This window comes from Pedobacter antarcticus (genome assembly GCF_900112985.1).
Classification (GTDB): Bacteria; Bacteroidota; Bacteroidia; order Sphingobacteriales; family Sphingobacteriaceae; genus Pedobacter; species Pedobacter antarcticus.
Map to the genome: position 1 here is coordinate 288,357 of NZ_FONS01000002.1, position 115,343 is coordinate 403,699.

Below are 115,343 nucleotides of genomic sequence, written 5' to 3' on the forward strand. Positions count from 1 at the left end.
AATTAACCAATTATTCACCTAACCAAATAAAACCGTAGCTAAAGCCCGAAAGGATCCCCCTAGATCCAGCTTTAAACTAATTAAACAAAATATGAAACCAAATCAACCCAACTCAAGAAGAGACTTTATCAAAAAGACTGCGGTAGGAGCGGCTGCTTTTACCATTGTTCCGCGGTATGTTCTTGGTGGAAATGGGTTTATCGCGCCCAGCGATAAACTAACCAAAGCTGTAATAGGCGTAGGGGGAATGGGCCGGAATCACTTTCCATATGACGGGACACAGGTAGTGGCCATCTGCGACGTGGATAAAAGGCACATCGATAAGGCGTTGCCTATGCTCGATAAGGGAGTTAAAACTTTTAGTGATTACAGGGAACTCATCCGGTTACCGGAAGTTGATATTGTCCATATTGCAACCCCGCCACACTGGCACGGGATTATGGCGGTAGATGCGGCGAATGCCGGAAAGGATATCTGGTGCGAAAAACCAATGACACATACGATTGGAGAGGGGAAAAGGGTAATGGAGGCTGTACAGCAGCATGGCCGGATTTTTAGATTAAATACCTGGTTTAGATTTGAGGATACCTTTTATGGGATGGGTACCCCGGTTAAACCGATTAAAAAATTGGTCGACAGCGGTATGTTGGGCTGGCCTTTAAAAGTTACTGTGAGTCGGCATACAGGTTTTGACTGGAAATTCTATTGGGTTGGAAGAGATAATCTTCCTCCTGAACCAGTACCTGCAGAACTTGACTATAATTCATGGCTTGGACCAGCACCTTATAAACCATACAGTACACATAGAGTACACCAGACTTTTCGCGGATATTGGGATTATGATGGTGGCGGACTAAGCGATATGGGCCAGCATTATCTGGACCCTATTCAATATTTTCTTGGGAAAGATGATACAAATCCGGTTTCTGTAGAGATTGATGCTCCTCAGCAACATACAGATGCTGTTGGAATCTGGAGAAGAATTACTTATACCTACGCTGATGGTTGCCAGATCATTCTCGATGGAGAAGGTAAAGATGTTAATTCGGCTTATATAGAAGGCCCGAATGGTAAATTATATCCAGGTTTTAAATCGGATATCCCGGATCTGGAGCGTAAACTCGCCGCTTTTCCTGATCCGGAAGAACAGGTCACTCATTTCTCGACCGCCGTTCGTAACAGACAGAAATTTGCATTGAATGAGCAAAATGGACATAGATCATGTAATATTATCAATATAGGGTTAGCTGCTTTAAGGCTGGGCCGATCATTAAAATTTGATCCCGTAAAACAGGAGTTCGTTGATGACGAAGGTGCGAACAGGTTAATCAACCCTGTCATGCGTGCTCCTTTTACCATCTGATCCGGTCTGAATCCTTAACCTTTTATTGAAAAAAAACATGATAAGAAATAAATATTTTATCCTGGCAGCTGCACTATTGCTTTTGAATCCGGCAATGCAGGTAAAAGCCCAGGGCGATCAGCGTACGCAATCTACCCGGATCGCAGATTTGTTAACACAATTACCTGCAAATGATGCAAAGCTTCTTGCAGCAAATATGAATGATATCTTACAGCTCGGAGATGTTGGGCTGGCTGCATTAATTATGGGTTTGAAAGCTCCCGGTGCAGGAAATAATGCTTTAATAGAGTATGCTGCCGGTGGTTTTGCTGCTTTCGCAAGCAGTGGTAAGCAAGAAAATGCGAGGAAAATGAGTGTCGCAGCGTTTACGAACGCAATAGGCAATTTACAAGACAAGCAGAATAAATCCTTTTTATTCAGCCAGCTTGATCTCGTAGCAAAAAATGATGCTATCGCAATTTTAACGCCTTATTTAACAGATCAGGATTTGGCAGATCCAGCGGCACGTGCGTTGGTTAAGATTCAATCTGCTGAAGCCGACCAGGCTTTATTAACCGCGCTTGCGTCTTCGACTGGTCAGCCCAGATTAGCGGTGATAAATGCTTTGGGCGACCGTAAAGTTAAGGGTGCAGTTGCTGAAATTTCAAAATCTGCTGCAGATCAAGACAGCCAGCTGAAAAAGATGAGTCTGCTTGCATTGGCCCGTATCGGTGACCTTTCCAGTGAAACTGTTTTATTGGATGCTGCGAAACAAGCCCAGTTTGTATCTGAAGATAGTTACGCTGTTTCATCTTTATTAATTTATGCAACTAACCTTGCCCGGAGCGGAAATGGAAAAGCTGCTGCTGGTTTAGTGAAGAAAATAGACGGAGCTGCACAAAAAGCTGGTTTAATAGACCTTAGGACCGCTGCTTTGGCTATCAGAATCATCGCAGAGCCTGAGCAGAAAACAGAAATCTTACAAAAGGCTCTGAAAGAAAAGGATGCACAGTACCGTGGTGCCGTGATAGAGTTGGCTATGAATGATAAAAATGCTGCTGATATGCAGTCATGGGTTAAACAATTCGATAAATACGATGCCGCCAGGCAGACTGAATTGCTGACTTTATTTGCCAGCGGAAAAAATGCAGATGCATTGCCGGTGGTTTTGAAAGCGATTAATAGTAAGGATCAGCAATTGAGAAATAGAGCTATACAAACGGCAGCTATTGTGGGACAACAAAATGCCGTTCCTGCGCTGCTTGATGCACTACCGGGAAAAGATGCACAGGAGACGGATGCCATTGTCGCAGCATTAAACAAAATCAAGGGTGAACAGTTGATTAATGATATTGCTGCTTACATCCCTAAAGCAAAACCTGAAGTACAGATTCCTTTACTCAAAGTTCTGGCTTTAAGGAGAGCTAATTCGCAGGTGAACAATATACAGTCGCTGATGGGAAGTAGCAATCCTGATGTGAAGACTGCCGCCTACGCAACGCTGAATGCAACGGTTAATTCTGGAAATCTTCCTGCTTTATTTGCAATGTTGAAAGCCAGTCACAGTCCGCAGGAACTGGAAAGTGTGCGTGATGGTATTATTGCCGCATTAAAAGGTAACGTGCAGGGGGAGCAGCAAACAGATCAGATTTTGACTGAAATGAATTCAGCACCAGCTGACAGAAAAGCTCTTTATTATAATATTTTATCAAGTGTTGGCGGTCAGAAAGCGCTTGCAGCAGTGAAGCAGGACTATACTTCGGGTACTCCGGATCAGCAAAAAGCTGCCCTGAATGCACTAGCTGGCTGGTCTGATCAGGGGGCAATGACAGAACTGATTAAAATCGCAGCTGCAAATAAAGACGAATCTGTTAATCAGACCGCGATCGGCGGATACCTCAGGTTGATAGGTGTTTTGGATGTAACGCCGGAACAAAAATTATTACTCGTCCGTGAGGGAATGGCTGTAGCGGTTAAGCCTGAACAAAAACAGCAATTCCTCAGACAACTAGGCTCTGCCAAAACATTTAATGCATTGGTCTTTGCTGGAAAGTACCTGGACGATCCTGCACTACAGCAGGCAGCTGCACAAGCGATTATGAATATTGCTATCGCAGACAAAAGTCTCAACGGTTCTATTGTTCGTAATCTGATAGAAAAAACGATGGGACTTTTAACAGGGGGCGATAGTGATTATGAAAAAGAAGGTTTGCGCAAATTATTGGCTGAAATGCCAGCTGGGGAAGGTTTCGTAACTATGTTCAATGGGACAGATCTGACCGGATGGCAAGGGCTGGTTGAAAATCCGGTTAAACGTGCACAAATGAATGCGAAGACTTTAGCGGCAGCACAGCAGAAGGCCAATATAGCGATGTTGGATAGCTGGAAGGTTAAAGACGGAGAGATTCAGTTCACAGCTCATGGAGAAAACCTGGCGACTGTAAAAAAATATGGTGATTTCGAAATGCTGGTAGACTGGAAAATTATTGATGATGGTAAACAGAAAGGTGATGCCGGAATTTATCTGCGGGGTTCCCCTCAGGTGCAGATCTGGGATAATTCTATGACTAATGTGGGTGCACAGGTTGGTTCAGGTGGCCTTTACAATAATCAGGTTAATGAAAGTATACCCTTAAAAATAGCAGACAATAAACTGGACGAATGGAATACTTTCCGCATCATTATGAAAGGTGACCGTGTAACTGTATATCTGAATGGGGTACTCGTAACTGATAATGTAATTCTGGAAAACTACTGGGACAGAAGCATGGCCATCTTTGCAGAGGAACAGATTGAACTGCAGGCACATGGATCTCCGATAGCTTATCGTGATTTATATATCCGGGAAATCCCGAGACCTCAGCCGTTTGTATTAAGTGCAAATGAGAAAAAGGAAGGCTTTAAAGTTCTTTTTGACGGAACCAACATGCATGAGTGGCAGGGAAATACCACGGATTATATTATTGAAAATGGCAATCTGGCCATTCGCACAGTTCCTGGAAAAGGGTCTGGCGGAAACCTGTTCACTAAAAAGGAGTATGGTGATTTTATCTTCCGTTTTGAGTTTAAACTGACTCCCGGTGCGAATAATGGTTTGGGAATCCGTGCTCCTTTAACTGGTGATGCTGCGTATGAAGGAATGGAGCTGCAGATTCTTGATGATGATGCGCCCATCTATAAAGAGCTGGAGAAATATCAATACCATGGTTCTGTATATGGTACGCTGGCTGCGAACCGTGGCGCTTTGAAGCCAGTCGGAGAATGGAACTACGAAGAAGTGGTTGTTAAGGGGGCGAAGATCAAAGTAATTCTGAACGGAACTGTAATTCTTGATGGTGATTTGACGGAGGCACGTAAAAATGGGGCCGCCGACGGTAAGCCACACCCTGGTTTATCCAGGGATAAGGGTTATATCGGATTCCTGGGACATGGTTCTCCGGTAGACTTCCGGAATATCAGGATAAAAGACCTGAGCAAAGCAAAAAAATAATCCGTCCAGCATTAATTTTTTATTCATGAGTACTGAAACTAATCAACTTCCTGAAGAAAAGATCGTGGACAGAAAGTCCATCGACAGCAATGACAATTCAAGAAGGAATTTTATAAAAACAACAGCATTGGCTGCAGCAGGATTTATGATCCTGCCGCGCCATGTTCTGGGTGGTAAAGGCTTTCTGGCACCCAGCGATCGTTTATTGGTTGCCGGAGTCGGCGTAGGCGGAAAGGGAGAATCCAATCTGAATAATATCCATAATGGCGGTAAATCTGAAATTGCATTTCTATGTGATGTCGATAGGCGCAGAGCCTCCAATTCGGTGAAAAAGTATCCTCGGGCAAAATATTATGAGGATTACCGGGAGATGTTAGATAAAGAGAGTAAAAACATTGATGGGGTAGTCGTATCTACGCCCGATCACAATCATGCAATGATCACAATGGCGGCTATGCAGTTAGGTAAAGCTGTTTATGTGGAGAAGCCTTTATCACATGATATTTATGAGGCTCGAAAAATGACAGAGGCTGCACAAAGATATCAGGTAGTTACGCAAATGGGTAATCAGGGTTCTTCCGGCGATGGTGTGCGGCAACTGCAGGAATGGTGCGATGCGGGCGTAATTGGTAAAGTCCATACAGTTTATTGCTGGACGGACAGGCCACTCTGGCCACAGGGTATTACCTGGCCTTCGATTAATGGTGAAATTCCGAAGGAACTCAATTGGGATCTCTGGCTTGGCAGCGCGCCATATAAACCCTTCATTGATAAACTTGTTCCTTTTAACTGGAGAGGCTGGTGGGACTACGGGACCGGTGCGATAGGCGATATGGGCTGCCATTTGGTCGAACCTCCTTTCCGCGTACTTGGGCTTGATACGCCATTGGATGTGCAGTGCAGCGTTGGCAGTATCTATGAAGATGAGTTCAAGCGCGGATATTATCCGGACAGCTGTCCTCCTTCAAGTCATATCATAATGACTTTCAAGAAAACAAATAAGACTAAAGGCGATTTGAGGTTACACTGGATGGATGGTGGCATTAAGCCGGGCCGGCCGGAGGAGCTGGGCGCGAATGAACCTTTTGGTGCAAATGGTGTTTTGTTTGAGGGCACAAAAGGAAAAATGATGTGTGACGTGTATGGTTCAAATCCACGTTTACTGCCTCTTTCACGCAACCAACAGGTGCATACTAAACAGAAGATCGAGCGGGTAAACGGTGGTGTCGAAGGACATTACTGGCAATGGGCGGAGGCAGCTATAGCTGGATATGGAAAAATCAGGCTGAGTTCTCCTTTTGAAATTGCAGGTCCGCTGACAGAGACTTTATTAATTGCAAATCTGGCTATTCGGGGAACCGATGTAAGAACGGCGAGAGCAGGTGGCGGTTTTGAGTACCCTGGAAGAGATATTAAAATGATCTGGGATAAAGAGCAGCTGAAAGTTACCAATTTTGATGCCGTAAATGCTTATATAAAAAGAGAATACCGTCAAGGCTGGAGCCTTGGTACTTAAAAAATAACCGTCATGGAAACAGGAAACAAAAACCTGAGAGTACTGGTCGTGGGATGTGGTAACATGGGCTCTTCCCATGCTGCCGCCTACCATCATCTGGATGGATTTGAAATCTGCGGACTGGTCTCGAAAGGGGATAGTAAAAGAAAATTAAATGATAAGCTCGGGGCTGATTACCCCTTGTTTGATGATTTTGAGGATGCAATTCAAACCTCCCGGCCTGATGCAGTCTGTATCTCCACTTATCCAGACACTCACGAGGCATTTGCGATCAGGGCGATGGAAAGTGGTTGTCATGTATTCATAGAGAAACCACTTGCCGATTCGGTCGCTGGTGCACAGCGGGTTGCTGCTGCTGCTAAGAAGTATCAAAAGAAACTACTCGTGGGCTATATACTCCGCTATCATCCTTCCTGGCAGAAGTTTATTGAGCTTGCCAGAGGGTTGGGTAAACCGTTGGTCATGCGGATGAATCTAAACCAGCAAAGCCAGGCTGAAAAATGGGCCGTGCATCAGAACCTGCTTAAAAGCTTAAGCCCTATTGTTGATTGCGGAGTTCATTATCTGGATGTTATGTGTCAGATGACCCGTTCCAGGCCGATTGAAGTAAGCGCTATCGGGGCGAGACTTTCAGATGTTATTGCGGCCGGTAATTATAATTACGGACAGCTGCAGATCAGGTTTGAAGATGGTTCTGTGGGATGGTATGAATCTGGCTGGGGACCGATGATGAGTGATACGGCATTCTTTATCAAAGATGTAATTGGTCCGCAGGGCGCAGTTTCCATCGTTGCACGGGAAGCTGCGGCATCCGGTAATTCAGATAATATAGATTCGCATACCCGTACCGAATCTATTAAAGTTCACCATGCAGAATTAGATGCTGCCGGACACTTTGCAAAGCCCGATACCTGGATAGATATGCGTGATGAACCCGGTCACCAGGAGTTGTGCAACAGGGAGCAACGGGCATTTTTAAAAGCCATTATTGAAGATGTAGATCTTCAGGAGGCAACAGAAGAAGCAGTAAACAGCCTGAGGATTGCATTTGCATGTGATGAATCTGTACGGAAGGGAGAGCGGGTTAAACTCTGAAGTGTTGGCCAGCCTCTTTTCTTTCCTGAAGATGTTCCTGCTGGGGGCTGCTCATCGACTTGCTCAGACGAATCTGAAGGTAGAACATCATGGATGACATGGTTATTGCTGCTGTAGCTAACCAAGTATTTTCCAGTAAATAGGAGGCGATAACCAGTACGATATTGACCGTAAATAGCCATAGGCTGATTCCAGCCGCGGAGTGAATCGGGAATTTTTTCATAAATACTTTATCAGGCGTAAAAAATTGATTTCCTACAGCCCCAAACCAATTGTTGGCTTGGGGCTCAGCTGATAAAGTCCTTACAGGTTGTGCGTGAGAAATAACCAAAGTGGTAATGAACGGCCACACGTTTAGCATACATCATAAATGTTGTCTCCATCTCCCTGGAAAGGGAAACTTCATACCTGAAAAGGTCCGTTCTATGCTTTTTTTGGTTAGTCATAATCGCTTTGTTCCTTGAACAGCCTCAGGGAGACTGAAGGGTTAGCTTATACTAATTTCTAAATTTTATTCATATAAACAAATTATAAAATCCTTATCTGCTGATAATCAGTATCGCTCTCCCTATCTTTGCCATTCAATCTAACAGCTAAACAAACCTCAGACAAGGCATGGCAGCAGCAAAAAGTGATATCAGCGACCTCAAAGACATCCAGCTTCTGGTAGATCACTTCTATCAACTAGTCCAGCATGACGAACTGATCGGACCCATCTTTTCTGCAGCCATTTCCGACTGGGAGCCCCACCTTCAGCAGATGTATCGCTTCTGGAATGCCGCCCTCTTCGGCGCACCAGGATTCACTGGAAATCCCTTCGCCAAACACGCCCGCCTTCCCATCGCACCCCAGCACTTCAAACGCTGGCTCGAACTCTTCTCCCAAACCGTCCTTAACCTTTTCGAAGGTGAAAAAGCTACCGAAGCCATCCACCGTGCCAACCTCATGGCCGAAATGTTCATGCGTCGCCTCGATTCCCTGCGCAACAATAACCGAACCCCCATCGTTTAAAAAAACAAACCCGACCCTACTTGCCTCCCAAATTCCTTCCAATAACTAACATCTACACGAAAAAACGACTCATACTGCCTTCCTAAATGCCATCCAATACCTAAAATTTACAAAAAAACCCATACCGGTTCTCCACCAGCCCTTCCAAAAAATCCAAAAAAAAACCCCATACCGGCCCCCTAGTTGGCGCTAATTCACGAAGGAATACTCGTAAAAAAAAGGGTGTAAGTTTTTTTTGCGTGCCTACAGCTTTGCTGTCAGCACAGAAAAAAAATCTTACACCCTTTTCTTTACGCTTTTCGTGAACTAACTCAACGTAAAACCTCTTCCAAAAACGTCGTGCACATCATGGATAACCACAAAAGCCATGGGGTCAAGCTCGTGAATTGCGCGTTTCAGCTCCATTAATTCAGGCTTGCTAATCACGACATAGATAACTTCTTTCGGGTTTTTTGTATACGCACCGCTGCCATGGAGAATAGTGGCTCCACGGAACATACCTTCCGTAATTTTAGCGGAGATCTGTGCAGCTTCGGTGGAGATGATGGTTACTGCCTTTTTGGTATTGAAGCCCTCGATGATAAAGTCGACGACTCTGGCACCGACATAAACTGCTATTAGCGTGTACATTGTGTTTTCTGGCCCGATGATAAATGCCGAAAGTGCGATAACGACGATATCTACAATCAGCATGGCAGTTCCTAATTTCCAGCCCCAGAACTTTTGAAAGAGACGGGCAATAATAGCGGAGCCACCGGTTGTTCCGCCCGATAAGAATACCAGGCCTATTCCACCACCGACTAGTACGCCGGAGAAGATTGCGGCCAGCAATGGATCTGAAGTTAGTGGCTTCAGTTCATTTTCAGTCAGGAACAGGAATAGAGAGGAAAAAAATATACCGAATATGGTGTAGATGATGGTGCGTTTATCGAGTAGCTTGTACCCGATAACCATCAGTATGGCATTTAAAATCAGGTTTAATATCCCGGGAGACCAGTTGAAATAATAGAAGGCAACAATGGTTAACCCAATTACACCACCCTCGGAAAGTTTGTTGGGGATAGCGAAAAAATTAATTCCCACAGCGAAAAGCAGCGTACCCAGGATGATTAATCCGAAATGCTTTGCATGGTCTTTTGTTAGTTTGATTTTCATAGATTTTAGAGAAAAGAAGAATGCTAGATCTGCACATGTATGTTATCTAATAATTCTGTTACAAATATCTGAAAATTATGACGTTTTGAGGATAACAATTTGATGATTGGTATAAATTGAACAATTTGTAAAAATGACACCAAAAATGTTCAGTATTTTGATATTATGGTGTTGTATTACAGGTGATTATTGAGTTTTTCGTAAAAAATAATTGACGATCTGTAAGTTTGAGGGTTTTTTATCCCAAAAAAAGACTAGTAAGACAGTGGGTTAATGGTTTTTGTGGTTTTTAAACGATATATACGTTTAAAATATTTCGATTTCGTTAAATCGGAAAACAAAACGCCTAAAAGTCAATCGTATTTCGTCAATAGCTTTATAATAGGCATTCTATTGCACATATTGTACCCGAATTTATTACAAACCACATTATTAACACTAAATGAAAAAAAAACTACTTAATTTTCTTGTGTTGAGTTTGTTGTGTTTAAGCACGGCATTTGCTCAAAACAAAAATGTAAAAGGAAGAATAATCGGAGCAGAAGACGGGCTTTCAATCCCTGGAGTTTCTGTGAAGGTTAAAGGCACGACAATTGGTGCTCAGACGGATGGTGATGGAAACTTCACAATCGGTCCGGTTACCCCAACAAGTGTATTAGTTTTCTCTGCTCTGGGATACGGAACTGCAGAACAGGCAGTAGGAACCAGAACGCAAATCAATGCAACACTTAAAGAAGATTCTAAAGCGCTGGAAGAGGTTGTGATCAACGTAGCGTATGGAACTTCGAAAAAAGAAGCAATTACTGGTGCTGTTGCACAAATCAATAAAGGCGATCTGGAACTTCGTCCATTAACGAACGTGAACAATGCGTTGGCGGGTGCCTCTGCTGGTGTAGTTTCTACTGCATCCAGTGGCCAGCCGGGTGCTTCCGGATCTATTAGGATCCGTGGTTTCGGATCGATTAATGCCTCAAACACACCCCTATATGTAGTAGATGGAGCTCCATATGATGGCGATATTTCTAACATCAATATGAATGATGTACAGAATATTTCAATTCTGAAAGACGCTTCTGCTTCTGCACTTTATGGTTCACGTGCAGCTAATGGTGTTGTCATTATTACGACTGTCAAAGGTAAACAGGGCGGCGACCAGTTAAATCTTAATTTAACACAGGGTGTGAGCTCAAGAGGAATGGCTGAATACGACCGCGTAAATGCTTTTCAATACTATCCATTGGCTTTTCAAGCTTACAGAAATAGTTTAGTTTACCCTTTAAGCGGCACACCTTTAACACCTGGAGCAGCAGATACAAAAGCATCTGCAGAAACCTTCAAAAACTTAGGTTACAATCCATTTAATGTTCCAAATGACCAGGTGATTAATGGTTCAGGTCAGATGAATCAGAATGCAAAATTAGCTTATGATGATTTTGACTGGATTGAGCCGTTAAAGCGTGTTGGTAAAAGGACAGATATGAACATGAACTACAGTGGTGCAACTGAGAAATCTGACTATTTATTATCATTAGGTTATTTGAATGATAAAGGATATGTGGAGAAATCAGATTTTACAAGATTTACCGGAAGGGTAAATGTGAATGCAAATCCATTAAAATGGTTCAAAACCGGGTTAAATATTTCAGGAAACGTCACAGAGTCTAATGTTGCAAATGGCTTGGGAACTGCCGCAGGTACAGGAAGTACTTCTTATAATAACGTCTTCTTCTTCGCCCGTAATATTGGTCCGATTTATCCAGTTTACAGACATGACGCTTCAGGCGCTTTCGAACTGGATAACAACGGCAATAAAATTTATGATATCGGTGCGCTCCGCCCTTCTGGTGCAAGTAACGGAAGACACGTGGTTCAGGAAACAGATTTAAACTATAACCTGTTTAAAAGAAACACCGTTAGTGCGCGGACTTATGGAGAGATTACTTTCCTGAAAGACTTTAAATTTACGCAAAAGATCAACGTTGATATCTCGAATACAGATAGATCAAGCTACGATAACAATATTGTAGGTGATGGTGCACCTGCCGGAAGAGCAACCTTAACAGGTATCACGCAGACTTCATTGACTGCCACTCAGGTTTTGAGTTATAACAAAACGGTTAACGATCACGGCTTTGACTTTATCGCTGGTCATGAGACGTACAAATTCAAATATGATTATCTGACAGGATCTAAAAATTCACAAGTATTAGACGGAAATACAGAGTTGGTTAACTTCTCTACGATCAGTAACCTGAATTCTTATAAAGACAAATACACGCTGGAGTCTTATTTCACACAATTGAACTATAATTATCAAGGTAAATATTTCCTGAACGGATCATTCAGACGTGACGGTTCTTCCAAATTCGCACCAGACAGCAGATGGGGTAATTTCTTCTCTATTGGAGCATCATGGTTGGTTAGTCAGGAAACATTTATGAAGGATGTAGAATGGGTTAATTATTTGAAACTACGTGGTTCATATGGTTCTGTAGGTAATGACAGATTATTAGACGCTGATGGTTTAGAAACTTACTATAACTACAAAGCTTATTATAACCTGAATAACAACAATGCTCAGGAAGGTGGATTATTACTGAACTCACTGGCAACTCCTAATTTAAAATGGGAAACTAATTATTCGAAAGATATCGCTGTTGAATACAGCTTGTTTAAAAACAGGTTACGTGGTACTTTTGAAGTGTTTGATAGAAGATCTGGTAACTTACTATTTAATGTTCCGCTTCCTGTCTCTAACGGTATCCCGACTATTGCGACCAATATTGGCGAGATGTACAATAAAGGTATTGAGATCGAAATCGGTGGAGATCTGATTAAAACCAAAAACTTTAAATGGGATGCCAATATTAACTGGACAACAGTTAAAAATAAGATCACGAAAATGCCTGAAGAATCGCCAACTATTATTGACGGAACAAAAAGGTTAGCTGTAGGACAATCGAGATATGATTTCTGGCTTAAAAAATGGGCAGGTGTAGATCCCACTGACGGTTCTTCATTGTACGTAAGAGACACGGATATCCCTAGTAGCAAACCGTCTGAAAACAGAACTATTGATGGTAAGGAATACACAACCAACATCAACAATGCTGAATTTGGATACAATGGATCTGCTATCCCTGATTTTTCTGGTGCTATTACCAACACCTTTAAGTATAAAGACTTTCAGTTCTCTTTCATGATGAATTACCAGGTAGGCGGTAAAATTTATGACGGCGCTTATCGAGGTCTAATGGCTTATGCAAGCTATGGAGGTGCATTACATTCCGATGCATTAAATGCCTGGAAAAATGCAGGTGACGTTACCGACGTTCCACGTTTGGATGTTGGCTCTTCAACGAACAACAATGGCCAGTCTGATCGTTGGTTAATCGACGCTTCTTATCTAGCATTGAGATCAGCTTCATTGTCTTATACATTACCTAAGTCATTTATTTCGAAAGCTGATCTGAAAAATGCACGAGTTTATCTATCAGGTGAAAACCTAGCGATTTTCTCTAAACGTAAAGGTCTGGATCCAAGCTATTCTTATACTGGTGTAAGTTCTAATGCTTATTCACCTACACGTACGATCAGTTTAGGATTGAACGTTTCGTTTTAATAAATAATCTTGATATCAACTATTGTATATACAAATGAAAAATTTAAAATATAAAATAATTCCGGTGCTCTTCGCAACAATGGCTTTAGGCTCTTGCAAAAAAGACTTTCTGGAGACTACGCCAACACAACAGGCAGATGACGCGACTGTTTTTGCGACTACAGCAAATGCAATGGCCGCGCTAAATGGTATTCACCGTTCGATGTACAGGCAATACGATGCGCAGGATCAGGGTGGACAAGGTTCTATGAATATCAACCTTGACATGCTTGGCGATGATCTGGTAAATACTGCAGCAGGTAACGGATGGTATAATTCTACTTACCGATGGGTTTCACATAGAGATGCAAACAGTACTACTGATAAGTTTGCATATAAGTTCTATTATCAGATTATTGCTAATGCCAATAACATTATCGAGAAAATTGGTGGTGCAGAAGGACCTGAAGCTGATAAAAACCTGATTAAAGCTGAAGCACTTACTTACCGCGCGTGGGCTCATTTCATGGTCGTTCAACTCTACGCTAAACGTTATGATTTTGCTGGTAGTAATTCTCAGCCAGGTGTCCCTGTTAAAACTAAACTAGATACTGAACACGTGGGACGTGGTACGGTGGAGCAGGTTTATACGCAGGCGAATGCAGATATTGATGAGGCGATTACTTTATTCGCTACGGCCTCTGCCAGTCCGAATAAGTCGCACTTCAATATAAAATCTGCAAAAGGAATTAAGGCCCGTATTGCTTTGACTCAGGGAAAATGGACTGATGCAGCTAAATTTGCATCGGAAGCCAGAACCGGTGTGGAATTGATGTCTAATGTAGATTACCTGGCAGGATTTAACAGCTATACTAATCCGGAATGGATTTGGGGTAGTAAACAAGTGGAAGATCAGACAACTTACTTCTTTTCTTTCTTCGCCTATATGTCTGCTAACTATAATTCGTCAAATCTTAGGGCAAATCCGAAAGCAATTAATTCCAACCTATACAACAAGCTCTCGAAAACAGATGTCAGAGCACAGTTATGGGATCCGACCGGAGAAAACAAGGCTTTCCCGATTCCAACCAGTGCGAGTGTGAGAGCGAAGTATATGAATCGCAAATTCCTGGTTGCCGGAGCGACTTCAGTTGGTGATATTGTGAATATGCGTGCTGCCGAGATGTACCTGATTGAAGCAGAAGGTTTAGCCAGAGCGGGTCAGTATGGTGCTGCTCAGGATGCGCTGTATACTTTAGCCAAAAAACGTGATGATGCTTATGTGAAATCTACAAAAACGGGCAACGACCTGATTGAAGAGATCATGGTGCAGAGACGTGTGGAGCTTTGGGGTGAAGGATTCCGTTTTACGGATCTTAAACGTCTGAACCTTCCTTTAGACAGAAGTAACAGTAATCATACCGTAGCTTTAGCTCAGACATTGAGTGAGCCGGCAGGTGATGCGAGATGGCAGTGGCTGATTCCTCAGGATGAAATCAATGCGAATAAAGCAATTGAACCTGGAGATCAAAATCCATAATTACTTAATAAAAAGGGTGCCCGAAACGGCACCCTTTTTTATTTCCTGTATTTTCCAGGACGAAGCATATTAACCTTCAGAATAAATTTTAAAAATTAAGCAGATTCGGGAATCATTAATAACTTAGCAGTATGTCATCGCATCATATCGTCAGAGAAAAACAAGAACCGGCACTGTATATTCATGAGCTGGGAAATTTTAGTGAAGAATACCTGGGCCAGTTACTGGAATGGAGCCCAACGCTCATTGTCAACGGAGCCGTCTATGAAAAAGTCCTGAGTCTGGGGCTCAAAGTGGATGTTGTGCTGAATACCCTGGAAGGGATTGCCGTGCAAGAGAATACAAAATCTATTATCGGACCCGGTGATGAATATAATACGGTAATGAATTACCTGATTTCCGAAAAGTATCCAGCGGTCAATGTGATTGATACCGACAAGGATCTTGCGGATCTGGCCTTTTACATAGACCGGATCAATATTGTGCTGTTTACGCCTGAAGAGAAGTCATATGCAGTTAAAACAGGGTTCAGTATATGGAAACCTGCAGGAAGTGTGTTTCTGATCAATGTCGTGTCTTATTTCGAGGCGACAAATTTGAGACAGGAGGACGAACGTGTTTTCAAAGTCGTTGAAGATGGTTTTGTAGCCTTTACTTTTGCGACTGAATTTTTGTTTTTGACAGAATATTTATGATTACTTTAAGAATAGCCAGAGAAGAAGATCTGCCTGTTATAGCCAATATCGGAACTATCACTTACGGTCCGACTTACGCACATCTAATCGGGCAGGAGCAGGTTGACTATATGCTCGGGAAGTTTTATACCCTGGGTGCTTTAAAAGAGCAGCTGATGCAGGGGCATATATTCATCATTGCACATGAACAGGGTAAAGACCTTGCTTTTGCATCCTATTCCACTACCGACCCTGAGAAAGGGATTGTGAAGCTTCATAAATTATATGTATTGCCGGAAGCTCATGGGCTGGGACTTGGTAAATTCCTGATTAATGAAGTCCGCGACAAAGCGATAGATGCAGGAGCGAAAAGCCTTGAGCTGAATGTTAACCGGGATAATAATGCCAAGGCTTTCTATGAAAAGGCTGGCTTTAAAATCAAAGAAACCGTTGACATTGAAATTGGCAACGGTTTCCAGATGAATGATTATGTAATGGCTCTGCCTTTATAAAATTACTGAACCAGTTTAGGAATTCTGGTCGGGGTATCCTGACCGTTCACAATACTGATTGCACTTTTGGCAATTGCCTTAATGGTAAAGAGGATATTATCGACATCCAAGGAGCTATACTCGTCCTTAACGGTATGATACAGCTTATCTATATCAATCTGGTCGGTACTGATCGTATGTGCCGGTACACCTAATGCTGCTAATGTTGCATTGTCACTCCTGTAGAAAAGATTCTGCTCTGTATAAGGATCAGGGTGGAAAGTGAATTCTGTACCTTTCAGGTTTTTTTGCAGGATCTTTCCGAAATCTGATTTTTCATAACCGGTGATAAATGCGGTATGTTTTCCGAATTTACTTTCTTTACCTATCATCTCAATGTTAAACATCGCTACCACATGATCCGGGTTCAGTTGTTTAGAGAAATGGGAAGCGCCGTATCCACCAATTTCTTCGGCAGTGAAAGCGACAAAAATCAGCGTACGTTCGTTATTATTTAGCTTTTTATAGTATTTGGCCAGCGCGATCATAGCTGTAGTGCCCGAAGCATCGTCATCTGCACCATTAGCAATGCTATCCTGCCCGGCAACCGATGAAGGGATTATTCCCAGGTGATCATAATGGCCGGAAAAGATAACTAGTTCGGCAGCTTTGGATTTACCCGGAATTATACCGCCAACGTTGAATAACTCCATTTTTTTGACGCTGCTACGCAGGGAGACGCTAAATTCTTTTACTGCGGTTTCAGGAGTAAGCACAAAAACCAGTGCTGCAGGATTGTCGCCCTGTAGATCTTTCTCATCCAGGTTTGTTCCTCTGCCAGCATAGTCCTGTAACTGTTTGAATTCGGCCTTAAACTTCGGATCAACCAAAATCAGTTGTCTTTTTTTACTGCGTGCCAGCGCCCGGTATTGTTCGCGGAACGGTTTTGCCGGATCAAGGGAAATCGCAGCGTCACTGTTCGCATTGCTGAACTTATTTTCTGCAGCCTGATTGCCGACAACAAGAATGTTTTCCGAGGCTACTTTCGCTCCGTTTACAGTTACATCACTGCTTAAGGGTTTTACCTGGTATTTGTAAAATGTCTGGCGGTATCCTTTCTCACCCTGAAGAGGCTGAAGTCCTATTTCTTTAAACTCTTTTTCAATAAAACTCGCCGCTTTATCAATACCAGGGCTGAAAGTTGCACGTCCCTGCATTTCATCGCTGCTCAATGTTTTGATCAGCCTGTCTACATAAGGTTTGGTGATAATCTTGTCGATATCCTGTGCGATAGCCGGCGGGCCCGCCAGCAGTAAAATGAGGGGGTAAATTAAATGTTTCATCAATATAAAGTTAAGCAATAAAATCAGGCTATTTGGCAGGATATTCATTCCAGAATTGTTTCTTTTGCGCAGTTACGCTGGCTATTTTGGTATCCTGAACTCCATCTGTTACCGCAATTTCAAATTCTCTTTTTTTGTTAGACTCGTGTACCTGGCTGTCTTCCAGATTCTTGATAGCCTTATCATACGGTCCTGTCGCACTCATCAATTTAACAAATACCGGCAGACATTCAAAGAAGATAAACAGTAATCCAATGAAAGTCACAGCCAGGGCGGTATTTTCGTCTTTCGTTCCGTCAGTATTGAAGCTTAACCGTCCTAGTGCCCAGTTGCGGTCGGCAAACCCGGCAATAGATGCCAGGCTATCCAATTCTTTACCAGTAAATAGTTTCTCTGTCCGCATTCCGTCAAACTGTTTCCGGTCATCCATAAAGCCCTGAAGTTTTTGAACAGCTGACTGGACAGAATCCAGCTCACGCTGTCTTTGCTGTAGCTCTGCTTCCTTTCTTTTTGCATAAGGACCATAACCCATCTGTCCGGATGTTTCCTGCGTTTTGGTGCCGAAAACTTCGAAATTCAGTTTCTTGCGATCTTGCTGAATGCCAGATGTGAGCGAGTCCTGTAAGGCCGAATTCTGCTGTAGCTGACGAAATTCCAGCTCGTACTTTTTCTGGAAAGTTTTATTAAGCGTATCAATCTTGGCGCGCTGATTATTCAAATAACTGACCTTAAGACGCTCCCGGATCTCTTTATCAAAGATTTTAAGTTCCAGCGGGCGGGAGATTACAAGGCCAATCATAACGGCCAGCAAGATCCTCGGTAAAGCCTGTATTGTTTGTTTGAAAGCCGATCCGCTTTTATTGATACTGGACACGATATACCGGTCCATATTGAAGATGGCCAGGCCCCAGATTATGCCAAAAAACAAGGCAAACAAAACAGCGAAAGAATCGCCCTTAAAGACAAAGTACATGGCATACCCGCCGGAGAGCGCTGCAAAAAGGGCAGTGAAAAAGATAGTGGCCCCGATACCAACATATTTCTGGTGTTCTGTAGGATACTTTTGAAGTGTTTGCTGATGTACTCCGGAGCAGAACCAGAAAAAACGAGACAGTGATTCCATCGTATTAATTTAAATAATAAAAAACTATTAAACGCCTGTAAAACTGAGTTGTTACAGCTGACTTGTGCATTCCTTAAATTTTGACTGACGTCTGTCAGGATAACCGCAGATAAACTTTATATTTGACCTTGTAAGCTTATGCAAGCTTCATGAACATTAAAATAAATATCATGAAAGAAATTAGTGTACAGGAACTGAAAGATAAAATCGATAATAATGAGGATTTTCAGCTGATCGATGTCAGGGAAACATTTGAATACGAGACTTCCAATCTGGATGGCCTGAATATTCCTTTAGGCGGAATCTTAATTGAGACAGATAAAATTGCCACCGACAAACCGGTTATTATGCAATGCAGAAGTGGGAAACGCAGTGCAGCAGCTGTAATGCAACTGGAGCAGATGCATGGTTTTACTAATTTATATAACTTAAAAGGCGGGATCCTTGCCTGGCAGGCAGCTTTTGATCCGGAAATGCCAGTTTACTAGAAATGAAGAAACAAATCGCATTAAATACTTTCTATACCATTGGAATTGTAGTCTCTGTGCTTGGTCTGAAATGGGCAATAGAGAATAGTAATTATCCTGTTATAGCTTTGCTTATAGCCACGGCAGGGTTCTTTTTATATCTAAAAATTAACCTCGTAAAAGAGGTTAAAAAAGCTATTAAAGAAAAAGAAGAGCTTTATAAATCCAGTGTTAAGAAAGAAACAAAGTAGATGGTATACCTTTCAGGCCCAGGCCTGGAAGGTTCTCTAATACATATCTGCCTTTTTCTAACAACGGTCTTTCGAAGGGATTATTGACCGTCAGAAACGGACCGTCCAGATCTGACCAGTTGCATAAAGGTGCCAGTGCCATTGCAGCTTGAGTGGCAATGGAAGTTTCACTCATACAGCCAATCATTACTTTCATCCCCAGTTTTCTGGCCTTGCTGATCATCGCTGCAGCTTCGTACATCCCTCCGCATTTCATCAGTTTAATATTAATGCCATGATATGCTCCTTTAATGCGATCTATATCGCCAAGGCGTTGTACGGCTTCATCGGCTAGTATAGGAATAGGGCTTCGTCCCGTGAGCCAGGCGTTTCCATCATGATTATTTTTATCCATAGGTTGCTCTATCAATACTACGCCCTGGTCATGCAGCCAATAAATTAAATCTATAGCCTCTTTGCGGTTGGTCCAGCCCTGGTTCGCATCGACATATAAAGGCAGAGAACTTACCGAACGAATGGTGCGGATGAGCGCCCGGTCATCTGCAGAACCGAGTTTGACTTTTAATACTTTAAATTCTTTTGCACCGGCAATTTTCTCCAGAATTACTTCTGGTTTGTCTATGCCAATGGTGTACGATGTGACGGGCATTTTTGCCGGGTCGGCGTGGTATACTTCATAACATGGTTTTCCTGTCAGCTTACCTTGCAGGTCGTGTAATGCAATGTCAATGGCTGCTTTAACCGCAGGGTGGCCTGCTTCCAGATCATCGAGGTAAGCAATGATCTCAGGGAAATTAAAAGGAGCGGTAAATCTGGTCCAGTCTACTCGGGCCAGTAATTGTGTTGCGCTGGTATAAGTTTCACCAAAGTAAGGGACCATAGATGCTTCGCCATAACCGTCAGTTCCTTCTGATGTTAATTTAAGGAGAAGTAAAGGCGTACTTGTTCTGCTAAACCCGGAGATCGTAAAGGGATGTTTAAGTTTCAGTTCAAAGGAAATATGGGATGCCTGCATTTCTTTGGTAATCGTAAAGTTAAAATATGGGTGTCGCTCCGAATGTAAAAATAATATCCCTAATATTGTGGTCAATATGGCTGCTACACTCTATAATCCTTTCAAAAATTTCGATTTTAAATATGAAAACTGCTTTTTAAGCGGACAGTCAGCTGATGTGCCTGTTGTTCAGGTAAATGTGCTGCCTGACTGGCTCTTGAAGCTGGCCGGAATTACTGGTGAAGAGCAGATCCAATTATTGGATGAGTCTATCCGTTCCTATAACACGCTTAAAGTTCCGGTGAGTGAAGACCTATTACTGAAAGCGATATTTCCACTCGAGCAGAAAGTGGAAGCCGCATTTGAAAATGGTTATGCAGGTGTTTCCAAGCTGGATCAGACAGATCTGTTCCGGTGGATCGGTAAGTTTCTGTATAGCTTGGTTTATATTGAAATGAATGCGGCGGTAAAGCTACAGCAACTGAGTAGCGATGGCCTGAATATGTCTCAGGGACTTATGCACAAGTTCGGGAATCTACAGACCATGGTTCAGGGGATTTTCCGGGAGGTTGTTTTCGAAAACTTTTGCCCCTGGTCTATAGTTGTCGTGCCATTACAGGAGACAGGAACTCATTTTAGTTTCCGTGATGAGATAAACACACTTACCTTTTCTTTGAAAATGAAAGATTTTGGGATCATTGCCTGTCTGCAGGATAATGGTACCAACCAAAAATACCATGCAGAAATTCTGGAGCAGATTAAGGGACAAAAGCTCTCAGAACAACAGTTTGAAGAACTCTGCGCCCGCTTTTTTTATTCGGCATATCTTTTTAACCGTCTTCCGGAATATACAGTAATGGAAGTGGAAGGGGCTGTTTATATCGATGCAATGCCACTTCGCGGAACGATTAATAAATCCCTTTTCGATGTTTGGCAGCATAAAACTTATGCACAGGTGCTCGAGAATTTCTGGAAACCCTGGGGAAACCTGCTGATGGAAATCCGTAAAGATCCGAACGCGCCAACCAGCTATTTTAATCCGCCGTCTTTACCGGCTGCAGGTTAACCGAAACGGCCAATCAACTGCCCTATAAAGTGAGGAACAATACCGGGAACTAAAATAATAGTTAACACGACACCCGTGATCGCACCGAACATGTGTGCGTCATGATTAATGTGGTCTGTGGAGTTTCTGGCCATATAGTAACAGTAAACCAGATAAAGTACGCCAAATAATACCGCCCAGATTGGAATAGGTAATGGGAAAATCATGAGGGTGGTTAAGGGATAGAACATGATATAACTAAAAAGTACTGCCGAGATAGCTCCCGATGCGCCCAGGCTATGGTAATGATAATCGTCTTTATGCTTCAGTACAGATGGTATGTCACTCAGAATTAACCCTACGATATAAATTACACCAAATCTGAGACTGCCTATCGTACTTTCCAGTGCAAAAGCAAAAAAGAAAAAGGTGAACATGTTAAAAATCAGGTGCATCCAGCTCCCGTGAATCAGTCCGCTGGTTATCAATGTGTAGATGTTACTTCTGCGGTAAACACTGTAGGGGTGCAGCATAAAGCGGCCATATAGGGCCTGGTCATTAAAGGCGTAAATGCTTGTGGCTATTGTAAACAGAAAGATGATGGAAGCTACAGGTGTCTGTTGAAGATACTCGTTCATAGAAACAGATTGATTATTATTTTTGCTGCAAAATAGCAATTGCTGAGGATAAATGTGTTTGTTCAACATCATAAGAATCTTTTCAGCGTTAACTATTACCTTTATCGCGGGTTCGATCTGGTGGTTTTATATCAATCGAACTAGCTTAATCTTTTTAAAATTATGTTAAAATATCAGAACACAGCTAAATCTTTGCAAAATAGGTTTGCAGCATATGTCAAAATAGATACGCAATCTGATGCTTCCTCTGTTACGGTGCCTTCTACTGCTAAACAGAAGAATCTGGGAAGCCTGCTTGTTACTGAGTTAAAAGCAATGGGGATCGCCGATGCACATCTGGATGAATATGGCTATGTATATGCCACTATTCCTTCGAACACAATTAAAGACGTTCCCGTTATTTGTTTCTGCTCGCATATGGATACTTCACCTGATTGCAGTGGATTCGAAGTTAAACCGATCATTCATACCAATTATCAGGGTCAGGATCTGATCCTTCCCGATGATCCTTCTGTTGTACTCCGTATGTCTGAACACAGAGACCTGAAGGATCAGATCGGCAATGATATTATCACGGCGAGCGGAACAACGCTTTTGGGTGCAGATAATAAAGCCGGTGTAGCAGAAATTATGGAGGCTGCGGCTTTCCTCATTGCCAACCCTGAAGTTAAACACGGGACCATTAAAATTCTGTTCACGCCAGATGAGGAAATCGGACGAGGTGTAGATCATGCAGATCTGCAGAAATTAGGTGCCGACTTTGCTTATACAATAGATGGGGAGACCTGTGGTTCTATTGAAGATGAAACGTTCTCTGCTGATGGAGCAGTATTAAAGATTCAGGGTATTAGTGCACACCCGGGTTTTGCAAAGGGAAAAATGGAGAGTGCGATTAAAATTCTGGGGGATATTCTTCATGCTTTGCCTAAGGATAGACTTAGTCCGGAATCTACTTCACAAAAAGAAGGGTTTATTCATCCTGTACAGGTTTCAGGAAGTGTTGAGCAGGCCGAGGCACATTTTATTATCAGGGATTTTGATGATGAACAGCTTGCAGCCCATGGTAACGAACTGGAAAATATCGTTAAAGAAGTTATGCAGTATTATCCCGGCTCCGCATATGAGCTGGAGATTAAAACTCAATATCGTAATATGAAAAAGGTGCTTGATGAATATCCTCATGTGCTTGAATACGGTGCACTGGCCATAGAAAGGGCAGGAGTAACTGTCAAAAAACAAAGTATCCGTGGAGGAACTGATGGATCCAGGCTCTCGCTGATGGGACTGCCTTGTCCAAATATATTTGCAGGAGAACATGCCTTTCATGGAAGGATGGAATGGGCCTCTGTTCAGGATATGGAGAAAGCGGTACAGACCATTATTAATCTTGCCCAGATCTGGGAAGAAAAAAGTTAAAAAACAGCCCCCCCCCTTTATTGATGCTGCTTTCGGCTGGATGTTTTAAAGGGGGGCTTATAATAGGACAGGTGTTTTAAGATCTCGATATGCGCATCTCTGCAAGATATTGGTCTTCTCCGGTGTCGAATAATAAATGGCACTCCCAGCCGCATTCTTTTGCAATCTTTTTAAGGGTAAAAGGGTCTATATACAGCCAGTTGAACCACTCTCCGGTTTCTCCGCGGTAAGCATACTGGTAGCTCACTTCTCCAAAATATTTATCGGTTGGTTTCTCCATTTCTTCATAGAGGTAACTGATGTCGGAACTGTCGAAAAGTAATTGACCATCTTCGTTTAACAGTGTTTTCGCATGTTCGAGAAACCGTCTGAAGCCTTCTAGTGTTCCGGTTAGCCCAATGCCATTCATCAGGAAAAGAAGAGTATCGAATTTCTCACCGCTATAGGTATAAATATCTGCCTTTACGACTTGTTTTAAACCTCTACTTTTCATGATTTCTACTGCCGTATCAGAAATATCCAATGCAATTACATCAAAGCCCCTTTCCTGCAGGATCAGGCTGTGACTGCCCGCTCCCCCACCTACATCAAGTACTCTTCCTTCGCATAGGTCCATTGCTTCCAGCTCGATATCCGGCATCTCGTCTTCTTTACGGAAGAAGATATCCACCGGCATTTCTTCGGGTTCATCATAAGAATTATTAAGCCAGAGTATCTCAGGCTGACCAGTCTTAAACTGATCATTTAATGCATTTCCAAAAACATCCATGGCGCAATTTACCTAAATATCCGTTCTGTTGGAAAACTCGCCTGTGGATTGCGGACTTCTTCCCTGGTATTCTAATCGTGTTTTTGGCAGGCACTGCGGATAATTGTTGCGTATAAATGCAATCATTTCTTCACGAACATAGCAGCGCAGGTCAAAAGCCTGGGAAGAGTTTCTTGCGCTCATCAGAAAACGAACCTCCACAGTGTCTTCTTTGTTATCGGTAATCTGTACAACATTTACGCGTTTATCCCAAAGAGGGTTACTGCTTAATAACCGGGTGAGTTCGGTTCTTAAAGGTGGGATCGGGATGGTATAATCAAGGTACAAGAAAACGGTACCGAGTAGTTCGGCTGAAACCCGGGTCCAGTTTTGAAAGGGTTTTTCTATGAAATAGGTAATGGGAAGCACAAGCCTGCGCTGATCCCAGATACTTACAACGACATATGTTAACGTGATTTCCTCCACACGACCCCATTCTCCTTCTACAATCAGTACATCGTCAATCCGGATGGGTTGGGTAAATGCAATCTGAAATCCTGCAAGTAAATTCCCCAGTGACTTCTGTGCGGCAAAACCTATAATAATTCCACCGATACCTACTCCGGTTAGCAGCCCCGTACCTATTTTACGCATGCTCTCAAAACTCAGTAGAATGATAGATACAGTAACCAGGATAATCAATGTGATGACAAACTTCCTGATAAACTGTAATTGTGTACGGATTTTCCGCTCCTTCAGGTTATCTTCTTTATTCAGGTCGTATTTATGGTAGAATACATCTTCCAGTATCTTGATAATTCTTATCAAGATCAGGGAGACCATAATGGTCAGTGCAATTTCCATAGCTCTGCTGAGCTGGGCCCGGGTATCCTGCGAAAGGGTCATCAGACTAACCGCAGTATTCAGGAGTATCAAAGGAAGAAAGATCTGAGCAGGCCCGTTCAGGTGGCGAACAATAGAACGAACCTGAAAGGAAGCCCATAGTCGGGAAAAGATGCTAAAGAACCTGCTGATAATCCATTTCAGGATTAAACCAAAGATAATAGCTGCGAGAGCGAGTAAAATATTCTGAACAAAAGCGGGGACCGGATGGCCCAGGAAATTGAATGTATATGCCATAGGCGGATTTATTTATAAATCGAATTGTTGATGGTATTCTGGTATTGACACCTGCTTGAATCCCTTGTCTTTGAGTTTCTGCGCAAAATGCTGTTGTACTTCATATTCTCCGTGTACAAGGAATAGGCGTTTAACAGCAGCGGGATCCTGACAGGAAAGAAACTGAAGCAAATCTTCATAATCTCCATGTGCACTCATGGAGCGAATAGATCGAATCTCGGCTTGTACCTGATAGTTTTCGCGGAAGAGATAGACACTTTTGTTTCCTGCCAGCAGTTCTCCGCCCAGGGACTCCGGCGCGCAGTAACCAACCAGGAGAATCGTGTTTTTGTTATTACTGACCGTATTACGGATATGATGCCTAACCCGGCCACCTTCTGCCATTCCGGATGCCGATATAATAACACAAGGACGGTTATCATTATTAAGTGCCTTGGATTCCTGAACGCTTTCAATAAATTTTAGTCCTTTAAAACTAAATGGATCGGCATCTACCTTCATTACCTCTTTTACACCATTGTTGTAAACCTCAGGGTGATTTTTTAGTACCTGTGTGGCCTGTAGGGAAAGCGGACTGTCAACATAATATGGAATGTCCGGAAGTTGGTTCTTTAGCTCCAGGCCATTTAATGCATACAGGATTTCCTGTGTGCGGCCGACACTGAATGCGGGTATAATAACCTTTCCTTTTTTGATGATACAGGTCTGACGGATAATTTCAAGCAAAATATTATCAGTGGGTTCAAGATCCTTGTGAAGGGAGTCACCGTAAGTAGATTCCATCAGAATATAATCGGCTTGAGGAAAAGTCTGCGGGCTCTTTAAAAGTAAGTCAGTATAGCGGCCGACATCTCCGCTGAATGTTAAGCTGGTTGTCTTGCCATTTTCGTTTAGTTTAAGATGTACTGCTGCGCTACCTACAATATGACCTGCATCAGTGAAAAGTATATTAACTTCAGGACTGATGTCAAATGGATGGTTGTAATCAACGACTTTAAATCTGCCAATAGTTTCTACGACGTCTTCTTCTGTATATAAAGGTTCTTGGGGATCTTCGCCGGCACTTAATTTACGGTTAGCGTATTCAGCGTCCTGTGTGTGAATTTTTGCCGAATCCATCAACAGTATTCTGGCTAGATCCATCGTCGCTGCCGTACTAAAGATATTTCCCTTAAAACCTTCTGCAACGAGTCGCGGAAGCAGGCCGCAGTGATCTATATGGGCATGTGAAAGGATTACGAAGTTAATTTCAGACGGCTTAAATCCAAAATAGGAATTTAGTTTTTCGGTGCTTTCGCCCATGCCCTGAAATAGTCCGCAGTCTAATAAAATTTTTGTGCCGGAAATTAAACTGATCAGGTGTTTACTTCCTGTGACGGTACGCGCGGCGCCGTGAAAAGCTATGTTCATTATAAATAAGGGGTAGTTTGGTTGAAGAATGCCTGTTGCATCTGATGTCATGAAGATGACTGCCGCAATTGAGCGGATTTGAAATAGTACCGATAAATTGTTTTGAACTGCAGGTATGCCTGTTCTTGACTAGCATACCTGCAGGCGGCTAAGCTTTAACTTTCGCCAGTTTGTCTTTTACACTGTCGGCAACGTCAGCCAGTTTATCTTTTGAAGAGTCCAGCAAATCACAAAACCAATCTGCAAGCTGATCTTTCACGTCTTCACCTTTATCGGAAGATAAAATTAATGCTACTGCTGCTCCAAGTGCTGCTCCGGCAAGGACGCCTGCAACTATTTTCGTTTCTTTAGTCATAACTTCGTTTTTTACTCAATTCCTGTTTAATAAACCTAATAACAATAAGTGTTGCAAAAGGTTCGTTTAATTTAGCTTTTAAATCCGTAATTATTCTAATTCAGTATATACTGTATGCTAAAGCTGCTATCTTATTTTAATATTTTCTTTGCAGTGTTCTATTTTATGGAATACCTGCAGAACAGCAGCTACTGGATAACTTCAGGGGTAATTGCTGTAATCGTATCCAACTGGCTGGTCTTGCGCTGGCTTGAATCAGGGGTGTCCGGCAATCGGTGGGTTAGCGTCGCAGTTGCTTTGGGGTCAATAAGTTATGCTGTTTATACCGCTTTTAACACCTTAACTTCTTTATATGCTGCGGTAGCTGAAGACTATCTGGACAGGCCGCTTATCCTGCTTTCTGCGGCTACGATCGTCTTTGCCGTAACGATCATCGCCCAGCTGCTTATTTCAGGATTTAATCAATATTCAAAAAAAAGTGATTAACTGTTTGACAATTAAACATATTAATCTATCTTTGCAGTCCCTAAATCTTAGGGGGAATAAATAATTGTTTAACAAATTAAATACAAGCAAGTGAATACGTTAAGTTACAAAACTGTCTCTGCCAATGCTAAAACTGTTAACAAACAGTGGGTTGTTGTTGATGCACAAGGCGAGATTTTGGGGCGCTTGTCATCGAAGATCGCTATGATCATCCGTGGTAAAAACAAGCCTGAGTATACCCCACACGTAGACTGCGGTGATAATGTTATCGTTATCAATGCAGACAAGGTTAAGTTGACAGGAAATAAATTCGAAAACAAAGAATATGTTTCATACACTGGATATCCAGGTGGTCAACGTTTCATTTCTCCAAAAGAGTTAATGGCGAAGCACCCTACGCGTGTAATCGAGAAAGCCGTTCGTGGTATGTTACCTAAAACAAAACTTGGTGCTAAATTATACACCAACCTTTTTGTTTATGCAGGTACTGAGCATCCTCATGCAGCACAATCACCAAAAACCATTACACTTTAATTAAAGGAAGAAAGAAATGTCAGTTACTAATACTTCAGGAAGAAGAAAAACTGCTGTTGCGCGAATCTACATGAAAGAAGGCAACGGTACTATTACTGTTAACAGTAAAGATCATAAAGAATATTTCCCTACATTACCTTTACAATATATTGTAAACCAAAGTTTTGAAGTTTCAGAACTTATCGGTCAGTATGATGTTAAAGTGAACGTAGCAGGAGGTGGTATTAAAGGCCAGGCCGAAGCTGTTCGTTTAGCTATCGCTAAAGCTATTGTTGAGTTAGATGCTGAAAAGAAACCAGCATTACGTGCTAAAGGGTTAATGACCCGTGATATGCGTATGGTTGAGCGTAAGAAACCAGGACGTAAGAAAGCTCGTAAGAAGTTCCAATTCAGTAAACGTTAATCTCAAGGAGGACAAAGACAATGGCAAGAACAACATATCAAGACTTATTGGATGCAGGTGTACACTTTGGTCACCTTACCCGCAAATGGAATCCCAAAATGGCACCATATATTTTTATGGAACGCAATGGTATTCACATCATAGATTTAAACAAAACTTTAACTAAAACTGAAGAAGCTGCTTCAGCGATCAAACAGATCGTAAAATCAGGTCGTAAGATCTTATTTGTAGCGACTAAGAAACAAGCTAAAGAAATCGTTGCTGATCAGGCTAAAAAAGTAAACATGCCTTTCGTTACTGAACGTTGGTTAGGTGGTATGTTAACTAACTTCCAGACTGTACGTAAGTCGATCAAAAAGATGTCTAACATCGATAAGATGACTAAAGACGGTACTTACGCTATTCTTTCTAAGAAAGAGCGTCTGATGATTCAGCGCGAGCGTATTAAATTAGAAAGTTTATTAGGTGGTATTGCGGATTTAAACCGTTTACCAGCTGCGATTTTCTTAATTGACGTTAAAAAAGAACACATTGCTGTTAGCGAGGCGTTGAAATTAAACATCCCTACTTTCGCAATGGTTGATACTAACTCTGATCCTTCGAACATCGATTTTCCTATCCCGGCGAATGATGATGCAACTAAATCTATCTCTTTAATTACTGATGTAATCATCAAAGCAATTGAAGAAGGTTTAGATGAGCGTAAACGTGAAAAAGATGATGAAGCTGAAAAAGAAGCTGTAGCTGCTAAAGCTGCTGCTGATGCTCCTGAAACTGCTGCACCTGGCGCAAGAAGAGCTAGAAAAGAAAACGCTGAAACTGAAGAAGGTTCAAGCGAAGCTTAAATAATATAGTGTTGGGTTGTATGTTGTACGTTGCGGGAAGATTCTTACAACTGTCAACGTACAACCCATCATTTTTTTTAGATAAAAAACTTAAAAGAAAATAAAATGTCAGTACAAATTTCTGCAGCAGATGTAAACAAATTACGCCAACAAACCGGTGCCGGTATGATGGATTGCAAAAAAGCATTAATAGAGGCCAATGGCGATTTCGAAGCTGCTGTTGATTACTTACGTAAAAAAGGTGCTAAAGTTGCAGCGAGCCGTCAGGATCGTGAATCTAATGAAGGTGTTGTTATCGCAAAAGCTACAGCAGACGGAAAGCGTGGTGTTGTTGTTGAATTAAACTGCGAAACTGATTTCGTGGCTAAAAATGCTGATTTCATCGCTTTAGCTAACAAATTCACTGACCTGGCTATTGAAAACAATCCTGCTTCACTGGAAGACTTATTAGCTTTAGAAATTGATGGTCAGAAAGTTTCTGAAATCATTATCGAGAACACTGGTAAAATCGGTGAAAAAATCGGTATCTCTAAATATGAGACTGTAACTGGTGAGAGAGTTATCTCTTACATCCACGGTAACTACCGTTTAGGTGTATTAGTTGCTTTAAATCAGGATGTAGCTGGTATTGAAGAAGCTGGTAAAGATGTAGCAATGCAAATCGCTGCAATGAACCCGGTTGCTTTAGATAAGGCTGATGTTGATACCCGTACTATCGAACGTGAAATGGAAATTGCAAAAGACCAGATTCGCGCAGAAGGTAAACCAGAAGAAATGGTAGAAAAAATTGCTGCTGGTAAATTGAACAAGTTCTACAAAGATAACACTTTGTTAAACCAGGAATTTGTTAAAGATTCATCTAAAGATGTACGTAAATTCTTAAATGACACAGCTAAAGATTTAACTGTTATCGCATTTAAGCGTGTTCAATTAGGATCATAGTTCCTTCACCATAGATCAAAAAAAAGAGGGTATCCTGAAAATGGGTACCCTCTTTTTTGTTTCCGCTTACCAGCATAAGAAATTTTAGCGATATATTTAATCCGGCAGGATGTACTGCCATTAACTGCGCTGATAATGCTGGCTATACAAAATTCGAAATTTTATACGCAGGGTAAACTCCAAATCGATGCTGTGCTGCTTCTCTCCGATGGGCGCATAAAAGAGGTGATAACCGGATCCATTCCTGAAGAATATGAGGTTTACGACGCTGGTGGGGCATTACTTGCTCCTGGGTTTCTTGACCTTCAGATCTATGGCAGCGGTGGAAACCTTTTCTCGGCCTTTCCGACGGTTGAGACCTTAAAGCAAATGGACGATGACCTTGCTGCCAAAGGAACCGTAGGTTTCCTGGTTTGCGTCGCAACTAATTCGCCAGAAATAGTCCGGGAAGCAATTGCCGCAGCAAAAATATATATGCCGAGAGCCCGTGGATTTCTGGGCTTACATCTCGAAGGCCCCTTTCTTAATCCAGCCAGGCTTGGCGCCCATGTCGCAGAATATGTACATCCCGCTACGCTGGACGAGGTCCGGGAACTGATCGGCGGATCTGAAGAAGTAGTAAAGATGATGACAGTTGCGTATGAACTGCAAGACAAATCTGTTATCGATTATCTGCTTGAACAGGGCATAGTTCTTTCACTGGGACATAGTGATGCCACTTTTGAGCAAGCTAATGATGCATATGCAGCGGGTTTCAAGACAACGACTCATCTGTTCAATGCAATGCCTTCAATTCACCACAGGAGTCCAAACCTGCCTTCTGCAGTATTATTACATCCAACTGCAATGGCGAGTATAATTGCTGATGGTGCACATGTAGACTTTAACATTGTGAAACTCGCGTATAGATTGATGCAGGGAAGACTATTTTTAATTACTGATGCAGTTACGGCATGTAATGTAGGGCCATACCAGCATCAGTTAAGAGGAAGCCGCTATACCACACCAGAAGGTACAATCTCCGGATCTAATATCACATTACTGGACGCAGTTTCTAATTGTGTAAATAGGTGTGATATTCCTTTACCGGAAGCGCTGAAAATGGCCACTGAGCTGCCAGCAAAGTTAATGGGACTGTCATCTGATTACGGTATGATAGCGAAAGGACAGCTCGCAAGCTTCGTGTTGCTGGATGATGATTTGAATTTAAAGCAGGTATTTATCAAAGGTTTGCAATTTGATCCTGTATAATTGAAACAAATAGTTATTTTTGGAGTCATGAAATATAAAAGGATCCTACTGAAGTTAAGCGGCGAATCGCTGATGGGCGAGAAGCAATATGGTATTGATAATGAGCGTGTAAAACAATACGCAGAAGATATTAAAGCTGTACATGCCCAGGGTCTGGAAATTGCAATCGTCATTGGCGGAGGTAATATTTTCAGAGGACTAAGCGCAGAAAAATCCGGAATGGATCGTGCACAGGCTGATTATATGGGAATGCTGGCGACAGTAATTAACAGTATGGCACTTCAGGATGCATTGGAGAAGGTAGGATTAAAAACAAGATTACTGACTGCAATTAAAATGGAGCAGATTTGCGAGCCTTTTATTCGCAGAAGAGCTGTACGCCACCTGGAAAAAGGACGTATTGTCATTTTTGGCGCAGGTACTGGTAATCCTTATTTTACTACAGATTCGGCGGCAGCTTTGAGAGCGATTGAAATTAAAGCTGATGCGGTGCTAAAAGGAACAAGGGTTGACGGTATTTATACTGCAGATCCGGAAAAAGATCCAACTGCAACCCGTTACAGTACAATCAGCTTCAAAGAAGTTTATTCCAAAGGATTAAATGTAATGGACATGACTGCTATTACACTTTGCGAAGAGAATCAGTTGCCGATTATCGTTTTCGATATGAATAAAACCGGTAATTTCATGAAAATCGCACAGGGAGAAGAAATCGGAACGCTGGTAAAAGCCTAGTTCACGATCATATATTTTTGACAAACAGCACATATTATGAATGACCTCATAAAGAAACAATTACAAGATGCCCAGGCTACAATGGATAAAGCTATCACCCATTGTGAGTATGAACTAACGAAGATCCGTGCAGGAAAAGCTTCCGCTGGAATGCTGGAAGGTATTAATGTAGACTATTATGGTGCCGCTACGGCTCTTGCCCAAGTTTCCAGTATTACTACACCGGATGCAAGAACCATATTAGTACAGCCTTGGGAAAAATCACTTTTAGTACCGATTGAAAGAGCTATTATGGAAGCCAATATCGGTATCAACCCTCAGAATGATGGTATCGTGATTCGTCTGGTTGTTCCTCCATTGACAGAAGAACGTAGAAGAGACCTCGTTAAAAAGGTTAAAGAAGAAGCTGAACGCGGCAGGATCACGGTAAGGAATATTCGTAAAGATGCGAATGAGAAAATCAAAAAGTTGAAAGGCGAAAGCGTTTCTGATGATGAGATCAAAACAGGTGAGGCAGAAGTCCAGAAGATTACAGATCAATATATTATCAAAGTTGACAAACACGCAGAACTGAAAGAAAAAGATATTATGACCGTTTAATTGTAATATAATCTGAACGTAATTAAAAGGGAATATGGCTGAAGCTATATTCCCTTTGTTTATTTTTGCCAGATTCCTGTTCGGCATATCAGCATAACCATTTTGCTTCCGCTCATTCAAACCAGATAACGCTATTATAACAGGCCCTTTTTTATTATACTCATGAATTTATTACTTCAATATCTAAAAAATTATAAATGGATTGTCGCCATGGCTTTGTTACTTGCGGCTATCAATATTGGCTTCTCCTTACTTGATCCCTACATTACAGGCCGTATAGTCGATCGCTTCATCGAGAAAAAAGACGTATTGGAACGCAGTGAGTTTGTCTGGGGTGTTCTGGGACTGGTTGGTTTGGGCGTCGGCGCAGCAATGGTATCAAGGATAGCTAAAAACTTTCAGGATTATTTTACCAGCGTGATTGTTCAGAAAGTTGGTGCTCAAATGTATTCTGACGGACTAAAACATAGCCTTGAGTTACCTTATCAGGTCTTTGAAGACCAGCGTAGTGGAGAAACATTAGGTATTCTGCAAAAGGTACGACAAGACAGTGAAAAATTTATAACTTCTTTTATCAGTATTCTGTTTGTCAGCCTGATCGGGATGGTTTTTGTAATCGTTTACTCAGTGACTGTTAGTTATAAAGTGACACTTATCTATTTTCTGGCCATACCGGTTATCAGTTTCGTCAGTTGGTTCCTGAGCCGTAAGATTAAAGTTATCCAGCGGGATATTGTTGCAGAGACAACAGCACTGGCAGGATCAACTACAGAATCTCTGCGAAACATTGAACTGGTTAAAAGTTTAGGCCTGGCCAGTCAGGAGATTGAACGGTTAAATAAGACAACTTATAAAATACTCGGTCTGGAGCTTCGCAAGGTAAAATACGTTAGAAGTATGAGCTTTGTGCAGGGAACTACAGTTAATCTCGTACGGAGTGCTATGGTTGTCGTGTTATTAATTCTTATTTTTGAAAATACCATTTCAGCCGGACAGTACTTTTCTTTCCTGTTCTATTCGTTTTTCCTTTTCGGACCATTGCAGGAGCTCGGTAACGTGATTCTGACCTGGAGGGAGGCCGAAGTGTCTTTAAATAGATTTAAGTCTATCCTGAGCACTCCCGTGGATGTGAAACCTCTTCATCCAGAAAAAATAGAGCAGGTGCGCACATTGGAGTTTTCCGGACTGAGTTTTAAACACCTTACCGGACAGGGAAATGCCTTGAGTAATGTAAGCTTTAAAGTTAGTGAGAAAGAAACAATTGCCTTTGTCGGACCATCAGGATCAGGTAAAACTACGCTCGTTAAATTGCTTGTAGGTCTTTATCAGCCAATTGAAGGCGATGTGCTTTATAATGGAATCTCAAGCCATCAGATTGATCTTGATCAGCTGCGTGAAAAAATTGGATTCGTAACCCAGGATACACAGTTGTTTTCTGGAACGATCCGCGAAAATCTACAATTTGTTCGCCCTGGTGCTACAGACGCTGAATGTCTTCGTGTCCTGGAACAGGCATCCTGTGAACGATTGCTAGCCCGTGCAGATAAGGGACTAGATACAGTGATCGGAGAAGGTGGTGTAAAAGTTTCCGGTGGAGAGAAGCAAAGACTTTCAATTGCCCGGGCTTTATTGCGTAGACCGGATATTCTCGTTTTTGACGAAGCTACTTCTTCTTTGGATTCATTGACAGAGGAAGAGATTACAGCGACCATAAGAGAAGTTTCTGACCTGACCAATCATATTACAATCCTCATAGCACACCGTTTGTCAACTATTCTGCATGCCGACCGCATTTATGTACTTGAAAAAGGGCATATCATCGAGCAGGGGAAGCATGAAGATCTACTGGAGGAAAAAGGTCTTTACTACGCGATGTGGAGGCAGCAGGTTGGTGAAAGATAGACTATATTTTTATATACAACTTAACGATTTAAAAAACGCCGGAATATTAAATTCCGGCGTTTTTTTTTGGCCGGTATGGAAACTAATTACCATACATATATCCCGCGGAGTGGTGTAAAATAATCTGCTTTTTTTGAGTATTTAAGCTTGTTTTTTGAATTTTTTTTCAAAAATATATTCAATTTACTTTCTGTTTTTCTTTTTAAAATCTTTGTTTAAAGATGTTTAATGGCTTTTTTATGCTCGTTTTTATTAAATGTAAAAATAACAGTTAAAAACATTTTAAATGTTATTTTGACGATTAATAATAAATTCCTACATTAGATTTGTTGTCCATGAAAATGGGGGGCATAAACCAAGTATAAACCAGTGCAATCCCGGGTTAACTGTAGCCATACAGTTTTTGACTCCTGAGCTGCGCTTAAAGCTTAAATCATGAAAGCACACGGGGGAAATTCCGATCTGTTTTGTAATCAGAAACCAAATATCAACACCATAATTATGAAAATTATTTTACTCAACAATTGCTGGCGGCATAGCCGGTATGCCTTGCTGTTGCTGCTGATTTTCTTATCTGCAGGATTGAAAGCGCAAACACCCGTCATAAAAGGGAAGGTCGTAGATGAACAAAATGCCGGATTACCGGGTGCAACGATTAGTATTAAAGGAAAGAAAACAGCGACAGCTTCAGATGGAGAAGGTAATTTTGTACTGTCGGCGGAACCAAATGATATTCTGCTGATCAATCTGTTGGGCTATACAGCAGCAGAAGTTAAAGTAGGTATGAGTAAACAGATTACCATTAGCCTAAATTCATCCAGTAAAGATTTATCTGAAGTTGTTGTCGTTGGTTACGGGACGCAGTTGAAAAAAGATCTTACGGGATCTGTAGCGCTGGTAGATGCTGCAGAGATTAAAAAAACCTCTGGGAGTGATATCGGACAATTACTGCAAGGCAGAACACCCGGTATTTCCGTTACTACAGACGGGCAGCCCGGGGCTTCTCCCACCATTCGTATTCGCGGGTTGGCTTCATTCAATAATCAGCAGCCTCTGTATGTTGTAGACGGAATTATGCTGGCTAATACACCCAGAGATTTTAGCCCTAATGATATAGAATCTATGCAGGTATTGAAAGATGGAACCGCTGCTGCGATTTATGGAGCTGCCGCGGCAAACGGGGTTATCATTATTACGACCAAGCAGGGTAAAAGAAATACACCACTTCAAATTGGCTATAACGGCTATGTTGGTATAGATAAAGTATGGCAACGCATTCCTGTTGCTAATAGGGAACAGTATCAGATGCTGAACAATGAATCTCAGTTAAACGGAGGAGAGGAAATGGCTCCTGCAAATGATCCTGCAAGCAGTATGTATATTAATACAATCAATACTGACTGGCAGAAAGAAGGGCTGAAGACCGGGCATCGGATGAACCATAACCTGAATTTTTCCGGAGGTGCTGAGAACTCAACTTATAATGTTTCTATGGATTATTATAAGCAGGGTGGGACGATCGTCGGTCAGGGACCGGATTACGACCGGTATACAGGGCGGATTAATACCACGCAGCAAAAAGGTATTTTTAAATTCGGGCAATCATTAAGTTATACCCATTCCAAGGAAAATTCACTGACCTTCCGTGGCGACGTACTGACGGGTGGGAGACCGCCGTTGATTAATGACCTGCTAATGGCTATTCCAACTCAACTGGTATATGATCCGAATATGCCTAATGGTTACGGAGGAACGCAATCAGACCGGGAGAAAGCTATTTCATTAAACGTTGTAGCGGTAAATAATATGTTCACTAATTATACAGAAGTAGACCGCATTTTCGGTGTGGCCTGGGCGGAAGCGCAACTTCTCAATCTGAATGGACATAGTCTGAAATATAAGGTGAATTTAGGATACGACAGAACTGTGGCCAGAGACTTCTCTTACCAACCTGTTTTTGATCTCGGCTTTTTCTTTAAGCAAACTGTAAGTCGTTTAGATGATAATTCAAGAGTATTTACAAATGGCCTGATAGATAATACACTTACTTATGACAAGGTATTCGGTAAACACTCACTGAATGTGGTAACAGGGGTTAGTTATAATAAAAATACATCATTATACCGTTCAGGACATGCAGAAGACGTAGATCCGGAATATCTTGTATTGGGTAATGGAAATAACAAAACAGTCGACGGAAGCATGGTGCCTTATGCCTTCTTTGGTATGTTCGGCAGGCTTAATTATAATTTTGATGATAAATATTTACTAACTGCAAATTTTCGCAGGGACGGATCTTCCCGTTTTGGATATGGCTATAAATACGGAAATTTTCCAGGCGTATCCGCCGGATGGAGAATTAGTAAAGAAAGCTTTATCCACCTGCCAAAATGGGTGAATGAATTGAAACTGAGGGGTGGATGGGGTCAGTTGGGTAACGCTAATATTGGCGATTTCCGTTATCTGGCCCTACTCAACCCTAATATTGTGTATAATTTCAACGGAACGAAAGTAACCGGAGGTACTCAAACCAATGTGGTCGACCCGAATATTCGCTGGGAAACCAAGACTACATCTAATATTGGAGTAGACGCAACATTCTTTGATGGAATGTTTGACCTGACTGCCGAGTACTACAACAACAAAGCTTCAAATGCGCTCATTGGTGAACCAATTCCAGCATCTGTTGGCTCGATAGATACTGCGCCCATTACCAATGCTGCCAGTATCAGAAACACAGGAGTAGAAATTAACCTCGCTTATCATAAAAAAGGCGGTGATTTTACTTACAGCATTGCCGGTAATGTGAGTACGGTAAAAAATACCCTTCTGAAACTAAGTGAAGGAGAAACGTCCAGAATTGTTGGTGGCTTTATTAGCACAGTAGGTAAAGAGATAGGCAGGCATTACGGCAGACTTGTCGAAGGCATATTCCAGAACGATGAGGAAATTAAAAATCATGCTTTCCAAAATGCAGGAACAGCTCCTGGTGACTTGAAATTTAAAGATATCAGCGGGCCAGACGGAGTTCCCGACGGAGTAATAAACGACCTGGACAGAACTGACCTCGGCAGTTCATTACCGAAAGTATATTACGGGTTAAATTTCACCGCCGCTTATAAGGGATTTGATTTCACCCTGTTTATGTCGGGTGCGGGTGGCAATCTGATTAATGGGGCACTTTACCGTACATTAATGCATACAACGGACTATATTAACTATCATACAGACGCATTGAACCGCTGGAACCCATCTAATACCAATACCGAGTTTCCAAGACTTGCTGCTAAAGATCCAAATCAGAACGGGGTTGATTCCGATAGAAAAAACTGGTTACAGAAAGGAGATTACCTGAGAATTAATACGGTGTCCCTGGGTTATACATTCCAGAATATGCAAGTAAATTGGATGAAAGATCTGAGAATCTATGCAACTGCACAAAATTTACACACCTTCCAGTCTTACAAAGGATATAACCCAGACTTCGCACAGACGCGTCCTTTTGAACCCGGCTTTGATCCCGGATCATATCCTACACCCCGTACATTTTTACTGGGTGTACAGGTTAAATTTTAGAGAAAACGAAAAGTACAAAACATAAATAGGAACATGAGAGCCGCTTTTGGCAAATAGCCGGGCAATGATGAACCTGCAAACTAGAAACAAGCACATGAAAAAAATATGCTGTTATATTCTTCTCGGTCTGTTGGCAACAGGCTGTAAAAAAGAACTGGATATACAAAATCCAAATGCTAAAACCATAGACGTTTACTGGAAAACTGCAGCAGATGCACAGGCAGGTGTGAATGCGATTTACAACAGCCTTATTCAGGACGGCACCTATATGCGGATGTTCCCCGCGTTAACCGACAGTCGCGGAGATGACTTTTATGGTGACAGTCCCTGGGGAGACCTGGTGCAGGTTGGTAATTTTACCATCCCCTCTAATTCAGGCCCCGTACAATGGATTTGGGCAACACATTATCAATTGATCTGGCGCGCAAACCAGGTTATTGTGAATGTTCCGGCAATTGAAATGGACACTGAATTAAAAAAGAGAATTCTGGGGCAGGCTGCATTTCTGCGTGGCGTAGCTCTGTTTAATTTGGCTAATACCTATAAATCGATTCCTGTTCCACTTGAATTGCCAACGGATAAAACCAAATATCATACGCCGACAGCCACCGATGAAGAACTGTGGGGCCAGATAATTTCCGATTTTAAAACGGCTAAAGAATCGCTGCCGGTTACCTATGCAGGTGTGAACGGTCCAGATGCAGGCAATATTGGCCGGGCTACAAAAGGTGCCGCTACGGGGATGCTTGGAAAAGCCTATCTCTATCAAAAAAAATGGACAGAGGCCGCAGCAGAATTTAATGAGCTGATTAATGGTGCTCAGAAAGGTACTTATGCATTAATGCCTGATTATAGAGATAATTTTAAGGAAATCAACGAGAATAATAAGGAATCCCTTTTTGAAGTACAGTTTGGTCAGCCAGATGCTTTAGGTGGGACAGTTATGAATTACGGAGGCGAACCGAATGCAAATTGGAAACAGGTGAGCTCTATAGGAAGAACGTATGCGATGGATGGCTACGGTTATTCAGACTTTATGCCTACACGATGGATTTACGAAGAATTTAAACAAGAGAAGACAAAAGCAGGAAAAAGTGATCCACGGTTACTGGCGACAATCGCCTCCTACGAACCTGCTGATAATTCAATTACCGTATACGGCAATAAATGGCCGTTCGCGCTTGACAAAATATATCCTCGGAAATACACACATGATGGCCTAAACTGGCCAGGTAATGACGATCAGGAAAACTCAGGCATCAACTACCGGATTCTACGTTATGCCGATGTTTTATTAATGTATGCTGAAGCGCTCAATGAAACCGGAAATACTATTGAAGCCTATAATTATATTCAGCAAGTACGGGACAGGGCTGGTTTGCCGGATTTGAAAACTGTAAAACCAGGACTAGGTCAGGTGGGAATGCGTGATCAGCTGGGCCATGAACGGGCACTTGAATTTGCGACTGAATCTATTCGCATCAATGATATTATTCGTTGGGGCTGGTTATATGATCCGGTTAAACTGGCAGAACTCAGAGCCCATGATCCTGATTTCAAAACCTGGATTCCCGGAAAAGAGTATCTTCCGATTCCTTTGTCGGAGTTAAACGTTAATCCAAATTTAAAGCGTAATTCCGCTAATTAATACCTGGTTCTGCCGTAAACCGGCAGGACCCTTTTTTAATTAAATTAATACGATGATGATGCAAAAAACTACATGGCTTAAAACAATCTGTCTGTCTGTGATGGGCATAGGTTTCAGTACCGCGATGCAAGCGCAGACGAAGGTTAGTCTTCAGACAACACAGAATGGTGGAACAATCAGTAAACACATTTACGGGCATTTCGCCGAGCATCTGGGGAGAAGTATTTACGACGGCTTTTATGTTGGTGAAAAATCGACGATTCCGAATACGGCCGGTGTGCGTAATGATATTGTTGCTGCGCTTAAGAACTTGAATATTCCGAATTTGCGCTGGCCTGGTGGCTGTTTCGCCGATCGATACCATTGGAAAGACGGTATTGGTCCGAAAGCAGACAGACCTTCTATCGTGAATACGATGTGGGGAGGCGTAACAGAAGATAACAGTTTCGGGACACACGATTTTTTAAATATGTGTAAACTCCTGGGTACCGAACCATATCTTGCTGGAAATACAGGTAGTGGTACTGTGCAGGAATTATCTGACTGGGTACAATACGTGAATTTCGAAGGTAAAAGTCCGATGTCGGACCTGCGTGTGCAGAATGGACAAGAGAAACCATGGAATGTCAAATTCTGGGGAGTAGGTAATGAGGCCTGGGGTTGCGGCGGAAATATGACACCGGAATATTACGTGGGAGAGTACAGGAGATTCGCCACCTTTATGGAAGGTAAAGACCTTTATAAAGTAGCTTCCGGAGCAAATGTGGACGACTATCACTGGACGGAAACACTCATGAAAGGTATCCCTTTAGGTTTGATGGACGGCGTCGCGCTGCATCACTATTCCTTCCCAAGCTGGGAGAAGAAGGGGCCGGCAGTAGGGTTTTCAGAACAACAATATTTTGAAACTATGAAAACTGCGCTGAGAATGGATGAGCTGATCACCAAACATTCTGCTATTATGGATAAATATGATCCTGCAAAAAAGATTGGTTTGGTTGTGGATGAATGGGGTGGCTGGTTTGAAGTTGAGCAAGGGACTAATCCAGGCTTTCTGTATCAACAGAATACCATGAGAGATGCTATGATAGCAGGTGCTACGCTAAATATCTTCAACAATCATAATGAAAGGGTTAAAATTGCGAATCTGGCTCAATGTGTAAATGTATTGCAGGCGGTAATTCTGACAAAGGGAGAGAAAATGCTACTATCCCCGACATATCATGTAATGGAAATGTACAAAGTACATCAGGATGCAACCCGTATTCCTTTAACAATTGAAACTGGCGATTATATGCTGGGTAGTGAAAAACTACCGGCGGTATCTGTATCTGCTTCGGTTGATGCAGCTGGGAAAAGCCATATTTCGCTAGTCAATATACAGTCTAAAAAAGGAGAAGAGATTACAATTGATCTGAAAGGTAAAAACTTTAAACAGGTAAACGGAAGAATCCTGACTTCAGGAAAAGTAGATGATCATAACGATTTTGATCATCCGGATAAGATTAAACCGGCAGCATTTAAAGATGCGGTATTGAAAGACGGAAAATTAACAGTTAAACTGCCGGCCTTTTCGGTAGCAGTATTAGAATTAATTTAAGCCAGGTATAAACGAAATATTATGCAAAAATTAACAGACCGGATTGGTATGGGGCTATTGATGCTGCTGGGCTTCTGGAACTTTCAGGCCCTGGCACAACAGACGGGCAATCCGATTATACAAGATAAGTATACCGCAGATCCTGCGGCATTAGTTCACCAGGATAAAGTTTATCTGTATGCCGGGCATGATGAAGCTCCTGCTGGAAAGGAACATTATGTAATGAATGAGTGGCTGGTTTATTCCTCTTCAGACCTGAAGAACTGGACTGAGCATCCCGTACCCCTGAAGGCAAAAGATTTTGGTTGGGCAAAAGGAGATGCCTGGGCTTCGCAAGTTATTGAAAGAGAGGGCAAGTTTTATTGGTATGCGACTGTCGAACACGGCAGCATTAAAGGTAAGGCCATAGGAGTTGCCGTTGCAGATAATCCTTTGGGCCCATTTAAAGATGCCAGAGGATCGGCATTGATTACGAATGACATGACAACCGGCCAGACCAGCATCAGCTGGGATGACATTGATCCCACGGTATTTATCGATGATGACGGACAAGCATACCTATATTGGGGTAATACCCAATGCTACTATATTAAGCTGAAAAAAAATATGATCGAACAGGATGGCCCTATACATACGGTAGATCTGCCAAACTTTACGGAGGCGCCATGGCTGCATAAACGCAAAGACTGGTATTATCTTTCTTATGCCTACCAGTTTCCGGAAAAAATAGCTTACGCTATGAGTAGAAGTGCTACCGGTCCCTGGGAATATAAAGGGATCTTAAATGAGGTTGCCGGGAACTCCAATACTAACCATCAGGCCATAATTGATTTTAAAGGTAAATCATATTTTATATACCACAATGGCTCGATTCCCACTGCTGGCGGCAGTTACAGACGCTCTGTCTGTATTGAAGAATTACATTACAATGCCGATGGCACAATGAAACGTATACAAATGACCACCGAAGGATTAAGGTCCGGAGAAAGCAAAAAATAAGATGAAATTTAAACCATTTGCCCTTGCGGCCATTACTGCACTTTGCACATTACAGGTGCAAGCACAAAAAACCCGGACGATTGTTGTAGATCCGGCAAAACAGACCGCTAAAGTACAACCGGAAATGTGGGGTGTGTTTTTCGAAGATATTAATATGGGGGCAGACGGCGGGATTTATGCCGAGCTGATTAAAAACCGCTCCTTTGAATTTTATAAACCCATGATGGGTTGGAAGGTCGAAGGAAAACGTATAGAAGGCGATGTGCTGGTGCTGAACAGACAGGAAAGCAAATCATCCAATCCGCGTTATATCCGTGTAAAAACTGGGGGGAAACAGACAGATCTCGCCTTATATAACGAAGGCTTCAAAGGCATTGGTGTTAAAAAAGGGCTGGAGTATGATTTTTCCGTTATGTACCGCCAGCAGCAGAAGGGGCTTAAACTCCACATAGCACTGGTGGACAGCACAGGAAAGGTACTTGGGCAGTCTGAATTGATACCAGAAAAACCAGATGGTCAGTGGCAGAGTCAGCACGCCAGTTTTAAATCCGCAGAAACGGTAGAGAAAGCTAACTTTAAAATCTGGTTTGAAGGCGAGGGAGCAATCGATCTAGATATGATCTCGCTGTTTCCGGGTGATACCTGGAAGAACAGAAAGGGCGGTCTAAGGGGAGATATGGTACAGCTTTTAGCTGATATGAAACCTGGATTTGTCCGCTTTCCGGGTGGTTGTATCGTCGAAGGACATGACCTGTCGACCCGTTACCAGTGGAAAAAAACAATAGGTCCTGTTGCCGATCGTGAAGTAATCATAAACCGATGGAATACCGAATTTGCACACAGACCCTCTCCCGATTATTATCAGACTTTTGGGCTTGGTTTTTATGAATATTTTCAGCTTGCTGAAGATATAGGAGCAACTGCGTTACCTATTCTGAATTGTGGAATGGCCTGTCAGTTTAATACGGCAGAGCTGGTTCCTCTTGATGAGCTGGGTCCTTATATCCAGGATGCGCTGGATCTGGTTGAATTCGCGAACGGTGCGGTTAGTACACCATGGGGCAAAGTACGGGCAGACATGGGACATCCGGAACCTTTTAATTTAAAAATGCTTGGAGTCGGGAACGAAAACTGGGGACCTCAGTATTTGGAAAGACTGGAGTTGTTCACCAAAGCATTAAAAAGTAAATATCCGGATATCCTGCTAGTTAACAGTTCAGGAACAGATCCGGACGGGGAACGTTTCGATTTGCTGAATACTTCTTTACGGAAAATGAAAGCAGATATTATCGATGAACATTATTACAGATCACCGGACTGGTTTCTGAAGAATGCAAACCGTTATGATAGCTATGACCGGAAAGGATCAAAAGTTTTTGCTGGTGAATATGCAGCACAGAGCAAGGCTATTGCTAATCCTGGTAATCAAAATAATTGGGAATGTGCTATTGCCGAAGCGGCTTTTCTAACTGGTTTGGAACGTAATGCAGACGTTGTTCATATGGCTTCTTATGCCCCGCTTTTTGCACATGCTGAAGGTTGGCAATGGACACCAGACATGATCTGGGTAGATAACCTGAATGTGTATGGAACGCCTAATTATTACGTGCAGAAACTGTATTCTCTTTATAAAGGGACAGATGTCGTTAGTATTTTGGAAGACAATAAATTTATTTCCGGCCAGCAAGGGATTTATGCATCGGCTGTTACCGACAGCGAGACCGGCGAACTGATTATCAAAATAATCAATCCTGGTAAGGAAACCCTTAGCAGGGAGATTCAGATTAAAGGGAGCAAAAAAGCTGCAGCAACTGCTCAGCTTATCCTGCTGCAAAACAATAACCCGGGGGCTGTGAATACTTTTAGTAATGCAGTGAATGTAAGTCCTGAGACTTCGCCGCTGTCCGTAAAGAATAATAAAGTTAATCTGGAATTGAAACCCTACTCTTTTAATTTGATCAGGGTTGATCTGAAAGGTAAAGGTGTTTTGTAATATTTAAGATTTCATGATAATATATAAACGAATCCGCAATCTGTTTTTTCTGTTGATACTTGTGTCGACAAGTTTAAAAAGTTTAGCACAGCAACCGGCAGGGCAGATTTCTGTGCATGATCCGGTGATGATCAAAGCAGCCGGGACCTATTATCTTTTTTCGACAGGCATGGGGATCTCCGTATGGACTTCCCCGGACCTGAAGAACTGGAAGCCCGGTACGCCGGTTTTTAGTGCTGGTCCGGTTTGGGCGGAGCAATCAATTCCAGGATTTAAAGGTCACATTTGGGCTCCTGATATTGTTTATAAGAATAATAGATATTATCTATACTACTCCGTGTCTGCTTTTGGAAAGAATACATCTGCAATAGGTGTGGCAACTAATCCGACGCTTGACCAGTCTTCACCAACATATCTTTGGACAGACCATGGAGAAGTGATCCGGAGTATCCCGGGTGAAACTAACTGGAATGCGATTGATCCTAATATCATTACTGATGAAAAGGGGCAGTCCTGGATGGCTTTTGGTTCTTTCTGGGATGGCCTTAAATTAATAAGAATGTCGGCAGATCTGCTGCGTACTGAGGGCGATATCCGTCAGATGCCGACCATTGCGAGTAGAAAAGAGGATCCGGATTCTGCAAATCCACCGGCATTGGAAGGATTACCTCAGGATGCCGGTGGCAATTCTATAGAAGCACCGTTTCTTTATAAAAAGAACGGTTTTTACTATCTGTTTGCTTCTGTTGATTATTGCTGTCAGGGTGTGAAAAGCACTTATAAGATGATTGTCGGCAGGTCAAAAACTGTCGAAGGACCATATCTGGATAAGCAAGGGAAAGCAATGAACCGTGGTGGTGGCAGCCTGTTGCTGGAAGGCGATCAGAATTGGTACGGCACAGGACATAATGCAGTCGCTAATTTTGATGGAACCGATTACCTGATTTTCCATGGATATGATGCACATGATCAAGGCAAACCTAAGTTACGTTTAGAAAAACTTGACTGGCCCGGAGGCTGGCCAGCTGTACGTAAATAGCCTAAAAAGCTATCGGAGAGTGGATACCGTTAAATTTCCTGATGCTCCTTGTCCTGTATTTCTGTTAAATTCAGACCGAGGAGACTTTTTGTTTTAGTATACGTAATCCCTGCAACCAGGATCGTCATACAGCCGCCAAAAACTACCGCTGGTACCGTTCGCATCAGTTTGGCAGTTAATCCCGACTCAAATGCCCCAATTTCATTTGAGGAACCGATAAACATACTATTTACTGCAGAAACCCTGCCCCGCATTTCATCCGGGGTAAGGAGCTGCATAATGGTAGAGCGGATCAGTACACTGATACTGTCAAATGCACCTTCCATAAACAGGAATACCAATGTCAGGTAGAAATTCTTTGAAAGCCCGTAGCAGATAATACTGGTTCCGAATCCGGCTACCGCGATTAACAAGTTTCTCCAGGGGCGGTTCATCGGACTAATTCGGGTCATGGCTAACATGGTTAGAACGGCTCCGGAAGAAGCGGCCGCACGCATGAAACCAAGGCCTTCAGATCCTACTTTAAGAATGTCATTTGCGAAGACCGGAAGCAGTGCGACTGCTCCACCGAAGAATACAGAGAAAAGGTCCAGGCTCATTGCACCGAGCATAATCTTATTATTAAAGACAAATTTTACACCTTCAGTAAGGCTGGTTACAATATCTTCTTTAGGAATAAAACGCGGTGGATGTTTGCGTAGAAAAAAGATACAGACGAGTGCTACGCTTATAAAAAAGAGAATGACGCTATAGGTGGCAGTAATGCCGAAAAAGGCGTAAATCAGGCCACCTACGGCCGGGCCTACTATAGAGGCAGTCATATAGGCCGAACTGTTCCAAGTACTGGAATTTGGATAGAGTTCTTTTGGGATAATCTGCGCCATGATGGAGAAGGTTGCAGGGCTGAAAAAGCCTCGGGCAATACCGATTCCGAAAACCATGGTGTACATGATCGGGATAATATAGCTCACCGGTACAAAACGGTGCATATAGGTCGTTGTGGCTATCAGCATGATTAGGCTGCAGAAGAAAACTCCGGCAAAAATCTTAAATAGCAGGGCCCTCTTTTCCGATTTATCTGCAACATATCCACCATAAAGGGCTATGCCAATTGCAGGAATCGCTTCACAAAGACCTACCAGCCCCAGAGCCAGTGGATCTTTTGTTAAATGGTAAATATGAAATCCGATAATGACGGCTTGCATCTGGTAAGCGAAGGTAAAGAAGAAGCGCATACCGAGGTAAGATCTGAATTCCCTGAAACGCAGGGCTGCGTAAGGATCTTTTGTATTGGGTATCTGGGGATTGTCCAATGTTTTTTTGAACAAATGTAATAGTTACCGGCTTTTTTACAATAAAATATCAGATAATCTTAACGAAGCAGCGCATAAAATTCACGATAAGCCTCTCCCATATCTTCCGCCTGGTTTATTGCAGAAGATGCAGCGATTCCAAAGATTCCGGTATCCATCAAAGCGGCAATATCGGCTGCGGTGATTCCTCCGACTGCAATTATAGGTACGTCCGGCAGATGCGTATTCGCTTCCTCCATCAAAATATTGAATCCGGCCGTGCCAAGAGGTGCAAGATCCGTTAATTTGGTTGTGCTTGTTTTAAAAGGACCATAGCCAATATAATCTGCTCCTGCCAATGCCAGCCGGACTGCATCTGCTGCGGTGTGAGCTGTGCCGCCAACAGTAAATTCTTCTCCTAGCTGTTCCTTAATTGCATCAATAGGTGCATGGGTGTCCTCCAGGTGGAAACCCTGAATGTCTGCCAGTTTACTTAGGTGTATATGTTCGGTGACAATCAGTGTGGCACCCCAATCGTCGCAGATTTCCGCTATCGGGATAATATCGGCAAGCAGTTCCTGATCGTTTTTCGTCAGACAGCGATATTGTATCCATTTAGCACCAGCTTCACATGCGATTCTTGCCTGATCGATATGGCTCAGCCCTGGAATATCATGGGTAATAAACTGCAGTTTTTCTATATATTTTTTCAATTTTTTATCTCTTAGAGGTGAATAAAGCCAGACGTTAATACAATAATCAACAGCTATAAAATTAAACAGCGGCAGAAACAAGGCCGGAATTGCTTTATTTCTGCCGCTGCAGGCAAATGTAGTGGTTTGGATTAGAATCTCACGTTCAGGGACAACAGGAAGTTCGTGCCAGCCTGTGGGAAATAGAAATTTTCTGACAAGCGGCTGCCATCGCTAATATAACCGTAGGTGTACCCATTACTCTGGTATTTCTTGTTCAGAATATTGTTGGCGAGCAGGCCCACATTTATGTTTTTGACACCTTTTATGCTGAAATCGTAACCCAGACGTACATTGTTGACCCAATATCCGTTTAGTTTACGCTCCTCACTTTGGGTGTTATCCATATATTGTTTGCTTACATATTTACTTTGCAGGGCAACAGCGAAAGATTTTACAGGTTTAAATACCAGTTCTCCGAATAGGACCGCAGAAGGAGAGAAAGAGATATTGGTGTTTTTATAGGTGTTCATCTCCTCCAGCTCTGAGTCATAGTTCATAATATATTCAGAAAATTCCTTGATTTTATTCCTGCTTAACGCTGCATTTGCATTGATCATAAAGAATCTGTTCAAGGTGTATGACCCGTCCAGCTCAATCCCTATACGGTAACTGTCGGGAACATTCTGACGAATATTTCCACCAACATCATTGAGCTTTCCTGTTACAACCAACTGATCTTTATAGAACATGCCATAAACATTTAACCCCGCATTGAATGCCGATCTCTGAATTCTGTATCCCGCTTCCAGGTCATAAAGTCTTTCTGCCTGAGGTAAGGTGTTTTTTACAGCATCTACATAATCTGTACGGTTAGCCTCTTTATTGGCAATACTCATTGATGCGTAGATATTACTTCCCGGGTCCAGAGTATAGGTTGCACCGACTTTCGGATTGAAGAAATGTAGTCTGTCATGAATGTCAAGTGGTTTCTGATCATTGTCTTTACCAGTAATATCATACTTAATGCCTCTATACTGCAGATCTGCAAAAAGGCTGAGCTGGTCTGCGGGGTTAAAGGTTATTTTACCGAAGATGTTAAAGTCGTCTTTATGACCACGCCCGTCATAATAATGGGCGCTGTTATCCAGTGAGGAAGCAACCTGTGACCAGATGATCTGTCCGTAATGTTTACCTCTGTATTCATTATATCCGCCACCAAGGGTCAGATTTAAGTTATCGAGGGCTTTATAATTGAATGCATAAGTGACGCCATAGAAATCATTATTCAGCCATCTTCTGCGTATAAGGTCAGATTTCAGGACTTCCGAACCATTGATTACTGGATTTGGCAAGGCATAATCACTAAATTTTTGAAGGTTCTTGAACTCTTCATAATAACCTCTGCCATAAGTATAGTGTAAGGCACCATTAAATGAGAAACGTGGGCTGAATTGCTTAGCATAAAGCAGTTGGTAATGGTCCTGCCAATAGTTATCAGTCTGATCTTTATAAGTGAAAGAATTGTATTTGCGGCCGTCTGAATTTAATAAGTTGGCTGCATCGGCCTCGTTAAGTCCATTTCTGCTAATATAATCCAGCATACCCTGCTGGTCATTCCGCAGACGGGATTCCGGTACGCCATTCCAGGATTGGTAGGTTCTTTCCGTACCGGAGAATACGTTCAGGCGGAGTAAATCAGTTTTACCGTGGTATGCACCCGAAAGGAAATAGGATTTCAGTAAAGAGGCGCCCCGGTCTACAAAACCGTCAGATTGAATACGAGATAAACGGCCGTCAAAGCTGAACTTATTGTCGATCAGCCCGGTGCCTATTTTAACGGTATTCTTCAATGTGTTAAAAGAGCCGTAACTCGTATTCACTTCTGCATAAGGATCGAGGGATGGTGCTGAGGTCTGAATATTCAGACTTCCTCCGAAGGCTCCTGCTCCGTTTGTGGAAGTACCTACGCCACGCTGAATCTGAATATTTTCCACGGAAGAAGCAAAATCCGGCATGTTTACGAAAAAAGAACCCTGACTTTCACTGTCGTTGTATGGAATACCATTGACTGTGACATTCACTCTCGACCCATCACTTCCCCGGATCCGGATCCCGGTATAACCGACACCGGCACCGGCGTCCGAAGTGACTACTACACCCGGTGTATTGTTAATAATAAACGGTAAATCCTGACCGAAGTTATTCGCCGCGATTTCAGATTTGCTAACATTTTTATAGGTGGAGGCTGATTTTTCGGCTGCGCGGGTAGCCATCACGATAACTTCATCGGCAAGATAGGCCGAAGGCTTGAGACTAAAGTCAAGGTTCAGATCCTGTTTTAGCTCAATTGTTCTTTCCAGCGGTTCATAACCCACAAAGCTGATCATCAGCGTATAGGTCCCGGCTTTCTGCTTCAGTTCGTAAATCCCTGCGGAATTGGTGTTGGTGCCGCCATTGCTGTTTTTTAGCCTGATACTAGCGCCGGAAAGGGCTGTGTTGTTTGTTTTTTCAGATACCTTACCTGAAATTTTGAATTGAGCCAAAAGGCACAGCGGAGAAAGCATTGCAGCAAACACCACTATCAGTAACTTTTTCAATTTTTTGTTCTTTTTTAGTAAAACCTGCTGTAAATAGGGGCACTTACAGTTTGTTAAACTCCATAACTCCAATCCCTCCGCCGGCATTACCCGGATCAGGTGCATATTTGTAACTATACCTGGATATAGTCTGCAAATAATGGGTATGATCTCAGCCTGTCTTTGTGTTTCCTAAAAAAACAAGGCACCCCTTTTGATATTGGCAAATGTATAAATAATTATTTTAGCTTTCTGCGAGGAATTCGTCGACAGCCTCGATTGCATTTTGCAATCGGTCTTCTATTCCGCTGATGACTACATAACGGGCATTGAGGGCTTGCAGTTCTTTATGCCAAACAGTCATAAAATGGTTACGCTTTCCCGGGAAATTCCGTAGAGGATCATCCTCCCAGGGCAGGTCAATATCCATGAGCAGGTAAAGATCATATTTTCTTTCCGGTAAGGTTTCCAGTACAATTTCCGGGCTTTCTCCCAGGGTTGCGTCGCTCCAGATCTTCACTGTTAAAAAAGTGGTGTCACAGAAGATAAAGTCTTTTTGTGCAAGTGACAATACGGAATCTTCCAGTGCAAGCTGCCCGTAGAACATAATCTCTTCATCCTGAAGGGTACAGGGACCTTGCAGTGCAGCACAATAATACCGCGCATATTCCGCGACCCAATGGGTACGGTAGTGTCTGGCCAATAATGTGGTAATGGTAGATTTGCCGGTACTCTCCGGGCCGACTATAGCGATCTTCCTGATATGCATAATACTAATTTATTGGGTTTCCGGTATAGACTCCGGTTTTTCCTGCTGCAAAAGAAAGGATTTTTTCTATTGGATGTATCCCATCTGAGTGATTCGAATGTAAATCAGCTAAATATCAGTCCAGGTGGTCCAGCATCGTCGAATGTATGGAATGGGTGCAAATTTACGCACAAAAAAAATCCGGCAGGACATGAACGTACCTGCCGGATAATAAACCAAACAAACTATTTATGAAGATTATCCTCCTGGCCTTCGCCGTCGAGGATGTTTTAATTCGGGTCTTGCAGCTGGTTTTCCAAACGGAAATGTGCTGTTTTCTTTGAACTTATTATTTACAAAACGAAGATTATTGAACCCTAGTACAGGAAGTTTATAAATCTTCAGGGATATTGAAATTCATGACGTTATCATGACTACGGGTGCACATCGCGCAGCTGTTGTCGCTCCGAATTAAGGCGAAAAACATGCACTGTGTATTTGGAGCCGCAAAACTTAGGGCTTTTTGAAAAAAAAAGGCATTTTTATCAGCTAATAATGTAACTTTGCATCCCGACAGAACAGTCGGGCTTCCTTTCTAATATAGCAAGTATTCCCGCAAGCTATCAGGTCTCTAAGACCAGCATTTTTTACTAAAAACAAGTAGAATTTTAAAACCCTATGCCTAAAGACACCTCCATACGTTCCGTATTGATTATTGGATCAGGACCTATTATCATTGGCCAAGCCTGTGAGTTTGATTACTCCGGCTCCCAGGCTGCATTATCCCTCAAAGAAGAAGGAATTGAAGTTTCCATTATAAACTCCAATCCGGCTACAATTATGACGGATAAGGTAATTGCAGACCATGTTTACCTCAGACCGCTGACGGTAGACTCTATTGAGCAGATTTTAATTGAACGGAATATCGATGCAGTCCTTCCAACTATGGGCGGACAAACCGCACTAAACCTTTGTAAAGAAGCAGAAGAACGTGGTGTGTGGGAAAAGCACGGTGTAAGAGTAATCGGTGTCGATGTTGCTGCAATTGAAAAAACGGAGAACAGAGAAGCATTCCGCCAGTTAATGGTAGATATCGGTGTAGGCGTTGCACCTTCAAAAATTGCTAACTCTTTCCTGGAAGGTAAAGAAGCTGCACAGCAAATCGGTTATCCACTAGTAATACGCCCATCTTATACACTGGGTGGATCAGGTGGCGGTTTCGTTCATAAAAAGGAAGAATTTGATGCAGCGTTAAAACGCGGCCTTGAGGCATCTCCAACACACGAAGTATTGGTTGAAAAAGCTGTACTGGGCTGGAAAGAGTACGAGCTTGAGCTATTAAGGGACAGTAATGATAATGTGATTATTATCTGCTCTATTGAAAACTTCGATCCAATGGGTATCCATACAGGAGACTCGATTACGGTAGCTCCTGCAATGACACTTTCAGATAGCTGTTACCAGGAAATGCGTAATCAGGCAATCAAAATGATGCGTGCCATTGGTACTTTCGCCGGCGGATGTAATGTACAGTTCTCTGTTAACCCGGATAATGACGACATCATCGCTATTGAAATTAACCCAAGGGTTTCCCGCTCTTCGGCATTGGCAAGTAAAGCAACCGGTTATCCGATTGCAAAGATTGCTTCCAAACTGGCTATCGGTTATAACCTGGATGAAATAGAAAATCAGATTACTAAAACAACTTCAGCTTATTTTGAGCCGACCTTGGATTATGTAATCGTTAAAGTACCGCGCTGGAACTTTGATAAGTTCAAAGGTGCGAATATGGAGCTGGGTCTGCAGATGAAATCTGTAGGAGAGGTAATGGCTATTGGTCGTACCTTTATCGAAGCCCTTCAGAAAGCTTGTCAGAGTCTTGAAATCGGACGTGCTGGTTTAGGTGCAGATGGAAAACATAACAGAAGCATCGATGAAATCATGTACGGTCTGGAGCATCCAAGCTGGAACCGCTTATTCCTGATCAAAGATGCAATGAGCATGGGAGTTCCGTTGGAATCTATCCGTAAAGTGACTAAAATTGATAAATGGTTTTTGTCGCAGATTCAGGAACTTGTTTACCTGGAAACTGAGCTTAAACGTTATTCTCTTAATAATATTCCTAAAGACTTCTTCTTCAATCTGAAGCAGAAAGGTTTCTCTGATATTCAGATCGCTTACCTGTTAGGTAATGTAACTGAAGATGAGGTTTATGACCGTAGAAAATCATTAGGTATCACCAGGGTTTATAAGATGGTAGATACCTGCGCTGCGGAGTTCCCGGCACAGACTCCTTATTTCTACTCGACTTTCGAGCAGGAGAACGAATCTATTCCTACAGATAAGAAAAAAGTAATTGTATTAGGTTCAGGACCTAACCGTATCGGACAAGGTATCGAATTTGATTATTCTTGTGTACATGGTTTACTAGCTGCTAAAGAAAGCGGTTTTGAGGCTATCATGATTAACTGTAATCCCGAAACTGTTTCTACTGATTTTAACATGGCCGATAAGTTATACTTCGAGCCGGTGTTCTGGGAACATGTACGTGAAATCATCGAATTGGAAAAACCAGTTGGTGTAATTGTACAGTTAGGTGGTCAGACTGCATTGAAAATGGCAGAAAAACTGCATGAGAATGGCATCAAAATTATTGGTACGTCTTATAACGATATGGATATCGCAGAAGATCGTGGCCGTTTCTCTGACCTGCTGAAAGAACTGGATATTCCTTATCCGAGATATGGTGTGGCAGAAAATGCAGAAGAGGCTATTGTTGTTGCAAATGAAGTAGGTTACCCGGTATTGGTACGTCCAAGTTATGTATTGGGTGGTCAGGGGATGAGTATTGTAATTAATGATGAGGACCTGGAAAAAGCAGTAGTTAAATTATTGGGAGATCTTCCTGGTAACCGTGTACTGATTGACCACTTCCTGGACAGGGCAGAAGAGACTGAGTCTGATTCTATCTGTGACGGAGAAGATGTGCACATCGTCGGTTTAATGGAACATATTGAGCCTGCTGGTATCCACTCCGGAGATTCATTTGCAGTATTGCCACCGTTCAGTTTATCTGAGACTGTAATGAATAGTATGGAGACTTACTCCAAGAAAATTGCGAGAGCTTTAAATGTAATTGGCTTGCTGAACATTCAGTTCGCGGTTAAGGACGAAAAGGTGTATGTAATTGAAGCGAATCCAAGAGCGTCAAGAACAGTTCCTTTCATTGCGAAGGCATATGATGTTCCTTACATTAATATCGCTGCAAAAGTGATGCTTGGTGTCAATAAACTGAAAGATTTCACAATCGAACGTAAACTGGTTGGATATGCGATTAAAGAACCTGTATTCTCTTATGATAAATTCCCTGAAGTTCCAAAAGAACTGGGACCGGAAATGAAATCTACAGGAGAGTCAATTCGCTTTATCAAAGATCTGGAAGACCCTTACTTTAGAAAATTATACACAGATAAATCTATGTATCTGTCTAAATAATTAATGATCATGCATTCATGATGCAATCTATTTTAAGCCCTGAGATCTTCAAAGAACTCAGGGCTTTTTTTATAGGTTAAAGCTTATCGGACAAAATGACGACGCCGGTTGCCTCGTAAGCAATTTCTGCTTTTGGCCCCGTGATTCTTGAAATTTCTTCAGGGGACTTTTTCGCATCCTCTGCATAATGACGAAGTTTTTCCATTGAGATGGTTTGCTGTCTGGCCACACCGTCAAGGACTACCGTCTTTCCCTCGATATCCAGAGGCATAAAAAAAGCATAATCTTTAAATGTTACGCGCATAGCCTCACCTTCAGGTGTTTTTAAAGTCATCCAGCAACCTTTTTTCTTACAGACCTCAATAACTTCTCCCGTAATTTTCATTGGTGCTTCCTGCTGCATACCTAGTTGTTTTCCTACAGCAGCAACAGCTATGGGTTTGCCGGGGCTTACACCTGCGCCAAGAGAGGTACCTTTAAAGGCGGGTTCCTGTGCCAGTGCTGCCAGACTGAACAAACAGCAGCCAAATGCGAATATTAATTTTTTCATAGCAATCTAATGAGTTGACGTTTAATTATTTATAATACTAATCTAATCAAATCACCTGATGCTATCCAAACAATAAATTAAATACGTCTTCAATCTTACTCACGCCTGTAATTTCCAGTGAATATTTCTCCCTGCTAATCCCCTTAAGATTATAATTGGAAACGAAAATTCTTTCGAATCCAAGTTTGTCGGCTTCTGCAATCCGTTGCTCTATCCGATTAACTGCGCGTATTTCTCCTGATAAACCAACTTCTGCAGCGAAACATATTTTCGAAGAGACGGGAATATCTTCGTGGGATGATATAATAGCCGCAAGAATTGCCAGGTCAATAGCCGGGTCTTCTACCTTGATCCCCCCTGCAATATTCAAGAAGACATCTCGTGTACTCAAACGGAATCCGCATCTTTTTTCCAGCACTGCCAACAGCATGTTCATCCTTCGTGTGTCAAAGCCTGTTGCAGAGCGCTGAGGAGTCCCGTAAGCCGCTGCACTAACCAATGCCTGGGTTTCAATAAGCATCGGTCTGGCGCCTTCTAAAGTTGCTGAAATCGCAATACCGCTCAATTCCTCATCGCGCTGGCTTAGTAAAATCTCTGAAGGATTGGAAACCTGTCTTAGTCCGGCGCTGTGCATTGCGTAGATACCAAGTTCCGCTGCGGCACCGAACCTGTTCTTGATAGAACGAAGAATGCGGTATACATGATGCCTGTCACCCTCGAACTGTAATACAGTATCAACCATATGTTCCAGGATTTTGGGCCCTGCGATCGTACCATCTTTCGTAATATGCCCTATCAGAAATACCGGAACGCCGGTTTCTTTTGCGAATCTCAATAACTCGGCAGTACATTCTCTTACCTGGGAGACGCTGCCTGGTGTAGACTCAATATGTGCAGAATGCAGTGTTTGAATGGAATCAATAATCAGAACTTCCGGTTCCAGCAGTTCTATCTGTTTAAAAATATTCTGGGTAGAGGTTTCTGTCAGGATATAACAATCTGCTGCAGGGTCAGTGGTAATCCGTTCCGCACGCATTTTAATTTGCTGCTCACTTTCCTCTCCGGAGATATAAAGTACTTTTCTGTCCCGGATATTTAAGGCCAGCTGGAGCATTAGTGTAGATTTGCCAATACCGGGTTCTCCGCCAATTAAAATTACAGAGCCGGCAACCAGTCCGCCACCAAGCACACGGTCGAGCTCCAGATCGCTGGTTGAAATTTTCTTTTCGGCCGTAGAAGCGATTTCGGTTACGCGGTTGGGTTTACTCGCCCTTTTTCCACTGCTGGAAGTTTGCCATGCGGCAGCACCGGAACCCGGTTTTTCAATCACTTCTTCTACGAAGGTGTTCCATGAATTACAGGAAGGACATTTGCCGAGCCATTTGGCGGATTCATATCCGCAGCTCTGACAAAAATATGCTGATTTAGTTTTAGCCAATGGATTTTAATTTGAGTACGAATTTAAAAGTTTCCAGCCATAAAAAGGTTATGAAATAAAGAAGCCTGGCTGCGGGTGCAGTCAGGCTTCTTTATTATGTTTTGAACATGGGTTTTACAACTTTATTTCTTCGTCCTTGGAAGAGATAAAATGAAACTCAGTTAATAAGTAAGAAGGAACGGCCTTCACTTTTATGCGCTGTCCGAATTTAAAGAACCATTTCCACTGAAGTGAATAAATACCTTTTTTGATGAAGGCTTCAATATACGGGTGGACGCAAAGCGTAATGTCTTTCTCATTCTGCTCCCGTAAAATATAGTTCATATTGCTTTCAATATCGTCCATAAGTACGATACTAGCTTTAATTTCACCTGAACCATGACACATTGGACATACTTCACTGGTTACGATATTCATTTCCGGGCGTACACGCTGGCGGGTAATCTGTACCAGTCCGAATTTACTCGGTGGAAGGATGGTATGTTTAGCACGGTCAAGCTGCATCAGCTCTCTTAGGTAGTCAAACAACATTTTACGGTTTACCGGTTTGTGCATGTCGATAAAATCGATTACCACTATACCGCCCATATCACGTAATCTGAGCTGCCTTGCAATTTCTTTAGCCGCCTCTTTGTTCACCTGAAGTGCATTGTCTTCCTGGTTTTCCTTATTAGCAGTCCGGTTACCACTATTCACGTCAATTACGTGCAGGGCTTCCGTATGTTCAACAACCAGGTAGGCACCGCCTGCGAGGTTTACAGTTTTTCCGAAGCCGTTTTTAATCTGCTTCTCTATGCCAAAGTGTTCGAAAATTGGTTCTTTATGTTTGTATGGCTTAACGATCTTCTCCATATCAGGTGAAATTTCGTGCACATAAGAACGGATATCTTCAAACAGGCCGTTGTCGTTTACATAAACGTTGGTGAAATCTGTACTCAGGATATCACGGATTAAGGTAGACGTTCTGTCCATTTCTCCCCAAACACGTTTAGACGGTTCAGCGTCCGGCAGTTTTTTAATAAAATTTTCCCATTTGGAAACGGAATCCAGCAAATCCTTCTGTAATTCCTCTACTCCCTTACCTTCAGAAACTGTTCTGATGATAACACCGAAGTTTTTCGGTTTGATACTTTCTATAATCTTTTTCAGGCGGTTACGCTCTGTATTACTTTTAATTTTTTTGGATATGGAAATTACATTGGAAAATGGGACTAATACAATATAACGTCCTGCAATAGAAAGATCGGAGCTTAGACGCGGACCTTTAGTCGAAATAGGCTCTTTAGCTATCTGGACAGGTATGAGCATGTTTTTGGCAACAACTTCAGATATTTTGCCAGCCTTGTTAATATCGGCTTCCAGCTTTAAATTATCTAATAGAGTACCGCTAACACTGCCATTCCGCTTAATTTTAGTAAGCTTTAATAAAGATTGAACTTGCGGACCCAGATCGAAATAATGCAAAAAAGCATCTTTCTCATAACCTACATCAACAAACGCTGCATTTAGTCCCGGCATGATTTTTTTAATGCGGCCTAAATAAATATCGCCTACGGCGTAGTTTGTGTTGACGTGTTCTTTATGAAGTTCTACAAGTTGTTTGTCTTCAATCAAAGCTATGGTTACTCCCGCGGGAGATGAATCGATAATTAATTCCTTTACCAAAAGCTTTACATTTTAAGGGTTTGCGACCCTTTTTAAACACATGGACTGAAGAGCGTGTATTTTAAACAGGCTCTATAAAAAAAAAGAGCAACGAATAACAGATACCCGGTCATCCCAGGTATCTGCCATTCGTTGTTCATGAAAAACAATTCCTATTTTTTCTTATGTCTGTTTTTTCTTAAACGTTTTTTACGTTTGTGGGTGGCCATTTTATGTCTTTTTCTTTTTTTACCGCTTGGCATAACTTTTAGGTTTAAATATTTTAATAAATCTGTTTATTAACTTTTGTTTTTCAGCTCAGCCACTTTCTTATCAATAAAAGATGACAAGGTTGGATTAGCTGCTAACTTTTTACTGCTTAAGTAAGCATCAATTGCTTCCTTATTTTTTCCCAGGTTTTCATAAGCCGTTCCCAGATAAAAGTAAGCATCTGGAGTAGGTTTCATGGCAATGATATCATTGAACCTGGTAATTGCTTTATCAAATTGTCCGGATTTGATCGCAAACGTACCCAGACTCATATTAGCTCTTAGGTTTTTTGGATCTTTTTTAACTACATCCAGTAACATGGCAATTCCCGACATTGGTGCACCCATACCATTAACGATGGTAATTCCCAAACCTGTTTTTGCATCCAGGTTCGTAGAGTCTAGTGCAAATGCGTTGGTATAAGCCATATTTGCTTTCTGTAATAATACCGGTGTTGTTACACTATCTGTTGTGGTATCATACGCTTTCATAAGCCTGCCGCCAGCAGCTAACCAGTTATTCAGGGTCTGCTCTTTATTGGCAACGATTTCAAGGTATAATGCACTTGGTATAGTTTTTTCAACATCGTCCCATTTTTGTGCTAGTACTTTAGCCGCATTCAGCTGATCATCGCCGGAAGCAGCCTGATAAGCATTTTCCAATGTAGCGATTTCTGTTGCTAAGTTAGCATTAATGGTGTTTTTTGCTTCAGTAGATACCTCGGTGAGGTTAATCGTACTGTTTGCGGAAGATAACTGACCACCAGCCGGAACTCCGGCCTTCTCCTCCTTTGGTTTCACTAAGCCCTTAATATCTCTAGTAAACAAAAAAGCAACCAGCAGTACAACTGCCGCAATAATTAGTGTTTGTTTAGATCGGATAGTGTTCATTTCTTTGATTTAGGCCTCTACGCTCAGTTTTTTGGTGTTGTTTTTCACTTTGTCAACAAATACTTTTGCTGGTTTAAAACTTGGTACGAAGTGCTCAGGAATGATAATTGCGGTGTTTTTGGAAATATTCCTTGCTGTTTTCTGTGCTCTTTTCTTCACAACAAAACTACCAAAACCCCTAACATACACATTCTCGCCACCGATCATACTGGTTTTGATGACTTTGAAAAACGCCTCAACGGTCTCTTGTACATCTACCTTTTCAATTCCTGTTTTCGTTGATATTTCTGAAATAATATCTGCCTTAGTCATATTTTCTATTATTAATTGTTGTGTGTTTAATATTATAAGTGATTTGGGGTTGCAAAAGTATTGCTTTTTAATGAGATAGGAAAATAAAAGATCAATTATTTATCTGCTGAACTATCAGGGAATTGCAAGTTTTGTGTTTGTTACATCTTCCGAAAGCGTTTGGCGAGATTCGTTGGAATACACTTATTTTGGATGCAAGTCGAAAAAAAATTGTTTAAAAATGCAATCTGCTGACAGATTACAGGTATTTTTGAGGTTATGAATTTTCAGATAATTATTACCAGCTGGTATCAGGCAAACCACAGAAATTTGCCCTGGAGAGCCAGCACCGATCCATACGTTATCTGGTTATCTGAAATTATTTTGCAGCAGACCAGGGTCGAGCAAGGATTACCCTATTTTAACCGCTTTCTTGCGGCTTTTCCGACAGTTAGGGATTTCGCCGGCGCCTCAGAAACGGAAATACTTAAACTGTGGCAGGGGCTGGGTTATTACTCCAGGGGAAGAAATATGCTTTATACCGCCAGGGAGGTAATGGAGCTTCATGAGGGCGTTTTTCCGGTAGCGTATGATGCTTTGATCAGGTTAAAAGGAATAGGTGCCTATACTGCTGCTGCCATTTCTTCATTTTCTTCCGGGGAATCGCGGGCGGTGTTGGACGGCAATGTTTTTCGGGTGCTTTCCCGCTATTTTGGCATTGATATACCCATAAATTCTACTGCCGGAAAATCTACGTTTTCTACACTAAGCCAGTCATTGATCGAGGGCCAGGACCCTGCGGTTTACAACCAGGCGATTATGGAATTTGGTGCACTGCAGTGTAAGCCTAAATCTCCAAATTGTGCGGTTTGTCCTTTGCAGGATGGATGTGCCGCCTATGCGGGTAATCTGGTTAATCATTTGCCCGTAAAGCTGAAAACAGTAAAAGTTAAAACAAGATATTTAAATTATTTGTTCTGTTTGAAAGACGGGCAGGTATTAGTTAATAAACGGATAAAAGAAGATATCTGGCAGCATCTTTACGATTTTCCGCACATTGAGACTTCACATGCCGCAGAACCCGGAGATCCTGAATTCAGTTCTTCACTTCAGGAAATGTTTGGAAAAGACGTCGTGTTAAGGCCCTTAATGGAGATGAAACATCTGCTTACGCACCAAATTATATATGTCAAGTTTTTTGCATTAGATAATTATATCACTAACTTTAGTATGGACGCAGAAGTGAATTGGGTATCCTGGCAAGAACTGGATGAACTTCCGCAACCAAAAATTCTAACCAAATTTATTCAATCTGTAAACATCAATAGCTAAACCAAATTTCATGTCAGGTATTAACAAAGTAATTTTAGTAGGTCATTTAGGTAAAGATCCTGAAGTACGGCATCTTGATGGTGGTGTCACAGTAGCTAGTTTCCCTTTAGCTACTTCCGAAACTTATAACAAAGAAGGAAAGCGTATAGAACAAACGGAATGGCATAATATCGTATTATGGCGCGGGCTTGCTGAGGTCGCATCCAAGTATTTGCAAAAAGGAAAACTGGTTTACATCGAAGGCAAATTACGAACGAGATCTTTTGAAGATAAAGAGCGGGTTAAAAAATACGTGACCGAAGTCGTAGCGGAGAACTTCACATTACTTGGCAGGAAGAGCGATTTTGAAAATACCCCCGTTGCCGCTGCAACCCCAAAACATGAAAATGATTATGTCGAGCCGGAAGATAATGCTACCGGCGATCTGCCTTTTTAGGCGATAAACGAACGATTTTTCTTTTCTAAGACATAAAAAAACCTGCGTTAAACTGATAACGCAGGTTTTTTTATGTCCGTAGCTTATTTTTAAGGATTGGATTTTATGTAATAAATATTCAGCCTTATTCTTTTGTTATCTGTATTGTGAAATGATCCCAGTCTCGCCCGGCTTACGCTGGTTGGATAAGGGAACAGATTAAACTCGGTAAATGGTGTTGCAGCTAGGAAAGTGCCGTAATCTACAGTTTTACCATCGATTAAGTCCTGGATATAATTGGTTACCTCGAAAGTATAAGTGTTCTTGGCCTTGTCGTAGAAGCCGCCAAATGTGCCCGTGATGGCTCTTGGATCTCCTGTCGGATTAGTTGAGCTACCTGGATTACCATCCGGCAACAGCTGTCTTTGCGAGGCCAGGTCATATCTATACAATGCGAGCCTTAAAGGTGCCTTAAACGGGATTGTATCCGTGGTGTTGCTTAGCTCTATAACCAGTTGTGCTTTGCTGACAATCAATGCGCCGCCAATCTTCTCTTTTAGCTGATTCAGGTGAGGGAAAGATATCTTGGTTCTCAAACCACCTGCCTGCAGGTAAGTCGTCTGCGTTTGTGTTTTGGAGGCTATGTTTTCCTTAACAGCGTCGGTGTAATTATGTTTGATTGAAGCCAAAACATAATTAGAATTGCTACTGGTAACGGGAAATTTACTAACTACTGTATCGATTGCAGTTGTTGTCGAAGCATTTTGTTTTTTGAAATAGATTTCCATGCTTGCTCCGTCAGCGGTAGCCATATCCAGAAATACAACAGCGCCTTTGGCATTCGTGGTTGTTGCTTCAACTTTCAGTCCTTTAAAGGCGGCTTTAAATCTTTTATCATTCGCTAAAGTAGCCGAATCTAGCTTCAGTATTTTATCCTGGATCATTGCTGTAGATAATTTGATCCTAAGTTGAGGATTTGCAGAGAACGTAGTATCAGGTCCGCCGGCTACAATATTTGTAATCTTTACCCTGGTATTTGGCTTTATTGCTTTATTTACATTGGCCAAAACATCACTAGCCGGATAAGTTGCATTGCTTAGAAATGTCTTTTGCTCTGTTAAATCTGAATTGAGTTGTTTAACCGTGATATTAAGAACTGAAGTCGTATCTCCGTAGTAGCGTTCTACATTAGCGCCGCTAGAATAAGGTAAAACTAAAACAGCAGAATCGATTTGTGTATTTTTACCAAAGGTAAAACCAGATCCCGGAGCTGTAACAGACATGGCTACTTCTGCATTGGTTGAACCAACTATCTCATCTTTGAGTTCCCCAAGCGGGTATCTCGCCATATTGTAGGTGCTGGCAGGATCGTCTAGTTGTGTGGCACTTAAAATAGTAGCAGTATCGAGCAGTTCCCCCCTGATTGATTCAGTTGAACCTAATTCCAGGCCAATATCGCTGGAGTTTTTACAAGAGGATAAAAGAAAAAGACTTATCAACAAGGTTAATAAGTCTAGTTTTTGAAATTTCATATATTATTTAATAAAACCTGTGTTAAACGATGGATACTAATTCGTCGTTCGATATCTCTTCATATAAATTGTAGAAATTCTCGAAATTTTCGGTTAAATTAAAAGCTAAAGTTGGTTTATTTGAATCTTTAACAAACTTTAACACATCAGCTTCAATTTTTTCATCGGCAAGTACAACAGCATCAGCATAGGTTATTGCACCGATATGCATCGTATTACAGTTCGGATTAACATACATGCTGGTATCTTCAGCTGTCATGTTATTCATCACTGCTTTTTCATGCATTGAGCTGTCCATAGTTTCTGTGAAGCAGTTCTCATAAACCGAATAAACCACTTTTGAATTCTTAAAAGTAGGATCGTTTTTATAAGATGTTTTGATGTAGGCAGGAACCAGTGAGGTCATCCAGCCATGGCAATGCACGATATCCGGCGCCCATCCAAGTTTCTTAACAGTTTCCAGTGCGCCTTTGCAAAAGAAGATTGTTCTTTCGTCATTGTCTGCATAGAATTTGTTTTCTTTGTCCCGGAAGACATACTTGCGCTGGAAATAATCTTCGTTATCCAGAAAGTATACCTGCATACGCGCTGCTGGTATAGATGCAACTTTGATAATCAGTGGGTTATCATTGTCGTCAATCATAATGTTCATTCCTGATAAACGAATTACCTCATGAAGGCGATTCCTTCTCTCATTGATATTGCCAAATCTTGGCATCAGAATGCGGATTTCTAATCCTTTTTCCTGCATTGCCTGAGGAAGTTGACGGGTAATCTCTGAAATTTTCGTGAGTTCGAGGAAAGGCGACATCTCGTGTGTAACAATCAGTAGCTTTGTTTTTGCCATCTCCATATTTTGAATAAATATTTATGTTAAAGAAAAGATAATCAAGGGGCAAAGGTAAGCATTTTATTCAAATTTATCAATAAATTGGCTATATGTTTTGTTGGGATTATATAAATGCTCAACTTTGGACTTTGAAATTTTACAACCCGGTTTGGAAGTCATAAATCATATTGCGGCATTAAAAGTGTCGTTGAGGTCAGCCCGGCTGGCCCAGCAGAAAATCGCCCTTGTTCCAACAATGGGAGCCTTGCATAGCGGACATGTCTCTCTGGTCAAAAAAGCCCAGGAGCTTGCTGATATAGTTGTTTGCAGCATTTTTGTCAATCCCACTCAGTTTACTGATCCGAAAGATCTGGAAAAATATCCCAGGCCACTTGAGCACGATATCCGTATGCTGGAGCATGCAGGGTGTGATTTCGTCTTCATGCCGTCGGTGACAGAAATGTATCCGGAGCCTGAAAACTGGCATATTGATCTTGGTCCCGCAGAATTCCTGCTGGAAGGTGAATTTAGAAAAGGACATTATCAGGGCGTTACTCAGATCGTAAAGAAATTATTTGATGCAGTAAATCCCGATCTTGCATTTTTTGGACAGAAAGATTACCAGCAGGTGCTGATGATTAAAAATATGGTGAATTATTTTCATTTGCCGGTTGAGCTGGTTTCCTGCCCGATTATTCGGGAAGAAGACGGTTTGGCTATGAGCTCAAGGAATATTCACTTAACTGGAGAAGAAAGGATACAAGCTTTGGTATTGAGCCGTTCTCTATATTATATCAGGGATCATTTCGGTGAGACCAAAATAGCTGAACTACTGGAAAATGCCAGGAAACTGGTACGAGGCACACCCGGAGTCGAGTTAGATTATCTGACTATTGCCGATGGAGATACGTTGTTGCCGGTTGATGAGGAATCCGGAAAATCCGGGTTGGTCGCGCTTATAGCCGCAAAAGTCGGTGAAACCAGGCTGATAGATAATATCATCCTTAACTAATACGTCTTTAAACAGGCACCTAAAAAAATTATCATGATTATTGAAGTTTTAAAATCAAAAATACACCGTGTAAAGGTGACTCAGGCAGAATTAAATTATGTAGGTAGTATTACAATAGATGAAGATCTGATGGATGCTGCGAACATTATTGCCAATGAAAAAATACAAATTGTGAACAATAATAACGGGGCGCGGTTTGAAACTTATGTAATCCGCGGAGAACGCGGGTCAGGTATGATCTGTCTGAACGGTGCAACTGCAAGGTTGGTTCAGGTGGGCGATATTCTGATCATTATGTCTTACGGATCGCTACCAATTGAAGAGGCGAAATTATATAAGCCAATTCTTGTATTTCCTGATGATCATAATCATCTGCTGAAATAATACTATGGTTGCATAGTAATTATTAGTCTGGAAATACTAAATTTGGTGAAAACGTATTTCTAAGATATAATTATTATGCAATTTCAACTTAGCGAAGAACAATTGATGATTCAGCAGGCTGCGCGTGATTTCGCGCAGCAGGAGTTAAAACCTGGAGTCATTGAAAGAGATGAACATCAGAAATTTCCTGTAGAACAGGTCAGGAAACTAGGTGAGCTTGGATTCCTGGGAATGATGGTGTCTGAAGAATTTGGTGGCAGCGGACTCGATGCAGTCTCGTATGTACTGGTCATGGAAGAACTCTCAAAAATAGATGCCTCAGCTTCGGTTGTGGTCTCTGTTAATAATTCACTGGTTTGTTATGGCCTGGAAGCTTTCGGGTCGGCAGAACAGAAAGAAAAATATCTTAAACCGCTGGCTTCAGGGGAAATAATAGGGGCATTCTGCCTTTCCGAACCTGAAGCGGGTTCGGATGCAACATCACAACATACAACAGCGGAAGACAAAGGCGATTATTATCTGCTTAACGGCACGAAAAACTGGATTACCAATGGTAGTACAGCGTCTGTCTATCTGGTTATTGCGCAAACTGATCCTTCATTGAAACATCGGGGGATCAATGCTTTTATAGTCGAAAAGGGTATGGAAGGGTTTACTATCGGACCCAAGGAGAATAAAATGGGTATACGTGGATCAGATACGCATTCTCTTATGTTTAATGATGTGAAAGTCCCTAAAGAAAATCGTATCGGTGAAAATGGCTTCGGATTTAAGTTTGCGATGAAGACTCTGGAAGGTGGCAGGATCGGTATTGCCGCACAGGCACTCGGTATTGCAGCGGGTGCATATGAGCTGGCGCTGGCTTATGCTCAGGAAAGAAAATCATTCGGAAAACCAATTTCCGATCATCAGGCAATTGCTTTTAAGCTGGCGGATATGGCAACCAAGATTGAAGCGGCACGAATGCTCGTTTACAAAGCTGCCTGGTTAAAAGATCAGGGGCAGTCGTATACGCTAGCCGGATCGATGGCTAAGCTGTATGCTTCTAAAGTAGCAATGGAAGTTACGGTCGAGGCAGTGCAGGTACATGGTGGTTACGGTTTTGTGAAAGAATACCATGTGGAGCGGCTGATGCGTGATGCTAAAATTACCCAGATTTATGAAGGAACTTCGGAAATTCAGCAAATGGTAATTTCAAGAGAGATTCTGGACTAAATGATAAGTGAAATAAGTATACCGGTTAGCTCGTTTTACGCTAAAAGGCTATTGAGTCGGTATTGACAGGGTGTTCAGTCGGTAATGGGGTATATCAACAGCGACTCAACAGCGACTCAATACCGTCTCAATACCGTTTTAATCTTTAACAGTATCCGAACGTAAATGCAGAATTCCATAATTTTCAACGAAATAAATAGGAGGTCGTATCATTGACAAAATGAGCGACCTCTTTTTTTATAAATCAGTTTTGCTGAAAGTGTTTATTTTTCACTTTCGCCGGCAATTGCGCCGAATAATCCTTTGATCACCGCAACCACGATGGCCAGGAGTGCAGCAGCAAAGAAACCGCTGGTATGGAATGACGTCATCATGCTGTCAACCAAAAGGATCATCAGTACGGTAATGATAAATGACACCAGGCCCAGGGTGAGAAAATTAACAGGAAAAGTCAGGATTCGCAGTATGGTGCCAATGGTGGCATTTGCGAGTGCAATTAAAATTGCGGCTATCACGGCAGACCCGAATCCGTCGATATGTACGCCGGGAACAAGATAGGAACCCAGCAGCATGGCCAGCCCCATCAATAAGATTTCGATAATTAACTTCATAATGTTTAGCTTTATTGGATGTTTAAGCGTTTGTTTTGTCTGCTGGTCTGGAGTACAGGAGCAGTGTGTTTGATTGCCTGTAATACTGCAAATAACAGGCCACTTTCGGTTGGTTTTTCTGCAGATAGCAACAGTATAGTGTTTAAGCAGATTGATCCTGCAGGACTGCAATTACTGCGGCAGGAACTCCCCGCTGATTCCGCGTTTAGTACGCTGATCCGGGTACTGGAGAAAGACCGGGGGGAAGATACCGAAAGAAATATTGCAGGAATATTCAGTGTTACTGACAGCAGTATTGTGTTTATACCTGAGCATACTTTTTCCAAAGGGAAAGATTATTTGGTGGTATCTTATCTCAACGCACGCTTTGCGACCGCAGGGATGTTGCTTAAAGGAAAAATGGATCATCAGCTTAAGCCGGAAGAGTATCTGCTTTCTTACTAGTACCCTGAAGATAAATGGATATTTCCTTTTAATAGGATTCTGAAATTCTGTAAATTAGCTGTGACGGGTTCTGGTCTTCGATAGCAGGGTTTATTTTTATTTATGAAATTAAATCCATACATTTGCAAGAAATAGAGGGGTAAGAGGGGGCTGGTGTCCCCTCTTTTCTTTTACCCGCAAATTGGTTATGCAAATAGAGAAGAGAGTAACAGCATTAGTTGAAGAAAAAATTTCTGACAGACCGGAACTATTTCTGGTTGAAGTCAGGATGTTGCCAAACAATAAGCTCATTATTCATGTAGATGGAGATGAAGGAATTAGTATTCAGGATTGTGCAGCGATCAGCAGGCACGTTGGTTTCCATTTGGAAGAAGAGAACACCATTGAAAAAGCCTATAATCTGGAAGTATCCTCTCCTGGTGTAGGTGAGCCGCTGAAGCTTAACAGGCAGTACCAGAAGAATATCGGACGTGATTTAAGCGTTAAATTGTCTGATGGTCAGTTAAAGGAAGGTAAACTCCTGTCGGTGGATGCAGAATCAATCCTCATTGAGGAGAAAGTAAAAGAAAAAGGGAAAAAGGCTCAATTGGTTGAAACCAGTCTGAACTTTGATCATATATTAGAAACAAAGGTTTTAATTTCATTTAAATAAAATGAGCAATATTAATTTAATCGATTCATTTCAGGAATTCAAAGAGTTCAAGAACATCGACCGTCCTACAGTAATTAGTGTACTGGAAGAAGTTTTTCGCAGTATGCTGCGTAAAAAATACGGGACCGATGAGAATTGCGATGTAATTGTTAACCCCGACAACGGGGATTTGGAGATCTGGCGCACAAGAAAAGTAATGGAAGACGGATTTTCGGAGGATGATGACCTGGAGATCGAATTGTCAGAAGTTAAACAACTGGATGCAGATATGGAAGTCGGTGATGACTATATCGAACAGATCACACTGGAAAGCTTTGGCCGCCGTGCAATTTTGGCTGCACGTCAGACTTTGGTTTCTAAAGTTCTGGAACTGGAAAAAGACGAAATTTTCAAAAAATATAAAGACAGGGTTGGTGAAATTGTTACCGGTGAGGTATACCAGGTCTGGAAGAAAGAAACGCTGGTACTGGATGACGAAGGCAATGAGTTGCTAATGCCTAAGACAGAACAGATCCCTGCGGATTATTTCAAAAAAGGAGACTCTGTGAGAGCGGTGATCCTTAAAGTGGATATGATGAACAGTACACCAAAAATCATCATTTCCAGAATTGCGCCTGAATTCTTACAGCGTTTGTTTGAAATTGAGGTGCCTGAGATCTTTGACGGTCTGATCACGATTAAGAAAATTGTTCGTGAACCAGGTGAACGTGCCAAGGTTGCAGTGGAGTCTTATGATGACAGAATTGACCCGGTAGGGGCATGTGTTGGTATGAAAGGTTCCCGTATCCATGGTATTGTCAGAGAATTAAAAAATGAAAATATTGACGTGATTAATTTCACAAACAATGTTTCACTCTACATCACCAGGGCATTAAGTCCTGCAAAAATCACTTCCATTAAGCTGGATGATGTAACTAAACATGCTTCGGTTTATCTGAAGCCTGATCAGGTTTCACTAGCTATCGGACGTGGCGGACATAATATCAAACTTGCAGGCAAACTGACAGGTTATGAAATCGATGTTTACCGCGAAGCAGGTGAGGAAGATGAAGATGTGGATATTGAAGAGTTCTCGGATGAGATCGATAGTTGGATCATAGACGAATTGAAAGCAATTGGTTGTGATACAGCTAGAAGCGTACTGGCTTTATCAGTGGATGAGCTGGTTAAAAGAACTGACCTGGAAGAGGAGACGATCAAAGAAGTGATCAGTATCTTACAGTCAGAATTTGAATAAACGTTTTCTTGTGAAATTGTCTGATGTTGCCACAGGCAGGTGTCAGACAGTTTCAACATAGTTAAAAACAAATAAATACGGAAATAGGGCAGGCTTTTATACCTTTTTAAAAAGAGGAATTAGGCATGCTAGAGCCTTAAACCGATAAAATCAATTTGTGAGGATGAAAAAACAAGAATAAACGTTACTTTTGTATAAGAATTAAGAAAAAATAGGATATCAATGTCAGACGACAAACCAATAATTTTATTTAAGGCAGTTAAGGAACTTAACGTAGGGATAGCTACGGCCGTTGAGTTTTTAGAAAAGAAAGGCTTTTCTGTTGAGAATAAACCCACTACTAAACTCTCCCGTGACATGTATAATGCATTGCTCAAAGAGTTTCAGGGAGATAAAATCGTAAAAGAAGAAGCCAATCAGATTGTTATTGGTAAAATTCGTCGTGATGAACCGGAAGTAACTGAGAAAGTTGCTGAGGCACCTAGAAAAAATGTGGAATTTGAAAATGAAGGTATTTTAGTTAAGAACCTTCATACATATACGCCTCCTGTTGTTGAGAAACAAAAAGAAGAGGCTCCGGCTCCTGTTCAGGAAACAGTAGCGGAAAAAGAACCTGAAAAAGCAGACGATGCAGCAATTAAAGGGGTCAAGATAGTTGGGAAAATTAATCTTGATGAATTGAATGCGAAGACACGCCCTGCTAAAAAGGAAGAGGCTCCTGCACCTAAACCTGTTCAGGCTGAAGCGGCTCCGGTCGCTCCGGTGCAAGAACCGGTTAAAGTGGTAGAAGAAACTCCTAAGGCAGAAGCGCCAAAAGCTGAGGAAGCAGTTAAGCCGGTTGAGAAACCTGCAGAAGAACCTGCACCAAAAGCTGAAACACCTCAGCCTGCAGCACCAATCAAAACAGAAGAAAAACCCAAACCTGTGGAATCACCCGTTGCTAAAGCAGAGCCGGTGAAAGAAAACCAGGCGCCTAAACCTAACCAGCCTGAAGAGGTTGAGGTTATAAAAGCCCGATCGGTTAAGCTTTCCGGACCTAACATTATTGGTAAAATTGTCTTGCCGACAACACCAGAACGTAAGTCACAACCTGTGGCTTCTTCAGGTGACAGCAATGACGCCAAAAGAAAACGTAAGCGTAAAAAGACGCCAGGCGCACCCGGTCATACGGGTACAGGCCAGAACCAGTCCGGTAGCGGACAAGGTGGTAACAGTGCGGCACCAGCAAGACCTGCAGGCGCTCCGACCTTTACCAACAGACCTGATTTTAGAAACAACACGAATAATACGGCTAACAGGCCGAATTTTAGAAATAGCAAACCTGGAGGCGGCCCGAAAGAAGAGCCAACTGAAAAGGAAATCCAGGATCAGATTAAAGCAACACTTGCACGTTTAAGCGGAGCAGGTAAGTCGGGTAAATTTGCACAGCGTGCGAAATTACGCCGTGGAAAACGTGACGACGTTGCTTTATCAGCTGAAGAAGCAGCTATGGAGCAGGAGCTTCAGTCGAAAGTACTGAGAGTAACTGAATTCGTAACTGCAAATGAACTGGCCAGCATGATGGATGTACAGGTAACCAAAATTATCGGAACCTGTATGAGTCTTGGTATGTTCGTTTCCATTAATCAGCGTTTAGATGCAGAAACACTAACTATTGTAGCCGATGAGTTCGGTTATGAAATCCAGTTTGTGAAACCTGATGATGAAAGTGACAGCATTATTGAAGAAGCAGATGCTCCTGAAGATTTAATTCCAAGAGCACCGGTTGTTACGATCATGGGTCACGTCGATCACGGTAAAACTTCCCTGCTGGATTATATCAGGAAGGCGAATGTTGTTGCCGGTGAGGCAGGGGGTATTACCCAGCATATTGGTGCCTATATGGTAACCACTCCAACAGGTAAACAAGTAACATTCCTGGATACACCGGGTCACGAGGCCTTTACGGCAATGCGTGCACGTGGTGCGAAGGTAGCAGATATTGCAATTATTGTTATTGCAGCGGATGATGCTGTGATGCCTCAGACGAAAGAGGCAATCAGTCATGCGCAGGCAGCAGGAGTTCCATTGGTGTTTGCCTTTACAAAAATTGACAAACCGGGTGCAAACTCAGATAAAATCCGTGAGCAGTTATCTATCATGAATATCCTGGTTGAGGATTGGGGCGGTAAGTTCCAGTCTCAGGAGATCTCAGGTAAAAGCGGTTTAAATGTAGACCTGTTACTGGATAAAGTATTACTTGAAGCAGAATTGCTGGAATTAACAGCAAATCCTAATAAACGTGCCACTGGTAGTGTAATCGAAGCAACTCTGGATAAGGGTCGTGGTATTGTAACTACAGTTCTGGTACAGGCAGGAACACTGAAAGTTGGTGATCCGATCCTGGCAGGAAGTTACAGTGGACGTGTAAAAGCATTGTTCAACGAACGTGGTCAGAAAGTTCCTCAGGCAGGCCCGTCAGTACCAGTTCAGGTATTGGGTATGCAGGGCGCGCCTACTGCGGGTGATAAGTTCAATGCGGTAGAGAGTGAATCTGAAGCGAGAGAAATTGCTAATAAACGTTTACAGTTAATGCGTGAGCAGGGACTGAGAACTCAGAAACATATTACTTTAGATGAGATCGGTCGTCGTCTGGCTATCGGTAACTTTAAAGAACTGAACCTGATTGTTAAAGGTGACGTGGATGGTTCAATCGAGGCATTAGCCGATTCATTGCTGAAACTGTCTACTGAAGAAATTCAGATTAACATTATCAGTAAAGCAGTTGGTCAGATCTCTGAATCTGATGTATTGCTGGCTTCGGCTTCTGATGCGATTATCATTGGATTCCAGGTACGTCCTTCTTCAGGTGCAAGAAAGCTTGCTGAAGCAGAACAAATTGATATCCGTTTATACTCGATCATCTATGATGCGATCAATGAGATCAAGGCTGCGATGGAAGGTATGCTTGCCCCTGAATTCCAGGAGAAAATTACGGCTAACGTCGAGATCAGAGATACCTTCAAAATCACTAAAGTTGGTACAATCGCAGGATGTATGGTCCTTGACGGAACAATTACACGTAACAGTAAGATCCGTATCGTCAGAGATGGTGTGGTTATCTACACGGGTGAGCTGGCTTCACTGAAACGTTATAAAGATGATGTGAAAGAAGTATCCAGAGGTTACGAGTGTGGTCTGAATATTCAAAACTTTAATAATATTGAAGTTGGAGATATTGTGGAAGCCTACGAACAAGTTGAAGTAAAAAGAAAGCTGTAATAAGCTTTTGAACATCATAAAAAGCCCTGCAGTTTAATACTGCAGGGCTTTCCTTTTTATATTTAAGCTGAAACTTAACGGTTGAAGAGTGCCTGTTTGATCAGTTTTCGAATTTGTTTGGGTGTAACAAATGACCATTCGAACAGCTCATTCTTAAAATAGAGGCTGAAAATATTCTTGTTGCTTTTTTGTCTGATGATCGCGAACCACTTTTCGAATAATATTTCATTGAAACGTCGCTCCGGGTATATTTTAACTTTACTATTGCTGGCTTTAAGGAGTTCTAACAGCTTAATGTACCCAGAAGGCTCTTTACCTTTGAATGTATGACAAATGATCTCGTGATGTAGCCTAATCAGGGTTTGGTCGGATGGAATTCCCAGGTTAGAATGCATTTCGCTGATAATGTCTTTTTCTGCAGCAACCATCCCGTCCGATTGCAATGTAGATATGTTTGTGTCATGTACTCTGTAGGATACGAGTACGTGATCTAAGTTCGCAACACCGTATTTTAGCGAAATCCGGTAGCTTAGATCGTAATCTTCTGCAGGGGCGAAATTTCTATAGCCACCAACGGCTAATATTGTTTCTCTGTTCATCATTAAGGATGAATTGATGAAGGGGTTTCCAAAAAGCATGTTAATGCCCATATCCTGCACTGTTCCGGTGTCAATCTTCATAAATCCGGTTTCTGCTCCTTTTCCATCAATGATGCGTGCATGTCCGCCGCATAAATGAACTTCAGGATGACTTTCGAAATAAGCTACCTGCAACTGCAATCTGTCGGGGCTAGCTATGTCATCACTATCTAGTATTGCATAGTAGATACCCTGAGCCTGCTGGATGCCGAGCTCTCTCGTGTAACTTAACCCCTTATTCGTTTCATTGTTGATCAATCTGATTCTGGAATCATTGAACTGCTCTATAATGGCTACGGTTGCATCTGTAGACCCATCATTTATGATGAGTAACTCAAAATCAGAATAGCTCTGATCCAGTACACTCTGGATGGAATCTTTAATATAAAGATCTCCATTATAAACTGCCATGAATACGGTAACGTATGGTTTGCTTACAGTTTTATCCATTGTTCCGGTATGATTTGATTGCTATCATCATTATTAGTCCATTTTTTTGGACCGATTACAATTTTATTTGGATTTTCATTTAACCATGCGGCCCACCAGCTGAAGCTGCTGTTCGCAATAATATTGTGTTTGCAGTAACTCATCAACTGCATATCTATATAGCTGTTATTATGGTCGTTGCCAGAAATATAGAATTTCGGATCATCCAAATCAAGATTCTCTTTACACCACTGCAGATCGTCAGAGAAGATATAAAATACAGGGGCATCCAGCGAGGCACTCATTTTACTAATTGCCTTTTTATAATAGTTAAGGGAACAAAGGCCTCCTAAAAGCTCGTCTTTAAGGTAATCCCCCCTTCTGATATGCACAGATACACTGGTCGTGCTCTTAATCGACTGCATATATTTGGAATTATCTTCGTTCAGTGGATTCTTAAATCTGAATTCAGCCCGTATTTTTTTTTCTATATCTATAAAATATTCCTGATTCTGCCAATATCCCCAATACAACATTGGTTTTTTGTTATGGAGTATATCTTTGTCAAAAGCGAAAAATATATCCTCGACCTTATAAGTGTTTTTTAACATTAAAACCCTTCTCATTTTACGGTACTTCCATGATCTGATATGAGAGCTATACAGATTTACAGTAAAAAGCGAGGCCTGGGGAGGATGAATACCAAATACCCTCGTTAGTTCAAAGCCGTTATGTAGCGTATAATTCTCGTATCCGGATAAATCTGTTTTGACAGATTTATACCGGTGAGATAAAGCCAGATAAAAAGCATATTGAAACATTTGATTTCCCAGACCACCCAGGATTTTGACTACTTTCATTTTAAAGAGATATAAAGGCTAATATATTACTTTGCCGGGATTGAGTCAAGAATCGTTTTACGATAAGCATTGGCGAAATTTTCGAACGAAAATTCCCGTTTGACTGTGTCATATGCATTTTGACTTACTTTTGCCAATTCGTTCCTTTCCTCCATAATTTCTGTGAATTTTACCACAAAACTGGCAATAATTTGTTCCTCATCAATGGGATTATTAATCAAGTAACCATTGCCTTTATGTTCACCAATGTAAGCATTTAGCTCTCCTACGTCGGTAGAGATCGGTATAAGTCCAAAACTCATTCCTTCTAAAATTACCATAGGAAGACCTTCTCTTCTTGAAGTTAATAAAACTATGTGAGCCCTTTTGTAAAATTCATTTAATACAGACTTATCATAGATGGCACCAACAAGCTGAATATTCTGCGGCATGTCTTCAGAGTCTTCAAAATCGCCAATTACAGTGAATTTAAGTGGCAATGCTAATTTCTGACATTTTTCAGCGATTGATTTAACGACATGAAATCTTTTCTCGGGGCTATTTCTTGCAACAAAAAGAACTTCAAGAATACCATTGAAATCCTTCTTCTGAAAAGGTTGCTCAATGTCAACGAAATTAGGAATGATCTCGACACGGTTTAGATAGCTTTCCTCTATAGCGTTTTCTGCATAATGATTTTTGAGCTGCTCTAATAATTTTTCGCCGAGTACAATTCTTTTATCAATCCGCCGTGTATAAGGTAAGCTACGCCATTCAGAACCTTGTTTAAAATCAGCAAAATTGTGGAGGAGATCGATAATTGTTACGTGTGGTTCTAAAAGTGGAATCATCTCATATAAGAACTCACTATTACCTCCAAAAACGATCGGCGATTTCTGTTTATTGATCATTTTAGCCAGTTTTTTGTACATGTGTTTTTTATAACTGACCTTTTCAGCCCATCTGCCCAGATTGATAACTGTAGAATTCGATTCGAATTCGTTTTTAAAGCCCTCGTTTCCAGATTTGGTCGTAATAAAACAAATAGGATCCAATGCCTTAAATAATTTTAGAAGGCTGATATGTACACGTTCTGCTCCTCCAAATGCCCAGGTGTAAAAGAAAAAGAACAATTTTCTTTCTTTGTTAAGTCCCGAATGTATTCTTGGATAATCTAAAAGCGCAGTAAAATTACTATAAGATCGTTTTATTTTTTTTATCATATTATCCTTATTAAAGCTGTAATCCGTAACTGTACAGCCTAATTATACTTTAGTCATTCTGAATAAACGCCTTGATCCTCTTAGATATATCATCTGTCGGGATGTCGAAAGGGAGCAAATGAAATAAAATATTTCTCGCTTTTTCGGTACGTCTTTTTGAAAAAGCAAAGAGAAGTCTAAATGGCATAGCCAATAAAAGCTTGGTTCGGTTAAAAGATCTTCCTGTATCAACGTGAACTTTGATGGCAACATAATACTTTAGAAGAATGGCGTCAGAATCCCGAAAACCTTTAACTAGTTGGTCTCTGAATTCAGTATTAAGTTTGTGAGCGCCAATAAAATGCTGATAAACCAACCTATCATCATAGTACAGTTTATAACCTTTCAGAGTAAGTCGCAGGCAATATTCGGTATCTTCTGCTGATAGAATATTAACTTCGCTCTCTTCAAGAAATGATTGATAATTTTTATACATGTTGAGGTAGACTGATCGTCTGGTGACCAGTCCAGCGCCCCACAGTCTTGATCCAGGTTTAAGTATTCCATTTTTATCTGCCTGAGGACCGGTTGCATAATCTTGACTATGCGCTGCAAACCAATCAGGGAGTTCAGACGCATCAGTTGCAGGGATACCCCGGCCACCAGCGGCTGCAACTTCGGGCATTGTATGTAGAATGTTATATGCTTTTTCTATATAGTCCGGTGCAAGCCAATTATCATCATCGCATATAATCAGAAACTCATATTCTGCTTTCTGAATTGCCTTTTGTAGCGCATATAATTTACCTGGCTTAGGTTCTTTAATGATTCTGAATGGAATATTTTCGGGGCAATTGGCATTCCAGATCGTTTCTGCCGTTGCTATGGTATCGTCAGAAGATCCGTTGTCTGCCAAAATTACTTCCCAGTGAATGGACGGGGATACAACTTGCTGGGTGATATGAATTATTGTTTGACTCAGTCTTGCCGCCCCGTTATGGGTGCAGATAATAATCGTCATTCCGTTTTTCATGTATTTTATTTATTTCTAACTACGCCAAATTTTTCGGCGTGGTTAGCTTATTCATCTATTCTTAGGTTAATTCAGGCTTCCATATTTAGAAGGGAAGAGAATTCTCACCGCTATGTTATTGTTCCACAAAAGTTTGTAATTCAATCAATCTGCTATAGATGCCTTTTTGCCGTAATAATTCATGATGTGTGCCCTTTTCAACAACTCTTCCCTGGTCGATGACAGCAATCATATCTGCATTCATAATTGTACTTAGCCTGTGTGCAATGACAATGGAAGTCCGATTTTCCATTAATTTGTTCAATGCATCCTGAACGAGTTTCTCTGATTCAGTATCTAAGGCAGATGTGGCTTCATCCAACAACATCACCGGGGGATTCGCTAATACAGCTCTGGCAATACAAATTCTTTGTCTCTGTCCTCCTGAAAGCTTATTTCCACTGTCTCCGATATTAGTGTCATAACCATTTTCTGTATTTGTAATGAAGCTGTCAGCATTCGCAATTTTTGCAGCTTGTATGATTTGTTCTCTGGTAGCAGACGGATTAGCGAAAGATATATTATTTGCTATAGTGTCATTAAACAGGATTGATTGCTGATTAACCGTACCGAGTTGGGCCCGGATGCTTACCATACTCAGTGATTTCAGATCATGTCCATCGATCGTTATTCTACCGGCTTGCGGATCGTAGAATCTTGGAATCAAATCCATTAAAGTTGTCTTTCCGCCGCCCGAGGGCCCTACAAGAGCCACAGTCTGTCCTTTTTTGATGGTCAGGTTAATATCGTGCAGAATTGTTTTTTCACCATAACTAAAACTGACCTGCTCAAATTTAATGCTGTCCGAAAATGTATTCAGTTGAATGGCATCCGGAACATCAACAAGTTCTGGTTTTGTATCGATCAAATCCAATACTCTCACCCCAGCAGCAATCCCGGAATGGATACCGCTAAATGAATCGGTAATAGCTTTGATCGGCTGCATGACCTGAGAAAAAATGGCAATATAAACCAGGAATTTTGCAGGGGTTAATTCACCCTGGTTATTCAAAATCATTGTTCCTCCGTAAAGTACAATAAAAACGACCACAAGTACACCCAGCGTTTGTGAGACGGGGGATGCTAATTGTTGTCTCCTGATCATTTTTCTGGTTAAATTAGAGTAAAAAATGTTCTCGTCGTCAAATTTAGTTTTGATTCTTTCAGCGGCATTGAAGGCTTTGATAATTTTAATACCACCTAACGATTCGTCTAAAAATCCAATCATCTTCGCAAAAGATTCGTGTGCCTGCTTTGCTTGTTGTCTTAACCTTTTAACGATTTTACTGATTATAAATCCTGATATCGGAATAACTAGTAGAGCAAATAGGGTTAGTTTGACGGAGATAGACAAAAGTACACCCACGAAGAATATTAATTGTACGGGCTCTTTAAAAAGGACCTGCAGTGTGTTAGTTACTGTAAACTGAACAACCTGGACATCAGAGGCTACCTTTGAAATAATATCGCCTTTGCGCTCGTTGCTGAAATAACCGACATGTAGATCCATAATATTATTGAACACAGTCTTTCTCAAATTCAATAAAGTATGAACCCTCAGATCTTCCATAAATCTTTGTGAAAAGTAACGAAAGAAGTTAGCCAGAAATACACAGACAACAATAACAGCGCAGACAACTTTTAAGGTGTAGAGCTTTCCGTAGGCAGTAATACAATAGGCAATATATTCATTGAACCGGCCAACCAGATCGAAAGTAGAAACGTTCTTTATTAATGTTGAGGGATGATCATTTGCCCCGGAAACAAATAGAGTCTCCAACAACGGCCCTAATAATGTAAATAGAAAGGTGTTAAATAATACAGCAAGAATAGTTGCTACCGCATATGGAATTGCAAACTTTTCTATGGGCTTTGCAAATGATAAAAGTCTGAAATATGTTTTGATCATGATTAATGAGGATGGCTATTTATACCTGTGCGTAGCCGTCGTTGCACCAGGATGATTTATCAGCTAATGTTCGTTTATAAATGACGTCATTCTGGGCGGAGTTGGCTCTTGAATTTATTTTATGATAAATGTGGTAGCATAATGCTGCCATTTTCAGTCGTCTCCTTTGCACACCTGAATGTAGCAGGCGGGCACCGAATTCATAATCTTCTCCTCCCCAGCCTTCAAAATTATTAAAATAACCATTAACTGCGATATAATCTTTTTTCCAAAAAGCCAGATTGCAACCTTTGATATGGTAGGGGTTAGAGGGGTCAAATATAAACAACCATTTCATGAAAGGTAGTCTAAGCGCATTAAATCTGCTGTAAAGGCCTTTTGAAAAGATTGAAAAAGTAATTTCCCTGGTTCTTAGAATTTCTTTTGACTTGCCTTCGCTAAGCATAGCGCGGCTTCCTTGTACAAAAAAACCTTGTTTAGCGGCATTACGGTGATCTTCTACAAAATTCGAGTCAAGTATAATATCACCGTCAATTTCTATAATATAGGCAGATTTGACTTCTTTGACGGCCTTGTTAAGTATTCTGCTTTTCCTGAATCCTTTGTCTTCATGCCATATGTGAGTAACAGGAAGTTGATAACGAGTTCTACAACCCTCGATGACATCAGCTGTGAGCTGCGAAGACCCATCATCTGCGATAATAATTTCATCAGGCATATCGGTTTGCTGAGCGACGCTCTTCAGAACAAGCTCAAGTGCCTCCGGCCAGTTATAAGTTGAAATTATTAAAGCAACGGATGCTTTTTGATTTTGCATTCTTTAAAGTTTGATCAGGAATGGTTTTGCTATTTTATTATTTTATAATTTTTGTACTCACCAATTCTCCAACCTGTTACCTGTTCTATTCGATGAAGCATTAATCTTCTGAATGATAAAGCAATTTTTTTAGGATTATGTTTGAAAACCCAATCCTGATTAGCAATTGTTTCTTTCATTGTAACAGGATGGCTGTCTGTAAATGGGGCAAGAATATCGGCGACGGTCCCGAAATCAAATGTTTTATAAGCTTTATATTGCTCTTCGGTTTTGTCTTGGGACTGATAGTAATTGTTGAATCTCTTTACTTTTCCAAGCAGCAAGTCCGGGTTTCTGCAATAGGAATAATGAAAAATCCTTGCATTCAGCAGACGCACATTAAGTTTTCTGCTATTTGTCTGTTGTAAATAATCATCATGACCAGGATATATTCTAAATCCCTGGGAGTCTTTATAGGAATATACTCCAGGTAAATTACGCACTATACGAATCTCCCGGCGATGCCATCTTCTGGTTGTTCCGATATGTTTATAGTCTCCTATAAAGTGATAAAAATTAAAAAGAAACCCTTCGACTCCGGGATCGTTTAAATTATCTTCCATCGCTTTTTTTATTTCAGCCAGGCTATCTTCATGAAATACTTCATCAGATTGAATATGAAACGCCCAATCTCCCGTGCAGGCTTTTAATCCAATATTTGCCTGTTGTGCAAATACCTGACCTCCTTTAATAAGGGCGTCATCCCATACAGTATCAATTATTTTGATTTTTGGCGAGCCTATTGCCTCTATAGCTTCACGTGTACCATCGTCTGACTTCCCTACAACAGCGATGAATTCATCACATAGAGGAAGGATAGAAAGTATAGATTCTATAACAGGATACCCGTAGGTAAAACTATTTCGCATATAGGTAAAACCACTAATCTTCATGTTGGAGTCTTGTTTGTATACAGATTGTTAAACGTGTCGTGTTCTTTTTTTGCGACAAATATAAATTTTATGTTAGGGAACTGATTGATAACGAGTATTTATAAAATAAAATCAATCTTGCTAAAGAGGGTTTAACCTTTCCTTAACCTTGTCTTCCTACCAGGGTCCTTTTCTCGCCGGTATATTATCAGGTAATTTTTTCTCAAGGTTTTAAAACCGGAGTCGTTAGTTGCTTCTGTTTCCAGTGATCTGCCTTCTTTTCGTAGAGGAAGAACTTGCCTAATTTGTATTTGACTTTTAAATGTCCGTCATAGTCTGTACCTAGTAAACGGAAATTAGTTTCGGGATGTTGTGCCAGGCTCTCTTTGATCGCCCTCGTATAAACAGTTGGTCCGGTCATCTGATGTACGTCATGCGGATAACGGTTGTGATTGATATTGTCCAGGACCAGTTCAATTGCTTTTTCAAGAAAAGGATGGCCCGCACTGAAAATCAAGGCCCATTGTGCGTAAAAGACAGGATCACCTTCCTTTGTGATTATCGCGGCATCGTCATCGTGAATGAAATTATCCAGGCGCGAGTTGATCCCACTATCGATATCGAGATAAATACCGCCCTTTTTATATAATACCGCATATCTAAAGAAGTCTGCTTTTGCAGCACCAATATTAAGGCGCTGATAGGCAGCGTTCATTTCTGGCCCGTATTCCTGCTGTAAGAAGGCAGAAATCCTTTCGTCGTCATAGAACTCATATGTATACTCCGGGTTTTTCTTTCTGAACCGGGCAATATGCCAGCGGGTGATCATCGGAAGTGCCTTTGATTTAAAAGTCTGGTGTATGATCTTCGGTATAGCCATTGAGTTGCTTGGATTGATGTTTTTCTGGTATTCTAATAGATGGTGCAAGTTAAAACATTTCTTTCAGGATACCTTATAAGGATTCTGTCAGCCTGCTCCGGCAGGCGAATCAGGAAGGTAGACCTTATATATATACCAGTTACGTTTGTCTTAAAAATAGGACTTTCTTGGCTTTTTAGGCTGCAGTATCCACAAAAGCAAACAATAGGCAGGCGAGGGATCAACTGCAGACAAAATGCCATCGTCCCATTTTACAAATAAAAAAAGTAGCTGATAAGGGACCACCAAAAGCAAGATTATAGGGGATGCGTGTTAATTACTTGATTTATAGATTGTTTTGCTTTTTTCTGCTGACAATTTGTTTAAAGCACATTATCCTGATTTGGATTTTCGTATTCGTGTTAATTTACGGATCGTAAGCAATTTTCCTGAACTGAATAAATATGTTAAATTTGGAACGGAGTTTGTGTAACTGTTGTGAGAATTAAAAATTTGTTTAATTTTGCTACACAAAAAAATTATACAATTTAAAATTTGTTTAACCTTAAAAAAGAAAAAATTATGAATTATTCTACTTTAAAGAAGGGGTTGGCGTTTTCTGTTGTTGCGGTTATGGGAGCATCTACGCTTGCATCTGCACAGGAAACTCCTGAGTCCTCGTCTTCAGCCAAGGTATTTGGCGGAAGAGGCCAGTACAGAACCTGGACAATCGGTGTTAATGGTGGTGTTATGTCTCCATTCTTAGCTATCGGTGGTAAAAACGATTTCACTAACGCTGATGTTAACTTAGGTTACGGTGTTTCATTGAAAAAACAATTAGGTCATGCTTTCGGATTAGAAGGTAATGTATTCCGTGGTAAAGTTTCTGGTACTAACAAAGACTTTGCTGGTGGTAACCAATTTGACCGTAAAGACTTCGAAACTCAAATCGGTTACGCAGTTGATTTAAGAGGTGTTGTTAACGTTGCAACTGTTGATTTCTTACGTCGTGAGAATTCAGTAAACTTCTTCGTTACTGCTGGTTACGGTTTAGTAGCTTATTCTCCAAAATTCACTACTGGTTCTGGTCAAGTTGTTGACTGGAAAGATAAAGCTGGTGAGTCTAACGGATCAGGTGATAAAAAATATGTAAAAGAAGCATATATCCCAATCGGTGCTGGTGTTAAATTTAAAGTTTCTGACCGTGTTGCATTTAACTTAGGTTATACAATGCACTTTGTTGACGGAGATAACTTTGATGGAACTTATGCAAAAGGAAACAATGATAAATTCTCATACGGTTACGCTGGATTAGAATTCTCATTAGGATCTAAATCTAAACCAGATCTTAACTGGGTTAATCCTTTAGCTTTAATGTATGATGAATTGAAAGATCCATCTTTACGTCAAGAAGTTGAAGCATTAAAAACTCGTGTTTCTAATGTTGAAAAATCTGTTGAAGATTTGAAAAAAGATAGCGATGGTGATGGTGTTTCTGATCAATTCGACAAATGCCCAGGTACGCCTGCAGGTACTGCTGTTGATGGTTCAGGATGTCCACTTCCAGTAGCTACTGCTCCTGTTGCAAACGCTAATGTAACTGGTTTCGAAACTATCCAATTTGAATTCAACTCTTCAGTTTTAAAAACTGAAGCTTATCCAACTTTAGATAAATTATCTTCAGTTTTACGTGAAAACGGTGGTAAAGCCTTAGTAAAAGGTTATGCTTCTAGCGAAGGTACTGCTGCATATAACCTGAAGTTATCTAAAGACAGAGCGAATTCTGTTAAAACTTACTTAGTAAACTCTGGTGTTTCTTCAAACCAAGTAACTACTAAAGGATTTGGTGAAGCTAATCCAATTGCTTCTAACGATACTGAAGAAGGTCGTATCCAAAACCGTCGTGTTGAAACTTCAAGAAACTAATCTTTCTTAAACAACATAAAAAGAGGGCCCTGATTCAGGGCCCTCTTTTTTTTTACACTCCCTGCTGAAAAGGCAGCCTCTCCTACAGAAAGTCTGCATGAATGTTCGTTTATTTTATACATTTGTTTTATGTATTTTTTCAGAAAAAAAGATCCTGACCGACCGACGAGTACCGACATAAAAATTATGCATGTCATTAATGTCGTCGCTATCACCGTTTTTCTGACCGGGATTATTTTAAAACTTTTACACCTGATTTAAGATGAAGAAAATTATTAACACTTCTAATGCCCCTGCTCCGATTGGTCCATATAGTCAGGCTGTCCTGGCTAACGGTTTTCTCTATGTTTCCGGACAAATCCCTATTAATCCTGCAACAGGCGAATTGAGCAAAGACTCTATCAAAGCAGAAACTGAACAGGTAATGAGAAACCTGAACGCTGTACTTATGGAAGCTGGGTTTGAATTCAAACATATTGTAAAAACAACTATATTTTTATCTGATATGGCTTTGTTTAATGAAGTCAATGAGGTTTATGCCGGTTATTTCAAATCGGATTTCCCGGCCCGTGAAACAGTTGCTGTAAAAGGTTTGCCTAAAGCAGTCAATGTAGAAATATCTGTTATTGCTTATAAAGGATAAGTTGGAAAAGTCTAATTTGAAGTACCTGCTCGCGGCATTGGGCTCTTTTGCACTCTGGGGCTTTTTTGCAATTCCGCTCAGGAACATCAAATCATTTCCCGCGGAAGAGATTTTATATTACCGGATCTTTACTTCTCTGATCTGCATCTGGGTGGCGATTCTGCTTTTTAGAAGGAAACAACTAAAAGCCGATATCCAGGTTATCAGAGATATAACACCTGCGAAAAGAAAGACCTATGCCTGGCAGTTATTAATGGCTACTGTGTTTCTGATGATGAACTGGTATACGTTTATATATGCTGTTAATAATGTCAGTCTGACCTCAGCAGCATTTGCCTATATGGTGTGTCCATTATTGACGGCATTTGGCGGCTTTCTTATCCTGAAAGAACCGTTATCCGGATTGAAGCTTCTCTCTTTGGGGCTGGCGCTTGTTAGTATTGTTTTCCTGGCCACGGGTTCTCTGACAGAAGTATTGTGGTCCACTGTGATTGCTTCTTTTTATGCAGGTTATTTGCTCATTCAGCGTAAAATGCAGGGGCTGGATAAATTAAATGTGCTTGCGGCGCAATTCGCTTTGGCAGTATTAATCCTGTTGCCTTTTTATTTTTTCAGGCATCATGGCTTCCCAGACAGTTCCTGGTTTTGGTTGAATATCCTTGCTATCGCCATAATATTCACTATTATCCCTTTATTCCTAAGTTTATACGCACTGATCGGTATCCCGTCTTCAACTTTAGGGATTATGATTTATATCAATCCGATCATAGCATTTGCTGTAGCAATCCTGTATTTCGGTCAGATCATTAGCCTGAATCAGGTTTATGCTTATGCCACGCTTTTATTTTCTGTAATTTTATTCAACTCGAAGCAGCTTAGAGAAATCTTTGTCGCTAAATCCAATTGATCTTTTGCTGAATGCTGATCTAGATACAACAATTGAGTTTCTGAAAGGGGTAGGACCCAAGAGAGCCGAAGTGCTGCAGAAAGAACTGGGTATTTATACCTATGCGGATCTGCTTGGTTTTTATCCTTTCCGTTATATTGACCGTACCAGGTTCTATAAGGTTTCAGAACTGGATCCGGAGCTTCCTTATGTACAAATTCTCGGCCGGATTACAGGAAAAGAAACAATCGGAGAAAAGCATAAAAAACGAATTGTTGCACGACTTACTGACGAAACCGGAACGATAGAATTGGTGTGGTTTCAAAGTCTTAAGTGGGTAGAAGAAAACATCATGCGCGGTAAAGTGTATATCGCTTTCGGTAAGCCAACGGTATTTAATGGTAGCTTCAGCATATCTCATCCTGAGCTGGAGCCTTATCCAAGACCGGCAACAGTTACGGGAAATTTAACATTGCAGCCAGTTTATAATTCGACTGAAAAACTAAAGAAGTTTTCAATTGACAGTAAGGGTATTCAAAAACTGCAGGCATTGGTTATTACGAGCTGTTTGTCTGAGGTTAGGGAAACGCTACCTGCATATATTCTGGAGAAATACAAATTGATCAGTCGTAAAGAGGCGTTGCTTCATATTCATTTTCCTGCAGATAGTAAGATGCTGCAGCACGCCCAGCGCAGGCTAAAATTCGAAGAGCTATTCTTTATTCAATTGCAGCTTTTGGCTAATAAACAATTTCGGGAGCTTAAGTTCAAAGGACACCGTTTTTGCCTGGTTGGAAATTATGTCCATACCTTTTACCAGGACATTCTCCCTTTTGAATTAACAAACGCTCAAAAAAGGGTCATAAAAGAGATCCGTACTGATACGCAGCGTGGCATTCAAATGAACCGGCTTGTGCAGGGAGATGTGGGCAGCGGTAAAACCGTCGTCGCGCTAATGAGCATGCTCCTGGCAAATGATAATGGATTCCAGGCCTGTATGATGGCGCCTACAGAAATTCTGGCGAGGCAGCACTATCATTCTATTTTTGAATTGGTCGGCGATCAGCTAATCCGGGTGGCTATTCTAACGGGAACAACAACCAAAAAGCAGCGTACGCTTTTGCATGCGCAGCTGGAGGCGGGTGAGATAGATATATTAATTGGGACACATGCTCTCATCGAAGATAAGGTGGTTTTTAAAAATCTGGGGCTGGTCGTTATTGATGAGCAACACCGGTTCGGCGTTGAACAACGGGCGAAATTGTGGCGCAAAAATGCAGTGCCGCCTCATATTCTGGTCATGACGGCAACACCGATTCCACGTACACTCGCAATGACGATCTATGGTGATCTGGATGTTTCGGTGATAGATGAGTTACCCGCCGGGCGAAAACCAATTGACACCCGTCATCTCTACGAGGGGCAGCGTTTACGCATGTTTGGCTTCATGAAGACTGAAATTGCTAAAGGGAGGCAGGTCTATGTGGTTTACCCGTTAATTAAAGAAAGTGAAAAGCTGGATCTGCTCCACTTGGAAGCAGGTATTGAACAGATGCGGTATCAGTTTCCCCTGCCGGACTATCAGATCAGTATCGTCCACGGTAAGATGCCAAATGCAGATAAGCAGTTCGAAATGGATCGTTTTATTACTGGTAAGACTCAAATTATGGTGGCTACTACCGTCATAGAAGTTGGTGTAAATGTTCCAAATGCTTCGGTTATGATTATTGAGAATGCTGAGCGCTTCGGACTCTCCCAGCTGCACCAGCTCCGGGGTCGTGTAGGCAGGGGGGCGGAACAAAGTTTTTGTATTCTGATGTCCGGTAATAAATTAAGCAAAGAAGGCCGTAAAAGGCTGGAGACAATGGTGAGAACAAATAACGGTTTTGAGATCTCTGAGATCGACCTGGAACTGCGTGGACCAGGTGATCTTTCTGGTACGCAGCAGAGTGGTGTGCTTGACCTGAAGCTGGCAGACTTGGTTAAAGATCAGCAAATCCTTCAGGAAGCCAGAAACACGGTTATTGATATTTTCCAGCAAGACCCTCTGCTTACTTTACCCGAAAATGCGCTTTTGAAGCGTTTTACAGATAAAAAAAACAGAGGGATTGCACTGGATAAAATTTCTTAATCTTCGTCGCTTCCGGGAAGCGATCCGGACCCGCTGTATGCTCCTTTCCGGATAACAGGTACGCCGAGATGTTTATAAAGTTCATCTAAATGAAGTAAACTTCCATTAGTTAGGTTACCCAGAAATACAATTACAATATTTTTGTCCAGATCTCGGACGTATATATGTCTGAATCCATGCCACCACCCCGTGTGGTAAACCACTTTCCTACCTTTATTTCCGTCGAACATTCTCCACCCATAGCCGTAATTAAAGTGGCCGTTAACAGGTTTATTATGTCCGGTATAAGCCGAATCCAGGCTCGCTTGTGTAAGCAATCTTCCGGTTCTGAGCGCATTGTCATATAAAACGAGATCGTGAACTGTACTGTATATTCCCTTGTCTCCAACAGGGCCATCCAGGAAGTTCTGTACTACCGAATACTTCCATGTGCGGTCGTGGCCGACAACGTCAACAGGTATTTTCGGATACACTGTTGTCGAATATACATGCGTATTTTTCATGCCTGCCGGTTTAAAGACATGATCCATCATATAATCTGAATAGGGTTTGCCGGTTACCTTTTCTATGATGGAAGCCAATACCATGTAATTTGAATTGTTATAGTGAAATCTGGTATCAGGCTTGGCGTAACGGTTAGGCTTGTATTCTGCAATCAGGTTCATGACGTCCATATTGCTCATAGGTTTCTTCTTATCTTTCCATACACCGTCACTGAAATAGACATAATTCATCATCCCACTACGGTGCGTAAGTAATAACCTGACGGTCACTCCTTCATAGGGGAAATTTGGGAAGAATTTTTTGACATCATCAGTCAGGTGGATTTTACCTGCTTCTATCAATTGCATAATCGCTACACCCGTGAACGTTTTGGTGATAGATGCGAGTTCAAACTCTGAATTGATTTTGAGACTGTCCCTGTGTAGGTAGTCTGCCCATCCTAAAGACTTTTCATAGAGTATTTTGCCATCTTTGGCAACAAGCATGTTTCCGTTAAATCCGTATTTTTTATGGAGATTCTGAGCAAAGTCAGCAATCCATTTATCCCCTTTTTCAGGATTATAAACCAATAAAAGACTATCTTTTTTATCATCGCTAACTGTCCGGATTTTCGGATCCGCTATTTTTTTTTCGGAGTTGGAGCAGGCACTAAATGTAGATACAGCTAGTAAAGCTGCAAAGGTAATTATACGATAAGTCATGAATTGGTTTGGTCTTTTTTGAAGCTCGAAAAATAACACTATTACCGCTTAAAACGCAAAAGAGTTTTAAACATTATAAAAGACTTTACATTCTTGTATACATATAAAACGCTATTTTTGTAATGCGTCGTTTTTTTAACGCAGCAAAACTATTTTTGAGTAGAAACAGAATATAATTACATCAAATTAAATACAGAACAAATGACTTTTAGAACCGAACACGACACCATGGGCGAAGTGCAGGTACCTGCCGATAAATATTGGGGGGCACAAACTGAACGTTCACGTAATAACTTTAAAATCGGACCGGAAGCTTCTATGCCGAAGGAGATTATCCATGCTTTTGGTTATTTGAAAAAGGCTGCAGCACTGGCGAATAATGAGCTGGGTGTTCTGCCTGCTGATAAAGCCGACTGGATCGCTAAGGCTTGTGATGAAGTTATTGCAGGTAAGCTTGATGATCAGTTTCCACTGGTAATCTGGCAAACTGGTTCAGGCACGCAAAGTAATATGAATGCAAATGAAGTGATCGCTTACCGCGCACACGTATTGAATGGTGGCGACCTGGCAGATGCATCAAAAATCCTTCACCCTAATGATGATGTGAATAAGTCTCAGTCTTCTAATGATACTTATCCGACAGCAATGCATATTGCGGCTTACAAACAGGCTGTTGAAATTACGATTCCGGGTCTGGAAAAATTACAGCAGACTTTACAAGCCAAGACTGTAGAATTTGCTAATGTAGTTAAAACAGGCAGAACCCATTTTATGGATGCTACGCCTCTAACACTGGGCCAGGAGTTTTCGGGCTATGCACAGCAGCTAACAAATAGTATCCGTGCTATAAAAAACGCCCTGGTTATGATCACTGAACTTGCGCTGGGTGGTACAGCGGTTGGTACTGGTCTGAATACGCCTAAAGGTTATGATGTACTGGTAGCTGCAAAAATTGCAGAATTGACTGGATTGCCTTTTGTTACTGCACCTAATAAATTTGAAGCACTGGCTGCACATGATGCGATGGTGGAGCTTTCTGCAGCTTATAAACGTACAGCTGTAGCTTTAATGAAAATAGCCAATGATATACGTATGTTGAGTTCAGGCCCACGTTCAGGAATTGGTGAAATTGTTATTCCAGACAATGAACCAGGTTCTTCTATTATGCCGGGTAAGGTTAATCCGACTCAGCCTGAAGCGCTAACAATGGTTTGTGCACAGGTAATGGGTAATGATGTGACAGTTGGTATTGGCGGAAGTAACGGGCATTTTGAATTAAATGTCTTTAAACCGGTTATCGCAGCAAATGTTCTTCAATCAGGAAGATTATTAGGCGATGCATGTGTTTCATTTAATGATAACTGTGCAGTTGGTATTCAGGCAAATCTGCCGGAGATTAAGAAACATCTGGAGAATTCACTGATGCTGGTTACAGCTCTTAATCCGCATATTGGATATGAGAACGCTGCTAAAATTGCTAAAAAAGCACATAAAGAAAATAAAACATTACGTGAAGCTGCAATTGAACTCGGCCTGGTAACCAGTGAGCAGTTTGACCAGTGGGTGAAACCTGAAGATATGGTAGGTAGTCTGAAATAATATGAAAGGGTATCATTATCTTTTTTTGTTATTTACGCTACCCGTATTTTTGGCTTGTGAACGCAGGCCAAATGTACAGGGAAACGGGGAAGTATTTTTACAGGGTGTCTGGAATCAGGATAGTATTCCCAATTCAGAAAAACTAATGACCTACACTAGTCATCAGATTAAGTTTACATGTGATTCATTTTATGTAGATATGACCACGCATTCCAAAGTAAATTATTATGAAGATCCTTGTTATAATAACGGGGTTTGGAAAGAGTATGCAAAAGGTGTATATGAGGTTCGTAAAGACAGCCTTTTTCTGGAGGGCACTTACACCAAAGCCAATTATAAGCAGAAAGTATCTGGCTGTTATACTGTAGGGATTTACAGGAAAAGTTTCCTGATCAAGCCTGCTGAGAAAAGACAGTTATATCTGCAGAACCTTAGCGATCAGCGTGATGTGCACTTAGTGCTTAAACAGGATATCGTCTGTGTTCCAAAAGAACTATAATTTTATTCAGCCTGTGGAATACGCAGGCTGATTTTTGTTTTGAGCCATTCTTAAGGAGGCTCTTTTTATTTATTTAATAGCATAAATTGCTCTATGAAACAGTTTAAAAAGTTGTTTTTTCTAATAGCCATTCTGGCTTATCTTCCTTTCAATGTATCAGCCTGGGGTATAACCGGACACCGTATTGTCGGGCAGATTGCCGATTTTTACCTGAATGCAAAAGCACGGAAAGCCGTCAAAAAAGTTTTAGGTACGGAAAGTCTGGCAATGGCAAGTAACTGGCCTGACTTCATCAAGTCCGATACCAGCTACAATTATATGGGCAGCTGGCATTACGTGAATCTTCCGGAAGGTTTAGATCAGCAGGGTGTTTTCAGTTTTCTGGATTCTTTTAAAGAGGCAAATGTTTACAGTAAAATCCCTGAAATGACTGCGATTTTAAAAAATAAAAATGCTAGTCCGGAAGCACAGCAACAGGCAATGCGTGTGCTGATTCACTTGGTTGGAGATCTTCATCAGCCTATGCATACGGCAAGGAAAGACGATTTAGGAGGCAATAAAATTCAGGTAAGCTGGTTCGGACAACGTTCAAATCTGCACAGGGTATGGGACGAGGCCTTGGTAGATTACCAGCAGTTGAGCTATACAGAGTATGCCAATGCAATCAATCATCCAACAAAAGCACAATTTCAGGCCTGGAGCCATGACAGCCTTAAAGATGCTGTTTTTCAAAGTTACCTGATTTGTAATGATATTTATAAAGCTACCCCAGCAGAAGCCAAGTTAAGCTATAACTACAATTTCAAGTTCGTAGATGTGGTTAACCAACAATTGCTAAAAGGTGGGATCCGTCTGGCTGAAATTATCAACCGGATATACGGGTAATCTAAAGTTGAATTCAAAAAAGGGCTGCTGCAAACATTAATCTGCAGCAGCCCTTTTCTATTTGGTTTGCTGTCTGACCAGTGTATTTACCTGTTTGTATAATTGTGAAAACCTTTTATAAGGATACCTGTTCTGGAGGTACATCAAAACCAATGAAATATGGAAAATACAACAGTTAACCCGGAAACATTAAACGATCTGATTCAAATAAATAATGATCGCGTTGCCGGTTATGAGAAAGCAATTGAAGAGTTACAGCCAGAAGATAGCGACCTGAAAAGTTTATTCGTCAGGATGATTTCCGAAAGTCATCAGTACAAACAGGCGCTTGCGTCTGCCGTACAGGGTACGGGTACAGAGTTGGAAACTGGAACGACAACATCAGGAAAAATTTACCGGGCATGGATGGATGTGAAAGCTGTGTTTACCGGACACGATAGGAAAACTGTTCTGAGCAATTGTGAGGCTGGGGAAGACGCAGCCCAACGTGCCTATAAATCTGCTTTGGAGGAAGAAGGCTTATCTGCCGCTAACAGAGATCTGATTAGCACACAAAAGGCAGAGCTCAGAAAATCCCATGACGAAATTAAAGCATTAAGGGATCAGCAGGGCTAAACCAATCTTTTGGTCAGCCACTGATAGGTGTTTTACAAATGAGAGAGCCTGGTCTGGAAAGACCGGGCTCTTCATTTTAATTGGGGTAAGTATTTTTTTTTGATTCTGGGTTAGTTTACAGGTGTTTATATAAAAAAAATTATATTTGCGTTATGTATAAACTCTGTTTGGGACTAGTTTTTTTAATAAATATAGTTCCGGCCTCTGCACAGTCCAGTAATTATGTACTGCAGGAGCCATATATCAGTTCGGGCGCTATCAATGTTGCTGTGTCAAGGGACGACGGAGATTTGTACTTTGAAGAGGGTGAAAAGAATGAAAAAAGTGGTGATCTGAATGACGCAATCACTTTTTTCGGTAAGGCAGCTTTTGAATATAATAATGTCCGGAATTTTTCCAGATACGGTGCGTCGCTGCTTAGACTAAGCCACGTTCATTATCTGATGCAGCACTATACCGAAGCAGAGCAGGTGATTCTGAACGTCGCTTTAAAAACGTATTCGAAATCTGGCAACAGGTCAGGGCAGATGGCTTCCTATAATCAGTTAGGAAGAATTTACCTGGCTTCAAACAAACTGACGCAGTCTATGTGGTTCTATACCCAACAAGGTATTCTCGCCAGGCAAACAAATAGCAACCTGAACTATATAGATTCTATGCTCGGCATTATAAGAGTTAAGATTAAGAAGCGGGAGTACGCTATGGCTCTGAAAGATATACAACGGGTTGAATTGCTAACGAAAAATACAAATGCCCCGCAGTACCAGGTTCAATTGCGCCAGGTAAGGGCAGTGATAGCAGAGAAAAAAGCAGGAATCAGGTAATTATTTTGATACCCATGGCATCGAATTTCAAATGCAGCATGTTTTTTGTAAAAAGAATTATGCAACTGCTGGTTATTCATGTATTTAATTATTTTTGATAAAGATTACAGAAAAGAGACAGTGAGATACTGTCTCTTTTCTGTTTAATTATGAAATTGGTACCATATTGGTTGTTACTGTAGAAATGGATTTTAAATTATTAAAAGAGATGTTGAAAAGAGTATTATTAGTCACCTTCACAGCAGCAATCCTGGCGTGTCAGGCAGCTCCAAAGCCGCAGCAGCTTGTTGAAGGCATTCCTAATATTAAACCTGATGAGCAGCAAGGCCTGGTTTTGAAGGAAATTGTGACGCTTATAGAAAACTACAACTATAAGAAGATACCGTTAAACGATTCAATATCTTCCCTGATACTGGATAAATATGTCAAATCACTGGATCCGTATAGAAGCTACTTCCTGGCTTCTGATATTAAAGACTTCGAGCAGTTCCGTTTTACACTGGATGACTCATTCCGGGCGGGAGATCTAAGCGCTCCGTTTTATATATTTAATGTCTATTCCAAAAGGTATAATGAAACGTTGGATTATGCTATGGCACAGATTAAGGATAAGTATGATTTCAACAAGAATGATACTTATGTTTTTGACCGCGAAAAAATGCCCTGGGTTACTTCTGTATCTGCTCTAAACGAAATCTGGAAGAAAAGAGTAAAATACGAATTAATTAACCTGAAAATTGCTGGAACTACAGAAGCGAAAAATGTAGAGACCCTCACTAAAAGATATCAGAATCTGAAGTCACAATCTGCAAAACTGAATAACCAGGATGTATTTCAAATGGTTATGGATGCATTTACCGAGACAATAGATCCACATACTAATTATTTTAATCCGGCAAATGCTGAACGTTTTAATGAAGATATGGCCCGTTCCTTTGAGGGGATAGGTGCGAGATTACAATTGGAAAATGATATTTTGAAGATCGCTGAAATTATTCCGGGAGGTCCTGCTTTTAAAAGTAAACTGCTGAATACAGGTGACAGAATTGTAGCTGTAGCACAGGCAACAGGTGATTTTGAAGATATTATAGGCTGGAGAATAGAAAGTTCTGTAGCGAAGATAAAAGGGCCTAAAGGCACGAAAGTACGTTTGAAAATCATTCCGGTAGGTCAGGATATGTCTTCGAAGCCAGTTGTTATAGAGCTAACGAGAGAGAAGATCATTATGGAAGATCAATCTGCCAAAAAGGAAGTGAAAACGATTCAGTCAGATGGTCATACTTACAAAATAGGGGTAATTAGTGTGCCCGCATTCTACGCAGATTTTAAAGCTGCCAATGCTGGTGATCCGAACTATAAGAGTACAACACGTGATGTTAAGTTACTACTGGATACACTGAAAAGGATTGACAAGGTTGATGCAATCATGATGGATCTGCGTGCAAATGGAGGCGGTTCTCTTGTTGAATCTATCGATCTTACGGGTTTATTTATCGATAAGGGGCCTGTTGTACAGGTAAAAGATCTTAAAGGTCAGATTCAGGTAAACAGCGACGAAAATGCTGGCGTTGCCTGGTCAGGACCGATGGGTGTAATGGTAGATCGTTTAAGTGCATCTGCATCGGAGATTTTCGCTGGAGCAATTCAGGATTATGGACGTGGCATCATTATCGGTACACAGACTTATGGTAAGGGAACGGTTCAATCATCCATTAATCTGAATAATTTACTGAATCCGTCATTAGTGCAGCGACTGGCTATGCTGATTCAGAAAAGTTCAGGAGCTGCAGTTAAAGTTAATGGTGCTAATGCAGCTGCTGCTCCGCCTCAGCTGGGACAGATTAACTTAACTATGGCCAAATTTTACCGTGTTAATGGTAGCAGTACACAGCATAAAGGCGTAATGCCTGATATCGTTCTGCCTTCATTCTATCCATTAGATAAAATCGGGGAAGATACCGAGCCATCGGCTCTGGCATGGGACGAGATTCGTCAATCTAATTTTATTCCTGTTGCAGATCTAAGCGGTCTTAAGCCCGAACTGATCAAAAGGCATGATGCAAGGATGGAGAAATCTCTTGATTATAAAGCGTTGATGGATGATATTGAAAGCATGAAGAAGCGTGAGCAGGAAACGTCAGTAACTTTAAATGAAACCAAACTTAAAGCGGAAAGAGATAGTCTGGAAGCTAAGAACCTGGATAAAATAAATAAGCTTCGTGCTTCACGCGGCTTGCCTGCGGTGAAAAAAGGAGATAAGATTAAAAAGGATGAGAATTTTGATTTCATACAAGACGAAAGTCTGCATGTACTTGCAGATCTGATGGGACTGGAACCTAAGCCCAGCCCTAAAGTTAATCCTTAATACAACACAGCCTTTTAATAAAAACGCCCCCAAAAGCAGCTAGCTATTGGGGGCGTTTTTTGTTGGCAAGAAATATTAAGGATCTTTCCTCTGCATCTGCATAGCCATCATTTCTTTCATTGTTTTGTTCATTCCTTCTGTAGACCCATCCAGGAATATCACGTTCCCCTCACTGTTCTCTGCGAACTGTTTAATGGATTCGGTCCACATTGTAAATAGGATCACTGAGATGTCCAGATTAGCTTGTTCCATCTCCTGTGCGGCCTTGGTCATACCATGGGCGACTTCTGCACGGAATAAAGCAATACCTTGACCACGGAGTTGTGCAGCTTCTCTTTCTGCAGCAGCAGCAATCTTAATCGCATTACCATCTGCTTCTGCACCTTTTGTTTTTGTGATTAAGAGTGCCTGACCTTCATTTTCTGCGGCGGCCTTCAGGTTATGAGAAGCAACGACCCGACTCATTGAACGCATAATTTCATCGTCGAAGGTTATATCATTCAACTGCAGATCCTGCAGATGATACCCCCAGGATTCCAAAACCTTATCAATCTGCTCCTTCACATGCTCCACAATTTCATTTCTTTGTGCCAATACATTTGCCTGTTTTTGTGTGGCAACATACGCACGAATAGAACCTTCAATAGTACGAATTAGTGCCTGCATCAGATTGCTTGCATCTACGAACTTAAAAGCAACGTTTTTGATAGTTTCTTCTCCCTGATCCAGAACTGAGTAAAGTAGCATCGCTTTAAAATATACATTGGCCTGATCCTGAGTTACAGCTTGAAATGATAACTCTACAGAGCGGTTCTGAATAGATATCCTGGAATGTATGACTTCGATTAAGGGTATTTTAAAGCTCAGTCCCGGTCTGAGCTGCCGGCGATATTTGCCGAATACGGTGACAACTCCGATAGTGCCTTGTTTAACGGTGACAAAGGAGCTGAAGAGGATGATAACTACAAAAAAAACCAGGAAGTAGAGTACGTAAGCCATAATGATATTGAATTAGTGTAAATGTTATAATATAAGAAAATATCCCCGGATAGCCACCGTTTATTATTCCCATCACTGGGATGAAGGAGCGATTCGCTGACCTTTGAAGCTAAGCCCATGCCCTGGAAAGTCCTGACCAGTTAAAGTGGCGATTTTCCAGAATGCGGTATGTAGCGGATCAACAGTCAAACCATTCAGCTTGTCTTGTTTAACGGAAACTACGTCTGCGTAAAGAAAATCACCATTGGCTTTGATTCTGATATCCATTAGTGGTGCGAAGCCATTAGGGCCTTTAAGGCTAAACTGTCCATAGGTGCAGAAATTACCCAGACTATAGGCTATAAATTTATTTTTATAGACTTCTACAGCCCTTGTGACATGCGGGCCATGCCCCAATACAAGATCGGCTCCGGCATCAATTACGGCATGGGCGAATGCGTAAACGTTTCCGCGATTTTCCTTATAAAAGATTTCATCTGTTCGGGGTACGTGTTCGAACTTTGCGCCCTCAGCACCACCATGAAATGACACTATTACAATATTGACCTGTTTTTTTAGAAATGAGACCAGTGCTTTAGCGCTGTCTGTCTGATTAATCGAAACTGTATTCTCGTTGGGAGCAAAGGCACAGAATCCATATTTTACACTGTCTTTTTCAAAGATACTGTAAGGATGGGATGTTAGGCCGGCATAATTAATTTCCAATGAATCCAGTAAAGCCATGCTTCTCTTACGACCCTTATTGCCGAAATCTCCGACATGATTATTTGCGAGGCTTAATAAGTTAAAACCCGCTTCTTTATAAATGCTGGCATATGCTTCAGGCATTCTGAAGGCAAAGCAGCTATTGCCTAATGTGTCTTTACATTTGGTGGATTTGCCAGAGTCAAGAAAGCTTCCTTCAAGATTTCCGAATACTATATCTCCGTTAAGATAAGAAGCTACGTTTTTAAAGCTGTCCCTGCCCTGACGTGGGGGTAGACCTGAAGGAGAAGGGTAAGCTGATCCAAGCATAATATCTCCCACTGCTATTACTTTAAGTGTGTCTTTTCCAGGTGTAGCTACAGTGTCCTGAACTGACACCGCGTTAACGGTTTCATTAATTGTCCCTGCAGCACGTGAGCAGCTGAGCAGGATAGGTATAGCAAGGCCTACAGTTAGTGCGATTAGAAGCTTTGCGTAAAGTTTTACTGGATGAATCATTTTTGCCATCATTGATATCTGGGATAAAAAAAAAGTCCTTCTAATTTTAATCAGAAGGACTTTTAAATATTTTTTTAGTTTTTATTCTTCAATCAGATCTTTTTTGCCTGATTCCAGGATTCTTCCGCCTTTATAAAAGAACCTTGAATAATAGGGTTCGTTCAAATTGCTGATTACGACTCCTCTGGATGAAGAGGCGTGTGCAAAGCGATTATCGCCTAAATAAATACCAATATGTGTAATGCTTTTACTTTTGATTTTGAAGAATACTAAATCTCCTTCTTTCAGTTCATCTTTTGGCAGGGGGTCTACCATACTGAATATATCTCTTGAGTTTCTGAGTAAAGTTGTATTGAAAACTTTATCGTAAATGGCTTTTGTGAAAGCTGAACAGTCAATCCCCTTTTGTGTGTTACCGCCAAAACGATAAGGAGTTCCGATCCATTCGTAGATAAACTTGTAGAGTTTTACGTTAGATGTTGCGTCGACTGCAACACCCATAACCTGCGAAAAATATTGTGAGGCTAAGTTGTCAGGATCTGCTAATTTATTGGTTTCTTTAGTTTTGGTCTGTGCATTTAATGCTGTAAAACTGCATAAGGTGACCAGGCTAGAAAACAAAAATTTTTTTATCATGTTACACTGTTAAGTTTGGGTAAACGGTACTTGCACTTAAACGTACACCACGGGGGCTTATTGTCAGGTTGTCAAAACTATGTAATTTAGTTATGTTATCCAAATGTTATCTATGCATTCACGGCAATTTAACACTTTTACATTGATTTGATATCATGCATTTTACAGTATTTCTTCGATATATTACAATAATAAAGTAGATTTGCTCTCATAAATAAAAATCAATAGCCAAAAATGAGTGCAGTAGAAATTAATAAAGATACCTATCTGAAGTGGTTTGAGTCGATGTTGCTGATGCGTAAATTCGAAGAGAAAACTGGTCAACTTTACGGACAGCAAAAGATCCGTGGTTTTTGTCACCTGTACATTGGACAGGAGGCTGTCGTAGCAGGAGCTATATCTGCGCTGCAGCCTGAAGACTCCATGATCACAGCTTACCGTGATCACGCTCATGCTTTGGCTAAGGGTGTTAGTGCAAATAGCATCATGGCCGAAATGTACGGAAAAGCAACTGGCTGTTCCAAAGGTAAAGGCGGTTCGATGCACATGTTTAGTAAAGAACACAACTTCTATGGCGGTCACGGTATCGTGGGTGGCCAGATCCCTCTGGGTGCTGGTATCGCTTTCGCTGAAAAATATAAAGGAACAAAAAATGTAAACGTTTGCTATATGGGCGACGGTGCAGTTCGTCAGGGCGCACTGAATGAAGCCTTTAATATGGCTATGTTATGGAAACTTCCTGTAATCTTTGTTTGTGAGAATAATGGTTACGCTATGGGAACTTCCGTAGAACGTACTACTAATATGCTGGATATCTATAAACTGGGTTTAGGTTTTGATATGCCATGCGCACCAGTTGATGGTATGGATCCAGTTGCAGTACATAATGCGATGGATGAAGCTGCTCAGCGTGCAAGAAACGGTGAAGGTCCGACTTTCTTAGAAATGAGAACTTACCGTTACCGCGGACATTCAATGTCTGACCCTGCAAAATACCGTACAAAAGACGAACTGGAAGAATATAAAGCTAAAGATCCGATTGAATCTGTAAGAGAGGTAATCTTAAAAGAAAAATATGCTGATGAGGCATGGATTGAAGAGATCGAAGCTAAAGTAAAACAGATCGTTGATGAATCGGTGAAATTTGCTGAAGAATCACCTTGGCCGGAAGCATCAGAATTATATACTGATGTTTATGTGCAGCAGGACTATCCATACGTCCTGGATTAATTTTTGAACATATTTCAATTTGATATTATAGAATGGCTGAAGTAGTTAAGATGCCCAAGATGAGCGACACCATGACCGAAGGGGTAATGGCGAAGTGGCATAAAAAAGTTGGCGATAAAGTAAAAAGCGGTGATGTACTGGCTGAAGTGGAAACTGATAAAGCAACCATGGATCTGGAATCATACTGGGACGGAACTATGCTGTATATCGGCGTAGAAGAAGGAAAAGCGGTACCAGTAGATGCAGTTATCGCTGTAATTGGTAAAGAAGGAGAAGACTATAAAGCTGCTCTTGATGCGGAAGGTACTGCTGCCCCGGCTGCAGCTGCAGAAGCACCTGCCAAAGAAGATGAAGAAGAAGCTAAAGAGGCACCAGCGGCAAAGGGCGCAGCATTAACGGATGCAGATCTGGAAAAAATGGGTGTTACAGTAGTACGCATGCCTTTACTAAGCGACACCATGACTGAAGGCGTAATTGCTGAATGGCATAAAAAAGTTGGAGACCAAGTTAAAGACGACGATATTCTGGCTGATGTAGAAACCGATAAGGCAACTATGGAAGTTATGGGTTATGCTTCAGGAACTTTACTACACATTGGTGTAGAAAAAGGTGCTGCGGCTAAAGTCAATGGTATTATTGCAATTGTTGGCCCGGAAGGAACTGACATTAGCGGTATCCTAAGCCAGGGCGATGCGCCAGCTAAACCGGCTGCAGATGCTGCAACTGCGGCTCCTGTCAAAGAAGCTGCTGTTGCAGAAGAACCAGCAGAAGCTGCACATACATCAACTGACGGAAGCCGTTTAAAAGCGTCTCCTTTAGCCAAACGTATAGCAAAAGAAAAAGGAATTGATTTATCTCAGGTAGCAGGTAGTGCTGATGGCGGTAGAATCATTAAAAAAGATATAGAGAACTTTAAACCAGCTGCTGCGCCTGCGAAAGCAGAAGCAAGTGCTGCAACTGAAAAAGCTACTCCGTCTATCCCTGCATTTATTGGTGAAGAGAAATACACAGAGAAACCAGTTACACAAATGCGTAAGGTTATTGCCAAACGTCTTTCTGAAAGCTTGTTCACTGCTCCTCACTTTTATCTGACTATGAGTATTGACATGGACGGAGCAATCGCTGCCCGTGCAAAAATCAATGAATTCTCACCAGTTAAAATCTCATTCAATGATATGGTACTGAAGGCAGTTGCTGTAGCATTGAAACAACACCCTAATGTGAATTCTTCATGGTTAGGTGATAAAATCCGTTATAATGAGCATGTGAACATCGGTGTAGCAGTAGCTGTGGAAGATGGTTTACTGGTACCTGTAGTTAGGTTCGCAGATGGAAAATCTCTTTCTCATATTTCTGCAGAAGTTAAAGATTTTGCGCAACGTGCAAAAGCTAAAAAGCTTCAGCCTGCAGATTGGGAAGGGTCGACATTTACGATTTCTAACCTGGGTATGTTCGGAATAGATGAATTTACTGCGATTATCAATCCACCTGATGCTTGTATTCTGGCTATCGGAGGAATCTCACAAGTGCCGGTAGTTAAAAATGGCGCTGTGGTTCCTGGAAATGTCATGAAAGTTACCTTAAGCTGCGATCACCGTGTAGTAGATGGCGCAACAGGTTCTGCATTCCTGCAAACACTGAAATCATTACTGGAAGAACCAGTTAGATTATTAGTTTAATCGAGATCAAATAATTAAAAAGCTGCTTCGGCAGCTTTTTTTATGCCTTTTACTTTTTGTACTTTTGCCCGCATGTCAAATATCAAACCATCCTTAGCCAAGGGTACCCGTGATTTCTCACCTCAGGAAATGGTGAAGCGTAATTTCATTTTTGATACCATTAAAAAAGTATTTAAAAAATACGGGTATGCTGAAATTCAGACTCCATCGATGGAAAACCTGTCTACCCTGACTGGGAAGTATGGTGATGAAGGTGATAAACTTATCTTTAAAATCCTGAATTCAGGCGATTATTTAGCTAAAGCTAATCAGATAAATTTGGCCGAAAAGAATTCTTCAGCATTAATCTCTTCAATCAGTGAAAAAGCGTTGCGGTATGATCTGACTGTTCCTTTTGCAAGGTATGTAGTCATGCATCAGAACGACATCGCTTTGCCCTTTAAACGTTTCCAGGTTCAGCCGGTTTGGCGTGCAGACAGACCTCAAAAAGGGCGTTACAGAGAATTTTATCAATGCGATGTAGATGTAGTCGGATCGCCGAGTTTGTTGAATGAGGCCGAATTCGTACTTATCTACCAGGAAGCACTGACTAATCTGGGGATGAAGGATTTCACTATTAAAATTAATAACAGGAAAATCCTGAGTGGTATCGCCGAAATAATCGGTAAACCGGAATTGATTATTGATATGACAGTAGCGATTGACAAACTGGACAAAATTGGTTTGGATGGTGTGATCAAAGAGTTACTGGACCGCGGATTTACAGATGCAGATATAGATAAACTGAAGCCAGTTATTTTGTTGGAAGGTAATAATGAGACTAAACTGGCTCAGTTAAAAGAAGTGCTGGCTAATTCGGAAACAGGACTTAAAGGGATTGAAGAACTGGAGCAGGTTTATAGCTACGTCCAGAATCTCCTTTCAGGAAGTCAGCTTAAATTTCCCGACCTGGAGCTGGATATTACTTTAGCGAGGGGCCTTAATTATTATACAGGCTGTATTTTCGAAGTTAAAACTAATGAAGCTGCAATGGGGAGTATCGGTGGTGGTGGAAGATATGATGACCTGACAGGGATGTTCGGATTGAAAGGTTTGACCGGGGTTGGGATATCTTTCGGAGCTGACCGAATCTATGACGTGATGGACGAACTTGAACTGTTCCCTGAATCTGCGACTGCCGGTACAACCGTATTAATCAGTAATTTCGATGCGCAGGCCGAACTTTATGCGCTGCCTGTATTACAGCAGTTCCGTGAGGCTGGGATTGCAGCTGAACTTTACCCGGCATCAGCAAAACTTAAAAAGCAAATGGGTTATGCAGATGCTAAATCTATCCCTTATGTCATTTTGATTGGAAGTGACGAAATGGAAAGCGGAAAACTGACACTTAAAAATATGCAAAGTGGTTCCCAACAACAATTAAATGCTGAGGAAATCACTTCAATCCTAATAAAGGAGATCAACGGCGCAGATTAATGCGATGTTAATTCTTTAAGAAAAAGCAGAAAATGTTCCCAGGAACGTTTATCTGCTTTTTCATTATACGCGGCGCCTTTCGAATTATCGTTGCCGGCGGCAGGTTCTGTAAAAGCATGCACTGCATTAGCATATGCAATTAACTGCCAGTCTGCTTTGGCCTTGCGCATTTCATCTTCAAAAGCGAGTACCTGAGCTGGAGGTACGGAAGGATCATCAGCACCATGTAAAACGAGAACAGCCGGTTTTATTGCAGAGTCACTAGCGCGCTCAGGATCTTTTCCTAGTCCGCCGTGGAAGGAAACAACGCCCTTTACCGGGAAGTTGGCTCTAGCCGCTTCAATTGCGCCTGTCCCGCCGAAACAATAACCGATTACGACAATCTCATTTGGATTTGCACCAGATTTAATCAGCTGTTGTAGCGCAAGCCTGATCCTCTCCTGATAGATTTTATAATTTTTCTTATAAAACCCCGATTGCTCTGCCGCAGATTTATTGTCTGTAGGATAATGTCCCTCACCATAGATATCGGCAATGAAGGCATAATAACCCGTTTTGGAAAGTTCTTCCGCTACCTTTTTGGCGTGATCATCAATACCTTTCCAGGCAGGCAGGATAAGTATACCTGTTTTGCCGGTTCCGGGTTTCGCAGGTATGATCGACAGGCCGCTAAGTTTTTGGTCTTTATCCTGATAGCTCACAGGTTTGAGTTGTGCGAAGGATGTCGAAACGATCAGACTAAGTACAATGGTGAGTTTCGTGTTCATATCGATAAGTTTATGGTTCAGCAATTTAAACAAACTCCTTACAATATTGTTAAAATCTCAAAGGACAATCTTATGAGAACTATATGGAAAGGATCGATTGGATTTGGGCTGGTTAATATACCAGTTAAATTATACGCAGCTGTGCAGACCAGCCGTTTAGATCTGGATATGCTCGACGGTAAAGATCATTCCAGAATCAAGTATCAGCGGATTAATGAACACACCGGAAAAGAAGTACCATATAACAGAATTGTGAAAGGTTATATGCTCGACGAACAGTATGTAATACTAGATGAGCATGATTTTGAGGATGCAAGTCCGGAAAAGAATAAAATGATCAATCTGGAGAATTTTGTTGGTATAGATGAAATTGATCCAATTTATTATGAGACTTCTTATTATGCACTGCCTGAGAAACAAGGTAAGAAAGCATATTCCCTGTTGCTTAAAGCCCTGACGGGGGCAAAAAAGGCCGGTGTGGCCCGATTCGTATTACGCAGCACGGAAAACCTGTGTGTAATTCACCCGTTAGACGATGTATTGGTTATTACCAAGATCAGATTTGATGAAGAAATCCGGCCAACGTCAGAACTGGATATCCCGAAGCCTGATACTATCACTAAGAAAGAGCTCGATGTGGGCCTGGCGCTTATCAAGCAATATACATCCCCATTTAATATTGAAGGGTTTAAAGACGAGTATAATGGAGAACTGCTCAAAATTATTAAAGCAAAAGCCAAAGGGAAACGTGTGAAAATCAAAAAATTGAAAATTACCGAAGAAAAGAGTGATGACCTTTATAGTCAGTTGATGCAGAGTTTGGGAAAAAAAGGAGCGTGATTACCTGTCTTTATCCAGAATAGCTTCAATCTTGTCTAATAAACTATCGATGTCGAAAGGCTTGGCAAGAAAATCATCAGGTTTTTCAGAGCCATGTTCTATGTTTTCAACAGTATAACGCGCGGAAATCATCAGCACAGGAATTTTGCTGGTGTGGTCCTGTGAGCGGATCAGCGTAAGCAAGTCTCTGCCATCTACATCCGGTAGCATGATATCAAGAATGATAAGATGCGGCTTATGCAAATTTATATGCTGTAAAATATCTGCGCCTTTATTTAAACCGGTCACCTGATATGCCTCACTTTGCAGTATAAGTGTGATTACATCTAGAATCGCACGATTATCTTCAACAACAAGTATGTTTTTATTGACTGACGGACCCATGATGCTATCTGTATTACACAAATATATCAAAAACAGATCATGTTTATGTAAATTCAGATTTGTATAAACAAAAAATGAACGTAAGCGTCAAATTACACCTCTTCATTCAATTTTGGCTGATATGTATCCGTTTTAACCACCGCTTTTAATTCCTGGAGTATCGTATACAGACCGAAGTTGGTGCGATTTACATAAATAAAGTGTTTTACTCCCCTGGCTTGCTTAAATTCGGGCATTTTTGCAATTTTTTCACCGTAAAGGTAGAGCTTCTCAAAAAACTCAGGTTGGCTGAAATCGAAAGTTTTGCTGGTATATGGCTTGGCAAAAAGCTGGATCATTTCCAGGTAGGCTTGATAATAAAAGTCAATCTGGCTGGGAGAATCACCCGGAAGAATCATTTCTAATTTACGGAAAGCCTGTATCGTTTTTTCCCGGTCATTTATTACATCTGTAGAAATTAAGGAGAAGAACGGCTGATAAAAATCTTCTGGCATCTCTTTAATACAACCGAAGTCGATGACGCCAAGTTTCTCATCTGGTGTGATCAGGAAGTTTCCCGGATGCGGATCCGCATGTACAGCTCTGAGCTCATGCTGCTGAAAATTATAAAAGTCCCATAGTGCCTGGCCGATTTTATTACGCAGCTGTTGGGAGGGGTTCGTTGCCAGGAATTCCCGGAGATGTTTGCCTTCAATCCAGTCCATGGTAATAATTCTCTTACCTGACAATTCGGGGTAGTAACTTGGAAAAACTACATTATCAAGCACTACGCAAGCATTGGTAATCTCTATGGACCTTCTTACCTCGAGTTCATAGTCTGTTTCTTCCAATAGACGTTCTTCGACCTCAGCGATATAGATATTAAGTTCTTTTTCACTCATCCCGAGCAGACGGAACGCAAAAGGTTTGACCAGCTTGAGATCTGAAGAGATGCTGTCTCCAACACCAGGATACTGAATTTTAATGGCGAGTTTCTTTCCATTCAGTTCTGCCTCATGTACCTGTCCAATAGATGCGGCGTGGGTCGAACTGAGTTTAAATTTATCGTAAATCGCTTCCGGATTTTTACCGAAATTCTTTTTGAAAGTGCGTACGATCAGCGGCCCCGAAAGAGGTGGCGCATTATATTGAGACTGTGTGAATTTATCTATATAAGATTTCGGCAGGATATTTTTATCCATGCTCAGCATTTGTGCTATTTTTAAGGCGCTGCCTTTCAGTTCGCTCAGCGACTTGTAAATGTCCGTTGCGTTGTCCTCATTCAACTGTGCTCTGTCCAGATCCGGATTGAATAGTTTCTTAGAATAATGTTTGATATAATTTCCCCCTATCTGGAAGCCTGTCTTAACAAATTTTGCAGACCTTTCAACTTTGGTAACCGGGATACTTTCTTGCTCGTTCATGCAGGCTTATTTCAGATAGTAAAAGATTTTTTATTTCTGGAGAGGAATTTTCCATATTCCAGTAAATTATCCAGCGGAGAACGCTGTAAAAGATCAAAAGTTACGTTGATACCCTTTTCAATAGCTTCATCTGTTTTCTCAAAGTCTGTGCTGTCGTCGTTAACCCAGAAATTCAGAATAAAGCCGAACTGTATCCATAAAGCATCCTTATATCTTTTTGTGAGAAATTTGCGATCTGCTATTTCGCCATTTTCCAGACCTTCGGCAATCAGCTCATCGGCAAAGTTTTCAAAGATTGGTCTCACACCGGAGAGCACTTCCGGAGCACTGAGTCTTTTAGGGGATCTACCTAGCGAATAGATGATAAAACTTCTGTCTTTTTTTAACAATTCAGTATAGCTGTAGAAAAAAGATAACATTTTGTCCCTGGAAGAATATTCCGTCCATACTTCCTGGCCACGGATAGCAGATAAAGTCTCTACTGTTAATTCAACCCAGATTATTTTTTCAATACTGTCAAAAGACGCGAAGAAACTGTAGAAGTCTGCTTCGGATATTTTCAGCTTCTTAACAAAACTGTAGACAGATTTCGGTTGCCCATCATGTGTCAGCACATAATCGATGTAACCGTTTCTAATTTGTTGCGCAGTTGCCATAATTGTTTTATTAATGAACGAAATAAAGGCAGGATTAGTTTTGAATCCGCATTTAATTACCTGTGTTTCACCTGCAATTTCCTGACATTTCGATAAAAAGTAGTCATATGAGCGCAATGTTACGTTCATGAGTTTTTATTTACCCCGTTTTACGTATTTTTGTTCAGCTTGAAAGCACATCGTCAACATATCAGTCAGCTACTGGCATTCCTTTTACTCTGCGTGTTTGCTATAGCGTTAACACCATGGAGTTCTCTGCACCATCATCAGGAGCAGCAGGAAAGTTGTGCGAAGCCGGGCGACTTTTGTCAGCACAAAGTGCATATCAGTAAACAGCAGCATAATTGTCTGGTCTGTTCTGCCCATTTCGAAAAAGATTACAGTAAAACAAGTCAAACACCTGCTATCAGTATCGGCAGTAGTTATCTCCGCTATGCAGACCTTATCGCGCATGCCGGTTATACGGCCTTAATCAGTCAGTCACTTCGTGGCCCCCCTTTGTACAGCTAATTTGCTGGCGGATTTTCCGCTGTAATTCCGGGCGAAATGCGCGGACGAAGAATTGTACAATTGATCAGGCATAATCTGTTTGCTTCGGCGGAGCAGAGGAGCCAATTTAAGAAACTTTTATGAAGAAGATATTTCTGCTCATAGCGCTGCTATGTTCAGTTTTTGCTGCATTTCCTGTTTTAGCAGTAGATAATGCAGTGCTGCGAGGTAGGATCACTGATACCCAAAACCAGCCGTTACCAGGAGCAACAATTAGTATTCCGGATCTGCGTATTTCAGCTATTGCAGGAGCCGATGGAACATTTAAATTCAGTCAGGTTCCAACAAGAGGTGCAGCGCTGGTGCAGGTGAGTTATATCGGTTATCAGACCATTACCAGAACTATAAACTTTTCAAGTCCGGGTGATTTGGATTTTGTACTTAAAGCCAGCGTAATAGAAGGACGCGAGGTGGTTATTACCGGCACAGCATCTAGCTCAGATAACCGGAAGAACAGCACCTCTGTGACTACGGTAAGTAAAGATGATCTGCTTTACCGCCCTTCAACCAATCTGATGGATGCTCTGAGCAGGGTGCCAGGAGTATCTCAGGTTACAACCGGACCTGCTATTTCCAAACCGGTAATCCGAGGCTTGAGTTATAACCGTGTCGTTACGTTGAATAATGGCGTCAAACAACAAGGGCAACAGTGGGGGGATGAGCATGGAGTTGAGATTGACCAGTACAGTGCAGACCGGGTCGAGATTCTCAGAGGCCCTGCGAGTCTTATGTATGGCTCAGATGCATTAGGAGGTGTAATCAATATTTTGGACGGACTTCCTGCACCGGAAGGAACGCTGAGAGGTGAGTTTCTGACAAACTATGCGACAAATAACGGCATGACAGGTAATTCATTAATGTTACAGGGCAATGAGAACGGACTGGTTTATAAGGTACGAGGATCTTATAAGAATGCCTATGCCTACAAGACGCCCACTGAGTATGTACCTAACTCGGGGTTCAATGAAACTAATTTTGGAGGTCAGATTGGTTTGAATAAAAAATGGGGATATGCACATTTAGATGCTTCAAGCTTCCGTACGCGTATCGGTTTTTATGATCCGGAAAGAAATGAAGATGGACAACTGATAAATGAAGATGGAGAACCTTTCACTAAGTCAGAGAACAAAGACAGGACATTAGCCTATCCGCAACAGGATATCAGGCACTATAAAATTGCTTTGAATAGTAATATTCTGTTAGGGGAGGGTAGTTTGAAAGCGACACTCGGTTACCAGCATAACCTGCGCCGTGAGCTGGAAGAACCAGGTGAAGATCCTGCGTTGTTCCTGAATAGCTATACTTACAGTTACGACCTAAAATATTCTTTTAAAAACTTTAATGGCTGGTCTCCGGTGGTTGGCGTTTCAGGCGAGTTTATTCACAGTTTAAATACAAGCGGAGAAGAGCAGCTTATTCCTGACTTTGATTCCAGGACATTTGGAGCATTTGCATTTATCAAAAAAACGTGGGATAAAAGCACCTTTAATGCCGGTGCGAGGATCGATTACCGGAAGATGACTGGAAAGGCATTTGAAGGAGAAGAATCGAGCTTTGGCGCCTTTAGCAACCAATTTAATAGAGTGTCAGGTGCATTAGGATACACCTACGAGTTTAATGATGCCCTGAGTTTTAAAGCGAATGCAGGATCGGCATTTCGGGCACCAAATATTGCTGAGTTAGCCAGTAATGGAGTTCATGAAGGTGCATTTCGTTATGAAATTGGGAATGCAGACCTGAAACCGGAACAGAGTTTCCAGTTTGATGCGTCCTTTGATTATCAAAACCAGTACGTGAGTGCCAGTTTAGGTGGTTTTGCGAATATCATAAACAATTATATTTATTACAGAGCAGACGGCGAGACTATTGAGGCTCAGGATAGAAAGTTCCCTGTCTTCCGTTTTGTTCAGGACGACGCATTCCTTCGCGGTGTAGAAGCTATGCTGACATTGCACCCGGTACATTATCTGCATTTTGAGAATAGTTTCTCCTATACACGTGCCACGAACCGTGCAAATAAAGAATCCCTGCCATTCATTCCGGCGGCTACTTTAAGAAATGAACTGCGTTTTGAACCAGAGGTTCGCGGAACAAAACATAGTTATATTTCAGTTGGAATAGATAACTTCTTTAAGCAGAATAAAGTTGACAGTTTTGAGCAATCCAGTTCCGGTTATACGTTGTTAAATGCTGCAGTGGGCACGACGCTTAAGTTGAGTAAAAAACAGGATATTACTTTGTATGTAGCTGGTAAGAACTTGCTGAATAAAGCTTATTATGATCACTTGAGCCGCTTTAAACCAGGGAGGTTAAGCGAAGAAGAGCCAACATTGGGAATCTATAACCAGGGTAGAAATGTAACTTTTGGAGTAACACTTCCATTCACTATTAAAAATTAATAATAACACGGCTGAGCCAGTTTCTGCTCAGCGTTTGCAAACAGGAGGCGCCTGGTTTTTCTATGGATAAATCAGGCGCCTCTTTGTATATAATGCCGGAAATCCAATTTCCGTTCAATGTAATTTTAATAAACACACAGCGCCTTTATCTTTAATAAAACTTATTTTTACTATTTTAATAGTAACGATATTATACCTTATTACATGTTCCGAAGATCCGTATTTACATTTTTTATAAGTGCCATTTTATGCCTGTCCGCATCAGCTCAGCAACAGGATACACTATCTATTACTTTGGAGAACGTAACTTATCCGTATCCAGTGAAATTCCTTCCAATTCAGACCGAAGGCCAGGATCTTCGTATGGCTTATATGGACGTGCTGCCAACCGGTAAAGCCAATGGCAGAACTGTGATGCTTTTTCATGGGAAAAATTTCGGAGGATACTACTGGGCAGATGTGATAAAAGCATTAACCGGAAGAGGGTTCCGGGTGGTGGTTCCGGATCAGATTGGTTTTGGGAAATCATCAAAACCATTTATTCATTACAGCTTCCATCAGATGGCTGCCTGGAATAAATTATTACTGGACGGATTGGGGATACCGAAGGCAAATATTCTCGGACACTCTATGGGCGGCATGCTTGCTACCAGGTTTGCACTGATGTATCCACAGCAGACAGAGAAGCTGTTATTGGAAAATCCGATCGGTCTGGAAGATTACCGTAGTTTTATTCCTTATACCAGTACTTCCGACCAATATCAGAATGAGTTAAAAGCAACAGCAGAAAGCATCAAACAATATTATAAAAGTTCTTATTTCGTAGCCTGGAAACCGGAATATGATAAACTGGTGAGCGTAGCAGCTGGTGTAACCAACAGTGCCGATTTTCCAAGATATGCGAAAGTGGCGGCCATGACCTTTACTATGATCTATGAACAGCCTGTTGTATATGAATTCCAGCATGTGACCGTACCTACTATTTTATTTATAGGAAAAGAAGATCATACGATTGTAGGCAAGAGCTTGTTAAGCCAGCAACAGCAGAATCAATATGGGCAGTATAAGGTTTTAGGCAAGCAAACTGCGGCAAAGATTCCCAATGCAAAATTAATTGAATTTGATGGGGCCGGACATATTCCACATCTGGAAGTGCCCACAGAGTTTTTAGTTGCCCTTTTGGGCGGATTGTAAAGCGCAAAAAAAAAGCCCTTTCTACGAGATATCTCGTAGAAAGGGCTTTTTTGGTTTATAGATGAGATCAGGATTCCAAAATTTCAAGTTGGGCAATCTGCTGCTCTTGTGTAACAGGAAATGGCTGCTGATGTACCAGGGTTTGGTAGACAGCTTCGAAAAGGTTACCGTAATTTGAAGGCTTTGCAACTATAAATTCGGTATAACGATCACCAGCGGAGTTAATAGTAGTCAGTTTAGCTTCTTTACCTTCTGGCTCTACTCCGAAACCAGGCGTTCCGGGCTTAATACCTTTCAGTAACTGTTCTTCCTGTATGTCGGCTCTCTCTTTAACCAGTGTTCCATTTGTTCCATGTGCTATAAACGAAGGCTGAATATCTACAACCAGCATACTGGAGTACACAAAAACATTTACGCTGTCCGGATAGGTAAGGTGGATACAGAAATAATCGTCAACTAAAGTGTCTTTGCGGTTTTTGCCGAGAATTTTATGGAAGGACAGGGGGATTCCAAATAAGCTGATAGCCTGATCAAGCACATGTGGACCCAAGTCGTATTGCAGCCCGCTCGCCGGAAATGGTTCTTCTTTAAAAGCTTTTACGCCGATTGCAGATTTATACCGGTCATAACGGATATGTACTTCAGACAATTTACCCAGTTTTCCGCTTTCAACGACTTCTTTAAAAGTGCTAAAGTCACTATCCCATCTTCTGTTCTGATAGACAAGTATGTGCAGATTTTTTTTTGCAGCCAGTTCAAACAGGTATTTAGCTTCAGCTGAACTTGGGGTAAAGGGTTTTTCTACTAAAATATGCTTTCCGGCATTCAGAGCCTTTTCTGCATATTCATAATGCGTATTATTGGGTGTGTTAATGACAACCAGTTCAATCTCAGAATCATTTAACAGGTCTTCAACACTTGAATAACTGATAATTCCCGGATAATCTTTGTCTGCATTTTTAGCAGAACGCTCTGTTACAGCCCGCAGTTTGAATCCCGGGTGATTATCGAGAAAAGGACCATGAAATATTTTTCCTGACATGCCATAAGCAAGCAAACCGGTTGAGATTACTTTTTCCATAATTCAAAAGTAACTAATCCTGCAAATTCGTGGTAAATTATATTGTCATAAAAAGAGGCGTTAAAAAATTTACCTTTGTAGCATGAAACCCGCAGAAATAAATGAAAAATGGAAAATTCTACAGCAAAGAATTGCGAAAGAATTTGATTCAGATCTGCCGGATCTGAAGGTGATGTTATTCCTTATAGGAGTCCAGGAGCTCGGTAAAGGACCAGGTAAGTATAGCAAAAGACAAAAAGAAGAGTTGATGCATATTGCGACCTGCAGGCTGATGAGTGAGATGGGCTTTTATGAAATAGAGGGATTGGATCAGGATGGATGGCCACACTGGAAGTTGGTTAAAGATATTCCTTCATTTGCGATGATGGAGCAGGAATTACTCCTGAAGTCATTGGCTATACATTATTTTGAAGATATCTATACCACGGAATCGTAGCAGGCACACTCCGTATATATTCCTTTTCAGGAAATTAAGGCAATAAAAAAACCGGGAAAGTCCCGGTTTTTTCGTTTTTCATAGGTATAATAAATATTTGAAATTAGCCGCCAGCTTGTGATGCTGCTTCTTTTTTCAATTGCTCATTAGCAGTAATAACAACCTCTACACGACGGTTGGCAGCTCTTCCAGCGTCAGTAGAATTATCTGCGATAGGCTCAGAAAATCCTTTACCTACTGTAGTTAAACGGGAAGCCGGAACTCCCTGAGAAACAGCATATGCTTTAACGGCAGCAGCTCTTCTTTCAGAAAGACCCATATTGTAAGTTTCAGTACCTTTATTATCAGTATGGCCGATAATTTTGATTTCTGTGTTAGGGTATTCATTTAATGAACCCGCAAGAGATTTTACGTTGTCCTTTGCCTGTGCTTTTAAGTTCGCACTATCAAAGTCAAAAAGGATACCACTATCAAATTTAACGATAATACCTTCACCTTCACGTACCACTTCTGCATTCGGAATTGCATTCTGAATTTCGGCAGCCTGCTTATCCATACGCTTTCCGATAAATCCACCCGCTGTACCACCTACTGCACCACCGATAATGGCACCAACAGCTGTATTTCCAGCTTTCTTACCAATAATAGCTCCTAATACACCACCGGCAGCAGCGCCTATACCTGCACCTTTTTGTGTTTTGGTTAAGCTATCGCAGCTCTGAAATGCCATTGAACCAATAGCCAATGCCACGCTGAATGTTGCTATTTTAAATTTTGAAGTGATCATAATAATTTCTCTATGTTAATGCCGAGTGAGAATCAAAGGTAATGCCAAGAATTCAATCAGTAAAATCTTTGTTAGGAAACGGTAAGAATTAATGTTGTTGTAAACACTTGTGTGGTAAAGAGACATAAAAGAAAACCGGGTGACCAATAATCTGTACAATCAGGATATGTATAAGCTTACAGTGCAAAATAATTTTCCAATTCCCTTAATGTATGCTCATCTTTTTGCAGATCACGAATAATCCTGCCTTTTTCGAAAAGTATAATCCTGTCACAGACATCAGTAACGTGATTCAGATCGTGGCTGGAGATTAATAGCGTCAGGCCCGTGGCATTTAAAGATTTCAAATGTGCTTTTAACCTAATTTGCGTACTTGGATCGAGGTTAGCGAAAGGTTCATCCAGAATTAGTAGTTCCGGTTTTTGCATTAAGGCCGAACAGATACCTATTTTATTCTGGTTCCCCTTTGAAAAATCACGTATAAACTTCCCGGTATCCAGGATTTCGCCATTGAAAATTTCGGTATATTGCTGTAAGCTATCGGTAAGCTGTTTTTTGCTCATTCCCTGCAGGCTTGCTATGAAATCGAAATACTCTTCCGGGCTTAGATAACCGATTAAAAAACCTTCATCCAGATAGGAAGCTGTATAATTTTTCCATTCCTGGTCTTCAGCCACAGATTTCTCCTTTAATAATACCTGCCCTTGATCAGCCCGGATAAGGTCTAGGATCATACGGAATAACGTTGTTTTTCCCGCGCCGTTATTCCCGATTACACCGATTGTTTCTCCAGCATTGATCTGTAGGTCTTCTATCTGAATAACCGTTTTTCCGGTGTATGTTTTGCGAAGTTGCTGTATCTGAATCATTATGAATTTTGTCTAAAGCCCTCTGTAATCTTATATTTCCTATATTTAAATGCTCGTGTGAGAATGTTGATTACATGCCCCTGCAGCAGCAAAGCAACAAAGCCTAACCCTGCCAATATATATAGCGCAACATATGGCGTGGAAATCCAACTGAATAAATAATAAAGCCCGACAGGCATCATAATCAGTGGCAGCGCAAGTATTATTGTAGATGCACTCACGCCCTGCCAGTTCATACTTGCTCCTTTACCCAGTTCAATTTTCTTACTGTTAAAAGTAGCGAAATATAGAACCACGACATTCCCGATTCCTATATAATAAAGACAGGCTGTAAAGTGTAATAGCAGTATCTTCGGGTTCAGGAAACCATAAGGGCTGAGAATGAGTGTGAAGAGTACCGTCCAGGTGGTCATTAAAAGTAATTTTCCCCTGAAAAAATCTTTAAGGGTCATTTTACTTGTCATCAGACCATCGAACTCTTCCCCCTGCCAGCCAAACATAAACTGACCGTAAATCGTCGAGATATTCCCGACCATAAAAATTGCGGCGAAAAAAAGCAGTCCGAACTGGTTAGCGTCCAGCTCCTTTTGTTTATAGAATACAAATCCGTAAAAAATAAAGATCAAACTCTTGCTGACTGTAGCTCTAGGGCGTTTATTACGCAAGATTAATTTGATTTCCAGTGAAGCGAGTTTACCGGGTAAACCAAATGAAGCCGGAAAATTCAGACTGAAAAGGTTTACGCTTTTACGCTTGCCGGTTATTTCTTCAGTATATAAATGATGGCGCAGGTAATTGCCATTGATCCTAAAGATTAGCAGTACCGGAAGCGTAAACAGAAAGGCGATCCATGGAGAGCTTAAAATCGAGCTGAAAATAAAGTCTGAGATACCCGATAAATGATAGATCCCGAGGTATTCCAATAGCGCAGCAACGCCCGCGAGAAAGAAGCCGGAGATCATTAGCCACAAATGACCAGTTGCTATCCGTTTAAGATATAGTACGGTATAATTATTCCACAGAACCAGGCAAAGCAGGGCAAAAAGATACATGGCTGCTGTGAATGTATCTGAGATAAGTAAGATTTCCGATAAAATAAAAGGCGTGAAGATAAAAAATGGAATCAGGTTAAATACGCTGAATAGTGGGCGTAGCTGTAGAAAATCCAGTATTTTCTCCTTGGGAATTCTTAAATGCAGATAGGGAACTATTGCTAGCGCAGGCAACTCCTGGAGTTGAAAACGCATTAGAAAATCCAGTGCAAAATAATAAAGCAACAGACCGTTAAAGACTGCAAATACAGACTTATCCGGAAAAAATTCAATGATCAGCTTATCTAGGTTGAACCCTACCAGCAGCGCGGTTGCCATAATATAGAGAATCAGAAATCCCATGACGAGCTGTATACCCAGGTCGCGGCCTTTGCCTTTTGAACGCCAGAAACTCAGCCACTGATGTCTGATAAAGATGAACAGCATATCGTTCCGGTTAATAGTTATATTTATCTTTCCAGTTCTGTTTTAGTTTTTCTCTGAGTTTATCTTCGGCTGGATTATTTCCGGGGTCATAAAGTTTTGTTCCACTGATCTGTTCAGGCAGGTATTCCTGCGGACTGAAGTTCCCCTCATAACCATGTGCATATTTATAGTCTTTACCATAACCGATATTCTTCATTAATTTGGTAGGTGCATTACGGATATGAAGTGGTACCGGCAGATTCCCGGTTTGTTTAACCAGTTGCTGTGCCTTATTTATCGCTTCATATGCTGCATTACTTTTAACAGAAGATGCCATATAAGTTACGGCCTGTGAAAGGATAATTCTGGACTCTGGAAATCCAATCACATTAACGGCCTGAAAACAATTATTAGCAAGCAGGAGTGCATTGGGGTTAGCATTACCAATATCCTCTGAAGCGAGAATCAACAATCTGCGGGCAATAAATAAAGGATCTTCCCCTCCTTCTATCATCCTTGCAAGCCAATAAACTGCACCATTAGGATCACTCCCGCGGATACTTTTAATAAAGGCAGAAATAATGTCATAATGCTGCTCACCAGCCTTGTCATATAAGGCTAGGTTTTGTTGTGCATGCTTCAGTACATTTTCATTATCAAGAGTAATTTTGTCACCCCCGATTCCGTTGACGGCTATTTCCAGTACATTCAACAACTTGCGGGCGTCGCCACCTGATAAACGGATTAAAGCTTCGTGTTCTTTGATTTTGATCTTTTTTTGCTTCAATACTTCATCCTCCAGGATTGCGGTATCGAGTAAACCACGAAGCTCT

Annotated in this window: 100 protein-coding genes (1 of these 100 only partly in view); 57 read left to right on the plus strand and 43 right to left on the minus strand. The window is 41.4% G+C overall.

Annotated elements, in window-relative coordinates:
* Positions 1-91: 91 nt before the first annotated feature.
* The 4 genes from BM192_RS06285 to BM192_RS06300 are packed head-to-tail and all read left to right on the plus strand — an operon-like array spanning position 92 to position 7,443.
* Positions 92-1,363, plus strand: coding sequence for a Gfo/Idh/MocA family oxidoreductase (locus BM192_RS06285; protein ID WP_037438088.1), 1,272 nt, complete (start codon positions 92-94; stop codon positions 1,361-1,363).
* A 37-nt stretch (positions 1,364-1,400) separates the two neighbouring features.
* Positions 1,401-4,832 carry a DUF1080 domain-containing protein gene (locus BM192_RS06290; protein ID WP_074963931.1) on the plus strand — a complete coding sequence of 1,144 codons (3,432 nt, stop codon included), beginning with the start codon at positions 1,401-1,403 and terminating at the stop codon, positions 4,830-4,832.
* 25 nt (positions 4,833-4,857) lie between these two features.
* The gene (locus BM192_RS06295) at positions 4,858-6,348 is read left to right on the plus strand and encodes a Gfo/Idh/MocA family protein (RefSeq protein WP_051759533.1); all 1,491 of its coding nucleotides are present in this window, start codon (positions 4,858-4,860) and stop codon (positions 6,346-6,348) included.
* A gap of 12 nt (positions 6,349-6,360) precedes the next feature.
* Complete coding sequence (locus BM192_RS06300) at positions 6,361-7,443, plus strand: Gfo/Idh/MocA family protein (RefSeq protein ID WP_037438087.1); 1,083 nt, start codon at positions 6,361-6,363, stop codon at positions 7,441-7,443.
* Here the strand turns inward: BM192_RS06300 and BM192_RS20735 are convergent.
* Positions 7,433-7,666: a hypothetical protein gene (locus BM192_RS20735; RefSeq protein WP_139218411.1), complete on the minus strand. Its 234-nt coding sequence runs from the start codon at positions 7,664-7,666 to the stop codon at positions 7,433-7,435. The two genes, BM192_RS06300 and BM192_RS20735, sit on opposite strands and share 11 nt — an antisense overlap.
* 392 nt (positions 7,667-8,058) lie before the next feature.
* Here BM192_RS20735 and BM192_RS06310 point away from each other — a divergent pair, with 392 nt between their 5' ends.
* On the plus strand, positions 8,059-8,454 hold the full coding sequence (locus tag BM192_RS06310; RefSeq protein WP_074963932.1) for a group III truncated hemoglobin: 396 nt from the start codon (positions 8,059-8,061) through the stop codon (positions 8,452-8,454).
* Positions 8,455-8,760: 306 nt separating this feature from the next.
* Here the strand turns inward: BM192_RS06310 and BM192_RS06315 are convergent, their stop codons facing one another.
* Positions 8,761-9,609 carry a YitT family protein gene (locus tag BM192_RS06315; protein ID WP_051759532.1) on the minus strand — a complete coding sequence of 283 codons (849 nt, stop codon included), beginning with the start codon at positions 9,607-9,609 and terminating at the stop codon, positions 8,761-8,763.
* Positions 9,610-10,051: 442 nt separating this feature from the next.
* Here BM192_RS06315 and BM192_RS06320 point away from each other — a divergent pair, with 442 nt between their 5' ends.
* The 4 genes from BM192_RS06320 (at position 10,052) to BM192_RS06335 (ending at position 15,936) form a co-directional block, all read left to right on the plus strand.
* Positions 10,052-13,231 carry a SusC/RagA family TonB-linked outer membrane protein gene (locus tag BM192_RS06320; RefSeq protein ID WP_037438083.1) on the plus strand — a complete coding sequence of 1,060 codons (3,180 nt, stop codon included), beginning with the start codon at positions 10,052-10,054 and terminating at the stop codon, positions 13,229-13,231.
* Between the two features lie 34 nt (positions 13,232-13,265).
* Positions 13,266-14,750 carry a RagB/SusD family nutrient uptake outer membrane protein gene (locus tag BM192_RS06325; RefSeq protein ID WP_051759529.1) on the plus strand — a complete coding sequence of 495 codons (1,485 nt, stop codon included), beginning with the start codon at positions 13,266-13,268 and terminating at the stop codon, positions 14,748-14,750.
* Positions 14,751-14,881: 131 nt separating this feature from the next.
* Positions 14,882-15,445, plus strand: coding sequence for a hypothetical protein (locus tag BM192_RS06330; RefSeq protein WP_037438082.1), 564 nt, complete (start codon positions 14,882-14,884; stop codon positions 15,443-15,445).
* Entirely contained in the window at positions 15,442-15,936 is a 495-nt protein-coding gene (locus tag BM192_RS06335) for a GNAT family N-acetyltransferase (RefSeq protein WP_037438080.1), read from the plus strand. The genes BM192_RS06330 and BM192_RS06335 overlap by 4 nt, the downstream gene beginning before the upstream one ends.
* Positions 15,937-15,938: 2 nt before the next feature.
* On the opposite strand, the gene BM192_RS06340 is transcribed toward BM192_RS06335, so the two are convergent.
* Both BM192_RS06340 and BM192_RS06345 read right to left on the minus strand, forming a co-directional pair.
* The gene (locus BM192_RS06340; RefSeq protein ID WP_037438100.1) at positions 15,939-17,258 is read right to left on the minus strand and encodes a M20/M25/M40 family metallo-hydrolase; all 1,320 of its coding nucleotides are present in this window, start codon (positions 17,256-17,258) and stop codon (positions 15,939-15,941) included.
* A 28-nt stretch (positions 17,259-17,286) separates the two neighbouring features.
* On the minus strand, positions 17,287-18,381 hold the full coding sequence (locus BM192_RS06345; protein WP_037438079.1) for a DUF4407 domain-containing protein: 1,095 nt from the start codon (positions 18,379-18,381) through the stop codon (positions 17,287-17,289).
* A gap of 170 nt (positions 18,382-18,551) precedes the next feature.
* Here BM192_RS06345 and BM192_RS06350 point away from each other — a divergent pair, with 170 nt between their 5' ends.
* Together BM192_RS06350 and BM192_RS06355 are read left to right on the plus strand one after the other, a co-directional pair.
* Positions 18,552-18,869, plus strand: a complete 318-nt coding sequence (locus tag BM192_RS06350; RefSeq protein ID WP_037438099.1) for a rhodanese-like domain-containing protein — start codon at positions 18,552-18,554, stop codon at positions 18,867-18,869.
* A gap of 2 nt (positions 18,870-18,871) precedes the next feature.
* Positions 18,872-19,099, plus strand: coding sequence for a DUF6358 family protein (locus BM192_RS06355; protein WP_074591513.1), 228 nt, complete (start codon positions 18,872-18,874; stop codon positions 19,097-19,099).
* Here BM192_RS06355 and BM192_RS06360 read toward each other — a convergent pair.
* A complete protein-coding gene (locus BM192_RS06360; protein ID WP_037438078.1) occupies positions 19,080-20,114 on the minus strand; it encodes a dipeptide epimerase in 1,035 nt (344 codons plus the stop codon). The two genes, BM192_RS06355 and BM192_RS06360, sit on opposite strands and share 20 nt — an antisense overlap.
* Before the next feature lie 76 nt (positions 20,115-20,190).
* Here BM192_RS06360 and BM192_RS06365 point away from each other — a divergent pair, with 76 nt between their 5' ends.
* Positions 20,191-21,159 (plus strand): hypothetical protein, encoded by a 969-nt coding sequence (locus BM192_RS06365; RefSeq protein WP_074963933.1) that lies wholly within the window; start codon positions 20,191-20,193, stop codon positions 21,157-21,159.
* Here BM192_RS06365 and BM192_RS06370 read toward each other — a convergent pair.
* Complete coding sequence (locus tag BM192_RS06370) at positions 21,156-21,776, minus strand: rhomboid family intramembrane serine protease (RefSeq protein WP_074591508.1); 621 nt, start codon at positions 21,774-21,776, stop codon at positions 21,156-21,158. The two genes, BM192_RS06365 and BM192_RS06370, sit on opposite strands and share 4 nt — an antisense overlap.
* A 162-nt stretch (positions 21,777-21,938) precedes the next feature.
* On the opposite strand from BM192_RS06370, the gene pepT reads away from it, so the two are divergent.
* Positions 21,939-23,192: a peptidase T gene (gene pepT, locus BM192_RS06375; protein WP_037438077.1), complete on the plus strand. Its 1,254-nt coding sequence runs from the start codon at positions 21,939-21,941 to the stop codon at positions 23,190-23,192.
* A gap of 76 nt (positions 23,193-23,268) precedes the next feature.
* Here the strand turns inward: pepT and BM192_RS06380 are convergent, their stop codons facing one another.
* The 4 genes from BM192_RS06380 to BM192_RS06395 all read right to left on the minus strand — a co-directional run bounded on the left by BM192_RS06380 (position 23,269) and on the right by BM192_RS06395 (position 26,845).
* Positions 23,269-23,961: a class I SAM-dependent methyltransferase gene (locus BM192_RS06380; RefSeq protein WP_037438075.1), complete on the minus strand. Its 693-nt coding sequence runs from the start codon at positions 23,959-23,961 to the stop codon at positions 23,269-23,271.
* Between the two features lie 12 nt (positions 23,962-23,973).
* On the minus strand, positions 23,974-25,080 hold the full coding sequence (locus BM192_RS06385; protein ID WP_051759527.1) for a mechanosensitive ion channel family protein: 1,107 nt from the start codon (positions 25,078-25,080) through the stop codon (positions 23,974-23,976).
* A 12-nt stretch (positions 25,081-25,092) separates the two neighbouring features.
* Positions 25,093-26,490: an MBL fold metallo-hydrolase RNA specificity domain-containing protein gene (locus BM192_RS06390; RefSeq protein ID WP_037438074.1), complete on the minus strand. Its 1,398-nt coding sequence runs from the start codon at positions 26,488-26,490 to the stop codon at positions 25,093-25,095.
* Between the two features lie 148 nt (positions 26,491-26,638).
* Positions 26,639-26,845: a YtxH domain-containing protein gene (locus tag BM192_RS06395; protein WP_037438073.1), complete on the minus strand. Its 207-nt coding sequence runs from the start codon at positions 26,843-26,845 to the stop codon at positions 26,639-26,641.
* Positions 26,846-26,959: 114 nt separating this feature from the next.
* Between BM192_RS06395 and BM192_RS06400 the strand changes: the two genes are divergently transcribed.
* The 15 genes from BM192_RS06400 (at position 26,960) to BM192_RS06470 (ending at position 45,398) form a co-directional block, all read left to right on the plus strand.
* Positions 26,960-27,331: a hypothetical protein gene (locus BM192_RS06400; RefSeq protein WP_037438072.1), complete on the plus strand. Its 372-nt coding sequence runs from the start codon at positions 26,960-26,962 to the stop codon at positions 27,329-27,331.
* A 90-nt stretch (positions 27,332-27,421) separates the two neighbouring features.
* Positions 27,422-27,865: a 50S ribosomal protein L13 gene (gene rplM, locus BM192_RS06405; RefSeq protein ID WP_037438071.1), complete on the plus strand. Its 444-nt coding sequence runs from the start codon at positions 27,422-27,424 to the stop codon at positions 27,863-27,865.
* A 16-nt stretch (positions 27,866-27,881) separates the two neighbouring features.
* Positions 27,882-28,268 (plus strand): 30S ribosomal protein S9, encoded by a 387-nt coding sequence (rpsI, locus tag BM192_RS06410; RefSeq protein ID WP_037438070.1) that lies wholly within the window; start codon positions 27,882-27,884, stop codon positions 28,266-28,268.
* 20 nt (positions 28,269-28,288) lie between these two features.
* Entirely contained in the window at positions 28,289-29,113 is an 825-nt protein-coding gene (rpsB, locus tag BM192_RS06415; RefSeq protein WP_037438068.1) for a 30S ribosomal protein S2, read from the plus strand.
* Positions 29,114-29,218: 105 nt separating this feature from the next.
* The gene (gene tsf / locus BM192_RS06420) at positions 29,219-30,055 is read left to right on the plus strand and encodes a translation elongation factor Ts (RefSeq protein ID WP_037438067.1); all 837 of its coding nucleotides are present in this window, start codon (positions 29,219-29,221) and stop codon (positions 30,053-30,055) included.
* Positions 30,056-30,190: 135 nt separating this feature from the next.
* Positions 30,191-31,306, plus strand: coding sequence for an N-acetylglucosamine-6-phosphate deacetylase (gene nagA, locus BM192_RS06425; RefSeq protein WP_037438066.1), 1,116 nt, complete (start codon positions 30,191-30,193; stop codon positions 31,304-31,306).
* Between the two features lie 27 nt (positions 31,307-31,333).
* On the plus strand, positions 31,334-32,041 hold the full coding sequence (pyrH, locus tag BM192_RS06430) for a UMP kinase (protein WP_037438064.1): 708 nt from the start codon (positions 31,334-31,336) through the stop codon (positions 32,039-32,041).
* Positions 32,042-32,077: 36 nt separating this feature from the next.
* Positions 32,078-32,641, plus strand: coding sequence for a ribosome recycling factor (gene frr, locus BM192_RS06435; RefSeq protein ID WP_037438063.1), 564 nt, complete (start codon positions 32,078-32,080; stop codon positions 32,639-32,641).
* Positions 32,642-32,803: 162 nt separating this feature from the next.
* A complete protein-coding gene (locus tag BM192_RS06440; protein ID WP_037438062.1) occupies positions 32,804-34,543 on the plus strand; it encodes an ABC transporter ATP-binding protein in 1,740 nt (579 codons plus the stop codon).
* Positions 34,544-35,044: 501 nt separating this feature from the next.
* Positions 35,045-38,119 carry a SusC/RagA family TonB-linked outer membrane protein gene (locus tag BM192_RS06445; RefSeq protein WP_037438097.1) on the plus strand — a complete coding sequence of 1,025 codons (3,075 nt, stop codon included), beginning with the start codon at positions 35,045-35,047 and terminating at the stop codon, positions 38,117-38,119.
* Between the two features lie 94 nt (positions 38,120-38,213).
* Positions 38,214-39,767, plus strand: coding sequence for a RagB/SusD family nutrient uptake outer membrane protein (locus BM192_RS06450; RefSeq protein ID WP_037438096.1), 1,554 nt, complete (start codon positions 38,214-38,216; stop codon positions 39,765-39,767).
* Positions 39,768-39,819: 52 nt separating this feature from the next.
* The gene (locus BM192_RS06455) at positions 39,820-41,367 is read left to right on the plus strand and encodes an alpha-N-arabinofuranosidase (RefSeq protein ID WP_234797516.1); all 1,548 of its coding nucleotides are present in this window, start codon (positions 39,820-39,822) and stop codon (positions 41,365-41,367) included.
* 21 nt (positions 41,368-41,388) lie between these two features.
* Complete coding sequence (locus tag BM192_RS06460; protein WP_081857455.1) at positions 41,389-42,366, plus strand: glycoside hydrolase family 43 protein; 978 nt, start codon at positions 41,389-41,391, stop codon at positions 42,364-42,366.
* A gap of 1 nt (position 42,367) precedes the next feature.
* Complete coding sequence (locus BM192_RS06465) at positions 42,368-44,359, plus strand: alpha-L-arabinofuranosidase C-terminal domain-containing protein (RefSeq protein WP_037438061.1); 1,992 nt, start codon at positions 42,368-42,370, stop codon at positions 44,357-44,359.
* Positions 44,360-44,372: 13 nt separating this feature from the next.
* Complete coding sequence (locus BM192_RS06470; RefSeq protein WP_037438059.1) at positions 44,373-45,398, plus strand: arabinan endo-1,5-alpha-L-arabinosidase; 1,026 nt, start codon at positions 44,373-44,375, stop codon at positions 45,396-45,398.
* Between the two features lie 29 nt (positions 45,399-45,427).
* Here the strand turns inward: BM192_RS06470 and BM192_RS06475 are convergent, their stop codons facing one another.
* The 4 genes from BM192_RS06475 to BM192_RS06490 all read right to left on the minus strand — a co-directional run bounded on the left by BM192_RS06475 (position 45,428) and on the right by BM192_RS06490 (position 50,730).
* A complete protein-coding gene (locus BM192_RS06475) occupies positions 45,428-46,711 on the minus strand; it encodes an MFS transporter (protein WP_037438094.1) in 1,284 nt (427 codons plus the stop codon).
* A gap of 59 nt (positions 46,712-46,770) precedes the next feature.
* The gene (locus tag BM192_RS06480; protein ID WP_037438092.1) at positions 46,771-47,403 is read right to left on the minus strand and encodes a thiamine phosphate synthase; all 633 of its coding nucleotides are present in this window, start codon (positions 47,401-47,403) and stop codon (positions 46,771-46,773) included.
* Between the two features lie 131 nt (positions 47,404-47,534).
* A complete protein-coding gene (locus BM192_RS06485) occupies positions 47,535-49,982 on the minus strand; it encodes a TonB-dependent receptor (protein ID WP_037438091.1) in 2,448 nt (815 codons plus the stop codon).
* A gap of 223 nt (positions 49,983-50,205) precedes the next feature.
* Complete coding sequence (locus BM192_RS06490) at positions 50,206-50,730, minus strand: AAA family ATPase (RefSeq protein WP_037438057.1); 525 nt, start codon at positions 50,728-50,730, stop codon at positions 50,206-50,208.
* 657 nt (positions 50,731-51,387) lie between these two features.
* Between BM192_RS06490 and carB the strand changes: the two genes are divergently transcribed.
* Positions 51,388-54,204 (plus strand): carbamoyl-phosphate synthase large subunit, encoded by a 2,817-nt coding sequence (gene carB / locus BM192_RS06500; RefSeq protein ID WP_037438055.1) that lies wholly within the window; start codon positions 51,388-51,390, stop codon positions 54,202-54,204.
* Between the two features lie 76 nt (positions 54,205-54,280).
* On the opposite strand, the gene BM192_RS06505 is transcribed toward carB, so the two are convergent.
* The 5 genes from BM192_RS06505 to BM192_RS06525 form a co-directional block, all read right to left on the minus strand.
* The gene (locus tag BM192_RS06505; protein WP_037438054.1) at positions 54,281-54,754 is read right to left on the minus strand and encodes a DUF4920 domain-containing protein; all 474 of its coding nucleotides are present in this window, start codon (positions 54,752-54,754) and stop codon (positions 54,281-54,283) included.
* Positions 54,755-54,815: 61 nt separating this feature from the next.
* On the minus strand, positions 54,816-56,192 hold the full coding sequence (gene radA / locus BM192_RS06510; RefSeq protein ID WP_037438053.1) for a DNA repair protein RadA: 1,377 nt from the start codon (positions 56,190-56,192) through the stop codon (positions 54,816-54,818).
* Between the two features lie 114 nt (positions 56,193-56,306).
* On the minus strand, positions 56,307-57,857 hold the full coding sequence (locus BM192_RS06515; protein ID WP_037438051.1) for an Rne/Rng family ribonuclease: 1,551 nt from the start codon (positions 57,855-57,857) through the stop codon (positions 56,307-56,309).
* A 278-nt stretch (positions 57,858-58,135) separates the two neighbouring features.
* Positions 58,136-58,996, minus strand: a complete 861-nt coding sequence (locus BM192_RS06520; RefSeq protein ID WP_037438050.1) for a tetratricopeptide repeat protein — start codon at positions 58,994-58,996, stop codon at positions 58,136-58,138.
* 9 nt (positions 58,997-59,005) lie between these two features.
* Positions 59,006-59,308, minus strand: a complete 303-nt coding sequence (locus BM192_RS06525) for an HU family DNA-binding protein (RefSeq protein WP_037438049.1) — start codon at positions 59,306-59,308, stop codon at positions 59,006-59,008.
* Positions 59,309-59,566: 258 nt separating this feature from the next.
* Between BM192_RS06525 and mutY the strand changes: the two genes are divergently transcribed.
* Entirely contained in the window at positions 59,567-60,619 is a 1,053-nt protein-coding gene (mutY, locus tag BM192_RS06530) for an A/G-specific adenine glycosylase (RefSeq protein ID WP_037438048.1), read from the plus strand.
* Positions 60,620-60,629: 10 nt separating this feature from the next.
* Complete coding sequence (locus BM192_RS06535) at positions 60,630-61,055, plus strand: single-stranded DNA-binding protein (RefSeq protein ID WP_037438046.1); 426 nt, start codon at positions 60,630-60,632, stop codon at positions 61,053-61,055.
* 89 nt (positions 61,056-61,144) lie between these two features.
* Here the strand turns inward: BM192_RS06535 and BM192_RS06540 are convergent, their stop codons facing one another.
* The gene (locus BM192_RS06540) at positions 61,145-62,566 is read right to left on the minus strand and encodes a DUF4270 family protein (RefSeq protein ID WP_037443062.1); all 1,422 of its coding nucleotides are present in this window, start codon (positions 62,564-62,566) and stop codon (positions 61,145-61,147) included.
* Between the two features lie 22 nt (positions 62,567-62,588).
* Positions 62,589-63,413: a glycogen/starch synthase gene (locus BM192_RS06545; protein ID WP_037443066.1), complete on the minus strand. Its 825-nt coding sequence runs from the start codon at positions 63,411-63,413 to the stop codon at positions 62,589-62,591.
* A 124-nt stretch (positions 63,414-63,537) separates the two neighbouring features.
* Between BM192_RS06545 and panC the strand changes: the two genes are divergently transcribed.
* The 3 genes from panC to BM192_RS06560 all read left to right on the plus strand — a co-directional run bounded on the left by panC (position 63,538) and on the right by BM192_RS06560 (position 66,006).
* Positions 63,538-64,407: a pantoate--beta-alanine ligase gene (gene panC / locus BM192_RS06550; protein WP_234797517.1), complete on the plus strand. Its 870-nt coding sequence runs from the start codon at positions 63,538-63,540 to the stop codon at positions 64,405-64,407.
* A gap of 33 nt (positions 64,408-64,440) precedes the next feature.
* Positions 64,441-64,791, plus strand: coding sequence for an aspartate 1-decarboxylase (gene panD, locus BM192_RS06555; RefSeq protein ID WP_037443089.1), 351 nt, complete (start codon positions 64,441-64,443; stop codon positions 64,789-64,791).
* Between the two features lie 75 nt (positions 64,792-64,866).
* Positions 64,867-66,006 (plus strand): acyl-CoA dehydrogenase, encoded by a 1,140-nt coding sequence (locus BM192_RS06560; protein WP_037443087.1) that lies wholly within the window; start codon positions 64,867-64,869, stop codon positions 66,004-66,006.
* Between the two features lie 263 nt (positions 66,007-66,269).
* Here BM192_RS06560 and BM192_RS06565 read toward each other — a convergent pair whose 3' ends face one another.
* Positions 66,270-66,617: a phage holin family protein gene (locus tag BM192_RS06565; protein ID WP_037443085.1), complete on the minus strand. Its 348-nt coding sequence runs from the start codon at positions 66,615-66,617 to the stop codon at positions 66,270-66,272.
* 18 nt (positions 66,618-66,635) lie between these two features.
* Between BM192_RS06565 and BM192_RS06570 the strand changes: the two genes are divergently transcribed.
* The 4 genes from BM192_RS06570 (at position 66,636) to infB (ending at position 72,211) form a co-directional block, all read left to right on the plus strand.
* Positions 66,636-67,061, plus strand: coding sequence for a hypothetical protein (locus tag BM192_RS06570; RefSeq protein ID WP_037443083.1), 426 nt, complete (start codon positions 66,636-66,638; stop codon positions 67,059-67,061).
* Positions 67,062-67,248: 187 nt separating this feature from the next.
* Positions 67,249-67,713 (plus strand): ribosome assembly cofactor RimP, encoded by a 465-nt coding sequence (gene rimP / locus BM192_RS06575; protein ID WP_037443081.1) that lies wholly within the window; start codon positions 67,249-67,251, stop codon positions 67,711-67,713.
* 1 nt (position 67,714) lies between these two features.
* Positions 67,715-68,950, plus strand: coding sequence for a transcription termination factor NusA (gene nusA / locus BM192_RS06580; RefSeq protein ID WP_037443076.1), 1,236 nt, complete (start codon positions 67,715-67,717; stop codon positions 68,948-68,950).
* A 222-nt stretch (positions 68,951-69,172) separates the two neighbouring features.
* Positions 69,173-72,211 carry a translation initiation factor IF-2 gene (infB, locus tag BM192_RS06585; protein WP_037443074.1) on the plus strand — a complete coding sequence of 1,013 codons (3,039 nt, stop codon included), beginning with the start codon at positions 69,173-69,175 and terminating at the stop codon, positions 72,209-72,211.
* Between the two features lie 74 nt (positions 72,212-72,285).
* Here infB and BM192_RS06590 read toward each other — a convergent pair whose 3' ends face one another.
* The 8 genes from BM192_RS06590 to BM192_RS06625 all read right to left on the minus strand — a co-directional run bounded on the left by BM192_RS06590 (position 72,286) and on the right by BM192_RS06625 (position 80,956).
* Positions 72,286-73,299, minus strand: coding sequence for a glycosyltransferase family 2 protein (locus BM192_RS06590; protein ID WP_074963934.1), 1,014 nt, complete (start codon positions 73,297-73,299; stop codon positions 72,286-72,288).
* The gene (locus BM192_RS06595; protein WP_037442217.1) at positions 73,284-74,138 is read right to left on the minus strand and encodes an alpha-1,2-fucosyltransferase; all 855 of its coding nucleotides are present in this window, start codon (positions 74,136-74,138) and stop codon (positions 73,284-73,286) included. The genes BM192_RS06590 and BM192_RS06595 overlap by 16 nt, the downstream gene beginning before the upstream one ends.
* 26 nt (positions 74,139-74,164) lie before the next feature.
* Complete coding sequence (locus BM192_RS06600; RefSeq protein WP_074588609.1) at positions 74,165-75,340, minus strand: glycosyltransferase family 4 protein; 1,176 nt, start codon at positions 75,338-75,340, stop codon at positions 74,165-74,167.
* Positions 75,341-75,389: 49 nt separating this feature from the next.
* Positions 75,390-76,352 carry a glycosyltransferase gene (locus BM192_RS06605; protein ID WP_037442220.1) on the minus strand — a complete coding sequence of 321 codons (963 nt, stop codon included), beginning with the start codon at positions 76,350-76,352 and terminating at the stop codon, positions 75,390-75,392.
* Positions 76,353-76,467: 115 nt separating this feature from the next.
* Positions 76,468-78,297, minus strand: coding sequence for an ABC transporter ATP-binding protein (locus BM192_RS06610; protein ID WP_037442396.1), 1,830 nt, complete (start codon positions 78,295-78,297; stop codon positions 76,468-76,470).
* A 22-nt stretch (positions 78,298-78,319) separates the two neighbouring features.
* The gene (locus tag BM192_RS06615; RefSeq protein WP_037442222.1) at positions 78,320-79,117 is read right to left on the minus strand and encodes a glycosyltransferase family 2 protein; all 798 of its coding nucleotides are present in this window, start codon (positions 79,115-79,117) and stop codon (positions 78,320-78,322) included.
* Between the two features lie 29 nt (positions 79,118-79,146).
* On the minus strand, positions 79,147-80,049 hold the full coding sequence (locus BM192_RS06620) for a glycosyltransferase (RefSeq protein WP_037442225.1): 903 nt from the start codon (positions 80,047-80,049) through the stop codon (positions 79,147-79,149).
* Between the two features lie 202 nt (positions 80,050-80,251).
* Complete coding sequence (locus BM192_RS06625) at positions 80,252-80,956, minus strand: glycosyltransferase family 32 protein (protein WP_234797518.1); 705 nt, start codon at positions 80,954-80,956, stop codon at positions 80,252-80,254.
* Between the two features lie 513 nt (positions 80,957-81,469).
* Here BM192_RS06625 and BM192_RS06630 point away from each other — a divergent pair.
* The 5 genes from BM192_RS06630 (at position 81,470) to recG (ending at position 86,473) form a co-directional block, all read left to right on the plus strand.
* A complete protein-coding gene (locus tag BM192_RS06630) occupies positions 81,470-82,813 on the plus strand; it encodes an OmpA family protein (protein ID WP_037442398.1) in 1,344 nt (447 codons plus the stop codon).
* Between the two features lie 129 nt (positions 82,814-82,942).
* Positions 82,943-83,074, plus strand: coding sequence for a DUF6728 family protein (locus BM192_RS21260; protein WP_316741416.1), 132 nt, complete (start codon positions 82,943-82,945; stop codon positions 83,072-83,074).
* A 1-nt stretch (position 83,075) separates the two neighbouring features.
* Positions 83,076-83,456, plus strand: coding sequence for a RidA family protein (locus BM192_RS06635; RefSeq protein WP_037442229.1), 381 nt, complete (start codon positions 83,076-83,078; stop codon positions 83,454-83,456).
* Position 83,457: 1 nt separating this feature from the next.
* Positions 83,458-84,363: an EamA family transporter gene (locus BM192_RS06640; protein ID WP_037442400.1), complete on the plus strand. Its 906-nt coding sequence runs from the start codon at positions 83,458-83,460 to the stop codon at positions 84,361-84,363.
* Positions 84,364-84,367: 4 nt separating this feature from the next.
* The gene (recG, locus tag BM192_RS06645; protein ID WP_037442402.1) at positions 84,368-86,473 is read left to right on the plus strand and encodes an ATP-dependent DNA helicase RecG; all 2,106 of its coding nucleotides are present in this window, start codon (positions 84,368-84,370) and stop codon (positions 86,471-86,473) included.
* Here recG and BM192_RS06650 read toward each other — a convergent pair.
* Positions 86,470-87,678, minus strand: coding sequence for a serine hydrolase domain-containing protein (locus BM192_RS06650; RefSeq protein WP_037442232.1), 1,209 nt, complete (start codon positions 87,676-87,678; stop codon positions 86,470-86,472). The genes recG and BM192_RS06650 overlap by 4 nt on opposite strands.
* Positions 87,679-87,879: 201 nt before the next feature.
* On the opposite strand from BM192_RS06650, the gene fumC reads away from it, so the two are divergent.
* From fumC to BM192_RS06680, 6 genes are all read left to right on the plus strand, one after another.
* Positions 87,880-89,277, plus strand: coding sequence for a class II fumarate hydratase (gene fumC, locus BM192_RS06655; protein ID WP_037442234.1), 1,398 nt, complete (start codon positions 87,880-87,882; stop codon positions 89,275-89,277).
* A gap of 1 nt (position 89,278) precedes the next feature.
* Positions 89,279-89,776, plus strand: coding sequence for a hypothetical protein (locus BM192_RS06660; protein WP_037442236.1), 498 nt, complete (start codon positions 89,279-89,281; stop codon positions 89,774-89,776).
* 93 nt (positions 89,777-89,869) lie between these two features.
* The gene (locus BM192_RS06665; RefSeq protein ID WP_037442238.1) at positions 89,870-90,661 is read left to right on the plus strand and encodes a S1/P1 nuclease; all 792 of its coding nucleotides are present in this window, start codon (positions 89,870-89,872) and stop codon (positions 90,659-90,661) included.
* Positions 90,662-90,820: 159 nt separating this feature from the next.
* Positions 90,821-91,276, plus strand: a complete 456-nt coding sequence (locus tag BM192_RS06670; RefSeq protein WP_037442240.1) for a PA2169 family four-helix-bundle protein — start codon at positions 90,821-90,823, stop codon at positions 91,274-91,276.
* Positions 91,277-91,428: 152 nt separating this feature from the next.
* On the plus strand, positions 91,429-92,100 hold the full coding sequence (locus BM192_RS06675) for a hypothetical protein (RefSeq protein WP_037442242.1): 672 nt from the start codon (positions 91,429-91,431) through the stop codon (positions 92,098-92,100).
* A gap of 208 nt (positions 92,101-92,308) precedes the next feature.
* Complete coding sequence (locus BM192_RS06680) at positions 92,309-94,465, plus strand: carboxy terminal-processing peptidase (protein ID WP_234797519.1); 2,157 nt, start codon at positions 92,309-92,311, stop codon at positions 94,463-94,465.
* A 75-nt stretch (positions 94,466-94,540) separates the two neighbouring features.
* Here BM192_RS06680 and BM192_RS06685 read toward each other — a convergent pair whose 3' ends face one another.
* From BM192_RS06685 to BM192_RS06695, 3 genes are all read right to left on the minus strand, one after another.
* Positions 94,541-95,464, minus strand: a complete 924-nt coding sequence (locus BM192_RS06685; RefSeq protein ID WP_037442244.1) for an SPFH domain-containing protein — start codon at positions 95,462-95,464, stop codon at positions 94,541-94,543.
* A 72-nt stretch (positions 95,465-95,536) separates the two neighbouring features.
* Positions 95,537-96,679 (minus strand): CapA family protein, encoded by a 1,143-nt coding sequence (locus BM192_RS06690; protein ID WP_234797520.1) that lies wholly within the window; start codon positions 96,677-96,679, stop codon positions 95,537-95,539.
* 69 nt (positions 96,680-96,748) lie between these two features.
* Complete coding sequence (locus tag BM192_RS06695; protein ID WP_051760020.1) at positions 96,749-97,303, minus strand: C40 family peptidase; 555 nt, start codon at positions 97,301-97,303, stop codon at positions 96,749-96,751.
* A 234-nt stretch (positions 97,304-97,537) separates the two neighbouring features.
* Between BM192_RS06695 and pdhA the strand changes: the two genes are divergently transcribed.
* The 3 genes from pdhA to hisS all read left to right on the plus strand — a co-directional run bounded on the left by pdhA (position 97,538) and on the right by hisS (position 101,688).
* Positions 97,538-98,533, plus strand: coding sequence for a pyruvate dehydrogenase (acetyl-transferring) E1 component subunit alpha (gene pdhA, locus BM192_RS06700; RefSeq protein ID WP_037442246.1), 996 nt, complete (start codon positions 97,538-97,540; stop codon positions 98,531-98,533).
* 32 nt (positions 98,534-98,565) lie between these two features.
* The gene (locus tag BM192_RS06705) at positions 98,566-100,212 is read left to right on the plus strand and encodes a pyruvate dehydrogenase complex dihydrolipoamide acetyltransferase (protein WP_037442248.1); all 1,647 of its coding nucleotides are present in this window, start codon (positions 98,566-98,568) and stop codon (positions 100,210-100,212) included.
* A gap of 72 nt (positions 100,213-100,284) precedes the next feature.
* Positions 100,285-101,688 (plus strand): histidine--tRNA ligase, encoded by a 1,404-nt coding sequence (hisS, locus tag BM192_RS06710; RefSeq protein WP_037442251.1) that lies wholly within the window; start codon positions 100,285-100,287, stop codon positions 101,686-101,688.
* Here the strand turns inward: hisS and BM192_RS06715 are convergent.
* Complete coding sequence (locus tag BM192_RS06715) at positions 101,685-102,455, minus strand: dienelactone hydrolase family protein (protein ID WP_037442253.1); 771 nt, start codon at positions 102,453-102,455, stop codon at positions 101,685-101,687. The genes hisS and BM192_RS06715 overlap by 4 nt on opposite strands.
* 72 nt (positions 102,456-102,527) lie before the next feature.
* On the opposite strand from BM192_RS06715, the gene ku reads away from it, so the two are divergent.
* Complete coding sequence (gene ku, locus BM192_RS06720; protein WP_074963942.1) at positions 102,528-103,295, plus strand: non-homologous end joining protein Ku; 768 nt, start codon at positions 102,528-102,530, stop codon at positions 103,293-103,295.
* Here the strand turns inward: ku and BM192_RS06725 are convergent, their stop codons facing one another.
* From BM192_RS06725 to BM192_RS06735, 3 genes are all read right to left on the minus strand, one after another.
* A complete protein-coding gene (locus BM192_RS06725) occupies positions 103,296-103,679 on the minus strand; it encodes a response regulator transcription factor (RefSeq protein WP_037442255.1) in 384 nt (127 codons plus the stop codon). It abuts the gene before it with no gap.
* Between the two features lie 92 nt (positions 103,680-103,771).
* A complete protein-coding gene (locus BM192_RS06730; protein WP_037442257.1) occupies positions 103,772-105,082 on the minus strand; it encodes an ABC1 kinase family protein in 1,311 nt (436 codons plus the stop codon).
* An 11-nt stretch (positions 105,083-105,093) separates the two neighbouring features.
* Positions 105,094-105,867 carry a TetR family transcriptional regulator C-terminal domain-containing protein gene (locus tag BM192_RS06735; protein ID WP_316931005.1) on the minus strand — a complete coding sequence of 258 codons (774 nt, stop codon included), beginning with the start codon at positions 105,865-105,867 and terminating at the stop codon, positions 105,094-105,096.
* A gap of 39 nt (positions 105,868-105,906) precedes the next feature.
* Here BM192_RS06735 and BM192_RS06740 point away from each other — a divergent pair, with 39 nt between their 5' ends.
* From BM192_RS06740 to BM192_RS06750, 3 genes are all read left to right on the plus strand, one after another.
* Positions 105,907-106,248: a hypothetical protein gene (locus BM192_RS06740; RefSeq protein ID WP_074588654.1), complete on the plus strand. Its 342-nt coding sequence runs from the start codon at positions 105,907-105,909 to the stop codon at positions 106,246-106,248.
* Positions 106,249-106,367: 119 nt separating this feature from the next.
* Positions 106,368-108,686 carry a TonB-dependent receptor gene (locus BM192_RS06745; RefSeq protein WP_074963935.1) on the plus strand — a complete coding sequence of 773 codons (2,319 nt, stop codon included), beginning with the start codon at positions 106,368-106,370 and terminating at the stop codon, positions 108,684-108,686.
* Between the two features lie 204 nt (positions 108,687-108,890).
* Entirely contained in the window at positions 108,891-109,880 is a 990-nt protein-coding gene (locus BM192_RS06750; protein ID WP_037442261.1) for an alpha/beta fold hydrolase, read from the plus strand.
* A gap of 67 nt (positions 109,881-109,947) precedes the next feature.
* Here the strand turns inward: BM192_RS06750 and BM192_RS06755 are convergent, their stop codons facing one another.
* Positions 109,948-110,961: a Gfo/Idh/MocA family oxidoreductase gene (locus BM192_RS06755; protein ID WP_037442263.1), complete on the minus strand. Its 1,014-nt coding sequence runs from the start codon at positions 110,959-110,961 to the stop codon at positions 109,948-109,950.
* Positions 110,962-111,043: 82 nt separating this feature from the next.
* Here BM192_RS06755 and BM192_RS06760 point away from each other — a divergent pair, with 82 nt between their 5' ends.
* On the plus strand, positions 111,044-111,397 hold the full coding sequence (locus BM192_RS06760; RefSeq protein ID WP_037442265.1) for a hypothetical protein: 354 nt from the start codon (positions 111,044-111,046) through the stop codon (positions 111,395-111,397).
* Positions 111,398-111,500: 103 nt separating this feature from the next.
* On the opposite strand, the gene BM192_RS06765 is transcribed toward BM192_RS06760, so the two are convergent.
* The 4 genes from BM192_RS06765 to BM192_RS06780 form a co-directional block, all read right to left on the minus strand.
* Positions 111,501-112,184 carry a YiaD family glycine zipper/OmpA-like lipoprotein gene (locus tag BM192_RS06765; protein WP_170844844.1) on the minus strand — a complete coding sequence of 228 codons (684 nt, stop codon included), beginning with the start codon at positions 112,182-112,184 and terminating at the stop codon, positions 111,501-111,503.
* A 176-nt stretch (positions 112,185-112,360) separates the two neighbouring features.
* Entirely contained in the window at positions 112,361-113,053 is a 693-nt protein-coding gene (locus BM192_RS06770; protein WP_037442269.1) for an ABC transporter ATP-binding protein, read from the minus strand.
* Positions 113,053-114,531, minus strand: coding sequence for a DUF5687 family protein (locus BM192_RS06775; RefSeq protein ID WP_037442271.1), 1,479 nt, complete (start codon positions 114,529-114,531; stop codon positions 113,053-113,055). The genes BM192_RS06770 and BM192_RS06775 overlap by 1 nt, the downstream gene beginning before the upstream one ends.
* A gap of 10 nt (positions 114,532-114,541) precedes the next feature.
* Positions 114,542-115,343: the 3' portion of a replication-associated recombination protein A gene (locus tag BM192_RS06780; RefSeq protein WP_037442273.1), read on the minus strand. It continues 479 nt past the right edge of the window; the window shows 802 of its 1,281 coding nt (coding positions 480-1,281); the start codon falls outside the window, past its right edge; it ends in the stop codon at positions 114,542-114,544.

Bases quoted from the DNA above. Each gene is read 5' to 3' on its own strand.
- BM192_RS06285 (WP_037438088.1), top strand. From the start codon at position 92: ATGAAACCAAATCAACCCAACTCAAGAAGAGACTTTATCAAAAAGACT.
- BM192_RS06290 (WP_074963931.1), top strand. From the start codon at position 1,401: ATGATAAGAAATAAATATTTTATCCTGGCAGCTGCACTATTGCTTTTG.
- BM192_RS06295 (WP_051759533.1), top strand. From the start codon at position 4,858: ATGAGTACTGAAACTAATCAACTTCCTGAAGAAAAGATCGTGGACAGA.
- BM192_RS06300 (WP_037438087.1), top strand. From the start codon at position 6,361: ATGGAAACAGGAAACAAAAACCTGAGAGTACTGGTCGTGGGATGTGGT.
- BM192_RS20735 (WP_139218411.1), bottom strand. From the start codon at position 7,666: ATGAAAAAATTCCCGATTCACTCCGCGGCTGGAATCAGCCTATGGCTA.
- BM192_RS06310 (WP_074963932.1), top strand. From the start codon at position 8,059: ATGGCAGCAGCAAAAAGTGATATCAGCGACCTCAAAGACATCCAGCTT.
- BM192_RS06315 (WP_051759532.1), bottom strand. From the start codon at position 9,609: ATGAAAATCAAACTAACAAAAGACCATGCAAAGCATTTCGGATTAATC.
- BM192_RS06320 (WP_037438083.1), top strand. From the start codon at position 10,052: ATGAAAAAAAAACTACTTAATTTTCTTGTGTTGAGTTTGTTGTGTTTA.
- BM192_RS06325 (WP_051759529.1), top strand. From the start codon at position 13,266: ATGAAAAATTTAAAATATAAAATAATTCCGGTGCTCTTCGCAACAATG.
- BM192_RS06330 (WP_037438082.1), top strand. From the start codon at position 14,882: ATGTCATCGCATCATATCGTCAGAGAAAAACAAGAACCGGCACTGTAT.
- BM192_RS06335 (WP_037438080.1), top strand. From the start codon at position 15,442: ATGATTACTTTAAGAATAGCCAGAGAAGAAGATCTGCCTGTTATAGCC.
- BM192_RS06340 (WP_037438100.1), bottom strand. From the start codon at position 17,258: ATGAAACATTTAATTTACCCCCTCATTTTACTGCTGGCGGGCCCGCCG.
- BM192_RS06345 (WP_037438079.1), bottom strand. From the start codon at position 18,381: ATGGAATCACTGTCTCGTTTTTTCTGGTTCTGCTCCGGAGTACATCAG.
- BM192_RS06350 (WP_037438099.1), top strand. From the start codon at position 18,552: ATGAAAGAAATTAGTGTACAGGAACTGAAAGATAAAATCGATAATAAT.
- BM192_RS06355 (WP_074591513.1), top strand. From the start codon at position 18,872: ATGAAGAAACAAATCGCATTAAATACTTTCTATACCATTGGAATTGTA.
- BM192_RS06360 (WP_037438078.1), bottom strand. From the start codon at position 20,114: ATGCAGGCATCCCATATTTCCTTTGAACTGAAACTTAAACATCCCTTT.
- BM192_RS06365 (WP_074963933.1), top strand. From the start codon at position 20,191: ATGGCTGCTACACTCTATAATCCTTTCAAAAATTTCGATTTTAAATAT.
- BM192_RS06370 (WP_074591508.1), bottom strand. From the start codon at position 21,776: ATGAACGAGTATCTTCAACAGACACCTGTAGCTTCCATCATCTTTCTG.
- pepT (WP_037438077.1), top strand. From the start codon at position 21,939: ATGTTAAAATATCAGAACACAGCTAAATCTTTGCAAAATAGGTTTGCA.
- BM192_RS06380 (WP_037438075.1), bottom strand. From the start codon at position 23,961: ATGGATGTTTTTGGAAATGCATTAAATGATCAGTTTAAGACTGGTCAG.
- BM192_RS06385 (WP_051759527.1), bottom strand. From the start codon at position 25,080: ATGGCATATACATTCAATTTCCTGGGCCATCCGGTCCCCGCTTTTGTT.
- BM192_RS06390 (WP_037438074.1), bottom strand. From the start codon at position 26,490: ATGAACATAGCTTTTCACGGCGCCGCGCGTACCGTCACAGGAAGTAAA.
- BM192_RS06395 (WP_037438073.1), bottom strand. From the start codon at position 26,845: ATGACTAAAGAAACGAAAATAGTTGCAGGCGTCCTTGCCGGAGCAGCA.
- BM192_RS06400 (WP_037438072.1), top strand. From the start codon at position 26,960: ATGCTAAAGCTGCTATCTTATTTTAATATTTTCTTTGCAGTGTTCTAT.
- rpsI (WP_037438070.1), top strand. From the start codon at position 27,882: ATGTCAGTTACTAATACTTCAGGAAGAAGAAAAACTGCTGTTGCGCGA.
- rpsB (WP_037438068.1), top strand. From the start codon at position 28,289: ATGGCAAGAACAACATATCAAGACTTATTGGATGCAGGTGTACACTTT.
- tsf (WP_037438067.1), top strand. From the start codon at position 29,219: ATGTCAGTACAAATTTCTGCAGCAGATGTAAACAAATTACGCCAACAA.
- nagA (WP_037438066.1), top strand. From the start codon at position 30,191: ATGCTGGCTATACAAAATTCGAAATTTTATACGCAGGGTAAACTCCAA.
- pyrH (WP_037438064.1), top strand. From the start codon at position 31,334: ATGAAATATAAAAGGATCCTACTGAAGTTAAGCGGCGAATCGCTGATG.
- frr (WP_037438063.1), top strand. From the start codon at position 32,078: ATGAATGACCTCATAAAGAAACAATTACAAGATGCCCAGGCTACAATG.
- BM192_RS06440 (WP_037438062.1), top strand. From the start codon at position 32,804: ATGAATTTATTACTTCAATATCTAAAAAATTATAAATGGATTGTCGCC.
- BM192_RS06445 (WP_037438097.1), top strand. From the start codon at position 35,045: ATGAAAATTATTTTACTCAACAATTGCTGGCGGCATAGCCGGTATGCC.
- BM192_RS06450 (WP_037438096.1), top strand. From the start codon at position 38,214: ATGAAAAAAATATGCTGTTATATTCTTCTCGGTCTGTTGGCAACAGGC.
- BM192_RS06455 (WP_234797516.1), top strand. From the start codon at position 39,820: ATGATGATGCAAAAAACTACATGGCTTAAAACAATCTGTCTGTCTGTG.
- BM192_RS06460 (WP_081857455.1), top strand. From the start codon at position 41,389: ATGCAAAAATTAACAGACCGGATTGGTATGGGGCTATTGATGCTGCTG.
- BM192_RS06465 (WP_037438061.1), top strand. From the start codon at position 42,368: ATGAAATTTAAACCATTTGCCCTTGCGGCCATTACTGCACTTTGCACA.
- BM192_RS06470 (WP_037438059.1), top strand. From the start codon at position 44,373: ATGATAATATATAAACGAATCCGCAATCTGTTTTTTCTGTTGATACTT.
- BM192_RS06490 (WP_037438057.1), bottom strand. From the start codon at position 50,730: ATGCATATCAGGAAGATCGCTATAGTCGGCCCGGAGAGTACCGGCAAA.
- carB (WP_037438055.1), top strand. From the start codon at position 51,388: ATGCCTAAAGACACCTCCATACGTTCCGTATTGATTATTGGATCAGGA.
- BM192_RS06505 (WP_037438054.1), bottom strand. From the start codon at position 54,754: ATGAAAAAATTAATATTCGCATTTGGCTGCTGTTTGTTCAGTCTGGCA.
- BM192_RS06520 (WP_037438050.1), bottom strand. From the start codon at position 58,996: ATGAACACTATCCGATCTAAACAAACACTAATTATTGCGGCAGTTGTA.
- BM192_RS06525 (WP_037438049.1), bottom strand. From the start codon at position 59,308: ATGACTAAGGCAGATATTATTTCAGAAATATCAACGAAAACAGGAATT.
- mutY (WP_037438048.1), top strand. From the start codon at position 59,567: ATGAATTTTCAGATAATTATTACCAGCTGGTATCAGGCAAACCACAGA.
- BM192_RS06535 (WP_037438046.1), top strand. From the start codon at position 60,630: ATGTCAGGTATTAACAAAGTAATTTTAGTAGGTCATTTAGGTAAAGAT.
- BM192_RS06540 (WP_037443062.1), bottom strand. From the start codon at position 62,566: ATGAAATTTCAAAAACTAGACTTATTAACCTTGTTGATAAGTCTTTTT.
- BM192_RS06545 (WP_037443066.1), bottom strand. From the start codon at position 63,413: ATGGCAAAAACAAAGCTACTGATTGTTACACACGAGATGTCGCCTTTC.
- panD (WP_037443089.1), top strand. From the start codon at position 64,441: ATGATTATTGAAGTTTTAAAATCAAAAATACACCGTGTAAAGGTGACT.
- BM192_RS06560 (WP_037443087.1), top strand. From the start codon at position 64,867: ATGCAATTTCAACTTAGCGAAGAACAATTGATGATTCAGCAGGCTGCG.
- BM192_RS06565 (WP_037443085.1), bottom strand. From the start codon at position 66,617: ATGAAGTTAATTATCGAAATCTTATTGATGGGGCTGGCCATGCTGCTG.
- BM192_RS06570 (WP_037443083.1), top strand. From the start codon at position 66,636: ATGTTTAAGCGTTTGTTTTGTCTGCTGGTCTGGAGTACAGGAGCAGTG.
- rimP (WP_037443081.1), top strand. From the start codon at position 67,249: ATGCAAATAGAGAAGAGAGTAACAGCATTAGTTGAAGAAAAAATTTCT.
- nusA (WP_037443076.1), top strand. From the start codon at position 67,715: ATGAGCAATATTAATTTAATCGATTCATTTCAGGAATTCAAAGAGTTC.
- infB (WP_037443074.1), top strand. From the start codon at position 69,173: ATGTCAGACGACAAACCAATAATTTTATTTAAGGCAGTTAAGGAACTT.
- BM192_RS06590 (WP_074963934.1), bottom strand. From the start codon at position 73,299: ATGGATAAAACTGTAAGCAAACCATACGTTACCGTATTCATGGCAGTT.
- BM192_RS06595 (WP_037442217.1), bottom strand. From the start codon at position 74,138: ATGAAAGTAGTCAAAATCCTGGGTGGTCTGGGAAATCAAATGTTTCAA.
- BM192_RS06600 (WP_074588609.1), bottom strand. From the start codon at position 75,340: ATGATAAAAAAAATAAAACGATCTTATAGTAATTTTACTGCGCTTTTA.
- BM192_RS06605 (WP_037442220.1), bottom strand. From the start codon at position 76,352: ATGAAAAACGGAATGACGATTATTATCTGCACCCATAACGGGGCGGCA.
- BM192_RS06615 (WP_037442222.1), bottom strand. From the start codon at position 79,117: ATGCAAAATCAAAAAGCATCCGTTGCTTTAATAATTTCAACTTATAAC.
- BM192_RS06620 (WP_037442225.1), bottom strand. From the start codon at position 80,049: ATGAAGATTAGTGGTTTTACCTATATGCGAAATAGTTTTACCTACGGG.
- BM192_RS06630 (WP_037442398.1), top strand. From the start codon at position 81,470: ATGAATTATTCTACTTTAAAGAAGGGGTTGGCGTTTTCTGTTGTTGCG.
- BM192_RS21260 (WP_316741416.1), top strand. From the start codon at position 82,943: ATGTATTTTTTCAGAAAAAAAGATCCTGACCGACCGACGAGTACCGAC.
- BM192_RS06635 (WP_037442229.1), top strand. From the start codon at position 83,076: ATGAAGAAAATTATTAACACTTCTAATGCCCCTGCTCCGATTGGTCCA.
- BM192_RS06650 (WP_037442232.1), bottom strand. From the start codon at position 87,678: ATGACTTATCGTATAATTACCTTTGCAGCTTTACTAGCTGTATCTACA.
- fumC (WP_037442234.1), top strand. From the start codon at position 87,880: ATGACTTTTAGAACCGAACACGACACCATGGGCGAAGTGCAGGTACCT.
- BM192_RS06660 (WP_037442236.1), top strand. From the start codon at position 89,279: ATGAAAGGGTATCATTATCTTTTTTTGTTATTTACGCTACCCGTATTT.
- BM192_RS06665 (WP_037442238.1), top strand. From the start codon at position 89,870: ATGAAACAGTTTAAAAAGTTGTTTTTTCTAATAGCCATTCTGGCTTAT.
- BM192_RS06670 (WP_037442240.1), top strand. From the start codon at position 90,821: ATGGAAAATACAACAGTTAACCCGGAAACATTAAACGATCTGATTCAA.
- BM192_RS06675 (WP_037442242.1), top strand. From the start codon at position 91,429: ATGTATAAACTCTGTTTGGGACTAGTTTTTTTAATAAATATAGTTCCG.
- BM192_RS06680 (WP_234797519.1), top strand. From the start codon at position 92,309: ATGTTGAAAAGAGTATTATTAGTCACCTTCACAGCAGCAATCCTGGCG.
- BM192_RS06685 (WP_037442244.1), bottom strand. From the start codon at position 95,464: ATGGCTTACGTACTCTACTTCCTGGTTTTTTTTGTAGTTATCATCCTC.
- BM192_RS06690 (WP_234797520.1), bottom strand. From the start codon at position 96,679: ATGATGGCAAAAATGATTCATCCAGTAAAACTTTACGCAAAGCTTCTA.
- BM192_RS06695 (WP_051760020.1), bottom strand. From the start codon at position 97,303: ATGATAAAAAAATTTTTGTTTTCTAGCCTGGTCACCTTATGCAGTTTT.
- pdhA (WP_037442246.1), top strand. From the start codon at position 97,538: ATGAGTGCAGTAGAAATTAATAAAGATACCTATCTGAAGTGGTTTGAG.
- BM192_RS06705 (WP_037442248.1), top strand. From the start codon at position 98,566: ATGGCTGAAGTAGTTAAGATGCCCAAGATGAGCGACACCATGACCGAA.
- hisS (WP_037442251.1), top strand. From the start codon at position 100,285: ATGTCAAATATCAAACCATCCTTAGCCAAGGGTACCCGTGATTTCTCA.
- BM192_RS06715 (WP_037442253.1), bottom strand. From the start codon at position 102,455: ATGAACACGAAACTCACCATTGTACTTAGTCTGATCGTTTCGACATCC.
- ku (WP_074963942.1), top strand. From the start codon at position 102,528: ATGAGAACTATATGGAAAGGATCGATTGGATTTGGGCTGGTTAATATA.
- BM192_RS06725 (WP_037442255.1), bottom strand. From the start codon at position 103,679: ATGGGTCCGTCAGTCAATAAAAACATACTTGTTGTTGAAGATAATCGT.
- BM192_RS06730 (WP_037442257.1), bottom strand. From the start codon at position 105,082: ATGAACGAGCAAGAAAGTATCCCGGTTACCAAAGTTGAAAGGTCTGCA.
- BM192_RS06735 (WP_316931005.1), bottom strand. From the start codon at position 105,867: ATGAACGTAACATTGCGCTCATATGACTACTTTTTATCGAAATGTCAG.
- BM192_RS06745 (WP_074963935.1), top strand. From the start codon at position 106,368: ATGAAGAAGATATTTCTGCTCATAGCGCTGCTATGTTCAGTTTTTGCT.
- BM192_RS06750 (WP_037442261.1), top strand. From the start codon at position 108,891: ATGTTCCGAAGATCCGTATTTACATTTTTTATAAGTGCCATTTTATGC.
- BM192_RS06755 (WP_037442263.1), bottom strand. From the start codon at position 110,961: ATGGAAAAAGTAATCTCAACCGGTTTGCTTGCTTATGGCATGTCAGGA.
- BM192_RS06760 (WP_037442265.1), top strand. From the start codon at position 111,044: ATGAAACCCGCAGAAATAAATGAAAAATGGAAAATTCTACAGCAAAGA.
- BM192_RS06765 (WP_170844844.1), bottom strand. From the start codon at position 112,184: ATGATCACTTCAAAATTTAAAATAGCAACATTCAGCGTGGCATTGGCT.
- BM192_RS06770 (WP_037442269.1), bottom strand. From the start codon at position 113,053: ATGATTCAGATACAGCAACTTCGCAAAACATACACCGGAAAAACGGTT.
- BM192_RS06775 (WP_037442271.1), bottom strand. From the start codon at position 114,531: ATGCTGTTCATCTTTATCAGACATCAGTGGCTGAGTTTCTGGCGTTCA.